The sequence below is a fragment of the Pseudarthrobacter sp. S3 genome, from assembly GCF_050156905.1.
In the GTDB taxonomy this organism is placed as follows: Bacteria; Actinomycetota; Actinomycetes; order Actinomycetales; family Micrococcaceae; genus Arthrobacter.
On sequence record NZ_CP189583.1, the window covers coordinates 675,473 to 788,144 of the forward strand.

At 65.1% G+C, this 112,672-nt stretch carries 102 protein-coding genes, 1 tRNA gene, 1 other RNA gene and 5 pseudogenes (2 of these 109 cut by a window edge); 56 read left to right on the plus strand and 53 right to left on the minus strand.

The window, feature by feature from the left end:
• Positions 1-6 carry the 3' end of an IclR family transcriptional regulator gene (locus ACQCSV_RS03360; RefSeq protein ID WP_354155339.1) on the plus strand. It extends 765 nt beyond the left edge of the window, so only the last 6 of its 771 coding nucleotides appear in the window; the start codon falls outside the window, past its left edge; its stop codon occupies positions 4-6.
• Positions 7-47: 41 nt separating this feature from the next.
• Here ACQCSV_RS03360 and nadE read toward each other — a convergent pair whose 3' ends face one another.
• Positions 48-869: an ammonia-dependent NAD(+) synthetase gene (gene nadE / locus ACQCSV_RS03365; protein WP_185262419.1), complete on the minus strand. Its 822-nt coding sequence runs from the start codon at positions 867-869 to the stop codon at positions 48-50.
• Between the two features lie 121 nt (positions 870-990).
• A complete protein-coding gene (locus tag ACQCSV_RS03370) occupies positions 991-2,013 on the minus strand; it encodes a LacI family DNA-binding transcriptional regulator (protein WP_426939155.1) in 1,023 nt (340 codons plus the stop codon).
• A gap of 216 nt (positions 2,014-2,229) precedes the next feature.
• Here ACQCSV_RS03370 and ACQCSV_RS03375 point away from each other — a divergent pair, with 216 nt between their 5' ends.
• The 7 genes from ACQCSV_RS03375 (at position 2,230) to ACQCSV_RS03405 (ending at position 10,353) form a co-directional block, all read left to right on the plus strand.
• On the plus strand, positions 2,230-3,090 hold the full coding sequence (locus ACQCSV_RS03375) for a sugar phosphate isomerase/epimerase family protein (RefSeq protein ID WP_354155337.1): 861 nt from the start codon (positions 2,230-2,232) through the stop codon (positions 3,088-3,090).
• A complete protein-coding gene (locus ACQCSV_RS03380; protein ID WP_354155336.1) occupies positions 3,087-4,100 on the plus strand; it encodes a Gfo/Idh/MocA family oxidoreductase in 1,014 nt (337 codons plus the stop codon). The genes ACQCSV_RS03375 and ACQCSV_RS03380 overlap by 4 nt, the downstream gene beginning before the upstream one ends.
• 101 nt (positions 4,101-4,201) lie before the next feature.
• A complete protein-coding gene (locus ACQCSV_RS03385) occupies positions 4,202-5,074 on the plus strand; it encodes a sugar phosphate isomerase/epimerase family protein (RefSeq protein ID WP_426939156.1) in 873 nt (290 codons plus the stop codon).
• 32 nt (positions 5,075-5,106) lie between these two features.
• On the plus strand, positions 5,107-6,273 hold the full coding sequence (locus tag ACQCSV_RS03390) for a Gfo/Idh/MocA family oxidoreductase (protein WP_354155334.1): 1,167 nt from the start codon (positions 5,107-5,109) through the stop codon (positions 6,271-6,273).
• A gap of 106 nt (positions 6,274-6,379) precedes the next feature.
• Positions 6,380-7,441 (plus strand): LacI family DNA-binding transcriptional regulator, encoded by a 1,062-nt coding sequence (locus ACQCSV_RS03395; protein WP_354155333.1) that lies wholly within the window; start codon positions 6,380-6,382, stop codon positions 7,439-7,441.
• Positions 7,442-7,522: 81 nt separating this feature from the next.
• Positions 7,523-8,929, plus strand: coding sequence for a glucuronate isomerase (gene uxaC, locus ACQCSV_RS03400; RefSeq protein WP_354155332.1), 1,407 nt, complete (start codon positions 7,523-7,525; stop codon positions 8,927-8,929).
• On the plus strand, positions 8,926-10,353 hold the full coding sequence (locus ACQCSV_RS03405) for a mannitol dehydrogenase family protein (RefSeq protein ID WP_354155331.1): 1,428 nt from the start codon (positions 8,926-8,928) through the stop codon (positions 10,351-10,353). The genes uxaC and ACQCSV_RS03405 overlap by 4 nt, the downstream gene beginning before the upstream one ends.
• Before the next feature lie 571 nt (positions 10,354-10,924).
• Here the strand turns inward: ACQCSV_RS03405 and ACQCSV_RS03410 are convergent.
• On the minus strand, positions 10,925-12,688 hold the full coding sequence (locus ACQCSV_RS03410) for a molybdopterin-dependent oxidoreductase (protein ID WP_354155330.1): 1,764 nt from the start codon (positions 12,686-12,688) through the stop codon (positions 10,925-10,927).
• A gap of 485 nt (positions 12,689-13,173) precedes the next feature.
• Here ACQCSV_RS03410 and ACQCSV_RS03415 point away from each other — a divergent pair.
• Positions 13,174-13,707: pseudogene (locus ACQCSV_RS03415) on the plus strand (cation:proton antiporter); the annotation flags it as partial.
• Here ACQCSV_RS03415 and ACQCSV_RS03420 read toward each other — a convergent pair.
• The gene (locus ACQCSV_RS03420) at positions 13,612-13,833 is read right to left on the minus strand and encodes a hypothetical protein (protein WP_354155329.1); all 222 of its coding nucleotides are present in this window, start codon (positions 13,831-13,833) and stop codon (positions 13,612-13,614) included. The pseudogene ACQCSV_RS03415 and the gene ACQCSV_RS03420 overlap by 96 nt on opposite strands.
• Before the next feature lie 4 nt (positions 13,834-13,837).
• On the opposite strand from ACQCSV_RS03420, the gene ACQCSV_RS03425 reads away from it, so the two are divergent.
• Positions 13,838-14,344 (plus strand): cation:proton antiporter, encoded by a 507-nt coding sequence (locus tag ACQCSV_RS03425; protein ID WP_354155328.1) that lies wholly within the window; start codon positions 13,838-13,840, stop codon positions 14,342-14,344.
• A gap of 19 nt (positions 14,345-14,363) precedes the next feature.
• On the opposite strand, the gene ACQCSV_RS03430 is transcribed toward ACQCSV_RS03425, so the two are convergent.
• Positions 14,364-14,822 (minus strand): universal stress protein, encoded by a 459-nt coding sequence (locus ACQCSV_RS03430; protein WP_354155327.1) that lies wholly within the window; start codon positions 14,820-14,822, stop codon positions 14,364-14,366.
• Positions 14,823-14,950: 128 nt separating this feature from the next.
• Between ACQCSV_RS03430 and ACQCSV_RS03435 the strand changes: the two genes are divergently transcribed.
• A complete protein-coding gene (locus ACQCSV_RS03435; RefSeq protein ID WP_354155326.1) occupies positions 14,951-16,291 on the plus strand; it encodes an APC family permease in 1,341 nt (446 codons plus the stop codon).
• Between the two features lie 347 nt (positions 16,292-16,638).
• Here ACQCSV_RS03435 and ACQCSV_RS03440 read toward each other — a convergent pair whose 3' ends face one another.
• Both ACQCSV_RS03440 and ACQCSV_RS03445 read right to left on the minus strand, forming a co-directional pair.
• Complete coding sequence (locus ACQCSV_RS03440; protein WP_426939516.1) at positions 16,639-17,454, minus strand: alpha/beta fold hydrolase; 816 nt, start codon at positions 17,452-17,454, stop codon at positions 16,639-16,641.
• 224 nt (positions 17,455-17,678) lie between these two features.
• Positions 17,679-18,007, minus strand: a pseudogene (locus ACQCSV_RS03445) (ATP-binding cassette domain-containing protein); the annotation flags it as partial.
• 350 nt (positions 18,008-18,357) lie between these two features.
• Between ACQCSV_RS03445 and ACQCSV_RS03450 the strand changes: the two are divergent.
• The 5 genes and pseudogenes from ACQCSV_RS03450 to ACQCSV_RS03470 all read left to right on the plus strand — a co-directional run bounded on the left by ACQCSV_RS03450 (position 18,358) and on the right by ACQCSV_RS03470 (position 22,636).
• Complete coding sequence (locus ACQCSV_RS03450) at positions 18,358-19,776, plus strand: hypothetical protein (protein ID WP_354155324.1); 1,419 nt, start codon at positions 18,358-18,360, stop codon at positions 19,774-19,776.
• Positions 19,773-21,167, plus strand: coding sequence for a potassium transporter TrkG (locus ACQCSV_RS03455; RefSeq protein WP_354155323.1), 1,395 nt, complete (start codon positions 19,773-19,775; stop codon positions 21,165-21,167). Before ACQCSV_RS03450 ends, ACQCSV_RS03455 begins: the two co-directional genes overlap by 4 nt.
• A 279-nt stretch (positions 21,168-21,446) precedes the next feature.
• Positions 21,447-21,587: pseudogene (locus tag ACQCSV_RS03460) on the plus strand (transposase domain-containing protein); the annotation flags it as partial.
• 415 nt (positions 21,588-22,002) lie between these two features.
• The gene (locus tag ACQCSV_RS03465; protein WP_354155432.1) at positions 22,003-22,383 is read left to right on the plus strand and encodes a transposase; all 381 of its coding nucleotides are present in this window, start codon (positions 22,003-22,005) and stop codon (positions 22,381-22,383) included.
• Positions 22,384-22,444: 61 nt separating this feature from the next.
• Positions 22,445-22,636 carry a hypothetical protein gene (locus tag ACQCSV_RS03470; protein WP_354224749.1) on the plus strand — a complete coding sequence of 64 codons (192 nt, stop codon included), beginning with the start codon at positions 22,445-22,447 and terminating at the stop codon, positions 22,634-22,636.
• A 46-nt stretch (positions 22,637-22,682) separates the two neighbouring features.
• Here ACQCSV_RS03470 and ACQCSV_RS03475 read toward each other — a convergent pair whose 3' ends face one another.
• A complete protein-coding gene (locus ACQCSV_RS03475; RefSeq protein WP_354155322.1) occupies positions 22,683-22,862 on the minus strand; it encodes a hypothetical protein in 180 nt (59 codons plus the stop codon).
• Between the two features lie 397 nt (positions 22,863-23,259).
• Between ACQCSV_RS03475 and ACQCSV_RS03480 the strand changes: the two are divergent.
• The 5 genes and pseudogenes from ACQCSV_RS03480 to ACQCSV_RS03500 form a co-directional block, all read left to right on the plus strand.
• Positions 23,260-24,248, plus strand: a pseudogene (locus ACQCSV_RS03480) (glycoside-pentoside-hexuronide (GPH):cation symporter); the annotation flags it as partial.
• A 249-nt stretch (positions 24,249-24,497) separates the two neighbouring features.
• The gene (gene manD, locus ACQCSV_RS03485; protein WP_354155431.1) at positions 24,498-25,727 is read left to right on the plus strand and encodes a D-mannonate dehydratase ManD; all 1,230 of its coding nucleotides are present in this window, start codon (positions 24,498-24,500) and stop codon (positions 25,725-25,727) included.
• Between the two features lie 53 nt (positions 25,728-25,780).
• On the plus strand, positions 25,781-28,069 hold the full coding sequence (locus ACQCSV_RS03490) for a gluconokinase, GntK/IdnK-type (RefSeq protein WP_426939517.1): 2,289 nt from the start codon (positions 25,781-25,783) through the stop codon (positions 28,067-28,069).
• A gap of 140 nt (positions 28,070-28,209) precedes the next feature.
• Positions 28,210-28,791, plus strand: coding sequence for an orotate phosphoribosyltransferase (gene pyrE, locus ACQCSV_RS03495; protein WP_193340778.1), 582 nt, complete (start codon positions 28,210-28,212; stop codon positions 28,789-28,791).
• A 130-nt stretch (positions 28,792-28,921) separates the two neighbouring features.
• Entirely contained in the window at positions 28,922-29,962 is a 1,041-nt protein-coding gene (locus tag ACQCSV_RS03500) for an alpha/beta fold hydrolase (protein ID WP_354155321.1), read from the plus strand.
• Here the strand turns inward: ACQCSV_RS03500 and ACQCSV_RS03505 are convergent.
• The gene (locus tag ACQCSV_RS03505; RefSeq protein WP_354155320.1) at positions 29,959-30,789 is read right to left on the minus strand and encodes an HAD-IIA family hydrolase; all 831 of its coding nucleotides are present in this window, start codon (positions 30,787-30,789) and stop codon (positions 29,959-29,961) included. The genes ACQCSV_RS03500 and ACQCSV_RS03505 overlap by 4 nt on opposite strands.
• Before the next feature lie 52 nt (positions 30,790-30,841).
• Between ACQCSV_RS03505 and ACQCSV_RS03510 the strand changes: the two genes are divergently transcribed.
• From ACQCSV_RS03510 to ACQCSV_RS03520, 3 genes are all read left to right on the plus strand, one after another.
• Positions 30,842-31,534 carry a TrmH family RNA methyltransferase gene (locus ACQCSV_RS03510; RefSeq protein ID WP_426939157.1) on the plus strand — a complete coding sequence of 231 codons (693 nt, stop codon included), beginning with the start codon at positions 30,842-30,844 and terminating at the stop codon, positions 31,532-31,534.
• A 170-nt stretch (positions 31,535-31,704) separates the two neighbouring features.
• Complete coding sequence (fbaA, locus tag ACQCSV_RS03515; protein WP_426939158.1) at positions 31,705-32,724, plus strand: class II fructose-bisphosphate aldolase; 1,020 nt, start codon at positions 31,705-31,707, stop codon at positions 32,722-32,724.
• Positions 32,725-32,726: 2 nt separating this feature from the next.
• The gene (locus ACQCSV_RS03520) at positions 32,727-33,149 is read left to right on the plus strand and encodes a DUF3151 domain-containing protein (protein WP_185262435.1); all 423 of its coding nucleotides are present in this window, start codon (positions 32,727-32,729) and stop codon (positions 33,147-33,149) included.
• A 136-nt stretch (positions 33,150-33,285) separates the two neighbouring features.
• Here the strand turns inward: ACQCSV_RS03520 and ACQCSV_RS03525 are convergent, their stop codons facing one another.
• Entirely contained in the window at positions 33,286-33,915 is a 630-nt protein-coding gene (locus tag ACQCSV_RS03525; RefSeq protein ID WP_354154780.1) for a uracil-DNA glycosylase, read from the minus strand.
• Positions 33,916-34,355: 440 nt separating this feature from the next.
• Between ACQCSV_RS03525 and ACQCSV_RS03530 the strand changes: the two genes are divergently transcribed.
• From ACQCSV_RS03530 to ACQCSV_RS03545, 4 genes are all read left to right on the plus strand, one after another.
• Complete coding sequence (locus ACQCSV_RS03530) at positions 34,356-35,645, plus strand: adenylosuccinate synthase (protein WP_058932815.1); 1,290 nt, start codon at positions 34,356-34,358, stop codon at positions 35,643-35,645.
• 261 nt (positions 35,646-35,906) lie between these two features.
• On the plus strand, positions 35,907-36,248 hold the full coding sequence (locus tag ACQCSV_RS03535; RefSeq protein ID WP_354154778.1) for a DUF1508 domain-containing protein: 342 nt from the start codon (positions 35,907-35,909) through the stop codon (positions 36,246-36,248).
• Positions 36,249-36,480: 232 nt separating this feature from the next.
• Positions 36,481-37,032 (plus strand): sigma-70 family RNA polymerase sigma factor, encoded by a 552-nt coding sequence (locus tag ACQCSV_RS03540; RefSeq protein ID WP_354154777.1) that lies wholly within the window; start codon positions 36,481-36,483, stop codon positions 37,030-37,032.
• Positions 37,029-37,802 (plus strand): hypothetical protein, encoded by a 774-nt coding sequence (locus ACQCSV_RS03545; RefSeq protein ID WP_354154776.1) that lies wholly within the window; start codon positions 37,029-37,031, stop codon positions 37,800-37,802. The genes ACQCSV_RS03540 and ACQCSV_RS03545 overlap by 4 nt, the downstream gene beginning before the upstream one ends.
• Before the next feature lie 48 nt (positions 37,803-37,850).
• Here ACQCSV_RS03545 and ACQCSV_RS03550 read toward each other — a convergent pair whose 3' ends face one another.
• The 5 genes from ACQCSV_RS03550 to ACQCSV_RS03570 all read right to left on the minus strand — a co-directional run bounded on the left by ACQCSV_RS03550 (position 37,851) and on the right by ACQCSV_RS03570 (position 43,284).
• Positions 37,851-38,345: a CoA-binding protein gene (locus tag ACQCSV_RS03550; protein ID WP_426939159.1), complete on the minus strand. Its 495-nt coding sequence runs from the start codon at positions 38,343-38,345 to the stop codon at positions 37,851-37,853.
• A complete protein-coding gene (locus ACQCSV_RS03555; protein WP_354154774.1) occupies positions 38,342-39,700 on the minus strand; it encodes an O-acetylhomoserine aminocarboxypropyltransferase/cysteine synthase family protein in 1,359 nt (452 codons plus the stop codon). Before ACQCSV_RS03555 ends, ACQCSV_RS03550 begins: the two co-directional genes overlap by 4 nt.
• Positions 39,700-40,899, minus strand: coding sequence for a dimethylsulfone monooxygenase SfnG (gene sfnG / locus ACQCSV_RS03560; RefSeq protein ID WP_426939160.1), 1,200 nt, complete (start codon positions 40,897-40,899; stop codon positions 39,700-39,702). The genes ACQCSV_RS03555 and sfnG overlap by 1 nt, the downstream gene beginning before the upstream one ends.
• Positions 40,896-42,872 carry an acetate--CoA ligase gene (gene acs, locus ACQCSV_RS03565; RefSeq protein WP_426939518.1) on the minus strand — a complete coding sequence of 659 codons (1,977 nt, stop codon included), beginning with the start codon at positions 42,870-42,872 and terminating at the stop codon, positions 40,896-40,898. Before acs ends, sfnG begins: the two co-directional genes overlap by 4 nt.
• Positions 42,873-43,050: 178 nt before the next feature.
• Positions 43,051-43,284, minus strand: coding sequence for a hypothetical protein (locus ACQCSV_RS03570; protein WP_426939161.1), 234 nt, complete (start codon positions 43,282-43,284; stop codon positions 43,051-43,053).
• A gap of 112 nt (positions 43,285-43,396) precedes the next feature.
• Between ACQCSV_RS03570 and ACQCSV_RS03575 the strand changes: the two genes are divergently transcribed.
• A complete protein-coding gene (locus ACQCSV_RS03575) occupies positions 43,397-43,822 on the plus strand; it encodes a CoA-binding protein (RefSeq protein WP_354223699.1) in 426 nt (141 codons plus the stop codon).
• A gap of 61 nt (positions 43,823-43,883) precedes the next feature.
• Here the strand turns inward: ACQCSV_RS03575 and ACQCSV_RS03580 are convergent, their stop codons facing one another.
• Positions 43,884-44,912, minus strand: coding sequence for a 2-oxoglutarate and iron-dependent oxygenase domain-containing protein (locus ACQCSV_RS03580; protein ID WP_354223697.1), 1,029 nt, complete (start codon positions 44,910-44,912; stop codon positions 43,884-43,886).
• Positions 44,913-44,957: 45 nt separating this feature from the next.
• On the opposite strand from ACQCSV_RS03580, the gene ACQCSV_RS03585 reads away from it, so the two are divergent.
• Genes ACQCSV_RS03585 through ACQCSV_RS03600 form a run of 4 tightly spaced genes read left to right on the plus strand, consistent with a single transcriptional unit; the run spans position 44,958 to position 46,563 of the window.
• The gene (locus tag ACQCSV_RS03585) at positions 44,958-45,383 is read left to right on the plus strand and encodes an MmcQ/YjbR family DNA-binding protein (protein WP_354154768.1); all 426 of its coding nucleotides are present in this window, start codon (positions 44,958-44,960) and stop codon (positions 45,381-45,383) included.
• A complete protein-coding gene (locus ACQCSV_RS03590; RefSeq protein ID WP_354223695.1) occupies positions 45,380-45,922 on the plus strand; it encodes a DUF1990 domain-containing protein in 543 nt (180 codons plus the stop codon). The genes ACQCSV_RS03585 and ACQCSV_RS03590 overlap by 4 nt, the downstream gene beginning before the upstream one ends.
• A gap of 30 nt (positions 45,923-45,952) precedes the next feature.
• Positions 45,953-46,270, plus strand: coding sequence for a putative quinol monooxygenase (locus tag ACQCSV_RS03595; protein ID WP_354154766.1), 318 nt, complete (start codon positions 45,953-45,955; stop codon positions 46,268-46,270).
• A complete protein-coding gene (locus ACQCSV_RS03600) occupies positions 46,270-46,563 on the plus strand; it encodes a DUF503 domain-containing protein (RefSeq protein ID WP_354154765.1) in 294 nt (97 codons plus the stop codon). The genes ACQCSV_RS03595 and ACQCSV_RS03600 overlap by 1 nt, the downstream gene beginning before the upstream one ends.
• Before the next feature lie 80 nt (positions 46,564-46,643).
• On the opposite strand, the gene purL is transcribed toward ACQCSV_RS03600, so the two are convergent.
• From purL to purS, 3 genes are read right to left on the minus strand one after another with little or no spacing between them, the layout of a single operon-like run.
• On the minus strand, positions 46,644-48,980 hold the full coding sequence (gene purL, locus ACQCSV_RS03605) for a phosphoribosylformylglycinamidine synthase subunit PurL (RefSeq protein ID WP_354223693.1): 2,337 nt from the start codon (positions 48,978-48,980) through the stop codon (positions 46,644-46,646).
• Complete coding sequence (purQ, locus tag ACQCSV_RS03610; RefSeq protein WP_282329893.1) at positions 48,977-49,759, minus strand: phosphoribosylformylglycinamidine synthase subunit PurQ; 783 nt, start codon at positions 49,757-49,759, stop codon at positions 48,977-48,979. Before purQ ends, purL begins: the two co-directional genes overlap by 4 nt.
• A gap of 1 nt (position 49,760) precedes the next feature.
• Positions 49,761-50,012, minus strand: a complete 252-nt coding sequence (gene purS, locus ACQCSV_RS03615; RefSeq protein WP_056631212.1) for a phosphoribosylformylglycinamidine synthase subunit PurS — start codon at positions 50,010-50,012, stop codon at positions 49,761-49,763.
• Between the two features lie 264 nt (positions 50,013-50,276).
• Here purS and ACQCSV_RS03620 point away from each other — a divergent pair, with 264 nt between their 5' ends.
• From ACQCSV_RS03620 to ACQCSV_RS03630, 3 genes are all read left to right on the plus strand, one after another.
• The gene (locus tag ACQCSV_RS03620; RefSeq protein ID WP_354154763.1) at positions 50,277-50,462 is read left to right on the plus strand and encodes a hypothetical protein; all 186 of its coding nucleotides are present in this window, start codon (positions 50,277-50,279) and stop codon (positions 50,460-50,462) included.
• Between the two features lie 329 nt (positions 50,463-50,791).
• Entirely contained in the window at positions 50,792-53,767 is a 2,976-nt protein-coding gene (locus ACQCSV_RS03625; RefSeq protein WP_426939519.1) for an exo-alpha-sialidase, read from the plus strand.
• Positions 53,768-53,855: 88 nt separating this feature from the next.
• Positions 53,856-54,887 carry a hypothetical protein gene (locus ACQCSV_RS03630; RefSeq protein ID WP_426939162.1) on the plus strand — a complete coding sequence of 344 codons (1,032 nt, stop codon included), beginning with the start codon at positions 53,856-53,858 and terminating at the stop codon, positions 54,885-54,887.
• Positions 54,888-54,968: 81 nt separating this feature from the next.
• Here ACQCSV_RS03630 and ACQCSV_RS03635 read toward each other — a convergent pair whose 3' ends face one another.
• From ACQCSV_RS03635 to ACQCSV_RS03650, 4 genes are read right to left on the minus strand one after another with little or no spacing between them, the layout of a single operon-like run.
• Positions 54,969-55,322 carry a serine protease inhibitor gene (locus ACQCSV_RS03635; protein WP_354223687.1) on the minus strand — a complete coding sequence of 118 codons (354 nt, stop codon included), beginning with the start codon at positions 55,320-55,322 and terminating at the stop codon, positions 54,969-54,971.
• Positions 55,319-56,251, minus strand: a complete 933-nt coding sequence (locus ACQCSV_RS03640; RefSeq protein ID WP_354223685.1) for a 3-methyladenine DNA glycosylase — start codon at positions 56,249-56,251, stop codon at positions 55,319-55,321. The genes ACQCSV_RS03635 and ACQCSV_RS03640 overlap by 4 nt, the downstream gene beginning before the upstream one ends.
• Positions 56,229-56,792: an SSI family serine proteinase inhibitor gene (locus tag ACQCSV_RS03645; protein ID WP_354223683.1), complete on the minus strand. Its 564-nt coding sequence runs from the start codon at positions 56,790-56,792 to the stop codon at positions 56,229-56,231. The genes ACQCSV_RS03640 and ACQCSV_RS03645 overlap by 23 nt, the downstream gene beginning before the upstream one ends.
• A gap of 40 nt (positions 56,793-56,832) precedes the next feature.
• On the minus strand, positions 56,833-57,315 hold the full coding sequence (locus ACQCSV_RS03650; protein WP_354159608.1) for a MarR family transcriptional regulator: 483 nt from the start codon (positions 57,313-57,315) through the stop codon (positions 56,833-56,835).
• An 80-nt stretch (positions 57,316-57,395) separates the two neighbouring features.
• On the opposite strand from ACQCSV_RS03650, the gene ACQCSV_RS03655 reads away from it, so the two are divergent.
• Together ACQCSV_RS03655 and ACQCSV_RS03660 are read left to right on the plus strand one after the other, a co-directional pair.
• Positions 57,396-57,638 carry a hypothetical protein gene (locus ACQCSV_RS03655; RefSeq protein ID WP_354154756.1) on the plus strand — a complete coding sequence of 81 codons (243 nt, stop codon included), beginning with the start codon at positions 57,396-57,398 and terminating at the stop codon, positions 57,636-57,638.
• A 131-nt stretch (positions 57,639-57,769) separates the two neighbouring features.
• Positions 57,770-57,985, plus strand: a complete 216-nt coding sequence (locus ACQCSV_RS03660) for a hypothetical protein (protein WP_354154754.1) — start codon at positions 57,770-57,772, stop codon at positions 57,983-57,985.
• A 34-nt stretch (positions 57,986-58,019) separates the two neighbouring features.
• Here ACQCSV_RS03660 and ACQCSV_RS03665 read toward each other — a convergent pair whose 3' ends face one another.
• Positions 58,020-59,378 (minus strand): aspartate kinase, encoded by a 1,359-nt coding sequence (locus tag ACQCSV_RS03665; protein WP_185262457.1) that lies wholly within the window; start codon positions 59,376-59,378, stop codon positions 58,020-58,022.
• Positions 59,379-59,593: 215 nt separating this feature from the next.
• Here ACQCSV_RS03665 and ACQCSV_RS03670 point away from each other — a divergent pair, with 215 nt between their 5' ends.
• The 3 genes from ACQCSV_RS03670 (at position 59,594) to ACQCSV_RS03680 (ending at position 62,909) form a co-directional block, all read left to right on the plus strand.
• The gene (locus tag ACQCSV_RS03670; RefSeq protein WP_426939163.1) at positions 59,594-60,565 is read left to right on the plus strand and encodes an ABC transporter ATP-binding protein; all 972 of its coding nucleotides are present in this window, start codon (positions 59,594-59,596) and stop codon (positions 60,563-60,565) included.
• Entirely contained in the window at positions 60,562-61,713 is a 1,152-nt protein-coding gene (locus ACQCSV_RS03675) for an ABC transporter permease (protein ID WP_426939164.1), read from the plus strand. Before ACQCSV_RS03670 ends, ACQCSV_RS03675 begins: the two co-directional genes overlap by 4 nt.
• A gap of 107 nt (positions 61,714-61,820) precedes the next feature.
• Complete coding sequence (locus tag ACQCSV_RS03680) at positions 61,821-62,909, plus strand: hypothetical protein (protein ID WP_426939165.1); 1,089 nt, start codon at positions 61,821-61,823, stop codon at positions 62,907-62,909.
• A 30-nt stretch (positions 62,910-62,939) separates the two neighbouring features.
• Here ACQCSV_RS03680 and recR read toward each other — a convergent pair whose 3' ends face one another.
• The 3 genes from recR to ffs all read right to left on the minus strand — a co-directional run bounded on the left by recR (position 62,940) and on the right by ffs (position 66,869).
• Positions 62,940-63,539: a recombination mediator RecR gene (recR, locus tag ACQCSV_RS03685; RefSeq protein WP_160677446.1), complete on the minus strand. Its 600-nt coding sequence runs from the start codon at positions 63,537-63,539 to the stop codon at positions 62,940-62,942.
• A gap of 63 nt (positions 63,540-63,602) precedes the next feature.
• The gene (locus tag ACQCSV_RS03690) at positions 63,603-66,722 is read right to left on the minus strand and encodes a DNA polymerase III subunit gamma and tau (RefSeq protein ID WP_426939166.1); all 3,120 of its coding nucleotides are present in this window, start codon (positions 66,720-66,722) and stop codon (positions 63,603-63,605) included.
• A 50-nt stretch (positions 66,723-66,772) separates the two neighbouring features.
• Positions 66,773-66,869: signal recognition particle sRNA small type (ffs, locus tag ACQCSV_RS03695), an RNA gene on the minus strand.
• A gap of 385 nt (positions 66,870-67,254) precedes the next feature.
• On the opposite strand from ffs, the gene ACQCSV_RS03700 reads away from it, so the two are divergent.
• Positions 67,255-67,342 (plus strand) — tRNA-Ser (locus ACQCSV_RS03700).
• 101 nt (positions 67,343-67,443) lie between these two features.
• On the opposite strand, the gene ACQCSV_RS03705 is transcribed toward ACQCSV_RS03700, so the two are convergent.
• Positions 67,444-68,361 carry an oxygenase MpaB family protein gene (locus tag ACQCSV_RS03705; protein ID WP_354154750.1) on the minus strand — a complete coding sequence of 306 codons (918 nt, stop codon included), beginning with the start codon at positions 68,359-68,361 and terminating at the stop codon, positions 67,444-67,446.
• Positions 68,362-68,526: 165 nt separating this feature from the next.
• Here ACQCSV_RS03705 and ACQCSV_RS03710 point away from each other — a divergent pair, with 165 nt between their 5' ends.
• The 3 genes from ACQCSV_RS03710 to ACQCSV_RS03720 all read left to right on the plus strand — a co-directional run bounded on the left by ACQCSV_RS03710 (position 68,527) and on the right by ACQCSV_RS03720 (position 71,593).
• Positions 68,527-69,930: a M23 family metallopeptidase gene (locus ACQCSV_RS03710; protein ID WP_354154749.1), complete on the plus strand. Its 1,404-nt coding sequence runs from the start codon at positions 68,527-68,529 to the stop codon at positions 69,928-69,930.
• Between the two features lie 81 nt (positions 69,931-70,011).
• The gene (locus ACQCSV_RS03715) at positions 70,012-70,539 is read left to right on the plus strand and encodes a glutathione peroxidase (RefSeq protein WP_354154748.1); all 528 of its coding nucleotides are present in this window, start codon (positions 70,012-70,014) and stop codon (positions 70,537-70,539) included.
• A gap of 121 nt (positions 70,540-70,660) precedes the next feature.
• Positions 70,661-71,593 (plus strand): phosphodiesterase, encoded by a 933-nt coding sequence (locus ACQCSV_RS03720; protein WP_354154747.1) that lies wholly within the window; start codon positions 70,661-70,663, stop codon positions 71,591-71,593.
• 76 nt (positions 71,594-71,669) lie between these two features.
• On the opposite strand, the gene ACQCSV_RS03725 is transcribed toward ACQCSV_RS03720, so the two are convergent.
• Together ACQCSV_RS03725 and ACQCSV_RS03730 are read right to left on the minus strand one after the other, a co-directional pair.
• Positions 71,670-73,085: a stealth family protein gene (locus ACQCSV_RS03725; protein ID WP_354223715.1), complete on the minus strand. Its 1,416-nt coding sequence runs from the start codon at positions 73,083-73,085 to the stop codon at positions 71,670-71,672.
• A 282-nt stretch (positions 73,086-73,367) separates the two neighbouring features.
• A complete protein-coding gene (locus ACQCSV_RS03730; RefSeq protein ID WP_426939167.1) occupies positions 73,368-74,297 on the minus strand; it encodes a hypothetical protein in 930 nt (309 codons plus the stop codon).
• A gap of 139 nt (positions 74,298-74,436) precedes the next feature.
• Here ACQCSV_RS03730 and ACQCSV_RS03735 point away from each other — a divergent pair, with 139 nt between their 5' ends.
• Together ACQCSV_RS03735 and ACQCSV_RS03740 are read left to right on the plus strand one after the other, a co-directional pair.
• Positions 74,437-74,736 carry a type II toxin-antitoxin system VapB family antitoxin gene (locus ACQCSV_RS03735; RefSeq protein ID WP_181577293.1) on the plus strand — a complete coding sequence of 100 codons (300 nt, stop codon included), beginning with the start codon at positions 74,437-74,439 and terminating at the stop codon, positions 74,734-74,736.
• Entirely contained in the window at positions 74,729-75,394 is a 666-nt protein-coding gene (locus ACQCSV_RS03740) for a LytR C-terminal domain-containing protein (protein WP_354154744.1), read from the plus strand. Before ACQCSV_RS03735 ends, ACQCSV_RS03740 begins: the two co-directional genes overlap by 8 nt.
• Positions 75,395-75,468: 74 nt before the next feature.
• Here the strand turns inward: ACQCSV_RS03740 and ACQCSV_RS03745 are convergent, their stop codons facing one another.
• The gene (locus ACQCSV_RS03745; RefSeq protein ID WP_354223677.1) at positions 75,469-76,110 is read right to left on the minus strand and encodes a TetR/AcrR family transcriptional regulator; all 642 of its coding nucleotides are present in this window, start codon (positions 76,108-76,110) and stop codon (positions 75,469-75,471) included.
• Positions 76,111-76,173: 63 nt separating this feature from the next.
• On the minus strand, positions 76,174-76,881 hold the full coding sequence (locus ACQCSV_RS03750) for a DsbA family oxidoreductase (protein ID WP_426939168.1): 708 nt from the start codon (positions 76,879-76,881) through the stop codon (positions 76,174-76,176).
• Between the two features lie 185 nt (positions 76,882-77,066).
• On the opposite strand from ACQCSV_RS03750, the gene ACQCSV_RS03755 reads away from it, so the two are divergent.
• Both ACQCSV_RS03755 and ACQCSV_RS03760 read left to right on the plus strand, forming a co-directional pair.
• Entirely contained in the window at positions 77,067-78,185 is a 1,119-nt protein-coding gene (locus tag ACQCSV_RS03755; RefSeq protein WP_354223673.1) for a glycosyltransferase family 4 protein, read from the plus strand.
• A gap of 15 nt (positions 78,186-78,200) precedes the next feature.
• Complete coding sequence (locus ACQCSV_RS03760) at positions 78,201-80,348, plus strand: glycogen debranching N-terminal domain-containing protein (RefSeq protein WP_426939169.1); 2,148 nt, start codon at positions 78,201-78,203, stop codon at positions 80,346-80,348.
• Between the two features lie 22 nt (positions 80,349-80,370).
• On the opposite strand, the gene ACQCSV_RS03765 is transcribed toward ACQCSV_RS03760, so the two are convergent.
• The 5 genes from ACQCSV_RS03765 to ACQCSV_RS03785 all read right to left on the minus strand — a co-directional run bounded on the left by ACQCSV_RS03765 (position 80,371) and on the right by ACQCSV_RS03785 (position 85,101).
• Positions 80,371-80,904 carry a GNAT family N-acetyltransferase gene (locus ACQCSV_RS03765; protein ID WP_354154737.1) on the minus strand — a complete coding sequence of 178 codons (534 nt, stop codon included), beginning with the start codon at positions 80,902-80,904 and terminating at the stop codon, positions 80,371-80,373.
• Positions 80,905-80,999: 95 nt separating this feature from the next.
• The gene (locus ACQCSV_RS03770) at positions 81,000-81,995 is read right to left on the minus strand and encodes a sugar phosphate isomerase/epimerase family protein (protein WP_426939170.1); all 996 of its coding nucleotides are present in this window, start codon (positions 81,993-81,995) and stop codon (positions 81,000-81,002) included.
• A 1-nt stretch (position 81,996) separates the two neighbouring features.
• On the minus strand, positions 81,997-83,214 hold the full coding sequence (locus ACQCSV_RS03775; RefSeq protein ID WP_426939171.1) for a Gfo/Idh/MocA family protein: 1,218 nt from the start codon (positions 83,212-83,214) through the stop codon (positions 81,997-81,999).
• 10 nt (positions 83,215-83,224) lie between these two features.
• The gene (locus ACQCSV_RS03780; protein WP_426939172.1) at positions 83,225-84,346 is read right to left on the minus strand and encodes a Gfo/Idh/MocA family protein; all 1,122 of its coding nucleotides are present in this window, start codon (positions 84,344-84,346) and stop codon (positions 83,225-83,227) included.
• Positions 84,343-85,101 (minus strand): sugar phosphate isomerase/epimerase family protein, encoded by a 759-nt coding sequence (locus tag ACQCSV_RS03785; RefSeq protein ID WP_426939173.1) that lies wholly within the window; start codon positions 85,099-85,101, stop codon positions 84,343-84,345. Before ACQCSV_RS03785 ends, ACQCSV_RS03780 begins: the two co-directional genes overlap by 4 nt.
• A gap of 173 nt (positions 85,102-85,274) precedes the next feature.
• Here ACQCSV_RS03785 and ACQCSV_RS03790 point away from each other — a divergent pair, with 173 nt between their 5' ends.
• Positions 85,275-86,486 carry an ROK family transcriptional regulator gene (locus ACQCSV_RS03790; protein WP_426939174.1) on the plus strand — a complete coding sequence of 404 codons (1,212 nt, stop codon included), beginning with the start codon at positions 85,275-85,277 and terminating at the stop codon, positions 86,484-86,486.
• Positions 86,487-86,492: 6 nt separating this feature from the next.
• Here ACQCSV_RS03790 and ACQCSV_RS03795 read toward each other — a convergent pair.
• Positions 86,493-87,218 (minus strand): annotated as a pseudogene (locus ACQCSV_RS03795) (D-2-hydroxyacid dehydrogenase family protein).
• A 186-nt stretch (positions 87,219-87,404) separates the two neighbouring features.
• On the opposite strand from ACQCSV_RS03795, the gene ACQCSV_RS03800 reads away from it, so the two are divergent.
• On the plus strand, positions 87,405-88,601 hold the full coding sequence (locus tag ACQCSV_RS03800; RefSeq protein ID WP_354154731.1) for an MFS transporter: 1,197 nt from the start codon (positions 87,405-87,407) through the stop codon (positions 88,599-88,601).
• 224 nt (positions 88,602-88,825) lie between these two features.
• Here the strand turns inward: ACQCSV_RS03800 and aceB are convergent, their stop codons facing one another.
• Both aceB and aceA read right to left on the minus strand, forming a co-directional pair.
• On the minus strand, positions 88,826-90,478 hold the full coding sequence (gene aceB, locus ACQCSV_RS03805; protein ID WP_354154730.1) for a malate synthase A: 1,653 nt from the start codon (positions 90,476-90,478) through the stop codon (positions 88,826-88,828).
• A 100-nt stretch (positions 90,479-90,578) separates the two neighbouring features.
• On the minus strand, positions 90,579-91,895 hold the full coding sequence (gene aceA, locus ACQCSV_RS03810; protein ID WP_185262477.1) for an isocitrate lyase: 1,317 nt from the start codon (positions 91,893-91,895) through the stop codon (positions 90,579-90,581).
• A 153-nt stretch (positions 91,896-92,048) separates the two neighbouring features.
• Between aceA and ACQCSV_RS03815 the strand changes: the two genes are divergently transcribed.
• The gene (locus tag ACQCSV_RS03815) at positions 92,049-93,563 is read left to right on the plus strand and encodes a helix-turn-helix domain-containing protein (protein WP_354154729.1); all 1,515 of its coding nucleotides are present in this window, start codon (positions 92,049-92,051) and stop codon (positions 93,561-93,563) included.
• A 109-nt stretch (positions 93,564-93,672) separates the two neighbouring features.
• On the opposite strand, the gene ACQCSV_RS03820 is transcribed toward ACQCSV_RS03815, so the two are convergent.
• The 3 genes from ACQCSV_RS03820 to ACQCSV_RS03830 are packed head-to-tail and all read right to left on the minus strand — an operon-like array spanning position 93,673 to position 96,816.
• Entirely contained in the window at positions 93,673-94,683 is a 1,011-nt protein-coding gene (locus ACQCSV_RS03820) for a TAXI family TRAP transporter solute-binding subunit (protein ID WP_426939520.1), read from the minus strand.
• A 1-nt stretch (position 94,684) separates the two neighbouring features.
• Entirely contained in the window at positions 94,685-96,151 is a 1,467-nt protein-coding gene (locus ACQCSV_RS03825) for a sensor histidine kinase (protein WP_426939175.1), read from the minus strand.
• Positions 96,148-96,816, minus strand: coding sequence for a response regulator transcription factor (locus ACQCSV_RS03830; RefSeq protein ID WP_354154726.1), 669 nt, complete (start codon positions 96,814-96,816; stop codon positions 96,148-96,150). The genes ACQCSV_RS03825 and ACQCSV_RS03830 overlap by 4 nt, the downstream gene beginning before the upstream one ends.
• 253 nt (positions 96,817-97,069) lie before the next feature.
• On the opposite strand from ACQCSV_RS03830, the gene ACQCSV_RS03835 reads away from it, so the two are divergent.
• Together ACQCSV_RS03835 and ACQCSV_RS03840 are read left to right on the plus strand one after the other, a co-directional pair.
• Complete coding sequence (locus ACQCSV_RS03835) at positions 97,070-98,464, plus strand: MFS transporter (protein ID WP_354154725.1); 1,395 nt, start codon at positions 97,070-97,072, stop codon at positions 98,462-98,464.
• A gap of 180 nt (positions 98,465-98,644) precedes the next feature.
• Positions 98,645-100,393: a pyruvate dehydrogenase gene (locus ACQCSV_RS03840; protein ID WP_354154724.1), complete on the plus strand. Its 1,749-nt coding sequence runs from the start codon at positions 98,645-98,647 to the stop codon at positions 100,391-100,393.
• A 178-nt stretch (positions 100,394-100,571) separates the two neighbouring features.
• On the opposite strand, the gene ACQCSV_RS03845 is transcribed toward ACQCSV_RS03840, so the two are convergent.
• The 6 genes from ACQCSV_RS03845 to ACQCSV_RS03870 form a co-directional block, all read right to left on the minus strand.
• Positions 100,572-101,321, minus strand: coding sequence for a dienelactone hydrolase family protein (locus tag ACQCSV_RS03845; protein WP_426939176.1), 750 nt, complete (start codon positions 101,319-101,321; stop codon positions 100,572-100,574).
• Between the two features lie 68 nt (positions 101,322-101,389).
• The gene (gene tgt, locus ACQCSV_RS03850) at positions 101,390-102,685 is read right to left on the minus strand and encodes a tRNA guanosine(34) transglycosylase Tgt (protein ID WP_354154790.1); all 1,296 of its coding nucleotides are present in this window, start codon (positions 102,683-102,685) and stop codon (positions 101,390-101,392) included.
• A gap of 99 nt (positions 102,686-102,784) precedes the next feature.
• On the minus strand, positions 102,785-103,510 hold the full coding sequence (locus ACQCSV_RS03855) for an SRPBCC domain-containing protein (protein ID WP_354154722.1): 726 nt from the start codon (positions 103,508-103,510) through the stop codon (positions 102,785-102,787).
• 61 nt (positions 103,511-103,571) lie between these two features.
• Positions 103,572-104,609: a DUF6707 family protein gene (locus ACQCSV_RS03860; protein ID WP_426939177.1), complete on the minus strand. Its 1,038-nt coding sequence runs from the start codon at positions 104,607-104,609 to the stop codon at positions 103,572-103,574.
• 86 nt (positions 104,610-104,695) lie between these two features.
• A complete protein-coding gene (locus ACQCSV_RS03865; protein WP_058930120.1) occupies positions 104,696-105,235 on the minus strand; it encodes an NUDIX hydrolase family protein in 540 nt (179 codons plus the stop codon).
• Between the two features lie 100 nt (positions 105,236-105,335).
• A complete protein-coding gene (locus ACQCSV_RS03870) occupies positions 105,336-106,094 on the minus strand; it encodes a VOC family protein (protein WP_354154720.1) in 759 nt (252 codons plus the stop codon).
• 77 nt (positions 106,095-106,171) lie between these two features.
• Between ACQCSV_RS03870 and ACQCSV_RS03875 the strand changes: the two genes are divergently transcribed.
• Positions 106,172-106,774, plus strand: coding sequence for a YdeI/OmpD-associated family protein (locus ACQCSV_RS03875; RefSeq protein ID WP_426939178.1), 603 nt, complete (start codon positions 106,172-106,174; stop codon positions 106,772-106,774).
• A 31-nt stretch (positions 106,775-106,805) separates the two neighbouring features.
• On the opposite strand, the gene ACQCSV_RS03880 is transcribed toward ACQCSV_RS03875, so the two are convergent.
• Genes ACQCSV_RS03880 through ACQCSV_RS03890 form a run of 3 tightly spaced genes read right to left on the minus strand, consistent with a single transcriptional unit; the run spans position 106,806 to position 110,621 of the window.
• On the minus strand, positions 106,806-107,972 hold the full coding sequence (locus ACQCSV_RS03880) for an ABC transporter ATP-binding protein (RefSeq protein WP_354159543.1): 1,167 nt from the start codon (positions 107,970-107,972) through the stop codon (positions 106,806-106,808).
• Entirely contained in the window at positions 107,969-109,561 is a 1,593-nt protein-coding gene (locus ACQCSV_RS03885) for an iron ABC transporter permease (protein ID WP_354154717.1), read from the minus strand. Before ACQCSV_RS03885 ends, ACQCSV_RS03880 begins: the two co-directional genes overlap by 4 nt.
• 4 nt (positions 109,562-109,565) lie before the next feature.
• Entirely contained in the window at positions 109,566-110,621 is a 1,056-nt protein-coding gene (locus ACQCSV_RS03890) for an iron ABC transporter substrate-binding protein (protein ID WP_354154716.1), read from the minus strand.
• Positions 110,622-110,885: 264 nt separating this feature from the next.
• Between ACQCSV_RS03890 and ACQCSV_RS03895 the strand changes: the two genes are divergently transcribed.
• Entirely contained in the window at positions 110,886-111,635 is a 750-nt protein-coding gene (locus tag ACQCSV_RS03895) for an ABC transporter permease (RefSeq protein WP_354154715.1), read from the plus strand.
• Here the strand turns inward: ACQCSV_RS03895 and ACQCSV_RS03900 are convergent.
• Positions 111,571-112,672, minus strand: the 3' portion of a protein-coding gene (locus ACQCSV_RS03900) for a glycoside hydrolase family 76 protein (protein ID WP_354154714.1). 110 nt of this gene lie beyond the right edge of the window; the window shows 1,102 of its 1,212 coding nt (coding positions 111-1,212); its start codon lies beyond the right edge, outside the window; the stop codon is at positions 111,571-111,573. The genes ACQCSV_RS03895 and ACQCSV_RS03900 overlap by 65 nt on opposite strands.

Consider the following 112,672-nt stretch of genomic DNA (forward strand, 5'->3'; position numbering starts at 1 on the left):
AGATAGTCCCGGGCTGCCGCCGCTGGCCGGAAGTGCCTCGGCTCAGCCTATTTCCACCATGTGTCGAAGATGGTGACAGGCACGGTGCGCTTGTGGCGCGTGCGGAGGTACTTCTGCTCGATCAGCTCAGCGGCCGCTTCGGGGATCTCCCGGCCTTCGAGGTAATCATCGATCTGGTCATAAGTCAGGCCCAGTTCGTCCTCGTCGGTACGTCCGGGCTTGCCGTCCAGGAGGTCGGCGGTGGGTACTTTTTCCCAAACACGGGCAGGGGCGCCCAGTTCGGCCAGCAGTTCGCGGTTCTGGCGTTTGTTGAGGCCGAACAGGGGCAGGATGTCCGCGCCGCCGTCGCCGAATTTCGTGAAGAACCCGGTGACGGACTCTGCGCCGTGGTCGGTGCCGATCACCAGGTAGTTGTGCTCGCCGGCCAGGGCGTACTGCGCGATCATCCGCGTGCGTGCCTTGGTGTTTCCCTTGTGGAAATCGGAGATGCCGTTCCCCACCGTTTTCTCGAATTCGTCCTCGAAGCCATCCACGGCGGCGGAGATGTTGAAGGTCCATTCCGTCTTGGCCTGGATGAAGTCCAGGGCGGCCTGGGCGTCGTCTTCGTCGTGCTGGATGCCATAGGGAAGGCGGACCGCCACGAAGTTGGCCTCCACGCCTTCGGCCTCAAGCTCCTCCACGGCCAGCTGGGCCAGCCTGCCGGCGAGGGAGGAGTCCAGCCCGCCCGAGATGCCCAGGACAAAGCCCTTCGTGTGGGTTGCCCGGAGGTAATCCTTCAGGAAATCCACCCGCTTGCGCACCTCCCCGAAGGGGTCGATCCGGGGCTGCACGCCCATTTCTTCGATGATGGTGGCCTGGAGTTCGCGCATGTGATCCAGCCTAGTCAGCGCTGTCAACAACGCTCAACTGTGTCCACCCAGACCACCAACGTTTCAGTGCGAACGGACACTGGGGCACTCCAGTGCGAACGGACGCTGGGGCACCCGGGGGCTACCGCGTTCCGGGTGCCGCGCCGGTTGAACCGCGGACGGTCAGGTGCGTGGGCATCAGCGAACGGCTGCGGCTGCCACCGCCCGCCGGTGGGTTGAGTTGGGCCAGGAGCATGGACACGGCCACGCGGCCAGCCTGTTCGATCGGCGATGTCATGGTGGTCAGCGGGGGATTGGAGAAGTCCGCGCCAAAGATGTCGTCGCAGCCCACCACGCTGATGTCCGCCGGAACCCGGATGCCGCGTTCGCGCAGCCGCTGGAGCATGCCGATGGCGATGAGGTCGTTGAAGGCAATACAGGCGGTGACGCCGGAGTGCACCGCAGCGTCGGCCGCCGCGGCACCTGATTGTGTCTTGGGGGCGAACGGGCCAAGCCTGCGCACGTCCACGCCGCGTTCCTCGGCGGCGGCGGCCAGTGCCGCCCAGCGAAGAGCGCTGGACTGGGATGTGAAGGGACCGGCCATGTAGGCGACGCGCGTGTGGCCGAGGGAAATCAGATGGTCCAGGGCCTGGCTGGTGGCGGACGGCGTGTCGATCACGACGGCGGGAACGCCCGCTACGTCGCGGTTGACGGCCACCAGGGGAATCTTGGCCGCAGCCGCCAACAGCGACTCATCATTGAGCCTGGACGCGGCGACGATGATTCCGTCGGCGCTCTTGCGCAGCTGCTCCATGGTGGAGGCCTCCACCTCGTCGGACTCTTCAGTGTCCACGAGCAGCTGGGTGTAGCCGGCAGCCTTGAGCTGCAGCTGGGTGCCCCGGATGAGGTCAAAGTAAAAGGGATTGGTGATGTCAGGCACCAGGACGCCGACGGCGCCGGTACGGCCGGAGCTCAGGGCCTTCGCCTGGCTGTTCGGCGTGTAGTTCAGCTCGGCGGCTGCCGCTTCGCGGCGGGCGCGCGTACGGATGTTTACCCGGTCCGGGGTGGACAGTGCGCGGGACACGGTGGAGGCGGCCACGCCGCAGATCGCGGCGATGTCGTGGATGGTGGCAGGGCGGTAGATTCCGGCCGCTTGCGTCGCCATGGCGCGCTCCTCACTGAACGGGGTGACAGGGGCTTGTGATGGTTGCCAACGCCCTGCAGCTCCTAGATTGCCACAGCATGCAATCATTTGGCAATCGGTTGTCATTAACAGGGGACGTGTCTAGACTAAAGCCAGCACTTTTTTGTGAATTGAGTCACCCGCGCGCCGGAGCGGTACCTAGGCTGTCCCGTCGCGGGCACACCCAAGGAGATTCCCGTGACCGAAACATCAACCGAAAAGACAAGGACGGCCTGGCAGCTCTCCGGATTCGGCGATGAGGTGGATCCGGACCCCGCCATCCAGGCTGCCGTCATGCTGGCACTGGGCGCGAGCTACATCGAAGTACGCAGCGCCTGGGGCGTCAACGTCTCCGAACTGACGCCTGAGCAGGTCTCCGAGCTCAAGGAACTCATGGACGCCAAGGGCCTGAAGGTCTCCGCCGTGGCCAGCCCCGTCGGCAAGGTGGACATCAGCCTGCCCGTGGAGCACGAGGTGGAGCGCCTCCGCCAGATCATCTCCGTGGCCAAGGGATTGGATACCAAGTACATCCGGATCTTCTCCTTCTACCGGAGTGAAACCCAGACGCCGGAAGAAATCCGCGACGACGTCATCACCCGCATGCGGGCACTGACCGCTGAAGCCGAAAGCGCCGGCGTCGTACTTTTGCACGAGAACGAAAAGGACATCTACGGCGATACGCCGCAGCGCGTCCTGGACATCATGGAGTCCGTCGACTCGCCGGCCCTGCGCGTCGCCTGGGACAACGCCAACTTCGTCCAGGTGGGCGTCCGGCCCTTCACCGACGGCTACGCCATGCTCCGCCCCTACCTCGAATACCTCCAGGTCAAGGACGCCATCATGGCCACCGGTGAGGTTGTGCCTTCCGGACAGGGCGACGGCGAACTGGACGCCACCATTGCCGCACTGAAGGCGGACGGTTACGCAGGCTTTGCCTCCCTTGAGCCGCACCTGGCCAGCCATCACGAACTGGGCGGCTTCTCCGGGCCGGTTGCCTTCGGCACCGCAGCCCGCGCCTTTGCGGGCCTTGCTGCCAAGAACGGAATCGAACTTTCGTGACCGGCCTCAAAGCCGCGGTCGTCGGCTGCGGTGACGTGTCCGCAGTCCACTTCGAGGCCATCGCAAAGCTCGACGGCGCGCGGCTGGCAGGGGTCTGTGACTCAGATCCCGGCCGCCTCGCGGCTGCCGTGGCCGCCTACGGCGTCCCGGGATTCCCTGATCATCTCAGCCTGATCGAGGCCGTGGGACCGGATGTTGTGCACGTTACGACCCCGCACAACACGCACGCCGCGATCGCGGCCGACTGCCTTGAACATGGCGTCAATGTGATTGTGGAAAAGCCGCTTGCACACACGCTCGAGGAAGGCCGCCGGCTCGTGGCGGCTGCAAAGGCGTCCAGTGCCAAGATCGGCGTCTGTTTCCAGAACCGGTACAACGCCACTGCGCAGGCCATGCATGCCCTGCTTTCTTCCGGCGAACTGGGCGCCGTAGTGGGGGCTTCGGCCACGGTGCTGTGGCACCGCGACGCCGACTACTACCGCAGCCGGCCGTGGCGCGGCACGTGGGCAGGTGGCGGCGGCGGGCTCATGATGAACCAGGCCATCCACACCGTTGACCTGTTGCAATGGCTGGTGGGTGACGTCGTTTCGTTGTCCGGCAACGCGGCCGCCAGGTTCCTGGGCGAAACCATCGAGGTGGAGGACACCGCGGAGTTCGTTGCCGAGCACGCCAACGGTGCACGCAGCGCCTTCTATGCCACGCTCGCCAACGCGGTAAATGCGCCGGTTACTTTGGACATCGTCACCGAAAAAGCGACTCTCAGCCTTCGCGGGGACCTGACCGTCACCTACGCGGACGGCCGCGTGGACGTGGTCGCCGAGCGTGTGGTGGGGTCCGGCGGACGCGCCTACTGGGGCGTCTCACACGAGCTTCTCATCAGCGACTTCTATGCCCGGCTCGGTGACCAGGGCTCGTTCTGGATCAACCCCGAAGAGGCCGAGAAGTCTCTGAAAATCGTCAAGGAGATTTACCGCCAGAGCTACCCGGACACGGCGGCGACAGTTACCTGAATAGCATGCGGCAAGCGGTTGAGCGCCTTAGGACGGTGCAGGCCGGACAGGCCGGCGTCTCCGCCTAAGGCCGGACCGAGATTTACTCAACAGCGAAAACCATGGAAGAAAAAGTGGCCAAGATTGGCGTACAGGCAATGATGCTGAAGGACAGCTTTACCGAAATCGGGGCGTTCGAAACGCTCCGTCAGGTCAGCGGCATCGGCTACAACGCCGTCGAGATCTCCCAGATCCCGATGACGCCGGAAAACGTCGCTGAGCTGGACCGCTCCCGCGGCGAACTGGGCATGGACATAGCGGCCCTGTCCGTAGCCATGGAAACCCCCAAGGGCCGGCCCGGCGACTCCCTGGCGGAGCATTTCGACAAGATTGTGGACGATGCCAAGCGGCTGGATTCGAAACTGCTGCGGATCGGCATGCTGCCGTTCCCCGCGATGAAGTCGATCGGCGCCGTCGTTGACTTCGCCAAGCAGGCCAACGAATACGCCGAACGGCTGCAGGAGCAGGTCCTGGGGCTGTATTACCACAATCATCACGTCGAGTTCGCGAAGTTCGACGGCAAACACATGCTGGACATCATCGCCGAGAACTCCCCGGCCATGGGTATGGAAATCGATGTGCACTGGGTACAGCGCGGCGCCCTGGACCCGGTCCGTACCCTCGAAAAGTACGCCGGCCGCACGGCCATGGTCCATCTGAAGGACTACCGCATCGGCGAACTGTCTGAGACCGCCTTCGGCCTGTTGGAGACCGGGGACGCGGCCGGATTCATGGCGGAGTTTAAGAGTGTCGTCCAGTTCGCCGAAGTGGGCGAAGGCAACCTCGACTTCGCCTCCATCATTCCGGCCGCGCAGGCTGCCGGCGCGCGGTACCTGCTGGTGGAGCAGGATGAACTCTATGGCCGCACGGTCTGGGAAGCGCTGCAGACCTCCTACGACAACCTGGTGGCCATGGGCCAGTCCGAACTCTTCTAACAAGTCCAACCAACGAAAAAGGACAGATAACTGTGAGCAAGAAAGTACGCCTCGGCATTATTGGCCTGGGTCAGCAGGGCAGCGCCTACGCCAAGTTCATCACGGACGGCTTGGTCCCCAACATGGTGATCGGAGCCATTTGCGATACCGATCCGGCCAAGAAGGAACTGGCCACGGCCACCTACCCGGACGCACCTTTCTATAACGACTACATCGCCATGCTGGAAAGCGGCGACGTTGACGCCGTTGTGACCTGCGTGCCGCACTTCCTGCATCCCGAAATGGGCATCGAGACCCTGAAGCGCAACATCCACGCGCTGGTGGAGAAGCCGGCAGGCGTCTACACCAAGCAGGTCAAGGAACTGAACGAGTTCGCTGCCAGCAAGCCGGAACTGTCCTTCGGCATTATGTTCAATCAGCGCAACAATCCGCTGTACAAGAAGCTCAAAGAGATTGTGGAAAACGGCGAGATCGGCAAGATCCGTCGCAGCAACTGGATCATCACCAACTGGTGGCGTCCCCAGGGCTACTACAACTCGAGCGAATGGCGCGCGACGTGGGGCGGCGAGGGCGGCGGCGTCCTGGTCAACCAGGCCCCGCACCAGCTGGACCTCTGGCAGTGGATCTGCGGCGTGCCGAAGTCCGTGTACTCCAAAGTCTCATTCGGCTTCCGCCGCGACATCGCCGTCGAAGATGAAGTGACCGCGGTAGTTGACTATGGAGACGGCGTTACCGGCGTCTTTGTCACCGCCACCCACGATCTGACCGGCACCGACCGCTTCGAAATCCTGGGGGACCAGGGCAAGATCGTCGTCGAAGGCAGTAAGACGGCCACGGTCACACGTCTGCACAAGCCCGAGCGCGAACTCAGCGACGGCATGGACATGGACGATGTCCGCAAGCTCTTCATGGGCCAGCTGAACCCGGAGCAGTACTACACCACCGAGGTCATCGAGTTCGAGTCTGTCTGGGGCGGACAGCACGCAGGTGTCCTGGAGAACTTCGCCGCCAACATCCTGGACGGCACGCCGCTGCTGGCTCCGGGCTCGGACGGCATCAACGGCGTCCGCCTGGCCAACGCCATCCACCTCTCAGCCTGGACCGGCAGGGAAGTGGGACTGGACTTCGACGAGAACGAGTTCCTCGCCGAGCTCAACAAGCGCATCGCCGAAGAGGGCAAGTTCGCGCAGCGCACGTAACCTCCCGGGCAAGCAGCGAAGCTGAGTCGCAGCTGTGGCCGTTTTCGACCATCAAAACGGCCACAGCTGCGACCTGATTGAGTGGTTTCATCGTTAGGATGGGGCGGTGACTGAACCCCAAACGCCGGACGCCGCCCCACCCGCTGGCTCGGTCAAAAAGCACGGCCGCGACGGCAAATCCAGCGCGACCATCTATGACATCGCCAAGTTGGCTGGCGTCAATGCGTCCACCGTTTCCCGCGCGCTCAGCAAGCCGGGCAGGGTCAGCTCCAAAACACAGAAGCTCATCGAGGACGCGGCTGCCGAGCTGAACTACCAGGTCAATCCGTTCGCGCGCGCCCTTCCCACAGGAAAGACCAATACATTCGGCCTCATCGTCGCGGACATTACCAACCCCACCTTCTTTGACATCATCCGCGGCGCCGAGACCACGGCAACCAGCCGGGACTACACTCTGGTGCTCGCAGAGTCGGCGGAGTCCGCGGCAACTGAACTGACTGCCGCCCGGCGGCTGATGGCCACCGTAGACGGCCTTATTCTGGCGAGCCCGCGCATGGACGATGACAACATCCGCGCCTTGGCCCAAGACAAACCCGTGGTGGTCATCAACCGCGAAGTGGAGGGCGTGCCGTGCGTGGTGCCGGACGTCAACAAGGGGATCAGCGAGGCGGTCCGCAGCCTGGCCGCCAACGGCCACGCGAAGGTTGCCTATGTGGCGGGGCCCCCGGAATCCTGGATGTCCGAGCGCCGGTGGGAGGGTGTGCAGGCAGCGTGCGACTGGTCCCGGCTCGAGGCCGTGCGGCTCGAATCCACCAAACCAACGGTCGACGGCGGCCGGAAGACTGCGCGTGATGTCCGCGCCAGCGGCGCCACGGCGGTCCTGACGTATAACGACCTGCTGGCCATCGGGCTTATGCAGGAGCTCCAGGCTGCCGGCGTAGTGGTGCCTGACCACATCAGCATCATTGGCTTTGACGACATTTTCGGCGCGGATTTCACGACGCCGCCGCTCACCACCGTGCGTTCGCCGCTGGGGGAGTGCGGCGAGGCAGCCGCCAAGCGCCTGCTGGACTTTCTTCACGGAAGTGGGGAACAGGCCGGCACCTTGAGCGTCGAGACTGAGCTGGTGCTGCGAGGCTCCAGCGGTAGGATCCTGCCCACGAAGTGAGTCCCGGGAGGGCCGATCCCAGCCTTTGGCAAATTATGGCAACCGGTTGACAAACCTCTGCGCCAGGCAGATTATTGATCTATGTCACAGTCGATTGCTGCCAACCCAGACAGGCTCCTGCCCGCCGACCCCGGAACGCGCAGCATTGCGCGGGACCTCCTGGCGCGCGTACAGGACCTCCCCATCATCTCCCCGCATGGACACGTTGATGCCGCTGTCATCGAGCACAACACGCCGTTTCCTGACCCGGCAGCGCTGCTGGTCAGTCCGGACCACTATGTCACGCGCCTGATCCATGCCAACGGCGCCTCCCTGGACACGCTGCGGCCCGGCGGTCCCAACGCCCCCGAGTCACGCGAAATCTGGCGCACGTTCGTGACTGCCTGGCCGCTGTTCGAGGGCACGGCCTCCGGCTACTGGCTGCGCGATCAGTTCCACAGTGTTTTCAACCTGGGCGCAGAGCTGGGCGAGATGTCCGCTGATGCCAGCTATGACGCCATCGCCGCCAAACTCGGAGAGCCCGGGTTCCTTCCCCGCCAGCTTTTCAAGGACTTCAATATCGAGGTCCTGGCTACCACAGACGATCCCCTGGACAACCTCGCCAGCCACAAGGCCATCGCCGAGGACGCCACCTTCAACGGCCGCGTTCTGCCCACGTTCCGCCCGGACGCCTACCTCAACATTGCGCACCCCACCTGGAGCGCCAACGTTGACCGCCTGATTGAAACCGCCGGTGACGGCGCCAACGGCTACGCGGGCTACATCACCGCCCTGGAAAACCGCCGTCGCTACTTCGTGGGGCACGGCGCAGTCTCGGCAGACCATGGTGTGGCCACCCCGGCAACGCTCAAGCTGGACCGCGCCGAAGCCGAGCGCATCTTCGAGCTCGCCCGCGTTGGCAAGGCCACCGCCGGGGACCGCAACACCTTCGAGGCGCACATGATGTACCAGATGGGTCGCATGTCGGTCGAGGACGGCCTGGTCATGACCATCCACCCGGGTTCGTTCCGGAACCACCACACGCCCACGTTCGAGGCATTCGGCGCGGACACCGGCCACGACATCCCCTTCGCCACCAACTACACGGAAGCCATCCGCCCGCTGCTGCAGGACTTCGGCACGGCCGAGGACTTCCACCTTGTGCTGTTCACGCTGGACGAGACCGTTTTTTCCCGCGAGCTCGCACCCCTGGCTGGCTTCTACCCGTCCGTCTACCTCGGCGCGCCCTGGTGGTTCCTGGACGCCCCGGATGCCATGCTCCGGTTCCGGTCCGCCGTGACCGAAACGGCCGGGTTCTCCCGCTCCTCCGGTTTCATCGACGACACCAGGGCCTTCTGTTCCATCCCCGGCCGCCACGATGCCTCCCGCCGGATCGAGGCCTCCTTCCTGGCCCGCCTCGTGGCCGAGCACCGCGTCAGTGAAGACCGCGCCCACGAAATCATCGTGGACACCGTCGATTCCTCCCCGCGAAGGGTTTTCAAACTGTGAGTATCGAACAGACCGACGCAGCAGTCGAGGCTGCGGAATTGCTTCCGCAGTTGAACCGGACCACGCACGTCGCCGCCAAGCCGCCGGTTCGGATCGTCCACCTCGGACTCGGTGCCTTCCACCGTTCGCACCAGGCCTGGTACACAGGCCAGGCCAGCGACGCCGCGGACTGGGGCATTGCCGCTTTCACCGGCCGCAGCCCGGCCGCTGCCTTGGCTCTTGCCAAGCAGGACGGCCTCTTTACGCTCGTGAAGCGCGCTGACAGCGGCGACTCGTTCGCCGTCGTCGGCAGCATCGTTGAAGCGGTAGACGGTGCGGACGTGCAGCGGCTCGCAGAGCTCGTTTCGGCGCCTTCCACCGCAATGGTCACCTTGACGGTCACCGAAGCGGCGTACCGGATTGGTGCCGACGGACAGCTGGACACTACAGCGTCCGACGTCGCCGGCGACCTTGCGCTGCTGGCTTCGGGCAGCGGAGGCCCTTCGTCGCCGCTGGGCCGGCTTGTCTTCGCCCTCGCCGCGCGACGGGCTGCCGGAGCCGGGCCGCTCGCCGTCGTCTGCTGCGACAACCTCGCCAACAACGGCACGGTAGCCCGCAACGCCGTGGCGGGCCTGGCGCAGGCCTGGGACGCCGGGCTCGCGGCCTGGGTCGAGGAAAACGTCAGTTTTGTCAGCACGTCCGTGGACCGGATCACGCCGCGCACCACGGAAGCGGACATAGCCGCCGTCGAGGCCGCCTGCGGCTACCGAGACAACTCGCCCGTAGTGGCCGAGCCGTTCACCAACTGGGTGCTCAGCGGAGAGTTTCCCGCCGGCCGGCCGCGCTGGGAAGATGCCGGCGCGGTCTTCGTGGACCACATCGAGCCCTACGAGAACCGCAAGCTGTGGCTCCTGAACGGCGCCCACTCCCTGCTGGCCTACGCCGGCCAGCTCCGCGGACACACCACCGTGGCGCAGGCCCTCGCGGACCCGCAGTGCCTGTCCGCCATCGAAAGCTTCTGGGACGAGGCCGAAACGAACCTCGCCGGCGCCGCGACCGGTGGCGCGGACCTTCAGATCCAGGCGTACCGCGCCGCACTGCTGGCACGCTTCAGCAACGCACGCATTGCCCACCACCTGGCCCAGATTGCCATGGACGGCAGCACCAAGCTGCGCATGCGCTCAGTGCCCGTCCTCCTGGCCGAGAGGGCCCAGGGCAGGTCCGGTGCCGCTGCCGCACTGATGATCGCTGCCTGGATGGATTTCAGCGCCGCGGCCGAGGCATTTCACGATCCGCTGGCAGCTGAGGTGGCCGCGGCCAACCAGCTGGAAGGCGCGGACCGTGTGCGGGCTGTCCTTGCACTGGTGGATCCTGCCGTTGCCGCGGACGAGGCCGTGGTGGAGCTGGTTTCCGGCCTGCTCGGAACGTTCCCGTCGGATGCCTAAGAACCACGCCTGACCGGCATACCCGCCCCTGCGCCACCATCAGTGGTACACGTTCCCGCTCCCTGGCTGCACCAGCTGCGACGGCGGCCTCCGCCGCATCCATTCCCGCGCCAAAGCCTTCCGTAGGCGCTGAGGCCGCCGAAACGGTAACGTCCGAGAACACAAAATCGAGGCTCCAACGCTTCGGCGGGTAGCCAAGTTCGACGACAGCACCGTCACACCGAGCAACGCCTTTAAGAAGAGTTCTGACTACGAGGCGACACGGCAGCGGGCCACGGCTAACCGCCGGCAGCCAAGCGGACGGCGCCGACATCGAGCCCAGCGACGACCGTGAAAAACCCGAACGGCCTCCCCGGATCTTTGACGCCCGCTGCAACGTCCTCTCTGAACAGGACGATTCTCGTGACTCAGACCGTCGGAATCACAAGCCCGCCAACGGCGATGACCAGGAAGACTGCGGACAGGGCAGCCCAGCCAGGGAGGTTCAGTGCGGTGGAAATGATGTCGGTGGCCATCACGAAAGAGAGCACAGCGGGCGGAACCCGGCACGCTATGTCCCGCCACCACCTGGTCAGATGGATTGGCTATATCCGAAGAACTCGTGGTCGTTGTTGTACCCGCCAAGGCCCCCGCCGACGTCGGAGAAGTGTTCCACGAACTCGACCCCTTTCAGCCACTTCACCATTTTGAAACCGAGTTCGACTTCGTTGCGGAGCCGCAACGGGGCTCCATGTCCGAAGTCGAGGGCGTCGTCGTTCATGTCGTAGGCGAGCATCGTCAAGTGGTGGGACATCTGCTCGATAGGTTGCGCGTCGTAATATAGGCCGCCATCGGGGCCAAGGGCGTGGGAGTAAAAGATCACCCATTTCGCTTCCGGTGCCGGCTGCACCACATCCATCAGGGTCTGCATCGACACCCCGCCCCATTTCGCGACCCCGGACCAGCCCTGGATGCAGAAATGCTGGGTGATCTGCTCGTGATCCGGCAACGCTCGCAGCTGCGCAAGGGTCAGCTCGACGGGGTTCTTGACGAGCCCGTTGACGCGGAGGGTGTAGTCCAGGAAGTCGTCCGCTTGCAGGGCAAGGTAGGCGGCGCCTTCCGGGTATTTACCGTTGTGCCAGAAATACGGGGAGATGTCCTTCTCGGTGTATTGGCCCGGTTTCGCATCAATGTGCTCGAAGAGGCGTTGCGCGGGACCGATCAGCGCGTAGCCGACACGTTGCACGACGCGGGGATGCCGGTAAGTGAACGGTGTCGCCGCCACCCACGCCGCGATCAGAACCAGCAACGCGCCGGTGAAGATCGCGAACCCCCACCAGGACTGGTCGTTCCGGCCGGCGAACATGTGGTTCAGGTTCTGCAGAGCCCCGGTGGTCAGGACGAGGGTGACGTGCACAATGATGAACAGCACGAACCAACCAAGAACGACGAAATGCACCGACCGGGCTAACTGAACACTCAACACTGAACTGATCTTGCTGAACCGGGTGGAGAGGGCCGGAGACATTCCAAGACCTGTCACGAGTGCCAACGGCGCCGCGATGAACACTGTGGCGAAATACGCCAGGAGCTGCAGCCCGTTATAGTTCGTCCACCCGGACTCTAAAGGCCAGTCCAAGGAAAGATACTGGATGGCGACGGAGATCGCGTTCGGGATGACATTCCAGTGCAGCGGGACGAGACGCAACCACTGACCGGTAGTGAAGATAAGGATGTAGAACACGATCCCGTTGACAAGCCACAACGTGTCGACGCCGAGGTGCCACCAGCGGGCGAGCCCGATCGAGTGCCGGCGGCCGGGGAGGCCAACCCCGTTCGGGAGAGTAATGGAGTCCTCTTTGGCGGTGTAAAGCGCGGCAGTGGGGACGGGTTTCTGAATTCGGAACCAGTCCTGGCCCGGGGTGGAATTCCGCGTCCAATAGAGGCGGGGATGGTCAGCGAGGATCGTAATCCCAGACCTGATGATGAACAGCATGAAAAAAAGGTTCAGGAAGTGCTGCCATTGCAGCCATACCGGGAACCCGATCGGACTTCCTGCCGGTAGCTCGGAAAGGCCCGGGTACTCTCGAATAAATGCCCGCACGCCGGTCGTTTCCCTGAGCCCTTTTGCGATGGCGATCGCGATGATGAACAAGCCCAGCCCGATCGGGATCAACCAGAGCAGGTTGAACCACCTCGAGCGGCCGACCCGAACGCGCGGTGCGACCCCGAACTGCGGTGGCACACTGCCCGCCCAATCTTTCCCGACAGCGTGATAATGCTGGGAATCAAGTTCAGTGCGGAAACTGGGGAATCGTGCCCCGATACTCGCTGGATCTCGTGGTGTCTCGGTCATTTTGGACTCCGTCTGCTCAGTCACACACTATCGGACACCGCAGGCGCCCGAAACGATTCGATCCGACCGCATCAGCGACCGATCACGGCGTGCTGGACTCGCACAAGGTCTAGGCACTAGTGGCCGTCACCCTAGTGCGGCAACGGTGTCGCGGCGGAGGACGACGAATCCTCTCAGCAGCTCGTGCTGTCGTGGGTGCCCTTCATTACTTAGGGTGGATCGTCCCCTTATGGTGTCTCGGAAACGTACAGTTTTTTAAGACACGGACGTCATGCCCGGGAGGATCGAAGTGATCGATGGCGGACCAGGCCGTCCCGTATCTTGTAAAGATGTCTCACCGTGAAACGTCTCAGATGGGTGCTGGCTCGGGGTTTCTGAAGCACAATGGCCGGGCGGGCCTGTCCTGCATCCAACTATGGCGTCAAAGTAGTTCCGCTTCTGAATTCTGAGTCACGCAAGCAAATGGGGGAATACGGATGATACCGATGCTCACTCTCGCTTTTGCGGTGTTGCTTCTGTTGGGTGTCCTCATTTCCGAACGTGCCAGCCGGACGGTTCTTTCCACCGCGGTGCTGTTTCTTCTCGGCGGCTTTGTCCTGGGCCAGGGTGTAGTCGGAGTTGTCCCCATAACGCCCGGTAGCCCTGTCGTGGGGGTGCTGGCCCAGCTGGCTCTGTTCTCGGTCCTGTATACGGACGGCATGAAAGTGGGACTGTCCGATCTTCGCAGCGCGTGGCGTTTGCCCGGCCGGGCGCTGCTGCTGGGCCTGCCGCTGACACTTCTTATCACCGCTCTGCTAGCCCATTACCTTGTTGGGCTTCCCTGGCTTCAGTGCTTTTTGCTTGGTGCGGTGCTGGCACCGACTGACCCGGTTTTCGCGGCCGCCATTGTGGGCCGTAAGGAAGTTCCCGGGCGCCTGCGCCACCTACTCAACGTCGAGTCCGGGCTCAATGACGGGCTGGCCCTTCCCGTGGTTCTCGTGCTGTTGGCCCTCGGCGGCGGAACGGATGTCGGCGCTGGGGTTCTGACTGAAGAAATCGCTTTGGGCCTGATTGTCGGTGTCCTGGTCCCACTGATCGTCATGGCTCGAGCGACTTCCCTTTTTGATGGCAACGAAAGGCCTGCAACCGCTGGTCGCGGTATCCATTGGCATGCTCGTACTTGCCATCTGCCTGGTGACCGGGGCCAACCTCTTCCTCGCAGGGTTCTCGGCCGGTATTACGGTCGCTACCGCGGGCCCGGGCTTCCGGGAGGAATTCGAACAGTTCGGGGAACTGGTTTCCGAGCTGCTGAAGCTGGCGGCCATCCTGGTGTTTGGTGCGTTGATCACACCGACCTTCTTGTTCGGAGAGATTGCCTGGACGGGATGGGTCTTTGCAGTCCTGGCCATCGTCGTGGCCCGCCCGTTGGCTCTGCTGGTTTCGTTTCTCGGCACCCGGCTGCCCGCCAAGGAACAACTCGCGGCTATGTGGTTCGGGCCGAAAGGGTTCGCCTCCGTCGTCTACGGGCTTCTCGTGCTCGAATCAGGCGTGGAACGCTCCGACGAGCTTTTTCATCTCGTGGCGCTGGTCATTGTGCTGTCCATTCTGGCCCATTCCTCAACTGACGTCATCGTCGCCAGACAATTCGACAGCCGCCCTCCCCCGACGCCGCGGTAGTTTGTCGGCAGTTGACGCCTCAAGCGGCCTTAGGCCGGACGACCAGCACGGGGCATGGTGCGTGGTTGATGACCTGGGTCGTGACCGAGCCCAGGTGCAGAGCGGGGAATCCGCCGTGCCCGCGGGAGCCGACGACGACGAGATCGGCGTCTTGGGCAGCGTCGAGTATTGCTGAAGCCGGTGAATCACTGTGAACGAGCTGCCCGGTGGCGGTCACGCCCTCATCTGCAGCGGACTTCAGCGCCTCAGCCTGAAGTGTCCGTGCGATCTGCTCCGGGGACTCTTCAGCGGCGATTTCACCCGCCGCCGTTTCCAGCACGGCCGGATACCAGGCCATCGGTGCCCTGCTCCAGGCTGTGATCAGTCGGAGCTGCCCGCTGCGCTGTCTGGCCTCATCTATGGCCCAGCTCAGTGCTTCCTGAGAATGCTCGGAACCGTCAAATCCCACCACAATCGTGAATGCGCTGTCAGTGGTCATTTGTCTTCCTTTCACTGGGCCTCAATGAGCATCCTAGCCCTCGCCACCCCCGGCCGCTAAGAGTCAGTGCTACGGTCGGCGCAGGCACTACATCCGGTCGTCACTGGCATAGAGATTGGGCTCACGACATGAATTCGGGACCTCCGACACCGAAGGCGGCGTTCCATCCCCGGACGGCCGCGCACCGCGACAAGGGACTGGGTAAGCTCCGCTTGCGTGATGCGGTGGCGATGGCCGTCGGAGGCATGATCGGCGGGGGCATCTTCAGCGTCCTGGGTGTGACTGTCGCCCTGGCCGGACACCTCGCCGTCGGGAGCTTCATCATCGGAGGCGCCATTGCCATGGTGACCGCGCATTCCTTCGCGGCACTCTCGGCCCGGGCCGGACGTTCCGGCGGCCTCTTCCTCTACCTGCACAATGCCGGATACCCACGTAGCGGCTCCTACATCTCCTGGCTGCTCATGTTCGGGTATCTGATCGCTTTAGCGGTGTATGGCTACACCTTCGGACACTACGCCGCACATGCGTTTGGTCTGCCGGCGGAGTTCGCGAACGGTTTCGCGGTCCTGATCTTGATCGTGTTTCTGGGGATCAACCTGCGCGGGGTCGGCGCTTCGGCGCTCTCGGAGGACCTCGTGGTCCTGATCAAGGTCGCCGTTCTTGCCCTGATCTCCGCCCTCGGGTTCGCGCACTTCTCCCCGGAAAGGCTTACCCCGTTAGATGACATGGGCCTGGCCGGTGTCATAGTGGCATCAGCATCCATCTTCGTCGCCTACGAAGGGTTCGAGCTGCTCTCCTACGACTACGATGACCTCGCGAGGCCGCGCTGGACGCTGCCGCGGGCCCTCTACCTCTCAGTGGCGATCGTAACCCTGGTCTACGTCATCGTGACGATCGGCTCTCAAATGCTGGTCAGCGACAGCGTCATCGTTGCCCAAAAAGAAGTGGCATTCGCAGCGGCCGGGCAGGCGGCCCTGGGTGCGGCGGGATACTGGATCGCAAGCCTCGGCGCGCTCCTGGCCGCGAGTTCCGCCATCAACGCAACCTTGTTCTCGACGGCCCGCCAGATGCACGAGATCGCCCTGGCGAAGGAGCTGCCGTCCGTGTTCACAAAGACCCGGGCCGGGCTGCCCGTCACCCCGCTCGTGTTCCTGGCCGTGTTCGGCGCCGCCTTCGCCATGCTGCCGGACATTACTGCGCTCCTGACCTTTGGATCGGCAGTGTTCCTGACCGTTTTCGGAGCCACGAACCTGCTCGCGGCCCGGGTCCTGCCGGGCTTCTGGTCCCGGCTCGTCAGCAGCGCCGGGTTTCTGGCCTGTCTCGGCGCCCTGCTCGTCCTGGTGATCCAACTCATCCTCCACGACTTGGCCACCTTACTGCTCATAGGAGTATCCCTAACGTCCGTCTCAGCACTGCGGCTTGTCTTTGTCTGGCACCAGAGACGTGACACGGCAAGCGGTGCAGTCTGAACCAAATCCAACACCCGGCCGTGGCCCTGCGTGTCAGGGCAGAAGTGACACGTGGGGCATTGAGCACCCTTCACACAGGGCACCACCAATTACAGGCAGGACCGCGTACTCCATGACCCTCAGCGTGCGAGTGCCGGCACAGGGCCTTGCACCGCCGGCGCACTGGACCTGGTCGACCACCTGCAGGGCCGCTTTGACGACCCTGAAGCCGCATCCCTCTTGGGGTCCAACCGTGTCCGCTGACCGAATCACCGGTACGGGCATCTTTCCCCGTCTCGTCCAGGTCCTGCCGGCCATCTTCGCGATTCTGGCCGACACCATGTGCGCCCACTTCTGAGACAGTAGGACTAAGAGTCCAAAAAGGCACTGACGGCTGCTTGGGCTTCTGCGTGCGTTGGTCCCAGCCAGAACAGGTGACTGGGCGCGTCCAGTTCGACGAGCACGGCCCCGGGGATCGTACGCGCGTAGTCCGCTGCGTGGGCGAAAGCGACGCCCGCGTCATGGCGTGATCCGGTCACCAATGTCGGACAGGCCGTTCGGGTTTGAACTAACCGGCGGTATGAAGAACGATCCCGCCGGGCTTGCTGCAGATCGTTGACGAACCCGCTGCCGGAACGCATCGTCTGGAACAGCCCCCGTGCCCGCCGTTTGTCCTCCGCGGACCACGTATGCCACCACTCATTGACCGGCCGCGTCGACAATGCACCTACCAGCTGGCGCAGCCCGGCATCGGAACCGACCAAACGCGCCACCGCCGCCCAGATGAGGATCTCCAGGGACGGGGAGAAAACCAGCGGGCCAAACACCGATTCGATGCGGGTATCTGGATACGCCAGCGTCGAAGGGGCGCAGCTGTGCAGAACCAGTCGAGGCACCAATGCCGGCAGAGACCACGCCGCGTGAATGGCCTGCATGCCACCGAAGGAGACCCCAACCGCCCCGGCCGTCCCGTCAATACCCAGAGCCTGGCAGCACTCAGCCACGGCCGGGATAAACTCGGCCGCATTGAGGCGTCCCACGTCCGTGTTCCCGTAGCCAGGGCGTGAGAACGCCAGCACCCCGTGCCCTGCAGATGTGTAGAGGCTCCAACCGCAATCGCTGGACGCAGAGCAATGTCCGCCCGGGAAGAACAGCACAGCAGGCTTGTACCCGGGCGCGTACATGACTTCCACCGGACCCAGGCGTGTTTGGATCACACGAGTCTCGCTCACTGTCCAAGACTACGGCGAAGCTATCCCGTCACCCCGGTATCAGGTGACCATGAGCGAGACGAACTACTCCGACCTGGCTGTGTCAAGTCTTTTTGGCCCCGGCGGGACGGTCATGATTGGTCCCACTCGGATCGCACTCTGACGGTTGACCTTGGGCATCCACACGGCTAATGCTCGTCCGCGCCGCCGAGCAGGCCGGTGAGCAGATCGATGACCTTCCCGCCGGAAGGTACGTTCACAGACTGACATCCCCGGGAACGTAAGCAATGTCCCGGTGTGCTTTAACCGGGTCGGCCCAGGGGTCAAGGCCGAAGACACGGGCCGATCCGGAGGTGGGGGCGGATGAGCCCCAGCAGCACCATGGGGGTGGTGGATTTGCCTCCACCGTTGGGGCCGAGGAATCGGTGGACTTCACCGGCGGCTCCAGGCCGTCCAGTGCCCGGGTCCTGCCGAAATCCTTCACCAGCCGGGTCGTTTCAATCACCGGATGCGATGGTGCGTTCATGGTCTGCCCGTTCCTAAGGTCGTCATGTGAACGCCCGAAGCGGTCGCCAACGGCGTTCCGCAGTTTCCACCCGGGGGCCGACTTGGCTTCCCGGCTCTCCGGTCCACAGCATACAAGCGCCAAACCCCGCGAGGAAGGGCCGGACCGGGTTCCGACGTGTGCGCAGGGAACGGACATCCCCATGACGTGGGGGCAAGCACTCGGGGGCGTCAAGAAGTCTTTATGGCCAGCCTCCAAGCCCATGTATGACGGATATCCGGTGTTATAGTTCCGGGTGCGCTCCGTGCCGGGGCAACGGTGACATGCCCCGAAAAGGCAGACAATAGACAGCGGATGGAAAGGATTATCTGATGCCGTCAACTGACAGGACCTCCCCGCGTCACGGCCTCGCCGGGGCCCTTCGGTCCCGGACCGCCCTGTTGCTGGCGTTCTCGTTTGCGGTGATGGCCGACCCGGTCTCATCCGTGGCCTACGCTATCGAGGCGGCCCTCCGGGCGCTGGACGGCGACCTGGCGCTGCTGGTGCCCACGATGGTCCTCGTCGTCGGGATCATCGCCCTCGTGATCCTGAACTACCGGCAGCTGATCATCCGCTACCCGCAGGGAGGGGGTGCCGCCGCGGCCACCGGCGAAGCGTTCGGGGACCGGTGGTCCTTCATTCCCATCGGGGCACTGGTGGTTGACTTCGTCCTCACCATCGCCATCAGCGTCTCGGCCGGAGCGTCGGCGGCCATCGCTTACTTCCCTGCCCTGGCGCCATGGCGGCTGGTGCTTGCCCTGGGCCTGGTCGTCCTCGTCGGTGCCATCACGTGGTTCGGGCACCTGGGACGGCTGGTGTTCGCCGCAATGACGGTGGCGTTCATCCTCGTCGCCGCCATCGTCCTGCTCTACGGACTGGGAGCTACCCCGCAGCCGGTCGGGACTATCACCGCCGTTCCCGGGCACCCGCCGGTGCTCGCCGTGGTCCTGGCCTTTCCTGTCGCCATGGCCCTAGCCACAGGGGTTGAGGCCCCGTCCTCCGCGATCGCGCAGCTGGGGCAGCTGGACAACGCAGGGCGGAGCCGGTTCGGCCGGGTCACCCTCACCCTCACCCTCGCCATCGTCGGAACCATCACGCTCGGCCTGGCCGCAGAAGCAGCCCACCTGCAGGTGGGCATCCCTCCGGAAGACAGCACGCAGATCGCCGAGCTGGCACGGCTGGCCGCCCCGGAACCGGTTTTCGCGGCGTTCCAGCTCGTCACCGCTCTGCTGCTCCTCGCCGCGGCAAGCTCATCCTTCCAGGCAGGCCCGGGCCTGCTCAAGGCCCTCGCCCGGCGCACCAGCCCTCACGGTGAAACCATCGGCATACTCTCCCCGCGCCTGGGCCACACCAACATCCACCACACCCCCTACTGGGGTGTCGCCCTGTTCATCCTCCTCGCCGGAGCCATCACGGCCGCAGCTGGCGGGAACGACCAGGAACTCGTCCTGTTCTACGCCGTCTCAGTCTTCCTCAGCTTCCTAGCCGGCCTGATCTCCATGGCCGTGTTCTCCCACCAGGACCGCCGCCGCGGCTACCTCATCATGAACCTCGCAGGCGCTACCGTCGTCGCGTTCACCCTCATCGCCAACCTGTCCCGCGGCCTTCCCGTCGTCAGCCTCGCTGCCGCCCTGGCCATCGCTGCCATCCTCTACCGGGCCTGGTCCAAAGCCGGCCGCCCCCGCGGCATCCGCAACGTCGCAGCCGAAGCAGAAGCAGAACCCCAGCCTCTGGAAGGCGGTGCGGCATGACCGAGCGCCGGTTAGTTCACCGGAATTTGCTGAAGAATGCCAAAGAAGGCGGGAGCCGGATCCGGGACGGGCTACTGCACCCCGTCCGGTCAGTACCGCTGGCGTTCCTGGCCGTCATCATCTTCGGCGCCGGGCTGCTGATGCTCGCGGTCTCACGCACCGGCACCGACGGCGACATCGTGATCACCGCGTTCTTCACCGCCGTCTCGGCTGTCTGCGTCACCGGCCTGGTCACCGTGGACACCGCCACGTTCTGGACCCCGTTCGGCCAGGCAGTGATCCTCGGACTCATCCAGGTCGGAGGATTCGGCATCATGACCCTGGCGACCTTGTTGGCCCTGCTCGTGCGCAAGAGCATCGGCCTGCGCGGCCAGCTCGTGGCACAGTCCGAAACCCACACACTGAACTTCGGCGACGTCAGGTCAGTGCTGTTCCGCGTAGCGAGAATCATGGCAGCCTTCGAAACAGCCACCGCGCTGCTCCTGGCCGCCCGCTTCTGGGTCGCCTACGACGACAACCCCGCGACGGCCCTCTGGCACGGGACCTTCCACGCCGTCTCCGCGTTCAACAACGCCGGCTTCGGGCTCTACAGTGACAACCTCATCAGCTTCGCCGAAGACCCATGGATCATCATCCCGATCTGCGGTGCAGTGATCGCCGGAGGCCTCGGATTCCCCGTGATCATCCAGCTCTTCAACCGCGACACCAGAATCAAAAACTGGAGCATCCACCTCCGCCTGACCATCTACGGCACCCTCCTCCTGCTCACCGCAGGTATCTCGCTGTTCGCCGCGTTTGAGTGGAACCGCCCCGAAACCCTCGGCCCGCTGAGCCTGGGTGGGAAACTCGTCGCGTCTCTGGCCGGCGGCGTCTTCCCACGCACTGCAGGGTTCAATAGCATCGACTACGGCGCCGCGTCACCGGAAACCTTAATGGTCACCAACGTCCTGATGTTCATCGGCGGCGGCAGCGCCGGCACCGCCGGCGGCATCAAGATCACCACATTTCTGGTCCTGGCCTTCGCGATCTGGAACGAAATCCGCGGCCGCGGCCAAGTCACCATCGGGCACCGCTCCATCAGCTCCTCCTCACAGCGCCAGGCCCTGACCGTCGCTCTGCTCGGCGTCGCAGCAGTCATCACCGGCACCCTGCTTCTCCTCATGCTCACCGACTACAGCCTGGAAAAAGTTCTGTTCGAATCCATCTCAGCCTTCGCTACCGTAGGACTGAGCACCGGCATCACCTACAACCTTCCGCCTGGCGCTCGATGGGTGCTGATGGCCCTCATGTTCACCGGCCGCATCGGGACCATCACCGTCGCTTCCGCCCTCGCCCTCTCGTCCCGGCCCAGGCTTTACCAGCTGCCCGAGGAACGACCCATCATCGGCTGACGCTGCCGCCGCACCAACATTCGGTGTCCACATCAATTCAAATCCCTCCGTGGGCGTGCCAGGCTGTGAAGGATCCCTGGCCGGCGCCCACCCACATGAAGTCTGGCGCTGGGAGTACGCCAACTATTTTTTGCCCCGTTAGGACCAATGCCGTTCGGTTAGCGGCCTGGGTCTGGTGTCAAGGCTGTGTGAGATCGGCGTGTCACCGGGTTAAGAAGGCGTGGCTCCTGCTTGAGTAGTTCGGTCCTCCAAGACTGATCTACCCATACGGGAGCCACGATGTTCGATTCTGCCATTAATCATGCTCCGGGGGTCTTCGCGCCGGGGCCTTTGGGAGAGCTGACCCGTGTCGTTCCGTTCGATATGGTCGATGCCGCGCTTGAGGCCGCTGGCGGCAAGGAACGCAGGGTCCGGCGACTGCCCGCACGGTTGGGGACGAGGCTGCCGGCCCCGGTGCAGAGCCCGTCGGCCTCGGCGCTGAGCGAAGCGATGCACCGCGTGGGAACGGCCCCGGTGCGCGAGTTGTTCTCCCTGGTAAAAGGACCGGCGGTGACCGGTGCCCAGCACACGACCCGGTTTGCGGGCCGGTTGGTCGTGGCGATCGATGGCACCCAGCTGGCGGTGGCCGATACCGAGGCCAACCGGTCACGTTATACCAAACCCCGCAGTGGCCCCAAAGGCGAAGCCGGGTACCCGATGATCAGGTTGGTCGCGATCCTCACCGCCGGAACCCGTTCGGTCATCGAGGCCGCCTTCGGTACCGATGCCGTGGGAGAGCTGACCTACGCCCGCCAGGTGATCTCGGCCATGCAATCGGGCATGGTGCTGCTCGGGGATCAAAAACTTCGCCACCTACGCCTTCTGCCGCGAGGTGACCGAAACCGGTGCGGACTTCCTTTTCCGTGCCAAGACCGGGGCCAAATCCATGCAACTGCCGGTCCTGCGGCTGCTTCCCGATGGTTCGTATCTCTCCAACGCCGCAGGGCTACCGATCAGGGTCATCGACGCGGTCCTGACCAGCACGACCGAGGCCAAGACCCTGACCGCCGAATACCGGCTGGTCACCACGCTGCTGGATCCCCGCCAGGCTCCAGCATTGGGACTGATGAGCCTCTACCATGAGCGCTGGGAGATCGAAACAGCGTACTGCGAGCTGAAATCACGCATCTTGGGCGGCCGGGTTCTGCGCGGTCGGCACCCGGGCGCGGTCATCTAGGAAGTCTGGGCGCGCCGCCCGCGACCAGGTCGTCCAGGCCCGCGGGATCCTGGCCGAAGTCGTGATCGACCTGGGCGGACGCATCGGGGCCGCGGTGCTGGCCGAACTGATGCCGGCCCGCCGCATCCGCACCCGGCCTCGGGTGGTCAAACGCGCGATTTCCAAGTATGGGGCCAAGGAACGGGATATCGACAGCCGCACGTACCCCGCGACACTCAGCACGAGGATCTTGACACCCGACCCCGGCCCCTAACCGAACGGCATTGCCGTTAGGACGGCTATATCCGGCCCCGTCCGGGTCAGGGTTTCCTCCGCGGCCTGACCAGACGCAGGATCATCCCTGCTACGAACATGAGGACGCCGAGCATCACGGATAGCGGCGGGAGGGTGGCGACCAGGTAGAACATGAGCACCCCGAACGAGGAAAATCCGATCGCGCCTAGCAGGTCGGCAACGGAGATGATCGTGCAGAACACCACGGCCCGGGCTCCAAGGCCGCAACCGCTGCCCCTGCCCGGACTACGGGGCCGGCGTCGCGTGACGCGTCGAAGAACTTCGGTTCCCGGAAGGCGACGCCGCGCTGGATCAGTAAGTGAGTGGCTGCTTCGTCTTCGTTGGTCCATCGGTGAGTTCGACGATGCCGCTCCAGCGGCCAAGCTCGGCGTACAGCTCGGCCAAGGTTTTGTGAAGCTTCAACAGAGATTTGTGGCAACCGCTTGCCATTTTATTGCCACGTGACTAGGGTTACAGACAACAAGAAACACGCGGCGGTAAGGGTAAGGGAGCCCACAACTCATGAAAAAGCTAAACAAGCTCAGCATCATCGGCTATGGCGCCGGCGATGCAGCCAACAACCTCGCGTTCACCACCGCCACCATGTTCCTGCTTGTGTACTACACGGACGTTGCCGGTATCTCTGCCGCAGCCGCTGGAACCCTGTTGCTGGTAGTCAGGCTCTTCGACGCCTTCGCCGACGTCTTCGCCGGCCGGCTCGTAGACCGGACCTACAGCAAGCGCTTCGGTAAGTTCCGTCCCTTCATCATGTTCGGCTCCCGTCCGCTGCTCCTGCTGAGCATGGCAACCTTCTCCATTCCGCAGCTGGGCGAATCCGGCACACTGCTGTACGCCTATGTCACCTACGCAGCCCTCGGCCTGGCCTACAGCCTCGTGAACATTCCGTACGGCTCACTGGCCGGCGCCATGACGCAGGACCCGGGAGAGCGCGCAAAACTGGGCTCGGCCCGCATGATCGGCGCCCTGCTGGTGAGTTCTTCCCTGGGTATCTTCGTCGCCCCGCTGATCAAACCCGGCGCCGACCTTCAGTCGACGTTCGCCACCATCACCCTGGTCTTCGCGGTCTTCGGAGCGGCGTTGTACTTCTTTACTGCATTGACCGCCAAGGAACGCGTGCACCGCGCCGTCCCCAAGGTGACGTTCAAGCAGAGCGTGGACACGCTCAAAGGCAACAAGCCCCTCCTGATGCTGTGCCTGAGCTCCTTCTTCTTCCTCTCCCTGACCTCCGTGCAGCTGTATTACCTGCGCGACGCCCTGGGCCGCCTGGACCTTTACCCGGTGCTGTTCATCATCCAGCTCGCGCTCACCTTCTTCCTGTCCACCTTTATGCCCAAGCTGGTCCGTAACGTCGGCAAGAAGAGCGTCTGCATCTACTCCTCGCTGGTCACTGTTTTCGGCGGTGCGGTGTCCGCACTCAGGGAATCACCTACGCGCTGTTCTCCTTCACCCGCAAGTGCGGCCAGGCTGTGGGCGGCGCCCTGGCGGCATACGCCCTGGCGCTGGGCGGCTACAAGTCCGGAGCGGTCCAGTCCGTGGACGCCCTGTTCGGCATCCAGGTCGCCGCGGGCGCAATCCCGGCCGTGCTGACTATCCTTGCCGTATCAGTAATGTCCAAGTACACACTGACCGACGCCAAGTACGGAGATCCTATCCAGGAACGCCGGACCAAAACTGTGGGCGCCGCCGAAGCCGCTGATACCAGCACCACCGCTGACGCCAGGACCACTACTGAAACAGGTTTGCCGGTTGGCGCCGGCACAACTGCCGGCCACTATCTTCCAGCACCACCATCTGACCAGAAGTCCCCGAAAGGATCTGCCGTGAAAATCATTGCCGCTGAAGTCTTCGTGACAAGCCCGTCACGTAACTTCGTGACCCTGCGCATCACTACGGACGACGGGGTCACCGGGATCGGTGATGCCACCCTGAATGGCCGTGAACTGGCTGTTGCCGCATACCTTAAAGAGCACGTGGCCCAGCTGCTGATCGGCAAGGATCCGCACAAGATCGAGGACACCTGGCAGTTCCTGTACCGCAGCTCCTACTGGCGCCGCGGGCCGGTCACCATGGCAGCCATCGCCGCCGTGGACATGGCCCTGTGGGACATCAAGGGCAAGATGGCGAACATGCCGGTCTACCAGCTCCTGGGGGGTGCCTCACGCAGCGGCCTGCGCGCCTACGGCCACGCTTCCGGCGCGGACATCGAGTCGCTGTTCGATTCCGTCCGTGAGCACCTGGAACTGGGCTACAAGTCCATCCGCATCCAGACAGCTGTCCCCGGCATCAAGGCCGTCTACGGTGTGGCCGCCCAGGCCCAGGCATCGGGCGAACGCTACGACTACGAACCCGCCGGCCGCGGCGCGTTCCCGCAGGAAGAGGACTGGGACACCCGCGCCTACCTGCGCCACCTGCCCACCGTTTTCGAAGCCGTGCGCAACGAGTTCGGCCCCGAAATCCCGCTGCTGCACGACGGCCACCACCGAATGACGCCCATCCAGGCCGCCAAGCTCGGCAAGGCCCTGGAACCGTACGACCTCTTCTGGCTCGAAGACTGCACCCCGGCCGAAAACCAGGAGGGCCTGCGCCTGGTCCGCCAGCACACCACCACCCCGCTGGCCATCGGTGAAATCTTCAACACCGTGTGGGACTACCAGACCCTGATCAAGGAACAGCTGATCGACTACGTGCGCGCAGCCTCCACCCACTTCGGCGGCATTTCCCCGCTGAAGAAGGTCATGGATTTCGCCGCCCAGTATCAGATCAAGTCCGGCTTCCACGGGCCCACGGACATTTCCCCGGTGGGCTTCGCGGCCCAGCTGCACGTGGGCCTGGCCATCCACAACTATGGCATCCAGGAATACATGCAGCACTCGGATAAGACCAACGAGGTCTTCGAGCAGTCCATGACCTTCAAGGACGGGTACCTGCACCCGGGCGACAAGCCCGGCATCGGCGTCGAATTCAACGAGGAAGCCGCAGCGGCGTACCCGTACCAGCAGGCCTACCTGCCGTACAACCGCCTGGTGGACGGAACGGTGCACGACTGGTGACCGCCACGACATCCCCTTCCACCGCGGGAGCCACCGGTCCCCGCGTCATCGTTATGGGCGTCTCCGGCTGCGGCAAGACCACCATCGGTGACCTGGTGGCCCGCGAGCTGGGCGTTCAGTTCCTCGACGGCGATTCCCTCCACCCGGTGGAGAACGTCGCCAAGATGGCAGCGGGTACTCCGCTGACCGACGAGGACCGCCGGCCGTGGCTCGCCACGGTGGGCTCCGAATTGGCTGCTGCCAAAGGTGGCCTGGTCCTGGCCTGCTCGGCTCTTCGCCGCAGCTACCGCGACGCCATCCGCGCCCAGGCGCCGGACACTGTGTTCCTGCACCTGCACGGCAGCAAAGACGTCCTCAGGGCACGGACCGAAGGCCGCTCCGGGCACTTCATGCCGCCCGCGCTGCTGGAATCCCAGCTGGCCACCCTCGAAGCGCTGGAAGCCGATGAGGCCGGCATTGTGGTGGATATCGCTGGTCCAGTGGACCAGGTCGTGGCGGACGCGTTGGCGGGCATCGCAGCTGCGGTGACTGCCGCCGTCGGAAGCTTCCCCCACGGTCACGGAACTGCCGCAGCCGGTGTCGCTGGCACCCCGGGGCGCCAGTTCGACGTCGACCTCCAGGCCGCGCCGTTCAACCTCGACGACGCAGCGGTCACCTGGGTGAACACCACCCTGGAATCGATGTCGCTTGAGGAAAAGATCGGGCAGCTGTTCATCAACCACAACAACGATTACTCCCCGGAGTACCTCGATGGTGTGCTGGAGAACTTCCATGTGGGCGGCATGCGTTACCGGCCAGGCCCGTCCGCTGCCGTGCAGGAACACATCCGGCACGCGCAGTCGAAGTCCAAGGTGCCGCTGCTGGTGGCGTCCAACCCGGAAATGGGTGGTGCAGGCAGCTGCGACGACGGCACATTCGTGTCCACGCACCTGCAGGCAGGTTCGCACCCGGACAAGTCCATCGCACGCCGGATGGGGCAGGTTGCCGGCGTGGAAACCGCGGCCCTGGGCTGCAACTGGGCCTTCGCGCCGATCGTGGACATCCACTACAACTGGCGGAACACGGTGATCTCCACCCGGGCCTTCGGCAACACGCCGGAGATCGTGGTGGAACGGGCCAAGGAGTACTTCGACGGGATCAGTGAATCACCCACTGCCTGTGCCATGAAGCACTTCCCCGGCGACGGCATGGACGAGCGCGACCAGCACGTGGTCACGTCCTACAACACCCTCGGCTATGACGAGTGGAACAAGACGTACGGCCACGTGTACCGCGAGATGATCGGGCACGGCGTGCAGTCCATCATGATCGGGCACATCAGCGCGCCGGAGCTGTCCCGGCACTTCCGCCCGGGCCTGGCGGACAAGGACATCCTGCCCGCAACCCTGGCTCCGGAGCTACTCCAAGACCTGCTGCGTGGCGAGCTCGGCTTCAACGGGCTCATCCTCACGGACGCCTCGCAGATGATCGGCCTGACCCAGGCACTGAAGCGCAAGGACCTGGTTCCAGCGACCATTGCCGCCGGCTGCGACATGTTCCTGTTCTTCCGCAACGCCGACGAAGACTTCCGATACATGCTGGATGGCTACAAGTCCGGCGTTATCACCGAGCAGCGCCTGCATGACGCCCTGCGCCGCATCCTGGCTCTCAAGGCCTCCTTAGGGCTGCACCTCACGGCACGCAACGAACTGGTTCCTCCGGTGGAAGCCCTGGCGAAGATCGGCAGCGCGGCGCACCGTGCCGTCGCCGCGGAGATCGCGGACAAGACAGTCACCCTGGTCAAGGACACCGCGAAAAACCTGCCCATCCGGCCGGAGACGCACAAGCGGATCCGCCTGTACGGCATCTCCGGCGGCCCGGACTTCACTCTGGCGGACCCGCTGGCCTACCTGGACACGGTCAAGGTCGAGCTGGAAAAAGCCGGCTTCGAGGTGCACGTGTTCAAGACTGCCGATCAGCGCAAGGCGGCGGGGGAGACGGGCGTCAACTTTATGTCCATCATCTCCGAGGAGGCCACCGGCGAATACGCGGACAAGTATGACGCGGCGTTTGTCGTCGCGAACGTCAAGGGCTTCGCCCAGGAAGCGGCGATCCGGATCAAGTGGTCCACCCCGATGGCCGCGGAAATCCCGTGGTACGTCACCGAGGTGCCCACAGTGTTTGTGTCGCTGAACCAGCCCAACCACCTCATCGACGTGCCGATGGTCAAGACCGCCATCCATGCGCATGCGGGAACCGTGGAGGCTATCCGGGCCACCATCGAGAAGATCATGGGCAAGTCCGGGTTCCAGGGGACGTTCAACGAAAATGTCTTCTGCGATTCCTTCGACACACGGCTCTAGGGTTTATCGCTGCGGTCTTAGACTGACGACTCGCAGATGGAATGGCGCTACGCGGATACGCGTAGCGCCATTCCATTTCTGCGTCATGGGGCCATTTCCGCAGCGCGGATCTCCCGTAGGCAGCCAGTAAACTGGAAACCATGACTGCCACCCCTGATGCTGCTTCCAACACCGCTGCCCGTGCCCGCCTGCTGGAACTGATCAAGGAACTTGCCGTGGTCCGCGGCAAGGTGATCCTCTCCAGCGGTGCCGAGGCCGACTACTACATCGACCTGCGCCGCATCACGCTGCACCATGAGGCCTCCAAGCTCGTGGGCCAGGTCATGCTGGCATTGACGGACGACGCCGGAATCGACTTTGAGTGCGCAGGTGGCCTGACGATGGGTGCTGACCCCGTGGGCACCGCTGTTATGCACTCCGCCGTGGACGCCGGCCGCACCGTGGACGCGTTTGTGGTCCGCAAGGCCCAGAAGTCCTACGGCATGGGGCGCCAGGTTGAGGGTCCGTCGGTTGAGGGCCGCAAGGTCCTGGTGCTGGAGGACACGTCCACCACGGGCGGCTCCGCCCTAACCGCCGTCGAGGGTGTCCGGAAGGCCGGCGGCAACGTGGTTGCCGTGGCCGTCATCGTGGACCGGGACACTGGCTCCAAGGAAAGAATCGAAGCCGAGACCGGCGTGCCCTACCTGTTCGCCTTCGGCAAGGACGAGCTGGGCCTGTCCTAGTCCGGCCTCTCGCAGCCCTGCCACTCCTGGCGGGTTGGGCCCCTCCCAGCGGGTATGGCGGCCGCTCCCGGCCAGGGTTGCCCCCGGCCCGGGTTACAGCGGCGGCTTCCGCTGTGGCTACGGTAGATGTGTGTCGTACAGCGAGGAAACAGATCCGCAGGAACAGCTTGGCGCCCATCAAGCCCGGCTGCTTGCCAGTGCCGCCGTGCTCAAGCGGTTTTCGCGCCGCGGGTTCCTGGCTGGAACGGGTGCCTCGGCCCTGCTGGCAGCAGACATGCTGGTTACTCGCCGCATCCAGGCGGAACGGCGGGTCACCAGGATCCTGCAGGTCGCGGACGATTTCTCCGACGCCTATTACCCGAACGCCAGTTGGTTCCTCTTCCCCGGCTACAAGACCAGCTGGGAAGAGGCGCTCTGGATCCTGAACGTCATGCGTGGTGCCCTGAACAAGCGCGGCCAGCTCACCGCCGTCGGCTATTCCAACCAGGGATTGGACATTGATGAGGTGGTGATCGCCGTCATCGAGCATGTCCGGGCGAAAAAGCTCACCAAGCTTTTCTTCTACGGCCACAGCTTCGGCGGCATGGTGGCCACCCAGGTGGCCGCGCGGCTAAGGGAATTCCACGGCGTGGAGGTCGACTTCATCCTGTTGGATTCCAGCCCCTACAGCCGGAGCGACGTGCTGGATGAGAGCTGGTTCGACGGCGTGGTGTTCCTGTACGAGAGCGGCTTCCGGGTCCCGTCGGTGGTCCGCGGCAGCTACGAACTGGGGGAGCGCGTCATCCATAAGGACGAGCGGACCTGGCGGCAGATCCTGGACCAGACCATGGAGCAGTTGTCCCCGATCGCCCCGTCCAGTGTGCTCATCCAGTCCGAGTCGGCCTACATCTACCACTTCGATGGAAACCGGTTTGTGGACAAGCTCGGCGGCACGCGGATGGCGTATATCGGCAACCCGAAAGACCGCACGGTCCGCTACCATACGGCCATGGACGCGTGGTCGGCAGCGTTCCAACCCCAGATGGTCTCCACGGACCTGCAAACGGACGGTGCCCTGCCGGCGCACGCGAGCCCCGGCTGGAATCCGCTCATCTACCGGCCCATCGTGGAGCGGCTGATGGACGACTTTTTCCCGCTGCCCCGTGGCGGCTCGAAGGTGACGGTCTTCTAAATCTGGTTCTTCAGGTCGGCCACGGAGTTCAGCACCTGGTTGGGCCGGAACGGATAGGCGGCAATGTCTTCGCGCTGCGTAATCCCGGTGAGGACCAGCACCGTGTGCAGGCCTGCCTCCATGCCGGCAATGATGTCGGTGTCCATCCGGTCCCCGATCATCGCGGTGGTCTCGGAGTGCGCATCGATCTGGTTCATGGCGGACCGGAACATCATGGGATTCGGTTTGCCCACAATATACGGCTCCCGGCCGGTTGCCTTAGTGATGAGGGCCGCAATGGCCCCCGTCGCGGGCATGGGACCGTCCTTGGACGGGCCGGTGGCGTCCGGATTGGTGGCAATGAAGCGGGCTCCAGCCAGGATCAGCCGGATGGCCATGGTGATGGCCTCAAAGGAGTACGTCCGGGTTTCGCCGAGCACCACAAAGTCCGGGTCCTGGTCGGTGAGAATGAAGCCGGCCTCGTGCAGCGCCGTCGTCAGCCCTGCCTCGCCGATGGTGTAGGCGCGGTTCCCGGAGCCGGAACCCCGCACCTGGTCCTTCAGGAAGGTGGCGGTGGCCAGCGCGGACGTCCAGATGTTCTCCTCGGGGATCTCCAGCCCGGAGGCCCGGAGCCTGGCGGCCAGGTCGCGGGGCGTGAAGATCGAGTTGTTCGTCAGCACCAGGAACCGCTTGGACGTGTCCACCCAGCGCTGGATCAGTTCGGCGGCCCCTGGGACGGCCTGGTTTTCGTGGACGAGTACGCCGTCCATGTCTGTCAGCCAGCATTCGATCTCCTGGCCGTTGCGGTAAACCGCCGGTGAACCCTGTACCTGGTCTGCTTCTGCCACGTTTACCTCCGCCGGTGATGAATGCTCCAGTGGTCCAGTCTAGTGTTGAGGGGTGAAACAAACGCCCGGAAACCCAGTCGAACCTCATCCGATTCCAGCGGAGGAGCCAGCGCCCGAGGAGGCGCCGGAGCCAAAGGCGGAGGTCGGCGTCGGGCCCTGGGACGGCGAGCTGCCTGAAGGCGACCATTGGGACCATGAACTGCTGGCTGACGGCGACCGGCGCAACGTGGTGGACCAGTACCGCTACTGGAAGCATGACGCGATCGTGGCAGACCTCGATTCGAAGCGGCACAACTTCCATATCGCCATCGAAAACTGGCAGCACGATATGAATATCGGCACCGTGGTGCGGACCGCCAACGCGTTCCTCGCCAAGGAAGTCCACATCATCGGACGACGCCGGTGGAACAGGCGCGGGGCCATGGTCACCGACCGCTACCAGCACATCCGCCACCACCCCACCGTGGAGGACTTTGTTGCCTGGGCGCAGGGGGAAGGGCTCGCTATCATCGGCATCGACATCTTCCCGGACTCCGTGCCCCTGGAAACCTATGAGCTGCCCAAGGACTGCGTGTTGGTGTTCGGCCAGGAAGGGCCCGGGCTGACGCCGGAGGTCCACGAGGCGGCCCTAGCTACGCTGTCCATCGAGCAGTTCGGCTCCACCCGCTCCATCAACGCCGCCTCCGCCGCCGCGATCGCCATGCATGCCTGGATCCGCCGGCACGTTTTTAGCCAGTCCGTCTGACCCGCGCCACTCTGAGCCGAGCCGAGTTGGCTTTGTGAGCGTATGTGTTACCCGTCCGCGTGACCCGAAACACTGCCCCTGCACAGAAATGGCTAGGATGGTGGCTAGCCGTAAGAGGTCTACTCTCCAGGGTCACAACCCATAGACGAAAACTCAGCATAGGAGTCACCATGCCCATTGCAACCCCAGAGATCTACTCCGAGATGATCGATCGTGCCAAGGCCGGCGGCTTTGCGTTTCCGGCGGTCAATGTGACGTCGTCGCAGACCCTGAATGCGGCCATTCGCGGGTTCGCCGAGGCTGAGTCCGATGGCATCATCCAGGTTTCCACCGGTGGCGCAGCGTACTGGTCCGGCGCATCGGTGAAGGACATGGTTGCCGGTTCGCTCGGCTTCGCCGCCTTTGCCCGCGAAGTGGCCAAGAACTACAACGTCAACATCGCGCTCCACACCGACCACTGCCCCAAGGACAAGCTGGACAGCTTTGTCCTGCCGCTGCTGGCCGCTTCCGAGGCCGAGGTCAAGGCCGGCCGCAACCCGATCTTCAACTCGCACATGTGGGACGGCTCGCACGAGGCCCTCGAGGACAACCTGCGCATCGCCCGCGAACTGCTGGCGCGTGCCGCCGCCGCCAAGATCATCCTCGAGGTCGAAATCGGTACCGTCGGTGGCGAGGAAGACGGGGTGGAGCACGAGATCAACGAGAAGCTGTACACCACCACCGAAGACGCCCTGGCGACCATCGAAGCCCTGGGTGCGGGCGAGAACGGCCGTTACCTGACGGCGCTGACGTTCGGTAACGTCCACGGTGTGTACAAGCCCGGCGGCGTGAAGCTGCGCCCGGAGCTGCTCAAGCAGATCCAGGCCGAGGTGGGCGCCAAGATCGGTAAGGAGAACCCGTTTGACCTGGTGTTCCACGGCGGTTCGGGCTCTTCTGATCAGGAAATCGCTGACGCGGTCTCATATGGCGTGATCAAGATGAACGTCGACACCGATACCCAGTACGCGTTCACCCGTCCGGTGGCCGGGCACATGCTCGCCAACTACGACGGCGTGCTGAAGATCGACGGCGAAATGGGCAACAAGAAGACCTACGATCCCCGCGTCTGGGGCGCCTCAGCCGAGGCTGGCATGGCTGCCCGCATCGTCGAGGCCGCCCGCCAGCTCGGCTCCGTCGGCAAGACGTTCTAGCCATGTCGGACGAGTTCCGCAAGAACCTGATGGGTCCGGAGCCGACACTCCTGCCTGCCGAGACCGACGTCTATGAGCAGCTGGACGCCGGCGCCGAACCCCTGGACCTGGTGGAGAAGCACCCCACGTCGTCGCTGTTGTGGGCTGTCCTGGCTGAGGAGGCGTGGTCCGAGGGCCGCACCATCGATTCCTACGCCTACTCGCGCGTTGGCTACCACCGCGGGCTGGACTCACTGCGCCGCAACGGCTGGCGCGGGGTGGGCCCTATCCCGTGGGAGCACGAACCTAACCGCGGCTTCCTGCGTGCGCTCTACTCGCTGGGCCGCGCATCCGCGGCCATCGGCGAAGCCGAGGAACCGGAACGCATCGAGAAGTTCCTCAACGACTCGGACCCGGCAGCCAAGGCAGCCATCGAGGGCAAGTAGTTTGAAGAGCAACGCGGGGTCACTCCCGGCCCGTTCCGCACCGGCGGATGGGCCGGGAGTGACCCCGCGTTGCTTTAACGAACGACGGCGGGCGGTCACCTTTTCAGAAAGGTGACCGCCCGCCGTCGTCCGGTGGCTAGACCTTCGCGAGTCCCGTGCGGGCCATGGCATCGGTGTAGACGACGCGCATTTCCTCGAGGTACTGTTCCTGCCGCGCGGGCGTCCCGGCGAAGGCGCGGCCGCTGAGGGAGCGGACCTTGTAGGTCTTCAGCCCGCGGCGCCAGAGCAGCGGAACTTCGGTCTTCAGCAGCAGGTTGGCCAGGCGGTTGGCTTCGGTGCCGTGGGCCACGATCACCGAGGCGCGGGGGACCACGGCGAGGAACTTCAGCAGCGGCTTAAGGCCGGCGGAAATCTGGTCCGGCGTGAACTTGCCGTTGACCTCGCCGGGCGTGTGCCACGGGTGCACGTTCCAGGGCATCACGAACTCCGGGCGCAGGCCCAGCGTCCACTGGATGCCAAGCATGCGGGTGGCGGCGTCTTCGTCGCCGGCGGTGATGAAGCCGGACGGGTCAGCTTCGCCGATGTTGGAGTAGAGGCTGATGATGCGGCACTCGTCCACGTCGTGCATGGGGTCCACGTACGGGACTTCGGTGTGGGGCTTGACGCTCTGCAGGGAATCGCACAGCTCGTTGACGGCTGCAACGTTGGGCTCGTAGCGGCGGCTGAGGAGCTGTTCACGGAGGGATTCTGGGGCCAGGGCTGTCATATAGTGCAATGTCTCCTGCGGGGCTCGGCGATGCTGCCAATCCGGAAAATGGGCGCGTGATGGGCGCGCCCGTCCGGCGTGGTTTCAAATGTGGTGTGGACCGATTCCTGGTCGATCTCTATCAGTTTAGCAAGCCCCGCGAAATGCGGACCCCGTCCGGTGAGATTCCGTGATGAAAGGCATACGCCGGGCCACGCAGCCGGAGACGAAAACCCGCGGACGATTCGCAATGGCACGGCAGGCTCCGCAGGCCCATCGGGTGGAGGAAACCCCCGCGTCGGCTAAACTTGGGTGGTAAGAGCCCCGGACTCTTGCGTGGCTGGCCGCCGTAGCGGTCCGGCCAGGCTATGGCCTTCGGGGCATTCTCATGAACGGCGCAACGCAGGCCTGCCATCTCGGTGGACTGACCTGTGCGGCCCGAACGAATGGGGGAGGATCCCATGCCAGCAATCGTGATCGTAGGAGCCCAGTGGGGCGACGAAGGAAAAGGCAAGGCCACCGATCTTCTGGGCGGCCGCGTTGACTACGTCGTCAAGCCCAACGGCGGCAACAATGCCGGGCACACCGTCGTCGTAGGCGGTGAGAAGTATGAGCTCAAACTCCTTCCGGCCGGCATTCTGAGCCCCAACGCGATTCCGATCATCGGCAACGGCTGTGTGGTGAACCTTGAGGCCCTGTTCCAGGAGATCGAAGGCCTGCAGGCCCGCGGCGCGGACACGTCCAAGCTGCGCATCTCCGCCAACGCGCACCTCGTGGCGCCCTACCACCAGGTCCTGGACAAAGTCACCGAGCGTTTCCTCGGCAGCCGCGCCATCGGCACCACCGGCCGCGGCATCGGCCCCGCCTACATGGACAAGGTGGCCCGCCTGGGCATCCGCGTCCAGGACGTCTTTGACGAGTCCATCCTCCGCCAGAAGGTGGAAGGATCCCTGCGCCAGAAGAACGAACTCCTGGTCAAGGTCTACAATCGCCGCGACATCGTGGTGGACGAGATCGTGGACTACTTCCTGGCGTTCGCCGAGCGCCTGCGCCCGCTGGTCATCGACAGCACGCTTGTCCTCAACAACGCCCTGGACGAGGGCAAGGTTGTGCTGATGGAAGGCGGCCAGGCCACGTTCCTGGACGTGGACCACGGCACCTACCCGTTCGTGACCTCCTCCAACCCGACCGCCGGCGGCGCGTCCGTTGGCTCGGGTATCGGCCCCACCCGGATTTCCCGCTCCATCGGCATCATCAAGGCCTACACCACCCGTGTTGGCGCCGGGCCGTTCCCCACCGAACTGTTCGACGAGATGGGCATGTACCTGCAGAAAACCGGTGGCGAGTTCGGTGTAAACACCGGCCGTCCGCGCCGCTGCGGCTGGTACGACGCCGTCCTGGCCCGCCACGCTTCCCGCGTGAACGGCTTCACAGACTACTTCGTCACCAAGCTGGACGTCCTCACCGGCATCGAGCAGATCCCCGTCTGCGTTGCCTACGACGTCGATGGTGTGCGGCACGACGAAATGCCCATGACGCAGACCGAGTTCCACCACGCAGTGCCCATCTTTGAGTACTTCGAGGGCTGGACCGAGGACATCACCGGCGCCCGCACCCTGGAGGATCTCCCCGAGAACGCCCGCAACTACGTGCTGGCCCTCGAAAAGCTCTCCGGCACGCGTTTCTCCGCGATCGGCGTCGGCCCGGACCGCGACCAGACCATCGTGGTCCACGATCTGATCAACGACTGACAGCCTGTAAGGCACGACGACGGCGGGTCACCTGGAAAGGTGGCCCGCCTTTGTTCTGCCTGGGGTTGTACGCAATTTACACAGGCTTAACGCAATCGGTCTTGTGAGGCTGTACACGGGGCGCACAGACTCTTAAGTACACCCTGAACTGATCAGTTGATCATTCGACCAGACCCGCAGGTGCCGGACGCAGCGATGCTCCGGGACCGCCCGTGGCTAAGATGCCGCCCGGACGGGACCCACAGACCGGAAGGATTCATCATGGCCGGGAAGTTTGAAGTTTTCTTGGATTCGGATTCACATTTCAAGTTCCGCCTCACGGCACCGGATGGCACGGTGATGGCTGTGTCCGGAGCCTTTGAGGACAAGGCAGCCGTGGCTGCCGGGATCGCCGCCGTCCGCGAATGCGCCGGGACAGGGCTGGTCACCGACCTCTGCCCCGCCGCGAACGTTTCGCCGTCCGCCCCCGCGCCCGCCCCGGTGCTTGTCCCCGCCCAACGCAAGCCGGGCTGTGGGGACCAGCTCGCCCCCGCCACCAGGGCGCACACTTTTGTCATGGCCAAGGCGCCGCGCCGGGGTGTGGCCGCCCCGCGCTGGACGTAGGCAGCACGGCCGGCGGTACAGTCCTGGAAGTTTTTTCTCCGCCTGCGTAACCCCGGCGGTGTCTGGAGCGATTACCCCTTTGAAGCGCCGGTCTGGAACGTGTCCCCCATCATGTTCCAGCCCGGCTCTTTTGTTACCGGCGGGTAAAGTTAGCTGGCGAGGGCATTCCGCGCATGAGGTGCGGGCCCCAAGCTCAGGCAAGCCCAGTCCCTCCACCGAAGGCCCTGTGTCCGTGATTGATGCACTGACAGACGACGTTCTGCGTGCGCGCGCCCGCGATCCGGAGCTTTTCAGCATCGTGTATCGCACATATGCATCGCAGGTCCGGGGCTACCTCACCGCCCGCGGGGTAGAAGATTCGGAGGCGGTTATGCAGGAAGTCTTCCTCGCCGTCCTACCGCGTCTGCATACGGTCACCGGCGGTGTCGCCGGGCTGCGCACCTTTGTCTTCTCCGTGGCGCACGCCAGGATGGTGGACGATCACCGGAGGCAGCAGCGCACCCCCACCAAACTTCCGTTCGAACCGGAGCTTGACGGACGCCAGGAGTCATCCGCCGAGGCCCAAGTGCTGCAGCGGATATCCCCGCAGGAGGTCGCGGATCTCCTGAACGATCTGCCAGCTGAGCAGCGGGAAGTGTTGTCGTTACGCCTCGTCGCGGGCCTGACCGTGGACCAGGTGGCCGCTGTGATGGGAAAGAGTGCGGGTGCCGTCAAACAGCTACAGCGACGTGCACTGATCCGGCTGCGCGAGCAGTCCGCAGTGAAGGAGTACGTGGCCCCATGACGTCCAATGCCAGCTCCCTGATCCTGACCGTGGATGAAATGCTCCTTGATGCCGGCTGGACCGATACCGCCGGTTGGACCGATGACGCCAGGCTCCGTGAAACCCTGCTCGCGGTCGGTTCCCTTGCCTCCGGGCCGGTCCTCGAGGCCGGCCCTGAACTGGCGGCACTGCTCTCAGGCCAGTCCCATCAGCTCGCCCGGCACCGCCTGCTCCGTAAGCACCGGGCCACCGTGGTTGGCTTGGCTGTCATCGCGGGGATGGGGCTGGGCGTCACCGGAGTGGCCGCCACCGGGACGGTTCCAAACGCGCAAGCCAGCAGCTCCATTCAGCAGCTGTTGCAGGACTGGGCTCCTGACTGGACCATCGCGGGGACTCGGGCCGCCAGCGGGAGCGCCGCCAATCCGGCGGAGGTGCAGCCGCCGGCAGAGCCGGTATCCCATGACGACGCGGCGCCGGCACTCCCCGAACCTGCTGAACCCGAAACTGCCCTGCCAGCGGACGGCCCGGAAAACGCGGGCCAGGACGCGGGCACGGAGCCGTCCGGCCGCGGAGCCGACACAGCGGCCGGCACGTCAAGGGCGGACGACGGCGGCGCGCCGGGGAACGCCGCGGGCGTCACCCCGGGCGGCGCTGCTCCGCGGGTGGCAGCCACTCAGGCCGCTGCCACCCAGCAGGAAAGCAAAGGTCCAGCCAAGGCGGCCACGGACGCCGCTGCCAAGCTCGGCAATGCCGGACCCGGTTCAAACTGGCTGAGGAAGTTCAACCGGTAGTCAGGTTCCCCGTCAGGAAGAGCCATTCCGCCGGGAAGCACCTTTCCGTCAGGAAAGCAGTTGCCGTTTGGAGGAGATCACGCCGGTGTCGAAGCCGGCCAGGTGCAGCCCGCCATGGAACCGGGCGTGCTCGATCTTAACGCAGCGGTCCATTACCACGTTGAGCCCGGCGGCTTCCGCATCCGCGGCCACGTCCTCATGCCAGGAGCCGAGCTGCAGCCAGATGGTTTTGGCGCCGGCCGCGATGGCTTCGTCCAGGACGCCCGGGAGGTCATCGTGCTTGCGGAACACATCCACGATGTCCGGGCTTTCGGGAAGATCGGCCAGTGAGGTGTAGGTCGGTTCACCAAGGATCTCCTTGACCACGGGGTTCACGAAGTACACCTTGTACCGCGTGGACGACTGCAGGTACGTCGCCACAAAATAGCTGGCCCGGGACGGCTTGTCCGAGGCGCCCACAATCGCAATTGAGGTTGCTGCGCGCAGCAGGTTCAGACGCTCCGGCGCCGAAGGTCCGGTCCAGGTGCGTTCGCTGGGGCTCATGCGTTCGCTCCAATTGTGCATGATTCTGCTTCGGTGGTTGAGCCCGTCGAAACCCCGGCCTCAACCACCGGTTCCGAGGCCGCGTCCAGTGCCTGATCCAGGTCCCACAGGATGTCCTCGATATCCTCCAAGCCCACGGAAATCCGGACCAGGTCCTCGGGCACGCCCGCGGACTCCAGCTGGACCGGGCTCAGCTGCTGATGCGTGGTGGACCCCGGGTGGATCACCAAGGTGCGGGAATCGCCCACGTTGGCCAGGTGCGAGGCCAGCTGCAGGGATTCGATGAACTTCTGCCCGGCCGTGCGGCCGCCCTTCACCCCGAAGGAGAAGACGGAGCCGGGGCCCAGCGGCAGGTACTTCTTCGCGCGCTCAAAATGCGGGTGCGAGGGTAGCCCGGAGAAGTTGACGTATGCCACGCGGGGGTCGGCCTCGAGCCATTCGGCGACGGCCTTGGCGTTCTTGAGGTGTTCGTCGAGTCTTTGCGGGAGGGTTTCCACGCCCTGCAGCAGCTGGAAGGCCGACAGCGGCGACAGCGCCGGACCGATATCGCGCAACTGTTCGCAGCGCAGCTTGGTGAGGAAGCCGTACTCGCCGAAGTTGCCCCACCAGGAGACATTTCCGTAGGACGCCACCGGCTCGGTCATGGTGGGGAACTTGCCGTTGCCCCAATCAAACCGGCCGCTTTCCACGATCACGCCGCCCAGGGTGGTGCCGTGCCCGCCGAGGAACTTGGTGGCGGAGTGGATGACGATGTCGGCGCCGTGTTCGATCGGGCGCACAAGGTAAGGCGTGCTCAAGGTGGCGTCCACCACGAGGGGGATGCCGGCGTCGTGCGCTACCTTCGCCAGTGCCGCCAGGTCCTGGACTTCCGACGACGGGTTGGCCACCACCTCGACGAAGATCGCCTTGGTGTTTTCCCGGACTGCCGCGGCATAGTCTGCGGGGTCGGTGCCGGGAACGAACGTGGTGTCCACGCCGAAGCGGCGGAGGGTCACATCGAGCTGGGTGACCGTCCCGCCGTAGAGCTGGGAGGCTGCCACGATGTGGTCGCCGGACTGGGTGAGCGCGGCAAAGGTGATGAACTCAGCTGCCATGCCGGAGGACGTTGCCACGGCGCCGATGCCGCCTTCCAGCGAGGCGATGCGCTCTTCGAAGGCTGCCACGGTGGGGTTGCCGATGCGGGAGTAAATGTTGCCGTACTTCTGCAGCGCGAAGAGGTTGGCGGCATCCTGGGTGTCCTTGAACACGAAGGACGTGGTCTGGTAGATGGGTACGGCGCGGGCGCCGTGCTCGGCGTCGGGGGTGCCGCCGGCGTGCAGGGCGCGGGTGCGGAAACCGAATTTGCGGTCAGCCATCAGACAGCCGCCGGCTCGGCGACTGGCGTGTTGGAGAGATCGAGTTCTGTGCCGTTCTGGCGGGCCAGGTCGGCTTCGAGTTCGCGGACGATCGGCAGGATGTCCTGTCCGAAGGCTGCGACTTCCTCCTGGAAGTGCAGGTAGCCGGTGAGGAAGAGGTTCACGCCGATCTTCTTGTATTCCACGATCCGTTCGGCGATCTGCTCCGGGGTGCCGATGAGTTGGGTCTTGAAGCCGTCGTTGTACTGGACCAGGTCCTCGAAACTGGAATCGGCCCACATGCCCTTGCCGTCCTTGGTGGACGCGCCGGCTTCCTGCACGGCGTCGCGGAACCCCTGGACGGCAGTCTTGTGTGCCTTCGCCACGATTTCGCGGAGTGTCTCGCGAGCCTCTTTCTCGGAATCGCAGGCGATCACAAAGCCGTTGAGGCCGAACCTCGGAGAAGCCAGTGCGCCGTCGGTGCCCTGGGTTCCGCGGCCGGTCTCGACCGAAGCGGCAACCACCCCGGCGATGTTCTCCTTGAAGCCTTCCAGGTCCTTGCCGTTGGAGAAGTACCAGTCAGCCACGCGGCCCGCGGTGGCCTGTGCCGCCGTCGAGTTTCCGCCGAAGAAGACCTCCGGGTGCGCGCGGCCCGGAACGTCCACGGGTGCCGGGTTCAGGGTGAAATCGGTGATGTTGTAGTACTTGCCGGTTTGGCTGTATTGCTGCTCGGTCCAGAGCCCGCGCAGCACCTTGATGAATTCCTCGGTGCGGACGTAGCGTTCGTCGTGTTCCAGCCAGTCGAGGCCGAAGTTGGTGAACTCATTCTTGAGCCAGCCGGAGACGATGTTGACGGCGGCGCGGCCGTTAGAGATGTGGTCCGCGGTGATGATGAATTTGGCCAGTACGCCGGGGTGCCACATGCCCGGGTGGACGGCGGCGATGACCTTGAGGCGCTCGGTGGCGGCGAGCAAGGCAAGAGAGAACGACGTGGCCTCGTGCTGTTTGTCGGCTCCGTAGGAGGCGGCGTACCGGGTCTGCGTCAGGGCGTACTCGAAGCCCGAGTTCTCGGCGATCTGCGCGAGCTTCTTGTTGTAGTCAAAGTCCCAGCCGGTGCGCTGTTCGATGGTGGAGACCACCAGGCCGCCGGAAACGTTCGGCACCCAGTACGCAAACTTGAGCGGCTCTGAAAGGCGGGCAACGTTGCTGATGTCTGTCATGAGTTTTCCTTTACTAGGGCCCGCTCGCGCAGGACGTCCTGGATTCCGGCGATCGCCGGTTCGTTTTGAAGTGAGGTGGTGTCGCCCAGGGCGGTCCCCTCAAATAATTGGGTGAGCAGCCGGCGCATGATCTTGCCGCTGCGGGTCTTCGGTACGTCAGGAACCACGACGACGTCGCGTGGCTTCGCGATCGGGCCGATCGCCTTCGCGACGTGGTTCCGGAGTTCCTCGGTGGTTGAGCTGGTCGAAACCGTCGAAACCCCCGTCTTCAAAACCACAAAAGCGACAATCGCGTGCCCGGTCTTGGGATCGGCGACCGGACAGACGCCGGCCTCCACCACGTCGGGGTGGGACACCAGTGCTGACTCGATCTCGATGGTGGACAGCAGGTGGCCGGAAACGTTCAGGGTGTCGTCCACGCGGCCCAGGATCCAGATGTCGCCGTCGGCGTCGTACTTCGCGCCGTCGCCGGCCAGGAACCAGCCCTGCTCCACATACTGGCTCCAGTAGGAGTCGTAGTAGCGGCGGGGGTTGCCCCAGACGGTGCGCGCAATAGCGGGCCCGGGGGTGTCCACCACAATGAAGCCCTGGACGCCTGGCGGCACTGTATTGCCGGCGTCGTCCACGATCCTGGTGCTGACGCCCGGCAGCGGGCGGGCCGCGCAGCCGGGCTTGAACTCGGTGTCCGTGGGGGCGGGGGAGAGGATGGTGGCGCCGGTTTCGGACTGCCACCAGGTGTCCACCACGGGGGCGGTGCCGGCGCCGACGTTCTGCCGCAGCCAGCGCCACGCTTCAGGGTTGACGGCCTCGCCCACGGTGCCGAGCATCCGGATGGTGGAGAGGTCGTAGCTGTCCGGCACGCCGTCCGGGAACCAGCCCATGAGGGAGCGGACCAGAGTGGGCGCGGTGTAGTACTGGGTGACCCCGTAGCGTTCGATGATCTCGAAGTGGCGGCCCGGGTGCGGGGTGTTCGGTGTGCCTTCGAAGATCACCTGGGTCACGCCGTTGGAGAGCGGACCATAGATCTCATAGGTGTGCGCCGTGACCCACGCGAGGTCGGCGGTGCACCAGTGCACGTCCTGGTCACGGAGCGCGGGATCCGGGTTGCTGAAGAGGTGTTCGAAGCTCCAGGACGCCTGGGTCAGGTACCCGCCCGAGGTGTGGACCAGGCCCTTGGGCTTGCCGGTGGTCCCGGAGGTGTACATGATGAACAGCGGCGTTTCGGCGTCGAATGCTTCGGCTTCGTGGACTTCCGCGGCGCTCCCGACGGCGTCATGCCACCACACGTCGCGGCCTTCAGCCATGGGAACGGCGGCCAGGTCCTCCGGCGCCGTGGTGCGGTTGATGACCAGCACGTGTTCGATCGCGTTGTCACCGGCGACGGCAGCGTCCGCGTTGTCCTTAACGGGCACGGCGACACCGCGGCGGAACTGGCCGTCCGTGGTCACCAGGAGCTTGGCGCCTGTGTCCTCGACGCGGAACTTCAGGGCTTCGGCGGAGAATCCACCAAAAACGAGCGAGTGGATGGCGCCGATCCGGGCCACGGCGAGGGTGATGATGACGGTTTCGGGAATGACCGGCAGGTAGATGACCACGCGGTCACCCTTGGTGATGCCCAGGGCCAGCAGGGCGTTGGCGGCCTTGGAGACTTCGCGCTGCAGCTCCGCGTACGTGATGGCTCTGCGGTCGCCGGTCTCGCCTTCGAAGTGGAGGGCCACTTTGCCGCCGCGGCCATTGGCGACGTGGCGGTCCACGCAGTTGTAGGCGACGTTGAGCTTGCCGCCCTCAAACCAGGTGATTTCCGGGCCTTTGCCGGCTGCGGCGTCGGCCGGGACGCGGCGGTGGGCCGTGTGCCAGGGCTTGCCGTCTTGGGGTCCCGCGGGCCGGGCCCAGTCCAGGCGGAGGGCCTGCTGCTCCCAGAAGGCCACATGGTCCGGTTGGGCTTCTTCGCGTGTTTCCTTGTGCTCCGCCATCTGCGGTGCGGTGGTGGTGCTGCTGTGGCGCGCCGGCTCTCCCGACGGTGCGCCGTGCACAGCGACGTCGTTCGGCTCGGTCGAGGACCATCCCGACGAGCTGCTGGAAGGGCCGGGCGCGTCACGCAGCCCTGCTTCGATCGCCGTGGCCTTCGAAGTGGATTGTGGGGAGTCCGTTTCAACGGTCGCTGCTGCGGCACTGGCGGGACTCGGGGTAGTCAAAGGTGGGGCAGTAGATACTTTTGGTGTCATAGATGTGCTCCATCGATCCTGGCAGTAGCACCCTCCGCTGTGTGCCGAGGATGGTCGCCTCAACGGGTACAGCGCTGGTCAGGGATGCTGCGGCTTCATCGATCCAGGTCTCTTGGCCGCTCGGGATGGTCACTTCCACTAGAACCGAACCGCACGCCATGCGCCAAATCGGGATCCATGGAACGTAATATTCGTTCCTGCCATGCGTTAGTGCCTGGAATCAGTCAATTATTCGACGAGGAGCCGCTCCGGGGACGATGTACGCTTGCAGTATGGGCCACGTCAACGATCCTGCCGTTATTGAGCGCCTGATGCGGAACAAAGGGCGGTGGGCCATCGTGGGCCTGACCACCAATGAGTGGCGCGCAGCCTACGACACGTCGCTGTTTATCCGCGACCGGCTCGGGATGGAGATCATCCCCGTCAACCTTCCCGCCGACCCCGTCCACGGCGAAACCGGGTACCGCACACTGGGTGAAATTCCCGCTGAAAAGCAACCCCTCGACGTCGTCGACTGTTTTGTGAATTCGCAGAAGGTCGGGGCGGTGGTGGACCAGGCAATTACGGTGGGCGCCAAGGCCGTGTGGTTGCAGCTGGGCGTTATCGACGAAGCGGCGGTGGACCGGGCCAAGGCAGCCGGCCTGGACGTGGTGATGAACGTTTGCCCCGCGCAGCAGGCATGGAAGTACAACCTCTGACTGGTTCCCCGGGGCGCGCTGATTCCCGCGGACGCTCAACGCGCCTCGCGCGTCACGACGCTCAGCGCTGCATAAGCTCCGGGTGGTGGCGTTCGGTCACGTCGGGATGGGCGCGCATGCGGCCCTTAAGCATGTTCAGGCCAAAGGACGCGAGCAGCGGGTTGGCCGGGTCGTCGGAGATGCCGCGGGCCTGGGCTTTGAGCTCGGGCGGAAGCGGTACCGGATCGATGACGGCATCCAGCCGCGGCGACCAGAAGAATGGGACTGAGTAGCGGTCCACGCCGGGTGGCGGCGCCTGGACGCGGTGGATCGTGGCGGCAAGGAAACCTTCCGTGGCCACCTCCAGCATTTCGCCCAGATTCACCACGAGTGCCCCGGGAACAGGCTCAACCGGCGCCCATTCGCTCGTCCCGGGCGGCAGGACTTCGAGTCCGCCCACCTCGTCCTGGAGGAGCAGGGTGACAAAACCGTAGTCGGCGTGGGAGCCCACGCCCTGGTCGCCGGCCGCTTCCACCACACCGCCGACGTAATGCACCAGCTTTCCCATCCACGCCGGTTCGTTGCCGAAGGGCTCGTCGAAGTGGTCCTCGGGCAGTCCCAAGGAAACCGAGATGCCGCGGAGCAGCTCCATGCCCACGCTGGACATCAGCTCGGCCCATGCCATGGCCGCCGGCTTGAGCTCCGGCAATGCCTCATCGGGCCACATGTTGTGCCCCTGGAGCAGCCAGTACGGCTGATCGGCCGGGTAGTTGTTGACGGGTTCGCGCTCGGGGGAGTAGTCGATCTGCTCGCGCGCGTCGGCCCGGCCCTGCGTGATTTCGGTGCCCATCCGGGTGTAGCCGCGGAAGTGCGGCGAGATCCTGTTGTCCAGCTTCATCCGCTCCTCGAGCGGCAGATCGAAGAAGCGTGTGATGAGGGCCAGCAGCTCCTCGGCCTGGCCGGGGGCGGCGCCGTAACCAGTGATTTGGAAGAAGCCCACGTTGTGGGCGGCGTCCCGCAGCTGGTCAATGAATTCGGGGCTGAAGGAGCCGTACGGCTGGCGTGCGGCGCTCATGTCCAGAACGGGGATGGTGGCCTGGTCGGGTGACATCTTCGCAGACTAGCACCGCAGGGAAGGGCTTTGTAGGCTCGATCCATGGACGCAGCTCAACTCAAGGCCATCTGCCTGTCATTTCCCGGTTCCTTCGAGGATTTTCCCTTCGGTCCTGAGACTTCCGTGTTCAAGGTACGGGCCCTTGTAGCTGGTGGCGCCAGGCATGAAGCCAAGATGTTCGCGGCGTCTGCGCTTGACGGCCCCAGCCTTTCCGTAAGCCTGAAGTGCGAGCCCGCCCTGGCTGAGCAGTTGCGCGCAGCCCATCCGGACATTACGGGCGCGTGGCACATGAACAAGACCCACTGGAACGGTGTGCGGCTGGTCGGAAACCTGCCCGATGCCATGGTCCGGGACATGGTGGAGGATTCCTACGACCTGGTGGTGGCCTCCCTGAGCCGCAAGCAACAGGAGCGGCTGGGCTGGGCGCGGCCGTCCGGTTCTTGGGGTTCTTCGGGCGGGCCCCGTTGACCGGGAAGCGCCTGACCGCCGGTGACCTCAACTACGCGGGCATCGGCTCCACTGAACACGGCCGGCCGCCGAAAGGCTACCCGCTCTTCGTATCGCGGGAGTATCTGGGTGAGGGATTGGCGCTCTACCGCCGGGTGGCGAGCGGAATCCTTTCCTGGGAACTGCAGCGTCGGTCCGGACTGCGCGTCCGGACCGAGGCCGACGTCGTGATCCCCGGCGCGCGCGTGGTGAGCGGGTTCGGCGTCGGGCCCTTCCGCATCAATGCCCCGTGCGAGGTGGTCTGGGTCCGGCATCCCGTGCCGGGAGATGGCCCGCAGTCGGCGGGCTTCGGCTATGGGACGCTGCCCGGCCACCCGGAGCGCGGCGAGGAAGCCTTCGAAGTTGAGATCGTCGCCGACGGGCGGGTGTTCCTGAAGATCACGGCCTTCAGCCGGCACGCCAACTGGTTCTACCAGGCCGGCGGCCTGCTGGCCCGGGCCGCGCAACGGCACGTCACTTCGCGATACGTTGAAGGGGCACGTCAGCTCGCCGCGGGGTAGTCCATGTCCCGCAACGGAAGGATATACCGCATGATCTTCATCGTCGTTAAATTCAAGGTCAAGCCCGACTGGTCCGAGCGCTGGCTCGGCCTCGTTGACGACTTCACCCAAGCCACACGCGAGGAGACCGGCAACCTGTGGTTCGACTGGTCCCGCAGCGTGGACGACCCCAACGAGTTCGTGCTGGTGGAAGCCTTCAAGGACGACGCCGCCGGGGACCACGTCAACAGCATCCACTTCAAGCAGGCTATGGCGGACATGCCGCAGGCCCTGGCCGAGACGCCGCGCATCATCAGCCGCCAGCTCGACGGCGACGGCTGGGACCGGATGGGCGAACTGACCATCTGATGTGGATCGGCTGGATTGAATTCGACATCCTCCTCGGCGATGTCCAGAGCCTGAAGGAGAAACGTTCCGTCATCAGGCCGCTGCTGGCCGAGCTCAAGCGCCGCTTTGACGTGTCCGTCGCGGAGGTGGGGGATCATGACCAATACCGGCGCTCGCAGGTGGGGGCAGGCCTGGTGGCAGCAGACCGGGCGCACCTCGTGGAGGTACTCACCGCCGTCGAACGCCTTGTGGCCGCCCGGCCCGAATTTGAGCTGCTTAGCTCGAGGCAGCGGGAGCTCCGCAGCGACGATTAAACCAACGCGGGGTCACTTACGGCCCATCCCGAGGGGATTATTGGGCGGAAAGTGACCCCGCGTTGGTTTAAGGGTGGGGGCTAGCCGAAGTATTTCGGCAGGGTCGCCTCGTGGGCTTCGCGGAGGGCGTCCAGCGGCATGGTGTCCACGCCGTTGATCTCCAGGTTGCCGCTGGCTGCGTCCACCACGCCGATCCGGGTGTGGGCAAAGCCGCGGGCCGTGCACATGTCCTTGAACCGGACCTCTTCCGAGCGGGGCACACCGACAATTGCGCGGCCCTGGGACTCGGAGAACAGCGCCGTGAACAGGTCCACGCCGTCGCGGTCCAGCACGTCCTGCAGGGCGATCCGGGCACCAACGCCATAGCGCAGCGCGGACTCCACGAGGGCTGCCGCGAGGCCGCCCTCGGAGAGGTCGTGGGCGGAGTCCACCATGCCGTCGCGGGACGCGTTGATCAGGATTTCGCCCAGCTCGCGTTCGGCAGCGAGGTCAACCTTGGGCGGAAGTCCGCCCAGGTGGCCGCGCATGTTGGCCCACTCAGAACCGTCCAGCTCGGCGGCCGTCGTACCCAGCAGGTAGATGGCCTGGCCATCTTCCCTCCAGCCCGACGGCGTGCGGCGGGCGACGTCGTCGAGCTTGCCCAGCACTGCCACCACGGGGGAGGGGTGGATGGGGGTGGTGCCGGTCTGGTTGTACAGCGAGACGTTCCCACCCGTGACCGGGATGCCCAGCACCATGCAGGCATCGGACAGGCCGCGGATGGCCTCCGCGAGCTGCCACATCACGTCCGGGTCCTCGGGGGAGCCGAAGTTCAGGCAGTCGCTGACGGCCATCGGAACGGCGCCGGAGGTGGCCACGTTGCGGTAGGCCTCGGCCAGCGCCAGCTGTGCGCCGTGGTAAGGGTCAAGGTATGTGTAGCGGCCGTTGGCATCGGTGGCCAGGGCGACGCCCAGGCCGGTTTCCTCGTCCACGCGGACCACGCCGGCGTCGTCCGGGAACGCGAGGGCGGTGTTGCCGCCGACGTACCGGTCGTACTGGTTGGTGATCCACGCCTTGCTGCACATGTTCGGCGAGGCCACGAGTTCGGTGACGGCGGCAGCCAGTTCCGCAGGGGCGTAGGGGCGGGCGGCGTCCTGGACAGAGCCGGTGAAGGAATCGGCCTGTACGGAATCCTGCCATGAGGGGCGGGCGTACGGGCGGTCGTAAACCGGGCCGTCGTGGGCCACTGTGCGCGGGTCGACGTCCACGATGACTACGCCGTCCCAGGTGATGATCAGGCGGCCGGTGTCGGTGACTTCGCCGAGCCAGGAGTACTCCACGGCCCACTTGTCCATCACAGCTTCGAAGGCGGCGACGTTCTCCGGGGTGACCACGGCCATCATGCGTTCCTGCGACTCGGACATCAGGATCTCGCCCGGAGTCAGGGTGGGATCGCGCAGCAGAACGGAGGTCAGTTCAACTTCCATGCCGCCGTCGCCGTTGGAGGCCAGTTCGGACGTGGCGCAGGAGATGCCAGCGGCGCCGAGGTCCTGGATACCCTCAACCAGCGAGCCCTTGAAGAGCTCCAGGCAGCACTCGATCAGGACCTTTTCAGCGAAGGGGTCGCCCACCTGGACGGCGGGGCGCTTGGACGGCTTCGTGTCATCGAAGGACTCCGAAGCGAGCACCGAGGCGCCGCCAATGCCGTCTCCTCCGGTGCGTGCACCGAACAGGACCACCTTGTTGCCTTTGCCGGACGCGTTGGCGAGGCGGATGTCCTCGTGGCGCATTACGCCTACAGCCAGCGCGTTTACAAGCGGGTTGCCCTGGTAAACCGAGTCGAACACCATTTCGCCGCCGATGTTCGGCAGGCCCAGCGAGTTGCCATAGCCGCCGATGCCGGCAACGGCACCGTGCATCACTCGGGCAGTGTCTGGGTGGTCAATGGCGCCGAAGCGGAGCGGATCCATCACTGCAACCGGGCGCGCGCCCATAGAGATGATGTCGCGGACGATGCCGCCAATGCCGGTGGCTGCACCCTGGTAGGGCTCCACGAACGACGGCGAGTTGTGGGACTCGATCTTGAACGTTACGGCCCAGCCGTCGCCCAGGTTGGTGACGCCGGCGTTTTCGCCGATGCCCACCAGCATGTCCTTCTTCATCTCCTCGGTCACCTTGTCGCCGAACTGACGCAGGTGGTTCTTCGAAGACTTGTAGGAGCAGTGCTCGCTCCACATGACGGAGTACATGGCCAGTTCGGCGCCGGTGGGGCGGCGGCCCAGGACCTTGACTACTTCATCGAACTCGTTCTGCTTCAGGCCCAGTTCGGCCCACGGCAGGTCGGTGTCCGGCGTCTTGGCAGCGTTCTCGACGGTGTCAATGTTGAATTTCTTGGATGAGGTCTCGACAGGCTCGACCACCGAATTGGTTTCGGTCATTTGTTGCCTCCCACAATCTTGTTCAGTACGGAGGTGAAGAACCCCAGGCCGTCGGTATCCGTGCCCCCAATGCCATCCAGCGACTGCGGGCCGAAACCAACTTCCACCGCGTGCTCGGGGTGGGGCATAAGTCCCACCACGTTGCCAGCCGCGTTGGAGATGCCGGCGATGTCGCGGCGCGAGCCGTTGGGGTTGAAGCCAACGTAGCGGAACACCACGCGGCCTTCCGCTTCGAGGGCGTCCAGGACTTTTTCGTCGGCGATGTACTGGCCGTCCTGGTTTTTCAGCGGAACCGTGATTTCCTGGCCGGCCTCGTAGTCAAGGGTCCAGGCAGTGTTGCTGTTTTCCACGCGCAGGACCTGGTCGCGGCACATGAACTTCAGGTGGTCGTTCTTGATCATGGAGCCGGGCAGCAGGTGCGACTCGGTCAGGATCTGGAAGCCGTTGCAGATGCCCAGCACGGGCAAAGGATTCGAGGACGCGGTGCCTGTTGCTGCCTTAATGATCTCGGACATCAGCGGGGCGAAGCGGGCGATGGCGCCGGCGCGGAGGTAGTCGCCGTAGGAGAAACCGCCGGGGATTACGACGGCGTCCACGTCACCCAAGGTGGTGTCGGCGTGCCAAAGCGGCACTGGAGTGCCGCCGGCGAGCCGGACTGCACGGGCGGCGTCGCGGTCGTCAAGGGTGCCTGGGAACGTGACAACGCCGATCCGGGCACCGGCGAGCCGGGGCTCGGCGGCGACGGCGATTGCCTCGCCGATCAAGGGAAGTTCAGTCATCTCAGGCCTCGACGACCTCGACGTTGACGACGTCCTCGATCACCGGGTTGGACAGCAGGGTCTCGGCGGCTTCGCGGGCCTGGGCCAGGATTGCGTCTGTCACCTCGCCGTCAACCGTCAGTTCAAAGCGCTTGCCCTGGCGGACAGAGCTAAAGCTGGTGAAGCCCAGACGGGGGAGTGCACCCACGATGGCCTTCCCCTGCGGGTCCAAAATCTCGGGCTTGGGCATGACGTCAACAACGATCCGGGGCATCCGGCAACTCCTGTGCGTGAGCATTGGGTAAGGGCGCAGCGGAGTCACGCCGTCTTACGCCGTTCCAGGATGTTTTTTCGAACAGTGTCTTTAGAACAGTGTGAACGGGCGCTCCGCGAGCTTGCTAGCCCATTCTACCGGGCGGAGCGCCGCACCCTGTATTCGGTGGGATCGGCCACCGTCATCACGGCGGGGCGGGCTTTCGGGAGGTGGAGCACGACGGCGACTATGGCCTAAGGGTGCTGGCGTCACTAGGATTGCGACATGGCTGAAAAATCGAAATCCGTGCTGTTGCCGATGATGGCTTTGGCCGTTTTTGCCGGCTTGGGCCGGATGGTGGCGCAGAAGATCAAGGCGGACCGGGCTGCCCGGGAAACGCGAGTGACCGGCCCTATGGACGAAAAGACCCGGCAGTGGATCAGCGATGTGGTGCGAACGCCCAGGCAGTAGACGCCCGCCCCAGGCCTCGAGACTTTACGCAAGCGCAAATGGGCGTCCCACCACGGGGCGCCCATTTTTGTGCCCTGAGACAGGCCCTGGCCCCAGCGACAGGGCCCCTGCGCCAGATCCTCGGCTGCAAAATGCCCTGCTCCGAGTCGCTGCCCCAAGGCTCTCCCAGGCTTGTTTCAGAATCTCCTAGCCATGTGAGGTTCTACACACTATGGTCGTAGGACGTCGTATGTGGCAGGTGGTATCCCCTTGGGTGCCGGGACCGCCCGCACGGCCGAATTCTCCCGATCCGCCGCCCCGCGGCGCCTTGAAAGGATATGGAATTGCGAATCTTCACTCAGCGGAGCCGGTACCGAAATATTGGCCGGACCGCAGGAACCGGGCTGGTAGCGCTGGCGCTGCTAGCCGGATCCGGGATCGCTGCGCAGGCGGAACCGATCCCCTCTAACAGCCCCACCGCACCTCCCGGTTCATTTGCGGAGGCCAACATCGGCGCCGACCGTACGGCGGCGAACTTCTATTACCGGATTCCCGCACTTACCTACGTTGATAACAACGTGGTGCTCGCCTCATGGGACGGCCGTCCCGGCAGCGCGGCGGACGCCCCCAATCCCAACTCGATCGTGCAGCGCCGCAGCACTGACGGGGGCCAGACGTGGGGCCCCGTGCAGGTTATCGCCGCAGGCCACGTAGGCGACGCCTCGGGTCCGCGGTACGGCTATAGCGATCCTTCCTACATCTACGACGCCGAGGCCGGCAAGGTCTTCGCGCTGTTTGTGTACTCCAAGGACCAGGGCTTCTTCGGCAGCCAGTTCGGCAACAACGACGCCGACCGCACCGTCATCTCCTCGGCCGTCATCGAATCCTCCGACGGCGGCGTCACCTGGACCCAGCCGAGGCTCATCACCGACGTCACCAAGCCGGGCACCAGCAAGACCAGCCCCGTGGCCGGCGATATCCGCTCCAACTTCGCGTCCTCCGGCGAAGGCATCCAGCTCAAGTACGGCCAATACAAGGGCCGCCTGATCCAGCAGTACGCCGGCGATGTGCGCCAGGCGGACGGCACCAACAAGATCCAGGCCTACAGCGTCTACTCGGACGATCACGGCGTCACCTGGCACAAGGGCGCCAACGTGGGCGAGCGCATGGACGAGAACAAAACCGTGGAACTCTCCGACGGCCGCGTCATGCTGAACTCCCGCGACAACGCCAACCAGGGCTACCGCAAGGTGGCCGTCTCCACCGACGGCGGCGCCACCTACGGCCCGGTCACCCAGGACACCGAGCTGCCGGACCCGGCCAACAACGGCTCCATCGCCCGGATGTTCCCCGCCGCGGCACAGGGCTCAGTGGACGCCAAGAAGCTCATTTTTACGAATTCCAATTCCAAGACCGGCCGCGAGAACGTCTCCGCTCGCATCTCCTGCGACGACGGTGCCACCTGGCCCGGCGTGCGAACCATCCGTGCCGGCTTCTCCGCCTACTCCACCGTGTCCCGCCTCGAGGACGGCACGTTCGGCGTCCTTTATGAGGGCAGCTACACGGACAACATGCAGTTCGCGAAGTTCGACGACGCTTGGCTGAATTACGCATGCGCCCCGCTGTCCGTGCCCGCGGTGACCACGACTCCCGGTGCCACTTCACAGGTTGCCGTCACCGTCACTAACCAGGAAGCCACCACCCTCTCCGGCGCGACTGCCACCGTCTATACCCCGGCCGGCTGGACCGCCACCACGGTGCCCGTGCCCGCCGTCGCACCCGGCGCCTCGGCTGTTGTCAATGTCGCACTGACCGTCCCGGCGAACGCCGGTGGTCCGCAGAACCTGAACGCGGCATTCACGACGGCGGATGGCCGGGTTTCGCAGTTCACCTTCACCGCCACCGTCCCGTCGGCTCCGCAGGTGGGACTCACCATCACCGGAACCGCCCCGGCCCGGGACGTCATCGCCGGCCCCTACCAGGCAGGCGACGTCCTGAGCTACACGTTCGCCGTCAAGAGCACTGCGAACGTCACGGCGAATTCCGTCCCGGTCTCCGGCAACTTCGAGTCCGGTTTCCTGCCTCCCGCGCCCGGCGCACCCAGTGCCCCCAACTGCCGGTTCAACAACCTGGCCCCCGGTGCAACATACAACTGCGCCACGGCCAAGCACGCGGTGACCGCAGAGGACATCGAGCGCGGCTACTTCGTTCCCCAGGCAAGCTTCGCCATCACGGCCAGCGCGACGCCGTCGCTCACCAAGTCGGTTCCGTTCGCCGGCGCCGCTGTGGCCCTTCGTGATGGCCTGGTTTCCGCCGGCATTAGCGGCGCCCGTGCGGACTCCGGCCGTGACCTTGCCACCGCACCGTATGCCGCCGGCGACGCAGTTCCGTACACGTTCAGCGTGAGCAACACGAGCCCGCTTGTGGAGAAAGTGGTTCCCACCGCCGGCAACTTCAGGCCGTTCGTCCCCGAAGGCCCGGATAACTGCCGCTACGGTGTGCTCCCGGCTGGCCAGGGTTACAGCTGCGCCACGCCGCGCCACACCGTGACCGCGGAAGAGGCCGCGCAGGGCTACTTCGTTCCGAAGACCACCTGGGAGGTCAGTTCCGCAGGCCAGAGCAACAAGGTCTACACGATCGACGGCGGCGAAGTGGACCTGAAGGTCCGCGACGCCAAGCTGGAAGGCACCGTGTCCGCTGAGTGGGCCGACGTCGACGGCGACCGTTTCGCCAGCGAAGGCGATACTGTCTCGTACACGTACACGGTAGGAAACGCCGGCAATGTCTCCCTGACCGGGCTGAGTGCCCCGGACGCTTCCATCGGTCAGGATGCCGTGGCCGTGGGCGGGACCGTGACGGCAACTCGCGAGCACGTCCTCACCGCAGCCGACATCGCGGCAGGCCGCCTCGACGCCGTCTCGTTCGAAGCAATTGCCACCAATGGCGCCAAGCAGGTCACGGCCACGGTGACCGGAGGAGCACTGGTGCTGGCTCTCCAGCCGGCGCAGCCCGAGGCTGTCCCCGTCCTCGCCGTCCAGGATCTTGAGGGGCAGCCTGCTCCGTTTGATCTGGGCACGCAGGAGAAGTACCGCAACGGCCAGAAGGTGACACTGAAGGGTCTCGAGTACGGCCAGTGGTACTACGTGTACCTGAACAAGAAGAGCTACCGGATCGGCTGGATTTTCCCCACCACGGACAACACGGTTGAGTTCATTTTGCCCTCCGGCGTGCAGAACGGTCGCGACGACGTTGTGGTGCTGGACAAGGATGGCAAGCAGGTCTCCTTTGACCGCCTGCAGGTGACTCCCAAGCGGCCTGGTCTATGACAATTCAGCGGACGACTACCTGAAGTTCATTCAGGGAACGGGCCTGGACCTGGGCATCCCGGATCTTGGAACAACCGCGCCGCGGGATATGAACGTTGCCTCGTTCGCGCTGGGGGCGCTTACCGGGATGACCGAGGTCACCCGGACGCTCACCGCGCTGACCCCGGGCGTCTACCGGGCCAAGGTCAATGTGCCCGGCATCAAGGTGACGGTCACGCCGTCGATCCTCAACTTCAATGCTGCCGGCGAGAAACGCACTTTCAAGGTCAAGTTCGGGAACACCAGCGCTGCTTTGGGGCAGTTTGCCATGGGCAACCTCGTCTGGCAGGGTGCCGGCAAGAACGTGGCATCGCCGGTGGCTGTCCCCCCGCAGTCGGTGGTGGCGCCGGCGAACCTGGCCTTCGCCTCGGAAGGCGGCCAGGGGCAGGGTGACATTCCGGTGGTTGCCGGCACCAACGCGCCCGTGAAGATCACCTTGGATGGTCTGTCCAAGGCTGACTCCTCAGCCATCGAGCTGGTTCCCGGACCGCTGGGCCTGGAAACGAACGCGTCCAACTTCGCCAAGGAGGTCACCGTTCCGGCAGGATCGCCGTTGGCAAAGTTCTCCGTCTTTTCAGCCGACCAGGCCGCCGACTTCGACATGGTGGTCTTCAACCCGGCGGGACAGGCGCTGCTGGCCCAGACGGCCTCTGCCAGCGAATCGCTTTCGGTTCCGAACCCGGCGCCGGGCGTTTACACGATTTTTGTGAACCTCTACGCAAGCCCCAATGGGGAGCCCACCAAGGCGTCCGTGGACGCGGCAGTGCTGGGAGCCCATGTGGGAAATGCCACGGTGACCCCCAATCCGCTGCGGCTCAGGAATGGCCAAGCGGGCATTGTGAAGCTGCAGTGGAAGGATCTCGCTGAGGGCTCGTACATCGGCCGGGTGACGTTTGACGGTTCGAGCGTTCCCACCTTCGTCTCCGTGGTTGTCACTCCGGGCAGCGCTGTGGTGATCCCTGATGATGAAACGGCCGATAACCCTGCCGCGGACTCGAAAGATAAGAAGGACACGATCAAAAAGGAAAAGAAGAAGCAGGAGATCCCGGAGTTTTCCGGAAACCGCAACATGGATCTCTAGCTCTTCAAAAGAGCACGGAAACGCCGCCGGACCGTTTGGGTCCGGCGGCGTTTCCGTCGGTGCGGAGATTGCCGCCGAGGGTCAGGTTTCGCCGCGGGAACCCATTGTCCCGCCGAGCAGGGGCGCCATGGCGCGCCAGCGGGAGATTTCACAACCGTCAGTTCGCCGGAAAGTCACACTCACGGGACGGCCGTTGATGGAGCCTGTCACAACGGCCACCTGCGGCCCGCCGTATTGCTGCGTGCAGAGTTTCGGGGGGCCCGGTTTGGGGAAGAAGATGTCCTCGCCTAAGCGTTCAATGGCTGACAACGCTCCTGCCGGATCGGGCAACGTGCAACCGTCGGAGGGGCGGCCATCGTGGGCTATCAGCCGGAATTCGTACTCGGGGGCGTTTGGGTCTTCCGTGACCTTGATGGTCAGCTCGAGGTCCTTCATACCGCCCCTGCCGTTCGAAGCGGTGCCAAGGCTTGCGCCAGGCGCGCGCGGAGCGCGGCAGCCTCGGCCGCGAAGGCCCGCTGATGCTCAACGTAGGCCGCTTTGCCTTCAGCTGTTTCGATCCGGATGGGCGGGTAACCCCACTCCGCGAGGTCGTAGGGGGAAGCCTGCATGTCCATGGCCCGGATCCGCCAGGACAGTTCGAAGCAATCCATGACCAGTTCGCTGGGAAGCGCAGGCAGCAATTTGTACGCCCACTTGTAGAGATCCATGTTGGCGTGCAGGCAGCCCGGTTGTTCCATGTGCCGCTGGTTTTCGCGGCTGGGCGCCAGTTCGTTCAGCGCGATGGCGTCGGGCGTGTAGAAGCGGAAGGCATCAAAGTGTGAGCACCGGATCCGGTTGTCCTCCACCACTTTGTCCGTGCCGGTAGAACCCAGCCTCAGCTGCAGGTATTCATGGCGCCGGTCGAACTTGTCCTGGCGGTAGACCATGGCCCATTCGTGCAGCCCGAAGCAGCCGAACTGCGCAGGGCGGGCAGCGGTGCCGTGGAGAATGATGTCCGCGAACGCCACAGCCTCGTACCGGTCGGCCAAGAATTTGTCGCGATCAAAAGTCACTGCAGCGGTTCCTGGCGGCAGCCCCAGGGAGGCGAGTTCGCCGTCGTCGAGCGTCCTATAGTGCTTCCAGCCCATGCGGGCGGACGCGGCTTCAGCGGTCAGTACGACGCCGGCTCCAGGGTGCAAGCGCAGCAGCTGGCCAGGCTTCTGCGTGTAGTAAGTGAAAAGAAAATCCTCCACCGGGTGCTTCCGGCCTGCCGAGCGGCGGGCAAGGTAGGGATCAGAGTAACGGCGGACGCGTTGGGCGTGCGCTTCTTCGCGGGCACGCCAGGCATCGGCCGTCAGCAGGCTACGTTGCTCCACCGCTGGCACCTAGGACGTCGTGGGCTGCGTTCCATGCACCGATTTCGCAGCCGTTGGTGCGCGCGAACCCGGCATCGACGGGAGTATTGTCCACAATCCCGGTGACTGTGGCGGTCTGCGGGCCGCCGTATTGTTCGGTGCAGGCCACGTCTTTGCTCCTGGGAGCAGGGCTGAGGAGCGCTGCGTTGTTCTTGAGGGCAGCGCACGCAGCCTCAGGCGTGGGGTGTTTGCTCTCGGCTGTGGGAAGGCCATCGCGGCAGACCAGTGTGTAGTTCTCCGCCGGCTCAGCGGGAGAGGGCTTGACCATGATGGCAAGCTCGGCGTTTCCGGCGCCGAGGCCCGCCTTCGGGGCTGGGGGTGCGGAAGGGGACGGTGCCGGGACGGTGGTCTCGGTATCCGGAGCGGGGGCGGCGGTGGTGCCCTGGCTGGCGGAGGCGCTGGCTGAAGGGGTGGCGGACGACGTCCCGGTCCCGTCAGGCGTGCCCGTACACGCGGCAAGCAAGGCAACGGCGAGGACCGCCAGCAATGGCCGTACTGATCTCAAACGCATGGGCCCTCCTAGGTTGTTGCCATTTTACGCCTTGGCGGGTTTACTCCCCGACGGGTTGCCAGTCGGTTCCGGCGGTCGCGGCGATGAGCCCCATCATGGACTTGTGCAGCTCGCCCACCTGCTCCCGGGTCAGCCCCAGGCGTTCCATCATGGCGCCCGGGACGGCAACGGCCTGCTGGCGCAAGGAGGCACCGGCCGGGGTCAGGCCTACGGCAAGGCTGCGTTCGTTTCCGTCCACCCGCTGGCGGGTGACAAAGCCGGCCTCCTCCAGCCGCCGAAGAAGCGGTGAGATAGTGGCCGGCGCCTGAGCCAAGGCTTCACTGATGCTGCGCAGGCTGCGGGGTGCTGATTCCCAAAGACACAGCATCACGAGATATTGCGGGTGCGTGAGGCCGAGCTTTTCGAGGACGGGCTTGTAGGCGCCCACTACGCTTCTGGATGCCACAGTGAGGGCAAAACAGAGCTGCTGTTCCAAACGGAGGTCATCGTCCTGCTGCCGCGCAGCGCCGGCCCGTACCGTCATCACATTCCTCCAATAGTTAGTGCACTAATTGTTAGCGTACTCTGGAGCGAGTAGATGGTTCTATCGAAGGGGTCACTTTCATGGGCACAGGCACGTCAGCGGAGAAGGGCAACGCTTCCCAGCGGTTCATGCGGGCAACCGGGAAGCTCCGGGCAATTTTCGGCCCGGCCAACCGCAGTTCCCTGGTGCATGACATGACCGAAGAGAACCGGGAACTCCTTGCGCAGCGCGAGCGGGAAACCCAGCAATGGGAAACGCTCACCCGCCCGGACGGCAGCACCTATGTTGTGCCCAGGAACCCGGAGGACCAGTCCCTCCGCTGAGCCTTCCTGGCCGTCCCGTCAGGCTGAACCTCACCGGGCTCATTTTGTGGAAGCGGGCGTAAAATAGGGGCACTGACTCCAACAGGAGGTAGCGGCTCTTTCACCCGCAACGCGGGAAGGGGGTGGAAACAATGGGACATGCGCTCACCGGTTTTATGCACGTGACAGACAGGCTCCGTTTTGTCTTCGGGCCGGCAACGCGTCTGGACACGGATTTGCCCGTGATCCACAAGCATGATGAGTATGAGCAGGCCTCTGACGAGGACCTTTCCCACTTTGTAGTGGCAACCGATTCCGAAGGTCATCACTACGCCGTGCGCCGCGAAGAACTGGACAAGCAGGGCTGAAATAAGGGCGTTGCTTGTAGAGGGCGGACTTGGCCTAACGTCCGGTGCCGCCGTAGACGGTTGCCTCGTCCTCGCTGTCCAGGTCGAAGGCCTTGTGGATTGCCCGGACGGCGTCGTCTAGGAGATCGGCGTGTGTCACCACGGAGATCCGGATTTCCGAGGTGGAGATCATGTTGATGTTGATCCCGGCGTCGGACAGGGCCTTGAAGAACGTCGCAGAGACGCCCGGGTGTGACCGCATGCCGGCCCCGATCAGGGACAGTTTGCCGATCTGTTCGTTGTATTCGATGTTCTCGAAGCCGATGTCCGGCTGCGCGGCCTTGAGTGCTGCCAGGGCCTCCGCACCTTCGACGATGGGGAGCGTGAAGGAAATGTCCGTCCGGCCCGTGCCGTGCGTGGAAACGTTCTGCACGATCATGTCGATGTTCGAGTGGGCGTCGGCAATGACCTGGAAGATCGCCGCGGCCTTGCCGGGGATATCCGGGACACCCACCACGGTGACCTTGGCTTCGGAACGGTCGTGTGCAACGCCGGAGATGATTGGCTGCTCCAAGGCAACTCCCTCTTGAGTGGTGATCTTGTCTTCGGCGCTGGGGATGACCCAGGTGCCTTCGTTCTGGCTGAATGAGGACCGGACATGCAACGGCACGCCGAACCGGCGTGCGTATTCAACGCAGCGCAGGTGCAGGATCTTTGCGCCGGACGCCGCGAGTTCCAGCATCTCTTCGCTGGAGATGGTGTCGATTTTCTGGGCGGACGGCACCACCCGGGGGTCTGCGGTGTAGATGCCGTCAACGTCTGTGTAGATCTCGCAGACATCGGCATCGAGTGCGGCAGCCAGGGCGACGGCGGTGGTGTCCGAGCCGCCGCGGCCCAAGGTGGTGATCTCGTTGGTGCTGCGGCTCATCCCCTGGAAGCCGGCCACGATCGCGATGTGCCCCTTGTCCAGGGCGGTGCGGATGCGGTGCGGATCGACGTCGATAATGCGCGCCTTGCCGTGGATGCCGTCCGTGATCATGCCGGCCTGGGACCCGGTGAAGGACTGCGCTGAGGCGCCGAACTTGTTGATGGCCATGGCCAGCAGGGCCATGGAGATGCGCTCACCGGCGGAGAGGAGCATGTCCATCTCGCGGGCAGGGGCGGAATCAGTCACCTGGGCGGCAAGGTCCAGTAGTTCGTCGGTCGTGTCGCCCATGGCCGAAACGACCACCACCACTTCGTTGCCGGCGCGCTGGGCGTCGACCACGCGCTTGGCGACGCGCTTGACTCCCTCGGCATCCGACACCGAGGAGCCGCCGAACTTCTGCACGATCAGCTGTTTGGTCACGGCAGGGTCTTCGGGCAGCTCCTGTGGCTGCGTTGCTGCGTGCACTTCGGAAGTGGGCGTACTCATGCGCGTACCTTCACTGGATCAATCGGAGTTCTGGAGGTCAGGCACGGCCTTGCGGCTGGACGGCGTGACGTGTCAGCCCAGTTTATCGCCGCCTGTGGCCGCACGCGGAATTGTGTCCAAATCTCAGCCTCCCGGCGGATACTGCGCCCGTCGGCTCGGGCGTAGGCTCAAATAGTCAGTATGTATGAACGGCTTGGGGGACAGGTGCTCGGAAAATGACAGAAAATTGGGACCAAATAGGCATGCCGGCCCGGCCGGAAATCCCTCGTCAGGACGGCATCAGCGCCACCGCGGTGAGCCGCCGCTTCGGCCAGGTGCACGCCGTCGAGCACATGGATTTTCATGCTCCGGCGGGTAAAGTCACCGCCCTGATCGGCCCTAACGGGGCCGGTAAGACCACGTTGTTGCTTATGCTGGCTTCGCTGTTGGCGCCGGATTCCGGCACTATCACGGTGGATGGGCTCGATCCGCAGCACCACAGCCCGGAAGTGCGCAAAAGGATTGGCTGGATGCCGGACACCCTGGGGGTGTGGGAGTCCCTGACCGCCCGTGAAATTCTCACGCAGATAGCCCGTTTCTACCAGCTGCCCAAGGCCGGCATCCCGCAGCGCGTCACCGCCATGCTGGAACGTGTCCGCCTGAACGATCTGGCGGACCAGCCGGCCCGCGTCCTGTCCCGGGGGCAGCAGCAGCGCCTCAGTCTGGCCCGGGCCCTGATCCACGATCCGTCCGTGTTGCTCCTCGATGAGCCGGCGTCCGGCCTGGACCCGGGATCGCGGGTGGAGCTGCGCGTGATGCTGCGGCAGCTCGCGTCGGAGGGCAAATCCATAGTTGTCTCCTCCCACGTACTCAGCGAGCTGGACGAGATTGCCGACGCCGCGGTGTTCGTCAACCAGGGGAAGACGGTCCGGCACCAGACCACGGATGAGGCTTCCGCCTCCGGCAGGCGCTACGCCATCTCGGCAACCGACGGTAACGCGCTCGCCGCCAAAATAACGGAGCTGGGCCTGGCGTTCCGGGTTGAGGACGGCCGCCGGCCGGCCGTCAGCCTGGTGTTGCTGAACGACGGCGACGCCGCCCGCCTCCTGCGCGACCTGGTGCTGGCCGGCGTCGGGGTCAGTTCCTTTGCGCCCGCCTCGGGTGCCTTGGAAGAGACATACATGAACCTTGAGGGGGAGCGGCGATGAGCGAGATGACAGATATAACCCAGCGCCTGGCGGCCGCCGGTTTTGGTGCCGGCTACCTTGCTGGGATCCGTGATGTGGTGGTCCTGGAACTCAAACAGCGGCTCCGCTCCCGCGGCTGGTACATCATGCTGGCGATCTGGTTCATCCTGACGGGCCTGGTGACCTGGCTGACGTGGGCCAGCTGGAATGCCCAGCGCGAAGCGCAGCGGGCCTACTCCAACTTCATGCCGCCCGACACCGGACCAGGGTCCATGATCTTCGAAGTGGTCCTGGCCTTTGTCCTCCTTTTCGCGTTGCTGGTGGCGCCCGCGCTCTCTGCCAATGCCGTCAACGGCGACCGCGCCGGCGGCACCCTGGCCATCCTTCAGGTGACCCTGCTACGGCCCGGCCAGATCCTGTGGGGCAAGTTCTTCGCCGCGTGGGCCGCCGCTCTGGCATTCCTGGTGGCCAGCACGCCGTTCCTGATCATCGGAGTCGCCCTCGGCGGCATGACGCCCGGCCATGTTCTCGTGGCCCTGCTGATGCTGGCCGTCGAAGTCGGCGTGGTGTGTGCCATCGGCGTCGGAATTTCCGCGCTGGCGGGGCGCCCGCTGTTCTCGATTGTGGTCACGTACCTTGCCGTGGCCGGGCTGGTTTTCGGTTCCCTGATTGCCTTTGGCCTGGGCACCGGGCTCTCGCAGGGCACCATCATGGCCAACCAGGCGCAGTACCGCAACTACGAACAGTTACGGCCGGTACCCGACGACACGGTGGCGGAGGAACCGGCGTACACCTGCTCCGGACCGCTGCGTGCCCAGCCGGCCGTGCGGACAGAGAGAGTGGCGTGGATGCTCGCCATGAACCCCTACGTGGTGGTGGCCGACGCCATCCCCTATACGGTCCGAGTTAACAGTGGCTTCGGCATGTCGTCACCGGTAGGGGCCATCGAATCCATCAGCCAGGGTGCGCGTTACGCCATGGCCGGCCCGGAGGGCACATACCCTTGCGCCAATGGCGAGGCCAAGCCACAGTATCTGGCGCAGTCCACTCCGTTGTGGCCGCTGGGGCTTGGCCTGCAGCTGCTGCTTGCCGGCCTGCTGATGTGGTTGGGTTGGCGCTCGCTGCGCACCCCGGCGCACAGGCTGGCGCGCGGTACCCGTATCGCCTGAGGCGGGCACTGGACAGATCCGTCCCCGGCGGATCACGATTGGAATAGCCGGCCGAATGGCCGGTGACCGAGGGGGCTGGGCCTGTCCACCGGGATGGAGGCTCCGTTGTGGCGGAAGCCGAACACACTCCTGACCTGCGTCCCCCTCCCGACGCCGTGTTCGAGCCTATCGGCGGGAGCCTGCCCAGCGAGCCGGAAGTGGGTGACGGTGACTGTTCGCCGACGGAAGGACAGTCCGGCAGATGGCTCCTCACGCAGATTGCGCACGAAGGATTTTCGGCCATCCGCAGTCGCCGGTTCTGGGTGGATTCGGCGATTGTCCTGTTGGGTACCGGGCTCGCAAGTACGGTCATTGTTGCGGTCATGTCCGGGGCCGGCGCGCCCGGGCTCGCCGGGACGTGGCCCTGGGCCTACGTGCTGGCGTCAGCAATTGTGCCTGCGTCGGCCTCCATGCTGGCGGTCCACTGGGGGTTGCTGGGTGAGCGCTGGCGGGGCCAACAGGACTCTTCGGGCTTTGGCCCCGGGTTGCCACTGCTCGCAACAAGTGTGCGGGGTCTGATCTTTGCGGTGCTGGCGTTGATGTCGGAATGGGTGGAGGCAACGATCACCGGCGGTTCCGGCTGGCTTGCCGTCGCTGCCGCTGCCGCCGTTGCCCTGGAATTCCTGGTGTTCGGTGCCATCGGCACGGGGGTGGCCGCGTTGCTAAGGCACCCGGTGCGGGCGGGGGTCCTCGGATGGATGCTCGCCATGATGCTGGTTGCGGGGAACATAGCGGCAGTGTGGGCGCTGATGCCTGCCGTCCGCTCGCAACAGCCTGTAACAGTTTCCATGAACGTTACGTACGGGCATTTCGGTGAACCTATCGCCTACGACTGCGCGACCGAAGTGGTGGGCACTGCCGAGGTCTTCCATACTGAACGGATTATGTGGCTGGCCGCCACGAACCCGGTTGTCATCTTCACTATGGTGGCGGCGGATGCCGGGTTCGACGACGGCATTCCGGAATGGATTCCGGCGGCGCTTCAGTCGGCCGGTGACGGAAGCCAGGTTCCGTGTGCGGGCGGCGTTCCTGTAGTCGAAGACTCGCTGCACACCCCGTTGGCCGGAATCGGGCTCGCACTGCAGGGAACCCTGGCCGTCCTCCTCCTTGCCGCCGGCCACTGGGCTGCTCGACGCAGGCTGGCCACGGCGGCTTAGGCCCTCTCGCTGCCGGCGGCTCAGGTCGGGTCAGATCAGGGCATTGCGGCGGCCCTCGAACGCCCGGCCGAGTGTCACCTCGTCCGCGTACTCAAGATCGCCGCCCACGGGCAGTCCGGAGGCCAGCCTGGTTACAACGATGCCGATGGTCTTCAGCATTCGGGCCAGGTAGGTTGCCGTTGCTTCGCCTTCGAGGTTGGGGTCGGTGGCAATGATGACTTCCTGGATGGCGCCGTCGTTCAGCCGGGTCAGGAGTTCCCGGATCCGCAGTTGCTCGGGCCCCACGCCGGCAATGGGGTTGATGGCCCCGCCCAGCACGTGGTAGCGGCCGCGGAAGGATCGTGTGCGCTCCACGGCGAGAACATCCTTGGACTCCTCCACCACACAAATGACTGACGGGTCCCGCCGGGGATCGCGGCAGATGTTGCACAATTCCTGCTCGGTGACGTTGCCGCATACCGTGCAGAACTTCACGCGTTCCTTCACCATGGTGATGGCTTCCACGAGTCGCTTCATGTCCTGGGGGTCCGCTTCGAGGATGTGGAAGGCAAGCCGCTGGGCGGACTTGGGACCGACACCGGGAAGCCGTCCGAGCTCGTCAATCAGCTCCTGGACTGCACCTTCGTACACGTTTTCCTCTTTTGGTTTGTCTTGGATGGTGATTGGAGCTGCGGGAGCACGTGCTGCAGGTGCCTAGAACCTCGAAACGATGGGGTCTCCGTCCGGGGACCGCTCCTCGATGAGCTTTCCGCCCAGAATACGCTCCACGGCGGCGCGTCCGAAGACGCCGGACTCTTCGATGGTTTCATCGTCCGCGCTCGGAATGTCCTGGACGTAGGTGGCGGCGGCAGCCTTGGCTGGAGCCTTGGCGCGCCCGGCTTCGGCCTCGGGGCTGTTGGACAGGCGCTGGTAAAGACTCTGCCGGGCGGCAGCAGCGGACTCGGAGGTTGCCGGTGCGGGCTGCAGGGGCGCGGCTGCCGAAGTAGTCGATGCCATGGCGTACTCGCGGACTTCGGCCGGTTCTGGAACCACCGCTTTCTCCAGAGGGACTGCCGGAGCCGCCGGGAGTTGGCCGGTCGACGCCGGGCTAGGAAGCGCCGCGGTTTCTGGTGCAGGGCTTTGTGGTGCGGCTGGTTGCTGCGCAGCAACGCCGGACGTTGCGGCGACAGCCACGGGCGGCAAGCCCCAACTGGCGTCGGCCTCGGACTGGCTAACCACAGGTGACTTCTGCGGCATCTGAGCGGTGGCCGGCTCGTAGCTGGGGGCGCGAGAGGCGCTGGCGGACTCTTCAGGGACGGGCGTGTTCAGGCTTTTGCCAACGTTGGGTTCGGTACCAACAACCCATACGCCCGGAGCCTGCTCGACGGCGCGGCCCCACGGATCCATTGCCGAATCGGGCTGCGACGGAGCGGCAGAGGTCCTGGCCGTTGGGGAGGTTCTTGTTGCTGCAGCCTTTGAGGTACTTCGAGCAGGCCGCTTGGCGGGTGTGGCCGCCGAAGCGCCAGTCTGTGAAGGCGACAGCCGTGGCGCAGCAGGAGCCGATGGATCCCAGTCGATGGGGGGTTCCTCGTCCAGGGACGGAGCATCTTCGTCGCGCGGCGGGCCCCAGCCGTCATCGGAGTAGGCGTACGAGCCGGCAGTGGCATCAGACTCAGCCGGCTCGGACTGACCCTGGGCGGCTGGTGCCTGGGCGGACTCTGTGGCTGCCGGGGCGCTGACGGCGCCGGTGTGCTGGACAGGAGACTCCGGAGCCGCTGGGACTGTGGACGGTGGATTAGCAGACGGCGCAGCGGTGTCAGGAAGTACGGCCGGTTCAGGAGCACGCGTCGCGGGGGACGGGGCAAGAGAGGGTGCAGGCGCGGTGGCATCGGCGGCGGGGGTGGAAACAGCGGTGGCAGGGGCCAGGCCCCAAGCGACATCGGCTGAACTGGCCGGAGTTTCTGGGCTAGCGGGTGCTTTTGGGTTTGGCTCAGCGCTCGCTGCACTGTTGGCGGCGCCACCGGCGACTGCGGTGATCTGGCAGTCGATGCCTACCGTTTTGTGGATCGCCTGCCGCAGGTTCTCAGCGTGGTCAGCCCGGCCAAAGGCGCCGGCCAACCCCGTGGTGCTGAAGGAAAGCGTCAGGACCTGGCCGTCGAAGGCACCTACCTGGGAGTTGGGCTCAACCAGGGCCCACGTGCTGCGTTTGATCTTGGAGAGCGTCTGCAGAACTTCCGGCCAGGCACGGCGCAGGACTTCAACATCCCCTGTGCCTGCCGCAACGGTGGCGGCGGCAGGGGCAGGCGCGGCCGGGGCAGGAACCGCGACGGGGTCTGTGTTTGCTGGCGGGGTGGCTGGCGGAACTTCGCGGGTAGCGTCTTGCCTGGTCTCCCGGTTGGGCTTACCGGTTGCCTGCGGCGTGGAAACGGGCCGCCGGCCTGTGGACTCGTCAACCGGCCAGTCGTTGGTGCTGACCCTGGGCGGCGTCAGCGCCGGCCTGGCCGCTTCGGCCCCGACGGCCTGTGGGCGGGCAGACTCGGGACCGGCAGCGGCGGGTGGCGAAGGCTGCTGCGCGGCAGCCGGCGCCGCCGCACGTTCCGGTGTCGCGGCCGGAACCGAAGCAACCGCGGACGCCGGAGCGGGAGCACCGACGTCGTTCCCTGCGTAGTTCAGGCGCCGCTCCACACGGTCGATCCGGGCAGCGATGCCGCGTTCGGTCTGTTCCGAACTGGGGAGCAGGATGCGGGCGCAAAGAAGCTCGAGGTGCAGCCGGGGGGACGTGGCGCCGGTCATCTCGGTCAGCGCCGTGTTGGTGACATCAGCTGCGCGCGAAAGTTCGGAGGCCCCGAGGTTGTGCGCCTGGTTCTGGAGCCGGGCGATCTGGTCCGCCGGCATGCCGCGGAGGATAACCTGGGCGCTTTCGGGCATGGCCTGGACAATGATGAGGTCGCGGAAGCGTTCCAGTAGGTCCTCGACGAAGCGGCGGGGATCGTGGCCGGTCTGCACCACGCGGTCCACAGCCCGGAAAACGGTGGCGGCATCTGAGGCAGCCACAGCTTCCACCACGTCATCCAGCAGCGAAGCGTGCGTGTAGCCGAGCAGGGCAACGGCCAGCTCGTAGTCGAGGCCGGTGGGTCCGGCGCCGGCCATCAGCTGGTCCAGCACAGATAGGGAATCTCGGACGGAGCCGCCGCCGGCCCGGACCACCAGGGACAGAACGCCGGGTGCCACGGGAACGTTTTCCTGGTTGCAGAGCAGTTCCAGGTACGCCATCAGCGGCTCCGGCGGGACAAGTCGGAAAGGGTAGTGGTGCGTGCGGGAGCGGATGGTGCCGATGACCTTGTCCGGCTCCGTGGTGGCGAAGATGAACTTGATATGCTCCGGCGGCTCTTCAACGATTTTCAGTAGGGCGTTGAACCCGGCGGAGGTGACCATGTGGGCCTCATCGATGATGAAAATCTTGTAACGGTCGCGGACCGGAGCGTACGTTGCGCGTTCTCGGAGGTCGCGGGCGTCGTCCACGCCACCGTGGCTGGCGGCGTCGATCTCGATGACGTCCAGGGAGCCTGAGCCGCCGCGTGCCAGTTCAATGCAGCTGGGGCACGTCCCACAGGGAGTATCCGTAGGGCCTTGGGCGCAGTTGAGGCAGCGGGCCAGGATGCGGGCGGAGGTGGTCTTTCCGCAACCGCGGGGGCCGGAGAAGAGATAGGCGTGATTGACGCGGTTTTTCCGCAGCGCCGTCATCAGCGGCTCCGTGACGTGTTCCTGCCCGATAACGTCAGCGAAAGAGTCCGGGCGGTACCTGCGGTAAAGGGCGGTGGTAGTAACAGTCACGAGAAGACCCTACCAATCCGGGCAGACATCCTGCCGCCCTGTGGGGGAATAGTAAAGACCCCCCATGCACCCGCCAGAGCCCGTTTACCCTTGCTACCTTCCGGTCCTGGGGGAGTTCAACAGGATGACGCCACATGAGGGGCCGCAGACAAGTTTACCCGAAGATTCGGGAGGGTCTGGACGGCCCCGGTGGCGGCCGGCCGCGGTCCCCTTGGCGGGTCAAAGCCCGCAGGCAATCCGGCTGGACATAGGCAGCAATTTCCATTGCTTATCCGGCGGATAGGGCCGATCATGGATATGTACACCGATTGGGGCAATCTCAAGGTTGTGAGCTGCGGGGCCTGGCTGGAGGGCTGGACCCGGCAGCTCAACGGCGTATCGGAGGAATGGGCGCATTGGGGGCGTCCATTTTTACGTTAAGCAGCCAAATGAAGTCCGGGTTGCGCGCCCGCGGCAATAGCCCCTCAGGGCCAATTGGGCGATGCCGGAAAGTTCAGGTATTCTAGTATCTGCTTTTGATTCGAAAGCAGCTGGAGAATTCGCCTAGCGGCCTATGGCGCACGCCTGGAACGCGTGTTGGGTTAACGCCCTCGGGGGTTCAAATCCCCCATTCTCCGCCAGTAGAAACCCGGTCCTGACCTCGTCAGGGCCGGGTTTTTGTTTTGGTCAGCCAGGCGCTGACCGGTGACTGGAGCCCAGCTTCCTTGCCCAGCTGTCAGGGTCAGCTGCCCGCATAGCCAAGGCGGCGGAGGCGCTCCCGGGCCGCCTGCTCGCTGGGTCCAGGCCCGCGTCCAAGGGCAAGATGTACGACGCCGAGAGTCGCCTTCGTTGCCAGCCTCACGGGGAGCGGGAACGGCCCCAGCCGGGGGGCCTGGAGCCCCAGCATCAGGCGGTACTTCGGTTCCAGGCTGTAGACGGCGCCGGCGAAGATGATCCGGTAGCCAGGACGCAGCAACGGGTGCAGCGGCGGGTTGCGGATGAACTCGATGGTCTCGGCAACCCTGCTGTCCGCGACCAGCTCACCGTTGTTATACCAGCGGTCGAGTTGCTCCCGCATTTCTGCCTCGCTCAGGGGTGGATCCCCTATGCCCATCAGTCGCCCGGCCTGGGCCCACTCGCGCACATAGGCGTCCGGGCCGCCGGGGATCGCGGCACCCCAGATTTTGTGGGCCGCGAGGAAGGCGTCCACGAACGCGATGTGGACCCAGCGGGCGAGTTCCGGATCGTTGGCCGAGTAGCTCCGCTCGCTGCCGTGCCCGTCACCGTAATTTCCCTGAACAGGCTCGTGCAGGCGACGGACCCTGGCGGAAGCCTCGTCTGCGGCGGTCTGCGGGCCATAGGTGACAGTGAAGATCCAGCGGATGGTCCGGGCCAGCCGGCTTAGCGGATCTGCGCGGAAGTCGGAGTGCTCGTGGATTCCCGCCAGCGCTCCCGGATGCAAGGCCTGCATCAGGAGCGCGCGGACCCCAGCCACAATGGTGGTCATGGAGCCGTGCACCGCCCAGACGGCCGAGCCGGGCAGGTGATAGCCGGCGTCGTCCCCGTCGGCTAGCCGCGGAACCCACGCGGGCGGGCCGTCCGTGCTGCCGGTGAATACCCGTTTGATTTCGCCCTGCCATTCCCTGAGGAAATTTCGCATGCCACCATTCTCTCCCAGAACCCGGCGGGCATGTTTTGATGTGGATCCACATAATATCCGCAGCCGTACCGGCGCGGGGGTTCACATGCACGGGGCTTTGTGGTCCCATGAAGTGGTAAAGTCCGTCTGGATCCGGGGTCTGGCGGGCCAACCCGGGAGTAGCGAGTGGGCAATCATTGGGGATCCGGCCGGGCGAAGGAGCCTGCGGGCGGCTGCGTCGTGGCTGTGCGCGTCCTGGCCGCCAGTGCCGTTGTTGCCGCGTCACTCTTCGCCGTTGGATTCCCTGGAACGCCCCCCATTGAACACAGCCTGGCTGCGCCTGTCGGTGCCGGCCACGCTGGCCTGCCTGGGCTGGCCGGTGCTTTCATGACGGACAGCCGGGCCTTGGTTCCGTTCAACCGCACACTGGTCAGGACCATCGCCAAGGGCGGAAGCGCTCGGCTCAATGTGGCCTCGGCCGGGCTCACGCGCCCGCCGGAGGGGTCCCTCATGGCGCCCCTGGAACTCCTCATCCCAAGCTCTCCTTTCGGGTTCAGGGTCAGCCCGATCACCGGTGCGGGCGGCGACTTCCACCTGGGCCAGGACTTCGCTGCAGGCTGCGGCACCAGGGTCTATTCGGCCGACGCCGGCGTGGTCAGGGCCGCCGGCTGGCACCCCTGGGGCGGCGGGAACCGCGTGGAAATAGACCACGGCAACGGGCTGATCACCACGTACAACCACCTGGAGGCCGTCGCAGTCCGGACGGGGGATTCCGTACAGGTGGGGCAGGTCATTGCCCGGGTAGGCACTACCGGATGGTCCACGGGCTGCCATCTGCATTTCGAAACCATCCTCCACGGCAAGCACACCAGCCCGCTGAACTGGACACTCCTCCCTATTCGTCAGGTGGACATGCTCGCGGACATAACCATGGTCAGCTATGACGTCAAGTCCGCAGCTGACGGCGCGCAACGCTGGGCCATCCCGGTCGCCGAGGACAACAGCCACACGGTCCTTGGCGGCGAAGAGGAACTGTCCGCGGCGCCGCCGCCAGTGCAACCACCGGCGGTCACGGCGAAACCGCAGGATGCGGCACTCACGGAAGGGCCGTCGTCGGACGCTACGTCGTCTGAATCCGCGCCGCCGGACCCCAAGGCGTCGGAAACTGCAACTGCAACTGCAACTGCAACTGCAACTGCAACTGCAACTGCGACACCGACAGCAACAGCAACAGCAACAGCAACCGAAACGGCGACGGAACCAGCCAGTTCGTCGGCGTCAGCCTCCACGACGTCCTCCTCGCCCGCGACGACGCCATCGCCGACGGGAACCTCAAGCGCCGCGCTGCCAAGAACGTCCCCGACCCCCACTGTCTCCAGGTCGTGGCCGTTCATGCCTACCTCGCGCACAGCGCCGGCACCGGCGCCAGCGGTGGAGCCACCGGCCACAACGAGTACAGAGTCCTCGGCGGAAACAGCGTCGTCCTCGCCTACAGCTACAGCTACAGCTACAGCTATAGCTACAGCTACAGCTACAACCACCGCCACGCCTGGTGACATCGAAACCGGGTCCGAGCCGGCGGGACCCTGACGGGAAACTCCCAGACTGTACCCGTACCCTTGATGGTTGGCAACGAATCACCTGCATGACCAACCTTTCAAGGACGGCGCTGTGACAGACCTGTACACCATTCCCCTCACCCTCAACGACGGCACCGAAACCGATTTCGACCGGTTCAAGGGCAACGTGGTGATGGTGGTGAACGTGGCGTCAAAGTGCGGGTTCACTCCTCAGTACGCGGGCCTCGAGACGCTCTACGAGAAGTTCCGCGACCGCGGCTTCGACGTGCTCGGAGTCCCGTGCAACCAATTCGCCGGCCAGGAGCCAGGCAACGACAGCGAGATCGCCGAGTTCTGCGAGCGGAATTTTGGTGTCACCTTCCCGCTGACGGCCAAGGCCAACGTACGGGGCAAGGACCAGCATCCGCTCTATGCCGAGCTGACGAAGTTCAAAACCAGTGTGCTGCCCGGCCTGGTGAAATGGAACTTCGAGAAGTTCCTGGTCGACCGCAAGGGTGAAGTGGTGGCGCGCTTCGCGCCCACGGTCGAACCGGACTCCGCAGAGGTTATCGATGCCATAGAAATGGCACTGGCCGAACTTGACGGACCGGCGCCCACAACTGGACTTTCCAGGCCTTAATTCTTAAGTTTTTCCAACTTGGCCGCAATAATTTACCCACAGTTTGCCAATTGTCTGATTGGATAATAGTTACTGAAGGGTAGAAGGGAAACGCCGTTTCCCACCAACCACAGAGGCAGCAATGAAGCACATCGAGGCCGAACACCCCCGGCCACGCCACTTCCTTCTCCACCTGAGCGATCCCCACTTGTTGGGAGGTCCGGATCCCCTTCACGGCGCAGTCGACAGCGAAGCAAAGCTCATTCAGCTTTTCGAAGAGGTCAGGGCTTCCGGTGCCCGGCCCGAGGCCGTGATCTTCACGGGCGACCTCGCTGACCGGGGCGACCCTGAAGCTTACGCAAAGCTCCGGGCAATCGTCGATCCCGCCTGCGAAGACATGGGCGCCCAAGTCATCTGGGCGATGGGCAACCACGACAACCGCGCCAACTTCCGGACCGGGCTGCTGGACGAGCAGGCGAGCGATGCGCCGGTCGATCGAAGCTACTTCATCAACGGCCTGCGCATCATCACCATGGACACCTCGGTCCCCGGCTACCACCACGGCGAGCTAAGCCCGTCACAGCTGGGGTGGCTCACCCGCCAGCTGGATACCCCGGCCCCCGACGGCACCATCCTGGCGCTCCACCATCCGCCGGTCCCGTCGGTCCTGGACCTTGCCGTGCTCGTGGAACTGCGGGATCAGGCAAGCCTGGCCTCTGTGGTCCGCAACTCCGACGTCCGGACCATTCTGGCCGGGCATCTGCACTACTCGACCACCGCCACCTTTGCGGGGATTCCTGTCTCTGTCGCCTCGGCAACGTGCTACACCCAGGATCTCAACGTCGCCGTCGGCGGTACCCGCGGCCGGGACGGCGGGCAGGCCTTTAACCTGGTGCACGTCTACGAGCACACCATTGTCCATTCCGTGGTTCCGCTGGGCAGCGCGGCCACAGTAGGCGAGCATGTCACCGCGGAAATGACTGCCGAGCGACTGGCCGCCGCGGGCGTCAGCATCCCTGACCACGCGAAAACAGGAGGCGTCAGGAAGGTGGCCCTTCCCTACCACGCTATCTAGCCCTGATCGGCGGCAGGGCATGAGCCCCAACGCCGGTGGACTAACGCCAGCGTGCCTGCCGTTGGTCCACCCATCCTCAGTGTTCCCAGGGCGCCTTGATGGGGTAGTACTTCTCCAGGAAATCGGTCACGATCTCGGCGCGCTCGTCCGCCGGGACCTCGGGGAAGCTGCCGTCGTTGAGGCAGAAGAAGTCCATGTTCCGCTTCGCCAGCAGCTTGGGCAGGTAGTTCAGCCCGGCGCGGGCGGTGGTGTCCACGTAACGCACCTTGGCTGCGGTTTGGGTGACCGCGCGGCCTGTGAGCAGCGCGTAGTAGTGGTAGAAGGAATTGGTGACCGAGATGTTGTCGGCGGCGCGGAACCTGCTGCCCGCCGTCTTCTGGAATTCGTCCGGGAACTCACGCTCCATCCTGGCCACAACGCTGCGTCGCAGCGGGGCAGCGGTGTGCTCGAGGTGCCGTGTGGTGATCCGCCCGAAGCGGTTCCAGAGCAGCTTGCGGTTGACTCGGGCGGCGTTCTCGAAGCCACTGCGCTCGGCATCGTTATCGCCCAGCCCGATCCGGGTCTCGGCTTCGATGAACTTGGTGACGCCACCCGGTGTGAAGAATATGTCCGGGCCCACGGGCCGGCCGAAGAACATGTCGTCATTCGAGTAAAGGAAGTGCTCGGAGAGGCCCTCGATGTTGTGGAGCTGGCATTCAACGGCCTGTGAATTGTGCGTGGGCAGCACTGTGGGATCGGCGAAAAATTCCTCGCTGCGGACGATTGTCACTGACGGGTGGTCGGCGAGCCACTCCGGGGCGGGGGAGTCCGTGGCGATAAAGATGCGGCGGATCCAAGGCGCGAACATGTATACCGAGCGCAGGGCGTATTTTAGTTCGTTGATCTGCCGGAAGCGGGCTTCGTTGTCGTCGCCTTCGCCGAGAACCACACCCTTCTGCTGGGCGCGGCGGGCCGCGATGTAGTCGGGCGAGCTGCCGTCCACCCATGAGAAGACCAGATCGATGTCGAAGCTGATGTCGCTGGCGTGATCTGCGAACATGTTCTCGATGGTGGGCCAGGTGTGCCCGTACCGTTCAACCGTCCCGCGGACAGCGTCCTGGGACTGCATGGTGCGGCGGGTCAGGGAGTTTTCGATCGGGAGGATCAGCTGGTCGCCCTCAAAGCTCCAGAGCTCAATCTGGACGCCGGCGGAGGAACCGAACTCGAAACCGCCGTCGGGCTCAACCCGTGGACGGTAGAGGCGGAAGATACGGGCCTGGCGGTTGGGGGAAAGGTCCCCGTCGGCCACCAGCACGGAGGATTTCTTTTTCGCGTCCACGGTCATGGAGTAGACTGGTTCGTTGCGGCAGGCCTCCACCAAGGCTGCCCGCAGCTTCTTGCGGTCCTTCCAGTCCAGGGCGATGACCGGGCGGTCGTTGTTGCCCCGGACCAGCAGGTAGTCCAGGCCTTCGCCCGCGAGGACACCACGCAGGAACAACAGGTCCTCAACCATGGCCTGGTACGGCGTCCGGTTGTGGTTGATCAGGGCATACCTGCCCTTGTGTCGGACCACGTCAGGCCGGTGTTTGAGCCGCGCCTCAGCGGCCGGAGATGTCACCTCGGAGTGGGTGCGCGGTTCTACGGACGCCTGGCTGCCGTAGTAGATCTCGTCCTGGACAGGTGCTTCTGTAATGGTTGTCTCCGTCGCGGGTAAATGGTAGGCGTTCGTACCTGAATAATAGCGCGACCCCCATAACGGCAGGCCCCAAACGGGCGCCGCCGGCCGGGAACGGCCTTAGCTGGCCATTGCCTTCCGCCAGCTGAGCAGGAAAGCTGCGCCGACGTCGTCGTGAATGACATCTTCCCCAAGCCCCAGATCGGTGGCCGTCAACACGTCATAGGGTTTGACCGGAACGCCGTCCGCCGGGCGGACATCAACGTGCTTCACGGAATGGTCATTATGGTGGAGCCAGTCCGCCATCGCGTAGTCCGTGCGGGAATCACCCACGGTCCGCCAGGCCTGCGGCGTGATGCCCCGCGCTGCCAGCAACTCCACCGCGCGGCTGGCGCCGAGGTCCTTGCCCAGCCGCACCGACTCAATATCGGTGGAAATGATGGTGGGATCGACGCGGTAGTCCACATCGTCGTCGGAATTCGGTGCGTGGTGCTCCAGGCGGACCACGCCCATGCCGTGGCGGGCCATCAGTTCCATGGCATCGGAGTCGAAAAGCTTCTGTTCGGCCAGGTAATCGGTGGAGGGCACCTCGATGTGCTGCTCAACGGACACCATGGCGCGTTTGGTCTCGTCAAAGAACATGTGCTTGGAGTAATCCTCAGCCACGAGCCTGCGGACGTCATCGCCATAAGCCTTGGGCACGGCAAGGTCGCGGTCAACATGGACGGGGCCGGGCCCGGCAGCGGTGTAGCTGAACCACACGGCGCCCTTCTCGCAAATTGCGTGGATGACCGTCCCGGCGGGCATTCCGGCAGCGATCATCGGCTCCATGATCTGCCCGCGGATGAACGCATCGGAGCGGCCGGTATTGAAAATGACCGGAATTCCGGCGGTAGCCAGGGCCACAAGATCGGCAATGATGTCCGGTTTCACATCGCGGGTCACGGGGCTGGCCACGGGTCCGTCGACGTCGAGCAGGAGGGCGAGGGGCGGGGTGGACGGCAGGCGGACGCCGGGCGTGGTGGCGGCAGGGAATTCGGGTGCAGTCATGGCTCCATTGTGTCAGCCGGAGGGCCCCGATCCTGCGCCGGCGGTGCAACGTCCGCGGCATGTGACAGTTTGGCTACAACCTTGGGATGCTGCGGGCCGGACACTTCTCTTGGGGCGCCAAGCTGCCTAGGGTGGCATGGTGATATTCAAAGCTGTGGGCGAGGGACGCCCGTATCCCGATCATGGTTTCAACACGCCCAAACAGTGGGCATCGCTGCCGCCCCGCCCTGTCCGTCTGGACGAACTGGTGACCACCAAGCGGACGCTGGACCTGGAAGCGCTCCTGGCTGAAGATTCCACCTTTTTCGGCGACCTCTTTCCCCACGTGGTGCAGTACCAGGGAATCCTGTACCTGGAGGACGGCCTGCACCGCGCCGTCCGGACAGCCCTGCACCAGCGGACCGCCATCCATGCCCGAGTGCTGGTCATAGATGGCTAGGAAACCAAAGGACGCCAGCGTCCTGCACGGCCACCATGTTGTCACCGGCTCCGAACTGCGGGCCACCTTTGAGGCTGCTGGCGACCACGACGATCCGGTGCGGTTGCGCCGCCGCGTGGTGCATGGCGTGGTTCTGGTTTTGCTGCTGGGCCTCATTGCCGGCGCCATTATCGTTGCGCTGGCCATAATGAACGGACAGCTCAAGCTTCCGACGACGGCGGGCAGCGATGAGTCCCGGGCCACCTGTCCCGGGGTCACCTTTGACTACACCCCCAACGAGAAAATCAACCTCAACGTCTACAACTCCACCAGCCGTCCCGGGTTGGCCCGCTCTGTGGCAGACGAATTGCTGGTCCGGAAATTTGTGGTGGGGGCCGTGGCCAACACGGAGGCCGGGTTCCGCGGCGTGGCTGCGGTGGTTTCCGGGGCTGCCGGGCAGTCTGCCGCCTTCAGCGTCCAGCGGAACCTGCCGGGCTCCGACTACTTCCAGGATGGCCGGACGGACGCCAGCGTTGACATCATTCTTTCCAGCGATTACCGGGAGCTCGCCGCCGTGGACCGCGTGGACCAGACGCCGGGGAAGCTTAGCTGCCCGCGTGAAAGCCGGCGGATCGCTGACGACGCCAAGTGGCCGGTTATTCCGACGGCGGGCCCCTGACCTGCCGTTGCTCTATCACGTCTGGTTGCTAAACCAGGCGGATGACGACCGGAGGTGATAGAGCAACGCAGGGGTTACGTCAAGGGGAGGCTAGCGCGCAGGGGTGCGCCGTCGTGGTCGAACCTTGCTCCGGCGCCCAGTTGGATGAACCGCACGGTGCGGGCGGCCCGGGCCTCAAGGTCGGCGGGCTCGTTGCTGCCGCGTGCGGCGCTGGAGGAGAGCGTGCCGTGGATGAGCTGTGCCTGCTGGCCAATGTCCGCTTGCGGCAGGTACCCCTGCGCCATAGCGTCCCGGAGGATGCCCTGCAGAAGGACGCTGAGTTCACCCACGTGGCCGGCCAGTTTGGCAAAGGACGACGGCGACAGCACCGCCGCCATCGCCGGTCCGGGCGGGAGGTGGCGGCGGCTGAGGTCCTCCACCTGGGTGCGCACGTACAGGGCCAGCCGTTCGACGGGGTTCTCGAGAGTGTTCAGTGACTCACGCAATTCGGCAAGGAACCGCTCCGTCTCATCCAGGGCGTAGGAGATCAGCAGCTCTTCGATGTCCGCGTAATAGTTATAGACGGCGGTGCGCCCCACCCCGGCATGCCGGGCGACGTCTGTCATGGTCAGTCCGGGCAGTCCGTGCGTGAACAGGAGTTCCCCGAACGCTGTCAGGACCCGGCGTTGAGTCTCGGCGCGTTGTGCGGCGTTGTTGGCCGCCGAAATCCTGGGCATGCAGACACTTTACCGCGATGTGTCAGTAAACTGATCGGCAGGCCCGGTGTAGTCCCGGATCGTTCAGACCGCGCAGCCTTCCGGGCCGCAGGCCTCGCCGTCGTTGCCGTTCGCGGAGTTGACCAGAACCAGGGGGTTTGTCTCCTGCCAGGCCTGGTGTAGCGCCGCAGTGAACGTTTCGGCCGGCTGGGCACCGGAAAGGCCGAACTTGCGGTCAATCACGAAGAAGGGCACGCCAGTGATGCCCAGGGCGCGGGCTTCCTCGAAATCGAAACGGACGTCGTCGGCGTATTTGTCCGTGGTGAAGAGTTCGGCGACTGCATAGGTGCTGAGGCCCAGCTCCTGGCCTAAAGCCGTGAGGTATTCGGCGTTGCCGATGTCCTTGCCGTGCTCGAAGTGGTCGCTCAGCAGGCGTTCCTTCGCGACATCCTGCTGACCGTGCTCGGCCGCGAGGTGGATCAGGCGGTGTGCGGTGAAACTGTTGGCCACCACCACCTGGTCGAACCGGTAGTCCAGGCCTTCGCCAGTGGCCTGCTCGGTGACGTGCTCAAACATCTGCGAGACCTGCGCCGGAGCCATGCCCTTTCGCGTGCTCAGGTACTGCAGCTCCGTGCCGTCATAGTGCTCGGGGAGGGTTGGGTCCAGCTGGTAGCTGCGCCACTTCACCTCCACAGCGTCGCGGTGCGGGAACTCGGCCAGGGCGGCCTCGAAGCGGCGCTTGCCGATGTAGCACCACGGACACGCGACGTCTGACCAGATCTCAATCTTCATGCTTGCCATAACTGTGCAGGTCAGGCGCCCATTCCCCGCCGGCAGTGTCGGATCTGTCACACAGGGGCTTGAAATGGGGCCCCTCGCGGGGCGATAGTCGGAACAACGGGTTAAGCAGAAGCCGCACTGAATAAACTTCATCGCCACGTCTGAGGGCGTGGCATGTAATTCTCCCGGAGGCGAGCATGCGGATAGGACTTGTTGCGGCACCATGGATTCCGATTCCCCCGGCCGGATACGGAGGCATCGAGAGGGTAGTTGACTCCCTGGCCCGAGGATTCCTCGCGGCAGGGCATGAAGTGTTGCTGGCCGCAGCGTCGGACAGTACCTGCCCGGCGCCCCTGGTGCCGGGGATGAGACCATCCGAACCAGCTGAAATGGGTTTTTCGCTCTCAGAGCTCAGCCATGTCATCAGGGCTTATGAAGGGCTGGGGGACGTGGACATCATCCATGACCACACCCTGGCCGGGCCGCTGGTGGCCCGGAGGTGGTCGCACGCACCCGTGGTGACCACCATTCACGGTCCTCTCATCCCGGCGTCGGCCCATTTGTACCGCGCGATGGCTGCCGACACAGCCATCATTGGAATCTCACGTGACCAGGCTTCCCGTGTGCCGGATGTCCCGATCACCCGCGTGATCCATCATGGAATGGACGTCCTTGCCGTCCCGGTCGGCTCCGGCACAGGCGGCTACGTCTGCTTTGTCGGCAGGATGTGCCCGGACAAGGGCGTGCTTGAAGCCATCCGCATCGCGCGCCAGGCAGGAATCCCGCTGCGCCTTGCAGCGAAGATGCGTGAACCGCAAGAGCTGGAGTACTTCCACTCCGTCATTGAACCGCTCTTGGGCTCCAACGAGGTTTTCCTCGGCGAGCTCGGGGACACTGACAAGTACCGGCTCATGGGCGAAGCGATGGCGTTCCTGAATCCCATCCAATGGTCCGAACCGTTTGGACTGGTCATGATCGAAGCCCTCTCAACGGGCACCCCGGTAGTGGGAACTCCAATCGGATCCGCCCCTGAGATTGTGGACCACGGCAAGACCGGATACCTGGCGCCGACGGATCAGCTGCACACCCTCCTTCCCCTCGCCGCAGCGCTGGACAGATCGCACTGCAGGGACCGGGCAGCCAAGCTGTTCAGCACGGAGAGGATGGTTGGCAACCATTTGGACCTCTACGCAAAGCTCGTGGAAAAGAGCCAGGCGGCAGGGGTTCCGGATGATCCCCGCGTGGATCAGAATCAACTACGCGGAGCAGTTTTCCGGGCGCCGGGACCGGACCCCATTTTTATCCGGCGGCCCTGAGGAAGGAGCGCATCCATGACTGCTTGGAATGCCGACACGGAAGCCGATGTCGGCGGCGCCGGCGCTGTGACCCTGGTGGAGGGGTCTTCCTTCTGCATCAGCTCCCACAGCGGAGACATAAGCCCCGAGGGCGGAACCAACGGCGCGTTCTATCGAGATACCCGGATTGTGTCCCGGTGGGTCCTGCGCATCAACGGCGCTCTCCGGGAGCCTCTGGTGGCACAGCGGCCGGACGCGTTCGAGGCCGCCTTCGTGGGCCGCGCTAAGTGGCCGGACGGCCGGTTCGACAGCCCGCTCGTAGTCCGTCAGCAACGCCACATCGGACCGGGTCTGCAGGACGACATCACTTTGGAAAACTATTCTGCGGAGGCCGTCGACTGCGAGATCGAACTGCAGGTGGATGCAGACCAGGCCGACCTTTTCGATGTCAAAGGCGGCCGTCCGATCAATGAGGACAGCCTGACGCGGACCATCAAAGGCGCAGAACTCCTGGTCGAGACCGTCCGGAACGGGCAGCGCCGCGGCTCTGCGATCAGGGCCGCCGGCGCCGAAGTCAGCGTTGAGGCGCTGAGGTTCCACGCGCATATCCCGGCAAGAGGCAAGTGGTCCACCAGCGTCATTGTGGTGCCCCTGATTGGCGGTGAGGCCCCGGATGAACCCTTCACCGAAGGGGGCCTGCCCCGTCACCGGACGGGCGTGCAGCGGCACCTGGCGTGGGAGGAAAACGTCCCGCGCATCTCTGTCGGGGACCGCAATATTGAGGAAACCCTGCAGCGCAGCCAGTCCGATCTGGGGTCACTGCGGATTTTCGATGCCGAGCATCCTGACCGTGCTGCCGTGGCGGCCGGTGCACCTTGGTTTATGGCGCTGTTTGGCCGCGATTCGCTCCTGTCCTCCTATATGTCACTGCTGGTGGACTCGACGCTGGCGGTGGGGACCCTGCAGACCCTGGCGGCCCTCCAAGGCACGAAAGTCGATAACGATTCCGAGGAACAGCCGGGCCGTATCCCGCACGAGGTGCGGCTGGGCGTGACGGCCGGCCTGTCTTTGGGCGGGACCGCATATTACGGCACCGCAGATGCCACCCCCCTGTTTGTCAGTGTCCTCGGCGAGCTCAGCCGGTGGGGACTGTCGGACGAAGTTATCGATTCTCTTCTGCCGCACGCAGACCGGGCCCTGGAGTGGATTGAAAAGTACGGGGACCGTGACGGTGACGGTTTTGTGGAGTACCTTCGTCCGAACACGCATGGGCTGGTGAACCAGGGTTGGAAGGATTCCTGGGACGGGATCAACTTCGCGGACGGGCGGATAGCTCAGCCTCCCATCGCCCTTTGCGAAGTCCAGGGTTACGTTTACGCCGCCTATGTGGGACGATCCCTGCTGGCGCGCTGGGCCGGGGATGCTGAGACAGAGCACCACTGGGCCGATCGGGCAATCGCCCTGAAGGAGGCTTTCAACGAAAAGTTTTGGCTGCCGGACAGGGGATACTTCGCGATCGCGCTGGACAAGGACAAGACCCCGGTTGACGCATGTACTTCAAACATGGGCCACTGCCTGTGGGTGGGCATCGTTGACGAGGAAAAGGCCTCGTCAGTAGCGGAGCGCCTGATGTCCCCCGAACTGTTCAGCGGCTGGGGGATCCGCACGCTGGCTTCGGACATGGGCGCCTACAACCCTGTCAGCTATCACAACGGATCGGTGTGGCCGCACGATACGGCCATCGTGGCCACAGGGCTGATGCGCTATGGATTTGTTGATGAGGCCATGAAGATCGCCAGCGGAATCCTGGACGCCGCAGAACACTTCGACGGCCGGTTGCCGGAGCTGTTCTGCGGGTTCGACCGGTCCGAATTCCACGGCCCCGTCCCCTACCCCACGGCATGCTCGCCCCAAGCCTGGGCCGCTGCAGCTCCCATTCAACTTGCCCGGATCATGCTGCGCTTCGACCCGGACTTCACGCGCAACGTGGTCCATCTGGCACCGATCCTCCCGGAGAAAATCGGGGACTTCAAGGCCGAGAACGTCCTGCTGGGGACTTCGCGTGTGGCCATCAGCGCGCGCGGGAGGGAGGGCCGCATCGACGGCCTCCCAGCGCGGCTGAAGCTGCTGAAGGAAGCGCGTCCGCCCCTCGACGAACGCCTGGGCGGACGGGCCGGCGACTAGCGGCAGGTTTCCCGGTGGACGCTTAGGGCACGGCGCGTTCCATCACGAAATCGTGCTCCACAGTGGTCCCCAGCCGGAAGGATTTGCTCCCCACCTTGCGGAAGCCGGACTTCTCGTAGAAACGGATGGCCCTGGCATTCTGACTGTTTACGCCCAGCCAGATTCCGGCCGTGCCGGCAGCCGTGGCTGCCTGCAGGCTGGCGTGCATCAGCTCGGCCGCGGCGCCGAGCCCATGGTGGTCCGGATGGACGTAGCATTTGCTGAGCTCCATGGAGGGCAGGACTTTCAACGAAAATGCCACATCCGCGTCCTCCGCCGGCCGGTTGACGAGCAGGCTGTAGCCGCGGAGCGCGCCGTCGGCGTCGATGACCAGGATTGTGACATCAGAATCCGCCATGTACTCCCGGAAGTGCCGTTCGCTGAGCGTGTTGGCCACGTGAGCGGCAATGTCCTCCGCTGACGACGACGGCGGGCAGGCCAGCGGGAAGGTGACTGCCGCCAGTGCGGCGAGCGGGCCGGCGTCGTCCGGTATGGCCTTTCGGATTGTGTGGGTCATGCAGGGATTCTACGTGCGCTTCCTACGGGTTTTTGTCCAGATAACGTCCTCAAAAGGCACTTTTGCTCTTGTTATCTGGACAAAAACTCCTGACCTTACTGCTTGAACGCGGCGTCGAAGGAGGTGTTCGACGGCGGGAAGTCATACTTCTTCAGCGCTGCGAGGGCTTCGGGGGCGCCGTGGAGGCGGTCCATGCCGGCGTCTTCCCATTCGACCGAGATGGGGCCGTCATAGCCGATCGCGGCCAGGGCACGGAAGGACGATTCCCACGGGACGTCGCCGCGGCTGGCGGAGACGAAGTCCCAGCCGCGGCGGGGATCGCCCCACGGCAGGTGCGAACCCATCACGGTGTTCCGGCCGGTGGGGCGGAGCTTGGTGTCCTTGCAGTCGACGTGGTAGATCCGGTCCTTGAAGTCCCAGATGAACGAGACGGGGTCGATGCCCTGCCACATGAAGTGCGACGGGTCCCAGTTCAGGCCGAACGCTTCGCGGTGGCCGATCGCCTCGAGGGTGCGGACGGTGGTCCAGTAGTCGTAGGCGATTTCGGACGGGTGGACTTCGTGGGCGAAGCGGACCCCGCATTCGTCGAAAACGTCCAGAATGGGGTTCCAACGGTCCGCGAAGTCCTGGTAGCCGGCCTGGATCACGGCGGCGGGGACCGGCGGGAACATGGCGACGTACTGCCAGATGGAGGAGCCGGTGAAGCCGACGACGGTGTCCACGCCGAGTGCCTTGGCGAGCCGGGCCGTGTGCTTCATTTCCTCGGCGGCGCGTTGGCGGACGCCCTCGGGATCGCCGTCGCCCCAGACCTTCGCGCCCACGATCGCTTCGTGGCGGAAGTCGATGGGGTCATCGCACACGGCCTGGCCCTTGAGGTGGTTGGAGATGGCCCAGACCTTGAGGTTGTACTTGGCCAGGACGGCGAGCTTGGACTCGACGTACCCGGGTTCGTCCCAGCGCCAGGCGTCCAGGTGGTCGCCGGAAACGGCGATTTCCAGGCCGTCGTAGCCCCAGCCGGAGGCGAGGTGCGCGACTTCCTCGAAGGGCAGGTCGGCCCACTGACCGGTGAACAGGGTGTACGGGCGGGGCATGTCAGGCTCCTTCAGAAGCAGCGGTCAGGGCTGTCGGCGTGCCGGCCGGGGCGCCGGCCAGTTGGATGATGGAACTTTTTGCGGCGGCGGACTCTTCAATGGCGTTCAGGATCCGCTGGACGGTGAGGCCGTCCTCGAACGACGGCGAGGGCGGGGTTCCGGTGCTGATGGCGGTCAGGAAGTCGCGGATTTCGTGGGTGAACGTGTGCTCCCAGCCGATGATGTGGCCCTGCGGCCACCACGCTTCAAGGTACGGGTGCTCGGGCTCGCTGACCAGGATCCGGCGGAAGCCCTGCTCGCGGGCAGGCACGGTGGCGTCCAGGAATCCCAGTTCGTTGAGGTTCTCCAGATCGAAAAGGATGGCGCCTTCGTCGCCGTAGATTTCCAGCTTGAGGGAGTTCTTCTGGCCGGTGGCCACCCGGGAGACCTCCACGGAGGCGATTGCTCCGGAGGAGAGGGACAGCGTTGCCCAAGCGGCGTCATCGACCGTTACTTCCTCCAGTCCGGCAGCTCCGGGACGCTGCGTAGTGAACGTGTGCGTCCGGCCAGACACTTCGGTGACGTGGTCCCCGAGCAGGAACAGCACCTGGTCGATCGCGTGGGAGGCGATGTCCCCGAGCGCCCCCGAGCCCGCGGTCTCCCTTTTGAGCCGCCACGTCATGGGTGCTTCGGCGTCAGAGAGCCAGTCCTGCAGATACGCGGCACGGACGTGCCGGACGGTACCTATCCGGCCTTCTGCGATGAATTCCTTCGCCAGGGCCAACGCGGGCACCCGCCGGTAATTGAAGCCGATCATCGACTGCACACCCTGGGCCCGGGCTGCCTCGGCGGCCGCCGCCATGGACTCAGCCTCGGCAAGGGTGTTGGCGAGCGGCTTCTCCACCAGAACATGCTTGCCGGCCTCAAGCGCGGCGATCGCGATTTCGGCGTGCAGCCAGCCCGGGGCGCAAATGTCAACGATGTCGATGTCATCGCGTTCGATGACCGTCCGCCAGTCTGTGGACGTTTCAGTCCAGCCGTACTTCCCGGCGGCCGCGGCAACTTCGGCGGCATCCCGGCCCACCAGGACCTTCTGCTCAAACGCCGGGACATCGAAGTAGCTGGCGACGTTCCGCCACGCGTTCGAGTGGGCTTTACCCATGAACGCATAACCGATCATCGCCACACCCAGTTTTTTGAGTTCCGGGCGCGGATTTATCGCTGATTCGTGTGAGGTCATGGTGGGGTTCCTAGAGGGTAGCGACTTCCGGCGCCCAGTCCTCAGGGAGGGCTGGGGATGCCGGAGCAGAGCTTTCGACATCCACGAAAGTTCCGGATTCCATGGATTCGGTGATTGAGACCATGGAATCCAGGACGTGGTAGGCCAGGTCGCCGGTGGCGCGGTGCGGCACCCCGGCGCGGATGGAGCGTGCCATGTCCAGGACGCCCATGCCGCGGCCGTTGGCGGGTCCAGTCGCCGGGACGGTAGTCCAGTCCTCGTCCCCTGCGCGCCAAAGCCGGATGTCGCCGTCGAAATTGTTGGGGTCCGGCAGCGACAGGGTGGCCTCTGTGCCGGTGATCTCCACGAAGCCCATCCGCACGCGGGGGGACTCGAAGGAGAAGACGCTATGGGATGATGCGCCGCTTTCGAACTGGGCCATGGCGGACACATGGGTGGGCACATCGACGGTGAATTCCTCGCCGGCCTTGGGCCCGGAGCCGATGACGCGGACCTTCCTGGACTTGGATCCGACGGCGGCCACCTTGCGGACGGAGCCGAACGTCTGGACCAGCGTGGTGAGGTAGTACGGGCCCATGTCGAAGAGCGGCCCGGCTCCGGTCTGGAACAGGAAGGCCGGGTTTGGGTGCCAGGATTCCGGACCGGGGGTCTGGAATGTGGTCATGGCCGTCAGCGGGGTGCCGATGTCGCCGCGTTCGATCAGCCGGCGGGCGGTCTGGAGGCCGGCGCCGAGGAAGGTGTCCGGGGCGCAGCCGAGGCGGATTTCGGCGGCATCGGCGGTTTTGAGCAGGCCGAGCCCGGACGGGCGGTCCAGGGAGAAAGGCTTCTCGGTCCAGACATGCTTGCCGGCATTGACGGCGGCCGTGGCCACTTCCACATGCGCCGCCGGGATGGTCAGGTTCACGATGATTTCGACGTCGGGATGGTTCAGTGCCGCGTCCACGCCGCCCCACTCCGCGATGCCGTATTCCTTGGCACGGGCTTCGGCGGCTTCCTCAAAGAGGTCTGCGATCACGTGGACTTTGAGGTCGGGGAAGACGGTGAGGTTGTCCAGGTATGCCTTGGAGATGTTGCCTGCGCCGATGACGGCGACGCCCACCGGGCCGCGGCGGGTCGATGCTGCGTGGCTCATGCGCGTGCTCCAGCCGGGCCGGTTGCCTGTGCGGCATTGAGGTAGGCGAGGCTCTCGGCGATGCCTTCGAAGATGTCGCCTGCATAGTCGTCGAACTCCACCACGCCCACTTCCAGGGATTTTGCGGCGGCGATGACGGCCAGCACGGCGACCTTGCCCTGACCCGCCGGCTGCTGCGCCTTAGTGTCGGTGTTGAGTGGTCCATCCTTGATGTGGATGAATTTCACCCGGTCACCCAGGCGCTCCAGCACCGCCACCGGGTCTTGGCCACCCACGGCAACCCAGTAGGTGTCCACTTCGAGGACCAGTTCTGGGTCCAGGAGGTCCGCGAAGTACTCCAACGCAGTACGGCCCTCGATGGTTGATTCAAGTTCCCACTGGTGGTTGTGATAACCCACGCGGATGCCGTATCCGACGCCCTTCCTGGCTGCGGCATTGAGGCCGGTGGCGGTGGCCTGGATGTCTTCGGCGGACTGCCAGCGTTCGGCCGGGATAAAGGGGTCGATGACGGTGGTGATGCCCAGCTCTTTCGCTGCCGCGAAGATTTCGTCCTGGTCCTGGCTGAGGAGCGGAGCGTGTCCGGATGGGGCGGTGAGGCCGTTTTCCTTCAGGGCGGCGCCGAGTTCCTTGGCCGTCGCCACGAAGTTGTAGGGCTCAACCTGGGTGAAGCCGATCTCCGCGACTTTGCGGATAGTGCCGGAAAGGTCCGCCTGGATCTGGTCCCGGAGCGTGTAGAGCTGGATCGAGTACTTCATTGGTTCTCCTGATTGCAGACGAATCCACGTTGACTGGGTGCTGCCGTACTGAGGCGATGCCACTTCCACTAAAGCTAGAATGACTTTTGCCGATGGTCAAGCAAAAGTTGCTCGGATGTCGATATTCTTTATTTCGCGTGACACGCAGAAGTTTCATGTGTTATTCATGATCCATGAGCCTCAGCCCCGAAACCGAGCACGCCGCCCCAGACCACGGCGGCAGCCTGGCGCGCGCCGGCGACCTCTTTCAGCTCCTGCGGGACGGCAAGGCCCGGACGCGGGCAGAGCTGGCCCTGACCACCGGATTGGCACGTTCCACAGTGGCCGCGCGCATCGACGCCCTGATCGCCTCCGGCCTGGTGGGCGTGGCGGGTGAGGCGAACTCCAGCGGCGGCAGGCCGCCGTCGCGCTTTGCCTTCAACCCGGCGGCACGCGCCGTCCTGGCCGTCGACGTCGGCGCCACCCACGTGATTGTTGCCGTCACCGATCTCAGCGGCCGGGTCCTGGCGGAGCGGCAGCTGGCACAGGATGTGGCTGCCGGCCCCGAGGCGGTGCTCGGCCGGGTGATTAAGGAGGGACGGGCGTTGCTTGAGCAGGCCGGGCGGGAACCCCGTGACCTCGCCGGCGTCGGGATCGGCCTGCCGGGGCCCGTGGAGCACGCCACCGGAAAGCCCGTCAAGCCGCCCATCATGCCGGGGTGGGACGGGTTCGACGTCGTCCCTTATGTCCAGCGTTCGCTGGCAGTTCCGGTGCTGGTGGACAATGACGTGAACATCATGGCGCTGGGGGAGCGGTCGGCGCACTGGCCGGACCACGGGAATTTCCTGTTCATCAAGGTTGCCACCGGCATCGGATCCGGGATCATCAGCAACGGTGAACTGCAGCGCGGCGCCAACGGAACGGCCGGCGATCTGGGCCACGTACGCGTGCCACGCGGCGATGAGGTGCTGTGCCGGTGCGGAAACCATGGCTGCCTGGAGGCGCTCGCGTCAGGACCGGCCCTGGCCGCTGAACTGGAGCGGCAGGGTGTGCCGGCGAGCAACGGCAGCGACGTGCTGCGGCTGGTGGGCGAAGGCAACTTGCAGGCTATCCAGGCGCTGCGCCAGGCGGGCCGGGATGTGGGCGACGTGCTGGCCACAGTAGTTAACCTGCTCAACCCGTCCGTCATTGTCATCGGCGGCAGCCTTGGCCAGGCCGGGGAACACCTGATGGCCGGCGTCCGCGAAGTGGTTTACCGGCGCTCGCTGCCGCTGGCAACCAGCCACCTGCGGATCGCTCTTTCTGTTGCCGGGGACCAGGCGGCGATTCTTGGTGCGAGCCAGATGGTCACGCAATACGTGTTGTCCCCTGCAGTCATTGAGGCGACGCTACAGGCGGCCGGCTAACCGCCTTTAGGTGGTAACCAGGCGGACCGGTGTTCCCTCCAGCCAGGCCATAACGTCCTCGAACGCGCCACCGTAGAACTGCCGGTAGCTCTCCGCTGTCACGTAGCCGAGGTGCGGGGACAGGACAGTGTTGGGGGCGCTGAGCAGCGGGTGGCCCGCAGGAAGCGGTTCCTGGTCAAAAACGTCGAGGGCCGCGCCCCGGATCCAGCCCTCGTTCAGAGCCCGCACCAGGGAATCCTGATTCACCAGCGGACCCCGCGAGGTGTTCACCAGGATGCCTTCCGGACCCCGGCCTCGGTAGCGGCCTCGTCGGTGAGATTCTGGCTCCAGGCGAGTACGTCCATGCCGAACGCCTGCCCGCACGCCGCGATCCGTCGCCCGATCTTACCCAGGCCCACGATGCCCAGGGTCTTGCCGGACAGCTCCATGCCCACGGACGTCTGCCACGTGCCGGCGCGTAGTGAGTTCTCCTCGGCCGGCATTGGCCATGCCGGTGGTGACCAGCAGCTTCAGCCCCGGGAGCCGTTCCAGCACGGTGCGGGGGAACGGGGTCCGCTCACGCATCGCAATGACGATCTGATAGTCGGCCAGCGCGGCTGCCAGGGCGTGTTCGGACTGGAAGGGCTCGCGGAAGACGGACGTTGCCACACCGGACCCTTCCAGAGAGGCCCAGTCGGCAAAGGCATGCGCAACGTCCTGGTAGTCGTCGAGGATGGCAAGCCGTTGCTGCATGTGAAGTTCCTTCGTCCGACGGGTGCGGCAGCCCGACGGTGTGGCTCAATATCCCGCACGTTGGGGCCGGCCGGTGTGAGCTTCATCGTATGCCAGAGCGCCATGACGCGGCCTGCGGCTTCCGGCACAGCACGGCGTGGTAGCAATGGAAGTGATGAAATCCTATTTAGCCACCGCTGAATCCTCATGAGCGGACAGTTCCTGGCCAAAGTTCCCAAGGGCTGGATCCTGCTCGCCTGCCTCGGACTGCTGGCGCTGAACCTGCGCGGGCCCTTCGTCGCCGTTGCCCCGGTGGTTGACCTGATGCAGGCCGACCTCGGATTTACCCCCGTGATGCTGGGCCTGCTGACCAGCATCCCGGTGCTGTGCTTCGCGCTCGCAGCATCGCTGGCGTCACTGACCACACGGAAACTCGGCGCGGAGTTCGCCGTCTCCCTCACCATCCTTGGCGTCCTGGCAGGCGTGATTGTGCGCTCGGCGGGCGGCCCGGGACCGGTGGTGGTGGGCACGGTGATGATCGGCCTGGCCATCACGGTGGGCAACATCGCGGTGCCGTTGATTATCCGCCGCGACTTCTCCCCGTTGCACCAAGGGACCGCCATGGGTGTGTACACCGCGGCGTTGAATATCGGGTCATTCCTGACATCGATGGTCACGGCGCCCCTGGCTGAGCTGGCCGGTTGGCGGGTGGCCCTGGCCGCCGTGGGCATCCTGGCCGTGATTGCCATCGTCTTCTGGACCCTCGCCGTGGGCGCCCGCACCGCGTTTGTGCCCTCCCGCACCGTGGTGGCCGGCGGGCAGGAGCACCCGGCCGTCAAGGGGTCCGGCTGGATTACCGCCGGGCTCACCGCAGGCTTCGCCGGGCAGGCGTTTTCCTACTACGCAGTGACGGCGTGGCTGCCGAGCTACCTCAACGACGAGCTCGGCATGTCCGCCTCGGCGGCCGGGGCAGGGTCATCGTTGTTCCAGATCTTCGCCATTGTTGGCGGCCTGGGAGTGCCGTTCGCGGCCAAGTATTTCAGTACGACGACGACGGCAGTCACCGTGGGGTTGTTGTGGACGGCCGTGCCGGCCGGGCTGCTGCTGGCGCCTGAGCTGTGGTGGCTGTGGTCCACCTTCGGCGGCATCGCGCAGGGCGGCGGGATCACGCTGATTTTCATCGCCATCATCAAGCTGGCCCGGGACCAGCTGTCCGCGGGCCGGATGTCCGCCACGGTCCAGGGGCTCGGTTACTGCTTCGGTGCGGTAGCCCCACCGCTGGTGGGGTTTGTGCACGACACCTCCGGCTCGTGGACCCCGGCGCTGCAGGTGATCCTGGGGTCGGTGCTGATGTTCTTAGTCTGCACAACCCTGGCCGTGCGGCAGGTGCCGAAAGGACGCTGACGCGTCCCGCCGTCGTACGTCCCCCTGCTGATTTACCAACGCTCTCTCACTTAACGCAGCTTAACGGCCGACGCTCTCTCACCATCTTGAGGATAGCGAGAGAGCGTCGGCCGGTTCACACGGGGTGTTCCGTCGCCGGGCCGGCGCCCCGGATCTCGGGGATGCCTGTTGCGAAGGGCGTGCCTGCCCGGCAGACGGAAATCTATTCAGTAGCCTGCCGCAGCCTAGGCCGCGGAGAGCTCCTCTTTGGTTGCCTTTTCGCGGGCCTCGGTGAGGTAGCGGGCGTAGGCGGGGAGGGTCAGGAAGGACGGGAAGTCCTGGCCGAGGGTGACTTCCTCGAAGATGTCACGGGAGTCTTCGAAGCGGTCGCCATCGAAGCGTTCCAGGCGGGCGAATTCTTCGTCGAGCAGTTCCTCGATCCACTGGTGGGTGATGATTTCGCCGCGGTCTGTGATGGCGGACGCGAACATCCACTGCCAGATCTGGGAACGGGAGATTTCCGCGGTGGCGGCGTCTTCCATGAGGTTGTGGATGGCGACGGCGCCGTTCCCGCGGAGCCAGGACTCGACGTAGCGAATGCCTACCTCGATGTTGTTCCGGATGCCCTGCTCGGTGATAGTACCCTCGGTAGCGGCCACGTTGATGAGGGCGCGGTCGTCGGGGATGACGTCCTCACGGGTGCGGTACAGCTGGTTGGGACGTTCGCCGAGGGTGGCGTCGAACACTTCGCGGCAGACCGGCACGAGGTCCGGGTGGGCCACCCAGGAGCCGTCGAAGCCGTCGTTGGCCTCGCGGGTCTTGTCGGCGCGGACCTTCTCGAACGCGTTGGTGTTGGCGGCCTCGTCCTTGCGGTTGGGGACGGCTGCGGCCATGCCGCCGATGGCCATGGCGCCGCGCTTGTGGCAGGCACGGACCAGCTGTTCGGTATAGGCGCGCATAAACGGCTGCGTCATGGTCACCTGGGCGCGGTCCGGCAGGACGAACCGGGGTCCGCGGGTACGGAAATTCTTGATCAGGGAGAAGATGTAGTCCCACCGTCCGGCGTTCAGGCCCGAGGCGTGATCACGCAGTTCGTAGAGGATCTCCTCCATTTCGAACGCCGCGGTGATGGTCTCGATCAGCACGGTGGCTCGGATGGTGCCCTGCGGGATGCCCAACAGGTCCTGGGCGAGGATAAAGATGTCATTCCACAGCCGTGCCTCGAGGTGGTTCTCGATCTTGGGCAAGTAGAAGTACGGGCCCTTTCCCTGGGCCAGGAGGCGGCGGGCGTTGTGGAAGAAGAACAGGCCGAAGTCCACGATGCCGCCGGCCACGGGAGCGCCGTCGATGATCATGTGCTTCTCGGGCAGGTGCCAGCCGCGGGGGCGCACCACCATGGTGGGCAGCTCGCCGGCCGGGCGGAGGTTGTATTCCTTGCCCTCAGGACTCGTGAAGTCGATCCGGCGTTGCAGCGCGTCGGTGAGGTTAAGCTGGCCCTTGATGACGTTCCGCCACGTGGGGGTGGAGGAGTCCTCCATGTCAGCGAGCCACACCTTTGCGCCGGAGTTCAGCGCGTTGATGGTCATTTTCTTGTCCACCGGCCCGGTGATCTCCACCCGGCGGTCCTCCAGGCCAGGGGCCGGGGGAGCGACGCGCCACGACGGGTCGTTTCGGATGTCCTCGGTTTCGCGGAGGAACCTGGGGTCCTGGCCGGCGGCGATCTCGGCCCGGCGGGTCCGGCGTGCCTGCAGCAGTTCCTGCCGGCGCGCGGCCGTGGCGCGGTGCAGCTTGGCGACAAACTCCAGTGCATCCGGAGTGAGAACCTCGTCCTGCCGGCAAATGGGCTGCGCGGTCAAAGTGATCCCGTTGATGGTGAAGCTGTCAGTGAAGCTGTTCATGTCAGTCTCCTTGAATACCCCGTTGCTCTATCACTTTTGGTCGCCAAAACGGTCGGATGAGAACCAAAAGTGATAGAGCAATGGGTGGGAAGGCGGGAAGTTAGTGGAACTGGCCTTCTTCGGTGGATCCCACCAGTGCCAGGGTTGAAGCGTTCGGGTTGAGCGCAGTTGCAATGTCGTCGAAGTAGCCGGTGCCGACTTCGCGCTGGTGCTTTGTCGCGGTGTAGCCGCGGGACTCGGAGGCGAATTCCTTCTCCTGCAGCTCGACGTAGGCGCTCATGCCTTCACGGGCATAACCGTGGGCGAGATCGAACATCGAGTAGTTCAGGGCGTGGAAGCCGGCCAGGGTGATGAACTGGAACGTGAAGCCCATGGCGCCGAGTTCGCGCTGGAACTTGGCGATGGTGGCGTCGTCCAGGTGCTTGCGCCAGTTGAACGACGGCGAACAGTTGTAGGAGAGCATCTGGTCCGGGAAGTCAGCCTTGACGGCCTCGGCGAACTTGCGGGCAAGCTCCAGGTCCGGGGTGCCCGTCTCCATCCAGATGAGGTCGGAGTACGGGGCGTAGGCCTTGGCGCGGGCGATGCAGGGTTCGATGCCGTTGCGGACCTTGTAGAAGCCCTCCGGGGTGCGTTCGCCGGTGACGAATTCCTTGTCGCGGGGATCGACGTCGGAAGTGATCAGGGTGGCTGCCTCGGCGTCGGTGCGGGCGATGACCACCGAAGGGGTGCCGGCGACGTCGGCGGCCAGGCGGGCGGCGTTCAGGGTGCGGACGTGCTGCTGGGTGGGGATGAGCACCTTGCCGCCGAGGTGGCCGCACTTCTTCTCCGAGGCGAGCTGGTCTTCCCAGTGCACACCGGACGCGCCGGCCTGGATCATGGATTTCATGAGCTCGTAGGCGTTCAGCGGGCCACCGAAGCCGGCCTCGGCGTCGGCGACGATCGGCACCATCCAGTCCTCAACGGTCTGGATGCCTTCGGAGAATTCGATCTGGTCGGCCCGGAGGAGGGCGTTGTTGATGCGGCGCACCACGGTCGGAACCGAGTTGGCCGGGTAGAGGGACTGGTCCGGGTAGGTGTGGCCGGAGTTGTTGGCGTCCGCGGCGACCTGCCAGCCGGAGAGGTAGATGGCGCGCAGGCCGGCCTTGACCTGCTGCACGGCCTGGTTGCCGGTCAGGGCGCCCAAAGCGTTGGTGTACCCGCCGGTCTTGTGCTCTTCGGTGAGCTGCTTCCAGAGCTTCTCGGAACCACGGCGGGCCAGCGTGTGCTCTTCGGAGACCCGGCCGCGGAGCTTGACGACGTCCGTTGCCTTGTAGTCACGGGTCACACCTTCCCAGCGGGGGTTGGCGGCCCACTCGAGCTCCAGGGCGGCGGCCTGCTCTTCGGGCGTCTGCTGGGTGGGCTCAAATGCTGCAGTCATCGTTGTCTCCTTGATTGAGCTCCGGGTGGTAATCCGCCGGCCGGAGCTGCTTCGTTGCAGTTCCGGCCGGCTACCCCGGTGCGGTGTTTCTTTCCGTGATTACTACTTTTCAGCACTTCACAACACTTCTCTAGGGGAAAACACTGGAAAGAAATGCACTTCTTCGCGTATCCTCAAGAAATGACGCCTGGAAGCTGGAACCGCGAAGTCGCCCTACCGCCGTCGTCCGCCGCCTCCCCGGAACTGGACGTCATCAGCCTGGGCCGCCGCGTGCGGCATCTGCGCAAGCAAGCCGGGTACACGCTCGATGACCTGGGCGCCGCCGTCGGGACCGCCCCCAGCCAGTTGAGCCTGATCGAAAACGGCAAGCGGGAGCCCAAGCTTTCCCTGCTGCAGGGACTGGCCGCGGCGCTCGGCGTGAGCATCGACCAGCTACTTGGCGCCGAACCGCCAAGCCGCCGCGCGGCCCTGGAAATTGAGCTGGAACGCTACCAGCGCGGGCCCCTGTACGAGTCCCTCAACCTGCCCAAAATCCGCATCAGCTCACGGCTCCCGGTCGATGTGCTGGAGGCGCAGGTGGGGCTGCTGCACGAGCTCGAACGCAAGCTCAACGAGCAGGTGGCGACGCCGGAGGAAGCCCGACGCGCGAATGGTGAGCTGCGTGCCATGATGCGCGAGCGCGGCAACTATTTCCCGGAGTATGAGGCCGAGGCGCAAAAGGTGCTCGGGCTGGTGGGTTACACGGCCGGGCCGCTGAGCCAGCACGTCATCGCCGACATCGCCGAGAAGCTCGGATTCACCCTCCATCACGTGAGCGACCTGCCGCATTCCACCCGTTCCGTGACGGATTTGAAGAACCACAGAATTTACCTGACGCAGAGCCAGCGGCAGGACCACGACCCCCGCTCCGTGCTGCTGCAGGCGTTGGGGCACTATGTCCTGGGGCACGAGACGCCGAAAAACTACGGCGACTTCCTCGCCCAGCGGGTGGCCACCAACTACTTCGCGGCCGCGCTCCTGCTGCCGGAGCAGGCCACCGTGGACTTTCTGCAGAAGGCCAAGGCTGCCAAGGAAATCGCCGTGGAGGACATCCGGGATGCCTTTGCCGTGTCCTACGAGACCGCCGCGCACCGCTTCACCAACCTGGCCACGAAGCACCTGGGCATCACCACCCACTTCCAGAAGACCCACAAGAGCGGCATCATCTACAAGGCCTATGAGAACGACGGCGTGACCTTCCCGATGGACCACACCGGCGCCATCGAGGGCCAGCCGTCGTGCAAGGCCTGGACCTCGCGGGCGGTGTTCGATGTGCCGGACAAGTTCAGTGCGTACAGCCAGTACACCGACACTCCGTCCGGCACGTACTGGTGCACGGCCCGGACCGAGCGCTCGGCCAACGGCGAGTTTTCGCTGTCGATCGGGGTGCCGTACCAGCATGTGAAGTGGTTCCGCGGCCGGGAAACCACGGCCCGCGAAAAGTCCACGTGCCCGGACCCGAACTGCTGCAAGCGGCCCCCGGCAGCCTTGGCGTCCGAATGGGCCGGAAACGCATGGCCGGCGGCCCGGGCGAACACACACCTGCTGGCCGCCATGCCGCCCGGAGCGTTCCCCGGCGTGGACGAGACCGAGGTGTACAGCTTCCTGCAGGCGCACTCGGGGAACTGAGCCAACCCTCTATCAGCCCCTGCAGTCTTTCCCAGGACCCTCTCTGACTTTCTTGGGGAGAATGAGAGAGGGTCGGGGAATTTGCTGCAGCAAGTGATAGAGCGTTTCCTTACCCGTGGAGCTCCCGGTACGCGGCAGCGGCGCCGGGGTGAAGGGGTAAACCGGCGGTGTTGATCAGGGATTCCGGGCTGAGGAACTGAACGCCCAGGCTGGAGCGCGGGATGAGTTCCTCGGCGTGGCCCACCAGCAGTTCGACGGTCCGCTTGACGGTTTGGTCGTCAAGATCGCTCCGGCACAGCAGCAGGTTCGCGACGCCAACGGTCCACACGGCCGGAACGCCGGCGTAGGCGCCCGCCGGGATCAGCACCCGGTCGTAGAAAACGCCGTATTTGGCCCGCAGCGCCGGCAGCAGCGGGGACAGATCGAGGAAACCCAGCCCGACGTCGTCGTTCGCGGCAGCAATGGCCGCGGTGGGCACTCCCCCTGACCAGAACAACGCGTCCACTGTTCCGTCCCGCAGGGCCGCAAGGCCCCCGTTGAGGCCGAGGCTCAGCACGGTGACGCCGCCCGCCGTCCCGGCCGTGGAGCTGAGCCTGGCAGCCTCGATCAGCCGCGGGGTGGTCAGCGACGTCCCCGAGCCGGGCTCACCGACAGCCACAGTCCGGCCGGCAAGCCCGCCGATGTCCCGGATCCCGCTGTTCCGCCGGATGACGCAGTGGACGTAGTTCTCGTACACCTTCCCAACGGCGGAAAGTCCGACGGCGGGCGTCTCACCCGCGGGGGTGCGCTGGGCCGCCGAGTCCGCAAGGGCGACGGCGAACGTGGCTTTGCCGGTCAGCAGATACTCGAGGTTGTCCAGGCTGCCACCGGTAGTCAGTGCCGACGCCTGGCCGGCCACCCCGTGACGCTGGAGGGACGCCGCCAGCAGCTCGGCGAACTCCAGATAGAAGCCGCCAGGCTCGCCGCCAGCCACGGTGACGGTGCCCGGGCGGCCCGTGGGCGTGCACGCACCCAGGGTTGGCAGGAGCAGCCCGGACAAACCGGCAGCGAGGCCGGCCTTGAGGACGGTCCGCCGCGGGGGAAGTCGGGGAAGGGTGGGCAGGTCCAGCGCTCCGGTCAGGTCAGGCACGCGGCGCCACCTGCTCCGGTCCGGCAAAGGGTCCCGGCAAAGGTCCCGGCACGTCCCCTGCACGCGGAAACTCGAGGCGCGCAATCAGGCCGTGCGGCGTTGCCTCGGCAAGCACCAGCCGGCCGCCGTTGGCTGCTGCCAGCTTGTCCACGATAGTCATGCCCAGCCCGGTGCCGCGAGTGGTCCGGTGCACCGGGGACCGCCAGAAGCGGCTCGTGGCCGCTGTCCGTTCGTCGGACGAAAGCCCGGGGCCGTCGTCGGACACTTCGATGGACACCATGCCTTGGCGGGCGCGGGCAGCGACCGAGATGTGGGCGCCGGGAGCATACTTGATGGCATTGTTCAGAAGTTCGCCGACCATCTGGGCCAGTTCTGCCGAATTGCAGGCGATGTGCACGGCGGGGGCAGGCGGATATTGGAGCAGGATCGATGCCCCGCTGCGCTGGGCGGCAGGGCCGGCCCGTTCGGCTTCTTCCTGCAGAACCGGATAAGGATCGAGGGGCGCCTGCGCCGCGCGGGACGTGGTTCCCAGCGGGCCCCTGGCGGAGTCTTCAGAGGCCCTGTGCTCGGCGGCCGCCAGCTTCAGTACCCCGTCCAGGATCTCCTCCACGCGTTCGAGTTCGGCCAGCACCCCTGCGGCGGCGTCGTGTTCGCGGGCGGTCTTAAGTTCCAGTTGCAGCAGATCGATCCTGAGCCGCAGGGCACCGACCGGGTTTCGCAGTTCGTGCGACGTGTCCGCTATCAGTTGCCGTTGGGAGTCGAGGCTGTGGCTGACGGTCTGCGCCATGGTGGTGAATGAACGGCTCAGTTCCCGTAGCTCCGGCGGCCCGTCCTCGGGGAGCCCGCCGGTCCGTCCTGTCGCCTCAAGTTCGGTGACAGCCGCGTTCAGCCGGTTTACCGGGCGCAGCACCCACCGGGTTACGCTGGCAGCGCCCAGGAGGAGCGCCGCGGCCAGGGCTGCCGCCGCAAATGCCACGATGAGCCAGCGTTCCCGCAGTTTCTGCCGGGCCCCGTCCAGGTTGACCTCGAGAACGGCTTCGCCCAGGACCTGGCTCGCGCTGCCAAAGGAGCGGGAGATCACCTCGGAGGACGGCCCGAACGGCTGCAGCGGGGTGAGCGTGGTGTCGTTGAGGTTCAGGTTGGCCCTGGCCACCGCGTCCCGGACGTCCGGCCGGTATTCGCTCAGGCCGCCGGAGCGCAGGGTGCCCTGCTGGAGGCGGATCAGGACTCCCTCACCGTAGAGTTCGGAATATCTGTCCATCTCCGCCTGCAATTGTGCGGTTTCGCCGGCGGACGCTGCGTCGAATGCCACTTGTGCGAGGCGGTTGAGCGACGCGGCACGGTTGATCTGGAGTTCCTGGGTCAGTTCGCGGCCGGCCGAGGTCAGGATGGCGTTGGAGGCGATGATGACGATAAGTACCGCCAGAACACTCAGGATGCCCAGGACACGCAGTTTCACGCCGGGTCCGCCTCGACCCGGTAACCAACGCCGCGGACGTTGATGATGAACCCCGGCAGCTGAAGCTTCGCCCGCAGACCCGTCAAGTGCACGTCAAGGGACCGGGAGGAGGCTACGAACGCGTCGCCCCACAGCGCATCCAGGATCTGTTCTCGGGTGACCACCGAGCCGGCGTGGCTGGCCAACAGCGCCAGCAGGTCGAACTCGGTGGCGGTCAACGGGAGGACCTCGGAACGGAGGGCAGCCACGCGCCGCTCGAGGTCGATCTCAAGATCACCCAGCACCACGCTCTGCGGCCGCGAGGCCCCATGGCGGCCGGCACGCCGGGTGACGGCCTCGATGCGCGCTAGAAGTTCCACAAGCTTCACAGGCTTGACGAGGTAGTCGTCTGCTCCGGACCGCAGGCCGAGCACCACGCTGCGTTCGTCGTCGCGAGCGGTGAGAATCAGGATCGGCACCGGCGTGACCTGGCGCAGCTTCCGCAGCACTTCCAAGCCATCCATATCGGGAAGGCCCAGGTCCAGCAGGATCACTTCGAACTTCCGGTGGACCAGCAGGGCGTCGGCTCCGCGGGCAACGCGGGTGGGGTGGTGCCCCGCCGTCGCAACGGCTGCGGTGAGGGCGGACGCCATGGCGTCGTCGTCCTCGACGATGAGCAACTCCATGTCCTGTTCCCTTGTTCGTTGAGCGGGCACCTGCAACCTGCCCGCTTTGGAGGTTACCCCTTCCCCCGGTGAAACCTAAGGAAGTGTTAGGAAATGCCCTCCCACGTTGGATGTGCCTTGGCTCACGCATAACTTGGATCAGGTCCTCGGTGTTCAAAGGGGACCGCCAATTTCGAGGAGGAACCATGGGCAACGAAGCCGTGGAAAGCATGAAAGTAAGCCAGAAGGCGCAGCAGCCCAGGAAGGTTCAGAGATGAGCACCCAGCAAACCGAAGTCCAAAGCGAGTCAGCCCAGACCCGCCGGGCCGTGAGCAACATCCTCAAGGGTTCATCCGGCAACCTCGTGGAGTGGTACGACCTCTACGTCTACACAGTCTTCGCCGCCTACTTCCAGTCGCACTTCTTTAACTCTACGGACCAGCTCCAGGCTGGCCTCGAGGCGATGGCCGTCTTCTCAACGTCGTTCCTGATGCGACCGGTTGGCGCCTGGTTCTTCGGTCGCTACGCCGATCGCAAGGGCCGCAAGGCCGCGCTGACGCTGAGCGTGACGATCATGTCCGCCGGCTCGTTCGCCATCGCGCTCCTGCCCACCACACAGCAGGTGGGCGTCTGGGCCTTGGTGCTGCTGATTTTCATTCGCCTGGTTCAGGGGTTCTCCGTGGGCGGCGAATATGGCACCAGCGCAACCTACATGTCCGAGGCCGCCACGTCCAAGCGCCGAGGGTTCTTCTCGAGCTTCCAGTACGTCACACTGATCGGCGGCCAGATGATGGCTCTTCTGGTTCTGGTCGTTTTGCAGAACGTTATGCCAAAAGGCGACCTGACCGAATGGGGCTGGCGCATCCCGTTCGCCATTGGCGGTGTGGCTGCCCTGGTGGTCCTGTGGCTGCGGCGCTCGATGGAGGAAACCGTCTCGGCGGAGCAGGTCGAGGCCGCCAAGGTTCCGGCCGTGGCGGGCGTTGCGCAACCGGGCACCATGAAGCTCCTGTTCACCCAGTACTGGAAGCCGCTGCTGATCTGCATCGGCGTCACCCTTGGCGGCACCGTGGCGTTCTATACGTACACCAACTTCATCCTGAAGTTCATGAACGATACGTCCGGCATCGCCAAGACCGACACCTCGGTCATCAACTTCTGGGCGTTGTTCATCTTCATGATCCTCCAGCCCGTGTACGGCATCATCTCGGACAAGGTGGGCCGCAAGCCGCTGCTCCTGTGGTTCGGCATCACCGGCGTCCTCTTCACCTGGCCGCTGCTCTCCACCCTGTCCAACACCAAGGACCCGTTCACGGCGTTCCTGCTCATGATGGGTGGCCTGCTTATTGTTGGCGGCTACACCTCCATCAACGCCCTCGTGAAGGCCGAGCTGTTCCCCGCCTCCATCCGCGCCCTCGGTGTCGGTTTGGGCTACGCGATCGCCAACTCGCTCTTCGGCGGCACGGTCCCGCTGCTTGGTGCCGCGTTCCAGAAGGCCGGGCGGGTGGATCTGTTCTTCACTTATGTCACGGTTGCCATTGCCATCTCGCTGGTGGTCTACATCTTCGCCCTGAAAAACAAGAAGGCCACTCACCTGGACCGCGAACAGGGCGATGCCTGGAACCGGCCTGCAAAGGACGACGACAAAAACCAGGACCTCATCGACGCCTGACGCTGTCGGCAGCTTCAGTGAGCGGACGACGGCGGGTGGCCGCCCGCCGTCGTCCGCTCTCCGCCGTCACCACTTCCGCACCGGGTTTATCAGGATGCGCGTTCAGGCGGCGGGACTATATTGGCCCTGTCAGCCCATCAACCAGTCAGCTCATCAACCTGATCGCGGGAGTGTGCACTCATGACCAAGGAACTCGCCACCCAGCTCATCGAACAGCTCCAGGCTGCAGGGGTGCAGCGGATTTACGGGATTGTGGGCGACAGCCTCAACCCGATCGTCGATGCGGTCCGACAAACCGGAGGTGCCAAGGAGGGCGGGATCGACTGGATCCACGTCCGGCATGAAGAGGCCGCCGCATTCGCCGCCGCAGCGGAAGCCCAGCTGACCGGCAGGCTGGCCGTATGTGCGGGATCCTGCGGCCCGGGCAATCTCCACCTGATCAACGGCCTTTACGATGCGAACCGCTCGGGGGCGCCCGTGCTGGCCATCGCGTCCCACATCCCTAGCAAGCAGATCGGCAGCAGCTTCTTCCAGGAAACCCACCCGGACCGGCTCTTCAACGAGTGTTCGGTCTACTCGGAACTTGTCAGCACGGCCGAGCAGGCACCGCGAGTGATGCACAGCGCCATCCAGCACGCCCTCGGGCTCGGGGGAGTCGCCGTCGTCACGCTTCCTGGTGACATCGCGGGGCTGCAAGCGACAGCCGACGCACCGCTGCCTGCCACGTTCCGGCGCGCCACACTCACCCCGGATCCGGACAGCGTCCAGGAGTTGGCCAAGGCGATCAACGACGCCGGGAAGGTGGCCATCTTCGCAGGCGCCGGCGTGGAGGGCGCCCACGACGAATTGATCTCCCTCGCGGAACTGATCAACGCCCCGATCGGGCACACACTCCGCGGAAAGGATTTTGTTCAGTACAACAACCCCTACGACATCGGCATGACCGGCCTGCTGGGCTACGGCGCCGCTGCCGAGGGGATCGAGGACGCTGACTTGCTGATCCTGTTGGGCACCGACTTTCCCTATGATCAGTTCCTGCCGGAAACCCGTACCGCCCAAGTGGACCGTGCAGCGCACAGGCTGGGACGGCGGACCGACGTCGACATCGCAGTCCACGGCGACGTGCGGCCCACCCTCGCCGCACTGATGCCGCTGCTCAAGCCGAAAACGAGCCGCCGCTTCCTCGACAGGATGCTCAAGAAGCATGACCGGCTGATGAACAAGGCCGTGGGGGCCTACACCCGCAAAGTGGAGAAGAAACAGCCGATCCACCCGGAGTACGCGGCCTCCCTGCTGGACCAGGTGGCCGCGAAGGATGCCATCTTCACGGCGGACACCGGCATGTGCAATGTCTGGACGGCCCGGTACATCAACCCCCTCGGCACCAGGCGGCTGATCGGATCGTATCTGCATGGTTCCATGGCCAATGCCCTGCCCCACGCCATCGGCGCCCAGTTGGCATTCCCGCGCCGGCAGGTGGTGTCAGTATCGGGCGACGGTGGCCTGTCGATGCTGCTGGGCGAACTCATCACCGTGGCTGCCCACAAACTGCCGGTCAACGTTGTGGTCTTCAACAATTCCACTCTGGGCATGGTCAAGCTGGAAATGCTGGTGGATGGGCTTCCCGACTTTGGTGTGGACGTGCCCGACGCCGACTACGCCGCCGTCGCCCGGGCCTTGGGTTTCCATGCCACACGGGTTACGGACCCGGCGCGGATCGAGGGGGCTTATCGAGCAGCCTTCGCCCATCCCGGTCCGTCGCTGGTGGAGCTGATCACGGATCCGCAGGCACTCTCGATTCCGCCGAAGATTTCCGGATCCCAGGTGCTTGGTTTCGCGACTGCCATGTCCAAGGTGGTGCTGAACCGCGGTGCCGGCGAGGCGGTCAGTATGGCCCGGAGCAACCTGCGGAACATTCCACGGCGGTAACAGTTCGCGCCGTAACCCGGACGCTCTCTCACATCCTGCGACTAAAACCCGGACCCTCTCTCACTCTCTTAGGGAAAGTGAGAGAGGATTCCGGGTTTCCTGCTTTTATCTGCGAGAGCGTCCGGGGTAGGTGGGTAGGCGGAGCGGCCGCCAGCGCGGCCTGGGGACCACGCCCGGGTCAGCCCTTGAGCGTCCCGTCAAGGAGGGCGCGGAGCTCGGCGTAGTGGCGCTCCGTGGCCTCCGGATGGAACATCGAGGTGTCCGCCATCGAATAGCCGTGCGGCGCCCCGGCATAGATCTCGTTGGAAGTCTTAAGCCCGGCATCGTCGAGTGCCTCACCCAGCCGTGCCACGGCGTCCCGGTCCATGCTCTGGTCATGGTCGGCGTGGCCGAAGACAAATTGCGCCCGGGCCCTGGCGAGCCCCAGGTGGGGGCTGTCCGGGGCGTCGGTTGCCAGCCCGCCGCCGTGGAAGCCGCCGCATGCGGCTACAGCCTCCGGATGGGCAATGGCCGTGCGCACCGCGAGCCGGGCGCCCATGCAGTAGCCGAACGTGCCGAGTGGACCCGGCGCCACGCCGTCGAGCGTTCCCAGTGCCGCAACCCACGCGTCAATATCCGGCAGCGCCTTATCCGTGGTGAGGTGCCCCACCCGCGGGAACGCAGCCTTGCCGGCAGCCGCCCGGCCCTCCGGCGTGGTCATGTCCATTTCGGGGGCGAGTTCCGCGGCCGAGCCTTCGCGGTAGAAGACGTTCGGTGCCAGGACCACGTAGCCCCAGTCAGCGATGCGCTGCGCCATCTCCCCGATGCGAGGACGCAGGCCAAAGGCGTCCATGTACAGGATGACGCCCGGGAACAGGCCTTCACCGGTGGATGGGCGGGCCACCAGGGCCTCGGCAGTGCCTTCTGCGGCTGGGATCTCGATGAGCATCTGGTCAGGATATCGTCAGGACGACGGCGGGACGCACCCCGTGCGGAAAGCGCCCCGCGGGCCAGCGCTTAGGAGTAGTACTTCGCCAGGGTCTCGGCCTTGAACTCGAAGAAGGTCCCGGCCTCGATGGCCAGCCGCGCATCGTCCACCATTTTCACCACAAAGCGTTCGTTGTGGATGGAGATCAGCGTGGCCGAGAGCATCTCCTTGGCCTTGAACAGGTGGTGGATGTACGCTCGCGAGTAGTTGGCGCAGGCGTAGCAGTCACACCCCTCCTGAAGCGGCCCGAAGTCGCGCTTGTACTTGGCGCCGGAGAGGTTGAAGCGGCCGGCAGGCGTGTAGAACGCGGAGTTGCGGGCCACCCGGGTGGGGGAGACACAGTCGAAGGTGTCCGCGCCGTTTTCGATGGCGGTGAAGATGTCGTCCGGCTCGGAGATGCCCAGCAGGTGCCGCGGCTTGTCCTCCGGCAGCTCCTCGTTGCACCAGCGCACAATCGTGCCCAGGTTTTCCTTCTCCAGCGCACCGCCGATGCCGTAGCCGTCGAAGTCCATGGCGCCAAGGTCCCGGCAGGCCTTCCGGCGCAGGTCCTCATACTGCGCACCCTGAATCACGCCGAAAAGGGCCTGGTACGGCTTGCCCACCCGCTCGGTGCTCAGCCGGAAATGCTCCCCCAGGCAGCGCAGAGCCCAGAGCCGGGTGCGCTCCAGCGATTCCTCCTGGTAGCCGCGGGAGTTCTGCAACGTGGTCAGTTCATCGAACGCGAACATGATGTCCGCGCCGATCTGGTGCTGGACCTGCATCGAAATTTCGGGGGAGAACCGGTGGCGGTCGCCGTTGAGATGAGATTTGAACCAGACGCCGTCGTCGTCGATGTGGGCAAGGCGTTCCTTGCCCGGAGCGACGGCGTCGTCCGGTCCGGAGGTGTCCACCGATTTCATGTCTATGACCTTCTTGAACCCGGACCCGAGGCTCATCACCTGGAACCCGCCGGAGTCGGTGAACGTCGGGCCGGACCAGTTCATGAACGTTCCCAGCCCGCCTGCCTCGTCCAGGATGTCCGCGCCCGGCTGCAGGTACAGGTGGTAAGCGTTGGCCAGAAGTGCCTGTGCCCCCAGGTCCGCCATGGATTCCGGCAGTACGGACTTCACCGTGGCTTTGGTCCCGACGGCGATGAACGCCGGCGTGCGTATCTCGCCGTGGGGCGTGGTGATGGTCCCCGTGCGGCCCAGGAATTCGCCGCCGTTGGCAGATACCTGGGCGGCCGATGCCGCACCGCTGTCAGCAAGGCGGGTGCCAACGGTGAAGGAGAACTGCGACTGGTCAGCTGCAGCGGCGGAGCTGGCCGCCGCTGCGACGGGATCCACTGAGACGGCCGAAACGGAGACGGCCGCAGCTGAGACGGATGTAGCGAAGGCGGGGTTGGCTGGCACGGTTCCAGTGTGCCAGCAAACCCCGCCGATCCCTCAGCGGGCCGCTTCCGATGTGGGGTAGTTCTCAGCCCGCCAGCTGTCCCAGAGCGAATGTATGGACTCGAGGTTGTGGGCCCCCAGATCGTACGTCGAGGCGATCACCATGGCGCCGCCGTGGGGCCGCAGCCCTTCAATAACGGGCTGGTCCGCCACGATCAGCAGGCCGTCCCCGTGTTCCGCGTAGCTGTGGACGGTGAGCCCCACCTGGTGGTTGCTGCGGAACCAGACCTTGCCGGAGATTTGCTCCCCGGTGGCCAGCGTCAGCTCGTAGGCCTCACCCGGCGCGGGCACATCTGATAATCCCAGCTTTTCGATTTCGGAACCCGGCTCACCGGGAAATTCGAAGAACAACGTGTGCCGTTTGCCGTGCGGGTGGTGTTCCAGCGCGAAGCGGAGTTGCTGGAGGAATGTCAGCCAGCCCTGGGTGATGTCCTCGTCCCAGGCGGCCCATTCCGAGTTATGGTCCAGGGCTGACCGGGTGACGCTGACGAGAGTCCCGGCGGACACGGGTTTCAGGTCGAAGACGTCGCCGCCGTTGGTGGTCAGGCTGGTGTGGTCCGGGGCTTCAGCGACCTTGTTGCTGAAGTAGATTCCGTCAATCTCATCAGCCAGTTCATCGGCCTCCCAGCCGTGCCACTGGGCAACCTTGGCCGGTTCACGCAGCATGGTCCAGACCTGCGGCGCGTCAGCATTTATCACCACGCTCAGATTGTTCGTCATAGCCCGAATCTACAACGCGGGCGCAGCCCCGGGTAGGGGGTAATTCCCCCGCCCGGACAGCTCAGGCCCGGACGGCCTCGAGTTCGTTGCTGATCCGGCGCTGGAGTTCGCCCGCACCGATCGTCTCAGACCCGCCGTGTGCCCGCAGGAACAGCAGGGATTCGAGGCGCAGCAGCCGCCACTCCCGCTCGGCCTCATGGTTGGAGTTGTCGATCGAGCGGAAGATCTCTTTGTCGTACAGGTTGGGTTCGTTCAGCGAACGCTGGCGCACTTTGGCGTTCATCCGTGCCTTGAACGGGTCCGTTTCCTGGTTTTCGGGCATGCGGAGCAGCTTTTCATAGACTTCGGCCCGCTCCTCCTGCCGGTCCTGGCGGCAGATGAAGCTGGACAACGCCAGCGACGCCTCCACGGACGCCCACCGGCCCGGGTTGCCGTCGAACGGCAGGACGTTGAGCAGGTCCGCCACCGTGAGCGCCCCGTCCGGATCCTTGAGCGTGATGAACAGTTCGTGGGCAAGGTCGCTGAGGTCCTTGAGGCAGCTGCCGGACTTGAAGTTGATGCCCTTGGCCAGCTTGTCCGCCAGCAGCAGCACACCAACGGCGTCCGGGTGGGCTTCCGCGGCAGCCTCCACTACCGCTTCAGGGGTGCCCTGCGGCGCCGGAATCAGCGCCAGTTCTTCCGCGGAGGGGCCGCTCGCCGCAGGCGGGATGGCCGGCAGGGGAGGTACGACGACGGCGGGAGCCGCCGGGGCTGCCTTCCCTTCGTCGGGGTGTTGTGGCTGCTCGGCAGGGGGCTGCGCCGCGACCGGAAGCTGCGTGACGGCGTCGGGCGTTGCGTCCTGAAGAGTGGTGTCCGGAACCGAGGTGACCAGGACAGTTGTGTCCAGGATCTTCACGGTGGAGCCGGCCGCGATGCGGAGGGTTCCGCCGCCGGTGAGGTTCGCCAGGACTACCGCAGGGGTCCCGAAATCATCCGGTTCAAACTCCACGTGCTGGATTTCGGCGGTGCGTTCGCCGTCGGGGAGCAGGAGCTGATCGCCGGTGGTCAGAGATCCAGCCTGCTGTTCGCTGTAGTGCCGGGAGGCTGGGTTTTCGGTCATGGGAGTCCTTAAGTTCTCTTGCGGTCCGCCCTACAGTCTACAAAGCGGGGCGCCGGAAGTCGGGGACGCCGGAGATCCCGCGGGCGTCAGTGACCCACTCCGGCAAAGGCCAGCGCCTGGCGGACCAGGGCGCCGCGGCCGCCGCTGAATTCGAGCTGGACGTCGGCGCTGAGCACTTCCGCCGGAGTCATCCAGGTCAGTTCCAGGGCATCCTGGCGGGGCTCGCATTCGCCGGTCACCGGGATGACGTACGCCAGGGACACCGCGTGTTGGCGGTCGTCGGTGAAGCCGGTTTGGGAGGGGGCCGGGAAGTATTCGGCCACCGTGAAGGGGACGGGGCTGATGGGGAGCTGCGGAAAGGCGAGCGGCCCCAGGTCTTTTTCCATATGGCGCAGGAGTGCGGCGCGGATGGTCTCGCGGTAGATCACGCGGCCCGATACCAGCGACCGGATCATGTTTCCGTCTTCATCAGCCTGGAGCAGCGTGCCAACCTCGTTCACAAAACCCAGCGGATCCAGCCTGACCGGCACGGCCTCCACATAGATCATGGGGAGCCTCCCGCGGGCCTCAAAAAGGTCTTCTTCGGAGAGCCAGCCGGGATTCGGGTCAGGAGTGCGAACGTTCATGGTTAAGTTCTACCCCATCGGACGGCCGTGGACCGCTGAGGGGTGAGCTCTCAGCGTAAAGCGTCGCCCAAAGCGCAGGAATCTCACCCCTCGGCCCGGTTCACTGTGAGGCGAGGCGCTGCGAGATCCAGAGGGTGGGCGGGACGTGCGGGGCGGCAGCGGCTGCCGCAGTCCCGGTGGTGCCTGCGGAATCGGGGTTGGCCACGTGCAGGGTCCGGCCGAACGCCTCCTCGGTTTCGCTGACGTCCAGCCCGGCGGCCGCGAGCCGGTCCCGCAAGGCGCCCAGATCGCCGTCGTACTCAAATCCCAGGCCGGACCGCGGCGGGCCGGATGCCGGGCGCACCATCAGCACCCCGCCGTTCTTGGCGGTGAAGTCGGCGGTTTCGTCTGCGTCCGGGACGGGGCGGAACCTGGCGCCGATGTCCTGAAGCGTCACCGCGGCCGCGCCGGGATCCGCCGTAAACCAGACGCCGACGACGGTGAGTGCCGGATCCGCGTCCGCCGCGTTGGGCTCCCGCGCACCTTTGTCGGCCAGGAAGCTGAAGCCGTCCCGGCTGGTGATGCGGCAGGACTCGCCGTGGTCAGCGGCAATGAGTTCGGCGACGGTGTTTCCGGATTCCTCCGCGGCCAGGGCGGTGCGCCGGGCGAATTCGGCGAGATCGCCCACCTCGACGCCCAGGGCCGTGGTGCCGTCGTCCGTGGCACCGGCGTCGGCCAGATGCAGGGCCAGCCGGCCGGAACCGGCGTCGAACTCCCGCCACGGGCCGTCATCAACGGTCTTGGCCAGGCCCAGGGCAGTCAGGATTGGCTCCCAACTGTCCGGCCGGGAGGTGAAATGGACGGGTCGGACACGCAGCATGGGTTCCTCCTCGAAACCGGGACAGGTGGACTACCGCCATCATGCCACTTCCTGCGGAAGGCAGGCAGAATAGGGCCATGGCCATTGAACTCGAGGAACTGCTGGTAGCGGACGCGGCGGAGTGGCGGCTGTGGCTGGAGGCCAACCACAACGAGAGCCCTGGCGTGTGGCTGGTGCTGCACAAGAGGGGCGGCAACACCACCGAACTGGACTACGAAGCCGCGCTGCAGGAGGCGCTGTGCTTTGGCTGGATCGACGGTCAGGGCAAAAGGCGCGACGACGACAGCTCCTTCCAACGGATGACCCGCCGCGGCCCGAAGAGCGTCTGGTCGGCGCGGAATGTGGACCGCATCGGGAAGCTCGAGGCTGCCGGCCGGATGACTGCGGCAGGCCGCGCGGCCGTCGACGCCGCCAAGGCGGACGGGCGCTGGGAGGCAGCCTACGTGGGGCAGGCGACGGCGGAAGTCCCGCCGGATCTGGCCGCCGCGATCGGTGCCGTTCCCGAGGCCCAGGCCATGTTCGACGTCCTCACGTCCGTGAACCGGTATGCCCTGATTTACCGGACGAATTCGGTTAAGCAGGCGTCCACGCGGGAACGGAAAATCGCAGGTTTTGTGGAGATGCTGGCCCGGGGCGAGGCGCCGTATCCGCAGAAGAAGAAGCCCGCCGGGGGTCAGTAGCGCCGGATTTCGAGAGGCTCAATCACCGGGGTTAGTCGTCGGCGGGATCCAGCGGGAAAGCCACGGCTTCGCCCACCACGCGCAGGCAGAGTTCCATTCCCGGCCGGGCTATGGAGGCGTTCCAGTGCCGGATGGTGATGACCTCGCCGCCGCCGGGATAGCGGTGGTCCGTGCCGCCCGCCAGCTCAGGCGACACCGAGAGTTTGAGCCGCACGGTGGTTTCCGGGCCGAAGTAGTCGGTGTCCACCACCACGCCGCGGATGGGCCCATCCTCGGCAATTCGGATCTGCTCCGGACGCAGCATCAGTTGCACCCGGCCTTGGGCCGGCGGCCGGCGCACGGGGATGCCGCCGAGCGAGCACGTGGCCAGCGAACCTTCCATCCAGGCATCCAGGATGACGGCGTCGCCGAGAAACTCCGCAGTGGCGCGGTCGGCGGGGCGGGTGTAGACGACAAAAGGATTGCCGATCTGGGCCAGCTTGCCGCCGCGCATCACGGCCACCTGGTCCGCGAAGGACAGGGCCTCGGCCTGGTCGTGAGTGACGAGGATGGTGGTGACGCCGGCTTCGTTAAGAACCTTCGCAACGGCCCGCCGCGTTGCCACGCGCAGGCCGGCGTCGAGAGCCGAAAAAGGCTCATCCAGCAGCATCAGCTCGGGTTCGCGGGCCAGCGCACGGGCCAGGGCCACCCGCTGCTGTTGACCGCCCGAGAGCTGGTGTGGCCGGCGCTTGGCCATAGAGGGGTCCAGGGAGACCATGTCCAGCAGTTCGTTGATCCGGCCTGCAACCGCGCGGCGGCCACCCGTGAGTTTGGCAGTGTCGAGGCCGAATGCGATGTTCTGGCCCACCGTCAGGTGCGGGAACAGCGCCCCGTCCTGGGCCACGTACCCCACCTGGCGTTTGTGCGCGGGCAGCCAGACGCCGTCGCCCGCCACCTTGGAGCCGTTGAGCGAGATGCTTCCGGTGGCGGGATGTTCAAAGCCTGCGATCAGCCGCAGGAGGGTGGTCTTCCCCGAGCCGGAGGGTCCCACGATGGCCGTGGTCCCGCCCTTGGCCACAGACAGGTTGACGCCTTTGAGGACGGCCTGGGAACCGAAGTTCCGGGTGACATCGGTGATCTGCAGGTGGCTGTTGGTGGTGGGTGCCACCGACGCCGCGATCCGCGGTTCCGGAAGCCTGGAGGGGGATTGTTCGGTCACTGTCCGGCCACTTTCTTGGACTGCTGGAAGAGAAGGTAGGTCATGGGCGCCGAGAGCAGGATCATCAGCAGGGCGTACGGGGCCGCGCCGGCGTAATCGATCTCGCTGCTCTTGCTCCAGAACTCGGTGGCGAGGGTCCGCGTGCCGTTGGGGGAGAGCAGCAGTGTTGCGGTCAGTTCATTGACGATTGCCAGGAACACCAGGGCCGCTCCACCGGCGGCGGCCGGTGCTGTCAGCCGGAGTGTCACCCTGATGAATGCGAGGAGTGGCGGTTTGCCCAGCGACTGTGCGGCCTCATCGAGTTCCTTGGGTGCCTGCGCCAGTCCGGAGCGGATGTTCACGAGTGCCCGCGGCAGGAACAGCAGCACATAGGCGGCGATCAGTACCCCTGCGGTCTGGTAAACCCCCGGGAAAACCCGGATGCTCACGGTCACGAATGCCAGGCCCACCACAATCCCGGGCATGGAGCTGGTGATGTAATTGGAGAGTTCCAGGGATTTGCTGAACCAGCTGGGGTGCCGCACGGCAAGGAAGGCCATGGGGAACGCGACGGCGGTGGTCACCACGGCACCGGCCAGGCCGTAGCCCAGCGTGGCCAGGAGTGCCGGCAGGAACTCGTCCGCAGTCCAGATTCCGGGACCGCCGGCGATGATCCAGCGCATGACAAACCACAGCGGGAGCCCGAAGGCCAGTGCGGTGAGGGCCAGCAGGGACAGCTGGGCAGGTGCGTGGTAGGAGTGCAGCGGAAGCCGCATTGCCTTGGCCTGGGCACCGGAGCCGACCCGGGCATAGCGTGCGGTGCCGCGTCCGCGGACCTCCACCACGAGCAGGATCAGGCAGAAGAACACCAGGACGCTGGCCAGCATGTTGCCGGCCGTGCCGTTGAAAGTGGACCGGTACTGCACCATGATTGCGGTGGTGAACGTGTCGAAGCGGATCATCGCGAAGGCGCCGTACTCGGCCAGCAGATGCAGCGAAACGAGCAGCGCGCCGCCGGACATGGCGATGCGCAGCTGTGGCAGCACCACCCGGAAGAATACACGCCAGGCGCCCAGGCCCAAGGAGGCCGCGGACTGTTCAATAGCGGGGTCCAGCCGGCTGAGCGTGGCTGCCGCCGGGATGTAGACCAGTGGGAAATAGGACAGTGTGGCGATCAGCACACCTGACCAAAGCCCCTCCAGCGAAGGCGCGGCAGAAACCCAGGCGTAGCTGTTCACAAAGGCCGGAATGGCCAAAGGTGCGGCCAGCAGGACCGCCCAGACCTTGTGGCCCCGCAGCTTTGTACGCTCCACGAGCCATGCGCCGCCTACACCCAGCACGAGGCAGAGCGGAACGGTGACCAGTATGAGCAGCACGGTGTTCAGGAGCAGTTCGCCTACACGCTCGCGGAAGATGAGCGCGACGGCGGTATCCCAACCGGTGGCGCCGGTCATGAAGATGACGTAGCCCAGCGGGAGCAAGGAAAACAGGGCGATCAGCACCGCCAGGATCGCTACCGCAGAAACGCCGAATGGCGGGCGGGGGCGCTTGCCCCGGCCCGCCGTCGTCGTGCTCCCCGAAGTTCGGGGTGCCGAGAGGTCAGTGGTCACTGAATTACAGCAGTCCTGCCTTGGTCATCAGATCCGTGACCTTCGCGGAGTTCAGCTTGGCCGGATCCACCTTGGGGGCCTGCAGGTCCTTGATCGGAACCAGCTTCTCGTTGGCGGCGACCTCGGAGGCGATGGCGTACTCGAAGGAGGTTCCGGTCTTAAGGACTTCCTGGCCCTTCTTGCCGGTGATGAATTTGACGAATTCCTGGGCCGCGGCCGCGTTCTTGGAGGACTTCAGTACGCCGCCTCCGGAGACGGACAGGAAGGCCCCCGGGTCCTGGTTCTTGAAGTAGTACTGAGCGATGTTATTGGAGTTTTCGCCGGTCTTGGCCTGATCGCCGAAGTAGTAGTAGTGGTAGATCAGGGCGGCGTCGATTTCACCGGCGTTGACGGCCTTCATGGCGGTGCTGTTGCCCTTGTAGGCCTTGGAGTTTTCCTTCATGGCCTTGAGCCACTCTTCGGTTGCGGCCTCGCCCTTGAGCTCGAGCAGCGCGGAGACGATCGCCTGGAAGTCAGCGCCGGACGGGGAAGCGCCCCACTTGCCCTTCCACTCCGGCTTGGCCAGATCCAGCATGGACTTGGGCAGCTGGTCTTCGCTCAGCTTGGTCTTGTCATACGCCAGAACAGTGGAACGGGCGGCAATGCCGGTCCACTTGTTGGTGCTCGGACGGAATTCGGCCGGCACTTGGTCAATCGTGGACTTGTCCACGTCGGCGAACAGCCCGGCGTTCTCCACCTGGGTCATGGCCGGGGAGTTCTCCGTGAGGAAGACGTCAGCCGGGGAGGCAGCGCCTTCCTGGATGATCTGGTTGGCCATCTCGGGGTCTTCGCCATTGCGCAGGGTGACCTTGACGCCGGTCTCCTTGGTGAAGGCCTGGACCCATTCCTCGGTCAGGCTTTCGTGCTGGGCGTTGTAGACCGTGATTTCGCCGGAAACCTTGGCGTCAGCGGCGGCGTTGCCGGTGGCCGCGGGCGTAGCGGCGGAGCCACAGGCTGACAGGCCGAGTGCGGCGGCGGCGGCGAGAGCGATTCCGGCCAGCGCGTTGGTGCGGATCTTCATGGGGGCTACTTTCTGCGAAAAAGTCAGTCGGACCGGGGTCCTGGTGAGCCGGGTAAGTTAGGGGAGGCTCACTCGAGAAACTGTAGGTTAGCCATACCTAAGCCGCCAAGCCCGATCGATGATATGTGATGAGGATCACATCAATTACGAAACCGTTGCGTGACTTAATTAGCCCAAGCAGGTGTGATGCGGCAGACCGGTCCCGATGTTCCCAACTTCGGCAACGGAGCCTGCGAATCGCGGTCCGGTGGCTATGCTGGCCTCATGTCCGAGCTCGCAGATTTCGTGCCGACACTGGCGGGCGTGGGTCTCCTGATGACGCTGACATTAGCCGCCCTGCTGGCATTCCATGTGCCGTCCCGGTTTCCTCCCGCACTGGCCATCCTTCGGGGAGCGGCGCAGCTTGCTGCAGTGAGTTTCATTCTTAGCGGCGTGATCACCAGCCCTCTCTGGGTCGGTGTTGCGTTGCTGCTGATGTTCGCCGTCGCCGTGGTGAGCGCCACGCGGCGGGTTGGCTGGAGCTGGCCGCGCCTCGCCGTTGTGGGAGGTTCGATGGCTGCGGGCATCACCGCCACGCTGCTCATCATTTTCGCCACCGGCGCCATCGGTTTCACTCCCCGCTATGCCCTGGCCATCGGCGGGATAGTGATCGGCAACGCCATGACCGTCGCGGTTCTGGCCGGCCGGCGCTTCGCCGAGTCCGTCCATGACCATTGGGAAGAGGTGGAGGGCTGGCTGGCCCTGGGTGCTTCGCCTCGGCAGGCAACCCTGGATCTCGCCCGCCGTTCGGTCCACGCTGCGCTGATTCCGGCCACGGACCAGACAAAAACCACGGGTCTGGTCACCCTCCCCGGAGCGTTCGTGGGAGCCATCTTCGGCGGGATTTCACCCTTGGAGGCGGGGCGTTTCCAGATCGTGGTGCTCGCGGCAATCATGGCTGCCGGCTCCGTCACTGCCGTCCTGGTTGTCGCCCAGCTTGCCCCGGTCCGGGTGCGGCCGGCTCTGCCGCGGTGAGCGGCGGCCAGGCCAGGCTGGCTGCGGCCTCCAGTGCCAGCCAGGCCTGGAGCTGGGTGGACAGTTCGACGGCGGCGTCTGGCGGATAGGTAGCGTCCGCCGCGCGGTGTGGCTGGGGAGAGAAAACGAGGGCCCCGTTGTCCCTTTGCGTTCTGCCTGCCCAGAATGCCTCGGCCGTGTCGGTCACTAGGCTGCGGGCGGTGGCCCGGATCCTTTCCGGAAGCCGTTCGTCCCGGGCGGCCAGCGCCAGATAGCGCACCAGGATGCCAGTGAACAGTCCGCCGTCACCGCCGCCCTCGCCACGTACGACGAGCCGCCCCGGTATGGTGAGCTCCTGCGCGACCGCGTCCACCAGCACCGCGGCCCGGGCGAGGTTGGCATCGCCGCCGAGCTCCAGCAGCGCTCCCAGCACGGGGCCTTGGTTGTAGGTGTAGATGGTGTTCTCCACCATCACTTCGCCGGCCGCATTGAGCCGCGCCCCGTCAATGTAGAGGCCCTGGGCCTTGTCAAACAGCACGGCATTGAGCCAGTCCACCAGCCGCTGTGCCTTGGCCTGCTGGCCTGTCCGGGCGTAGTAGAGCGCCACAGGGGCCGTGGCAGGGGTGTTCTTGAAATCGCGCTTTTTGCTCCAGAAGGTCCCCCCGCCCAGGTCGTCCGTGGAGGCGGAATCGAACTGAAGGGTCAGGGTTTTGTGGACCCTGGCGTTGCGGCGGCGTCCGGGTTTACGCGTCTCCTCGGCCAGGCCCTGCAGTCGGCGCGTCGCCAGAGCCAGCCAGGCCATGTCGTCGAAATAGTTGTTGACGAAAGTGAAGGCGTTGCGCAGGCGGATCCCGGTGACGAGCCTGGACGCGAGCTTGCCGGCGCTGGGGTGGTGCGGGCCGTTGAACCTGGCTGCAGGGGTGGCTCCGTTGCCCAGTTCGCGGCGCCCGGCGTCCACCAGGCAGTCCACGTAGTGGGCCTGCCACCAGTAGTGCCACGGGTGGAGGAGGTTCTTGAGGTGTTTCGACGGCCACTGCACGGCAGCGAGGTGGGTTCCC

Bases quoted from the DNA above. Each gene is read 5' to 3' on its own strand.
- nadE (WP_185262419.1), bottom strand. From the start codon at position 869: ATGCGCGAACTCCAGGCCACCATCATCGAAGAAATGGGCGTGCAGCCC.
- ACQCSV_RS03370 (WP_426939155.1), bottom strand. From the start codon at position 2,013: ATGGCGACGCAAGCGGCCGGAATCTACCGCCCTGCCACCATCCACGAC.
- ACQCSV_RS03385 (WP_426939156.1), top strand. From the start codon at position 4,202: ATGGAAGAAAAAGTGGCCAAGATTGGCGTACAGGCAATGATGCTGAAG.
- uxaC (WP_354155332.1), top strand. From the start codon at position 7,523: ATGTCACAGTCGATTGCTGCCAACCCAGACAGGCTCCTGCCCGCCGAC.
- ACQCSV_RS03410 (WP_354155330.1), bottom strand. From the start codon at position 12,688: ATGACCGAGACACCACGAGATCCAGCGAGTATCGGGGCACGATTCCCC.
- ACQCSV_RS03420 (WP_354155329.1), bottom strand. From the start codon at position 13,833: ATGGATACCGCGACCAGCGGTTGCAGGCCTTTCGTTGCCATCAAAAAG.
- ACQCSV_RS03425 (WP_354155328.1), top strand. From the start codon at position 13,838: ATGCTCGTACTTGCCATCTGCCTGGTGACCGGGGCCAACCTCTTCCTC.
- ACQCSV_RS03430 (WP_354155327.1), bottom strand. From the start codon at position 14,822: ATGACCACTGACAGCGCATTCACGATTGTGGTGGGATTTGACGGTTCC.
- ACQCSV_RS03435 (WP_354155326.1), top strand. From the start codon at position 14,951: ATGAATTCGGGACCTCCGACACCGAAGGCGGCGTTCCATCCCCGGACG.
- ACQCSV_RS03440 (WP_426939516.1), bottom strand. From the start codon at position 17,454: ATGTACGCGCCCGGGTACAAGCCTGCTGTGCTGTTCTTCCCGGGCGGA.
- ACQCSV_RS03450 (WP_354155324.1), top strand. From the start codon at position 18,358: ATGCCGTCAACTGACAGGACCTCCCCGCGTCACGGCCTCGCCGGGGCC.
- ACQCSV_RS03455 (WP_354155323.1), top strand. From the start codon at position 19,773: ATGACCGAGCGCCGGTTAGTTCACCGGAATTTGCTGAAGAATGCCAAA.
- ACQCSV_RS03490 (WP_426939517.1), top strand. From the start codon at position 25,781: ATGGGCGTCTCCGGCTGCGGCAAGACCACCATCGGTGACCTGGTGGCC.
- pyrE (WP_193340778.1), top strand. From the start codon at position 28,210: ATGACTGCCACCCCTGATGCTGCTTCCAACACCGCTGCCCGTGCCCGC.
- fbaA (WP_426939158.1), top strand. From the start codon at position 31,705: ATGCCCATTGCAACCCCAGAGATCTACTCCGAGATGATCGATCGTGCC.
- ACQCSV_RS03520 (WP_185262435.1), top strand. From the start codon at position 32,727: ATGTCGGACGAGTTCCGCAAGAACCTGATGGGTCCGGAGCCGACACTC.
- ACQCSV_RS03525 (WP_354154780.1), bottom strand. From the start codon at position 33,915: ATGACAGCCCTGGCCCCAGAATCCCTCCGTGAACAGCTCCTCAGCCGC.
- ACQCSV_RS03530 (WP_058932815.1), top strand. From the start codon at position 34,356: ATGCCAGCAATCGTGATCGTAGGAGCCCAGTGGGGCGACGAAGGAAAA.
- ACQCSV_RS03535 (WP_354154778.1), top strand. From the start codon at position 35,907: ATGGCCGGGAAGTTTGAAGTTTTCTTGGATTCGGATTCACATTTCAAG.
- ACQCSV_RS03545 (WP_354154776.1), top strand. From the start codon at position 37,029: ATGACGTCCAATGCCAGCTCCCTGATCCTGACCGTGGATGAAATGCTC.
- ACQCSV_RS03550 (WP_426939159.1), bottom strand. From the start codon at position 38,345: ATGAGCCCCAGCGAACGCACCTGGACCGGACCTTCGGCGCCGGAGCGT.
- ACQCSV_RS03555 (WP_354154774.1), bottom strand. From the start codon at position 39,700: ATGGCTGACCGCAAATTCGGTTTCCGCACCCGCGCCCTGCACGCCGGC.
- sfnG (WP_426939160.1), bottom strand. From the start codon at position 40,899: ATGACAGACATCAGCAACGTTGCCCGCCTTTCAGAGCCGCTCAAGTTT.
- acs (WP_426939518.1), bottom strand. From the start codon at position 42,872: ATGGCGGAGCACAAGGAAACACGCGAAGAAGCCCAACCGGACCATGTG.
- ACQCSV_RS03570 (WP_426939161.1), bottom strand. From the start codon at position 43,284: ATGGCGTGCGGTTCGGTTCTAGTGGAAGTGACCATCCCGAGCGGCCAA.
- ACQCSV_RS03575 (WP_354223699.1), top strand. From the start codon at position 43,397: ATGGGCCACGTCAACGATCCTGCCGTTATTGAGCGCCTGATGCGGAAC.
- ACQCSV_RS03580 (WP_354223697.1), bottom strand. From the start codon at position 44,912: ATGTCACCCGACCAGGCCACCATCCCCGTTCTGGACATGAGCGCCGCA.
- ACQCSV_RS03585 (WP_354154768.1), top strand. From the start codon at position 44,958: ATGGACGCAGCTCAACTCAAGGCCATCTGCCTGTCATTTCCCGGTTCC.
- ACQCSV_RS03595 (WP_354154766.1), top strand. From the start codon at position 45,953: ATGATCTTCATCGTCGTTAAATTCAAGGTCAAGCCCGACTGGTCCGAG.
- ACQCSV_RS03600 (WP_354154765.1), top strand. From the start codon at position 46,270: ATGTGGATCGGCTGGATTGAATTCGACATCCTCCTCGGCGATGTCCAG.
- purL (WP_354223693.1), bottom strand. From the start codon at position 48,980: ATGACCGAAACCAATTCGGTGGTCGAGCCTGTCGAGACCTCATCCAAG.
- purQ (WP_282329893.1), bottom strand. From the start codon at position 49,759: ATGACTGAACTTCCCTTGATCGGCGAGGCAATCGCCGTCGCCGCCGAG.
- purS (WP_056631212.1), bottom strand. From the start codon at position 50,012: ATGCCCCGGATCGTTGTTGACGTCATGCCCAAGCCCGAGATTTTGGAC.
- ACQCSV_RS03620 (WP_354154763.1), top strand. From the start codon at position 50,277: ATGGCTGAAAAATCGAAATCCGTGCTGTTGCCGATGATGGCTTTGGCC.
- ACQCSV_RS03630 (WP_426939162.1), top strand. From the start codon at position 53,856: ATGAACGTTGCCTCGTTCGCGCTGGGGGCGCTTACCGGGATGACCGAG.
- ACQCSV_RS03635 (WP_354223687.1), bottom strand. From the start codon at position 55,322: ATGAAGGACCTCGAGCTGACCATCAAGGTCACGGAAGACCCAAACGCC.
- ACQCSV_RS03645 (WP_354223683.1), bottom strand. From the start codon at position 56,792: ATGCGTTTGAGATCAGTACGGCCATTGCTGGCGGTCCTCGCCGTTGCC.
- ACQCSV_RS03650 (WP_354159608.1), bottom strand. From the start codon at position 57,315: ATGACGGTACGGGCCGGCGCTGCGCGGCAGCAGGACGATGACCTCCGT.
- ACQCSV_RS03655 (WP_354154756.1), top strand. From the start codon at position 57,396: ATGGGCACAGGCACGTCAGCGGAGAAGGGCAACGCTTCCCAGCGGTTC.
- ACQCSV_RS03660 (WP_354154754.1), top strand. From the start codon at position 57,770: ATGGGACATGCGCTCACCGGTTTTATGCACGTGACAGACAGGCTCCGT.
- ACQCSV_RS03665 (WP_185262457.1), bottom strand. From the start codon at position 59,378: ATGAGTACGCCCACTTCCGAAGTGCACGCAGCAACGCAGCCACAGGAG.
- ACQCSV_RS03670 (WP_426939163.1), top strand. From the start codon at position 59,594: ATGACAGAAAATTGGGACCAAATAGGCATGCCGGCCCGGCCGGAAATC.
- ACQCSV_RS03675 (WP_426939164.1), top strand. From the start codon at position 60,562: ATGAGCGAGATGACAGATATAACCCAGCGCCTGGCGGCCGCCGGTTTT.
- ACQCSV_RS03705 (WP_354154750.1), bottom strand. From the start codon at position 68,361: ATGCGAAATTTCCTCAGGGAATGGCAGGGCGAAATCAAACGGGTATTC.
- ACQCSV_RS03720 (WP_354154747.1), top strand. From the start codon at position 70,661: ATGAAGCACATCGAGGCCGAACACCCCCGGCCACGCCACTTCCTTCTC.
- ACQCSV_RS03725 (WP_354223715.1), bottom strand. From the start codon at position 73,085: ATGGTTGAGGACCTGTTGTTCCTGCGTGGTGTCCTCGCGGGCGAAGGC.
- ACQCSV_RS03730 (WP_426939167.1), bottom strand. From the start codon at position 74,297: ATGACTGCACCCGAATTCCCTGCCGCCACCACGCCCGGCGTCCGCCTG.
- ACQCSV_RS03740 (WP_354154744.1), top strand. From the start codon at position 74,729: ATGGCTAGGAAACCAAAGGACGCCAGCGTCCTGCACGGCCACCATGTT.
- ACQCSV_RS03745 (WP_354223677.1), bottom strand. From the start codon at position 76,110: ATGCCCAGGATTTCGGCGGCCAACAACGCCGCACAACGCGCCGAGACT.
- ACQCSV_RS03750 (WP_426939168.1), bottom strand. From the start codon at position 76,881: ATGAAGATTGAGATCTGGTCAGACGTCGCGTGTCCGTGGTGCTACATC.
- ACQCSV_RS03755 (WP_354223673.1), top strand. From the start codon at position 77,067: ATGCGGATAGGACTTGTTGCGGCACCATGGATTCCGATTCCCCCGGCC.
- ACQCSV_RS03760 (WP_426939169.1), top strand. From the start codon at position 78,201: ATGACTGCTTGGAATGCCGACACGGAAGCCGATGTCGGCGGCGCCGGC.
- ACQCSV_RS03765 (WP_354154737.1), bottom strand. From the start codon at position 80,904: ATGACCCACACAATCCGAAAGGCCATACCGGACGACGCCGGCCCGCTC.
- ACQCSV_RS03770 (WP_426939170.1), bottom strand. From the start codon at position 81,995: ATGCCCCGCCCGTACACCCTGTTCACCGGTCAGTGGGCCGACCTGCCC.
- ACQCSV_RS03775 (WP_426939171.1), bottom strand. From the start codon at position 83,214: ATGACCTCACACGAATCAGCGATAAATCCGCGCCCGGAACTCAAAAAA.
- ACQCSV_RS03780 (WP_426939172.1), bottom strand. From the start codon at position 84,346: ATGAGCCACGCAGCATCGACCCGCCGCGGCCCGGTGGGCGTCGCCGTC.
- ACQCSV_RS03785 (WP_426939173.1), bottom strand. From the start codon at position 85,101: ATGAAGTACTCGATCCAGCTCTACACGCTCCGGGACCAGATCCAGGCG.
- ACQCSV_RS03790 (WP_426939174.1), top strand. From the start codon at position 85,275: ATGAGCCTCAGCCCCGAAACCGAGCACGCCGCCCCAGACCACGGCGGC.
- ACQCSV_RS03800 (WP_354154731.1), top strand. From the start codon at position 87,405: ATGAGCGGACAGTTCCTGGCCAAAGTTCCCAAGGGCTGGATCCTGCTC.
- aceB (WP_354154730.1), bottom strand. From the start codon at position 90,478: ATGAACAGCTTCACTGACAGCTTCACCATCAACGGGATCACTTTGACC.
- aceA (WP_185262477.1), bottom strand. From the start codon at position 91,895: ATGACTGCAGCATTTGAGCCCACCCAGCAGACGCCCGAAGAGCAGGCC.
- ACQCSV_RS03815 (WP_354154729.1), top strand. From the start codon at position 92,049: ATGCACTTCTTCGCGTATCCTCAAGAAATGACGCCTGGAAGCTGGAAC.
- ACQCSV_RS03830 (WP_354154726.1), bottom strand. From the start codon at position 96,816: ATGGAGTTGCTCATCGTCGAGGACGACGACGCCATGGCGTCCGCCCTC.
- ACQCSV_RS03835 (WP_354154725.1), top strand. From the start codon at position 97,070: ATGAGCACCCAGCAAACCGAAGTCCAAAGCGAGTCAGCCCAGACCCGC.
- ACQCSV_RS03840 (WP_354154724.1), top strand. From the start codon at position 98,645: ATGACCAAGGAACTCGCCACCCAGCTCATCGAACAGCTCCAGGCTGCA.
- ACQCSV_RS03845 (WP_426939176.1), bottom strand. From the start codon at position 101,321: ATGCTCATCGAGATCCCAGCCGCAGAAGGCACTGCCGAGGCCCTGGTG.
- ACQCSV_RS03855 (WP_354154722.1), bottom strand. From the start codon at position 103,510: ATGACGAACAATCTGAGCGTGGTGATAAATGCTGACGCGCCGCAGGTC.
- ACQCSV_RS03860 (WP_426939177.1), bottom strand. From the start codon at position 104,609: ATGACCGAAAACCCAGCCTCCCGGCACTACAGCGAACAGCAGGCTGGA.
- ACQCSV_RS03865 (WP_058930120.1), bottom strand. From the start codon at position 105,235: ATGAACGTTCGCACTCCTGACCCGAATCCCGGCTGGCTCTCCGAAGAA.
- ACQCSV_RS03870 (WP_354154720.1), bottom strand. From the start codon at position 106,094: ATGCTGCGTGTCCGACCCGTCCATTTCACCTCCCGGCCGGACAGTTGG.
- ACQCSV_RS03875 (WP_426939178.1), top strand. From the start codon at position 106,172: ATGGCCATTGAACTCGAGGAACTGCTGGTAGCGGACGCGGCGGAGTGG.
- ACQCSV_RS03890 (WP_354154716.1), bottom strand. From the start codon at position 110,621: ATGAAGATCCGCACCAACGCGCTGGCCGGAATCGCTCTCGCCGCCGCC.
- ACQCSV_RS03895 (WP_354154715.1), top strand. From the start codon at position 110,886: ATGTCCGAGCTCGCAGATTTCGTGCCGACACTGGCGGGCGTGGGTCTC.